A 96415-nucleotide genomic window follows, 5' to 3' on the forward strand; every position below is an offset into this window, starting at 1 on the left:
GGCCACCCGGCTGGGCTCGGACATCCTCGCCGTCGGTACGACTTATGAAGCCGCGCGCATCAAGGACTTCTTCGGCGGTGACCTGCTGGTGCTGACGCCGTACCGGCGCGGCGAGGAGCCCGTCCCGCTGCCGGACCGGGTCGTGCGGTCGGTGTCGTCGATCGACGGTGTCTACGGCCTCGTGGGCGCGCGCGTGGTGATCGAGGTGATGTCCTCGATGAAGCGGCACGGCATCAGCGAGCAGGATCTGCCGCAGCTGCACGCCGCCATAGAGAACGTCCGCCTGGAGGGCTTCGCCATCCACCTGCCGCTGGACCGTACCGACGGCTCGGACGCCGTCGAGGAGGTCATCGGCTGGATGGACCGGCTGCGCGCGGCCCGGCTACCGCTGCACACGATGTTCGTGAGCCACCTCAAGGCCGATGAACTCAGCCGCCTGCAGCAGCAGTTCCCGCAGACCCGCTTCCGTGCCCGCATCGGCACGCGGCTGTGGCTGGGGGACCACGAGGCCACCGAGTACCGCGGCGCCGTCCTGGACGTCACGCGCGTCGCCAAGGGCGACCGGTTCGGCTACCGGCAGCAGAGGGCGGCCTCCGACGGCTTCCTGGTGGTCGTGGCGGGCGGTACGTCGCACGGGGTGGGCCTGGAGGCCCCCAAGGCCCTGCACGGCGTCATGCCGCGCGCCAAGGGCGTCGCACGCGCCGGCCTGGCCACGGTGAACCGGAACCTCTCGCCGTTCGTGTGGGGCGGCAAGCAGCGCTGGTTCGCCGAGCCGCCGCACATGCAGGTGTCCATCCTGTTCGTCCCCTCGGACGCGCCGGAGCCGACGGTCGGCGACGAGTTGGTGGCCCATCTGCGGCACACCACCACGCAGTTCGACCGCATCGTGGACCACTGAGCAGCACAGCGACGACGAAAGGCCGGACACGGGTTTCCGTGTACGGCCTTTCACGTGGTCGCCGGGCTCCGGCGTGTTCGCTCAGGGCGAACCGTCGACGGTGTCCCGCTTGCCCCACTCCACCTGCGGCCCCTCGAAGTGGGCGGCGTGCCGGGCGGGATGAGCCGCCGCACCCAGGACGAAGACGTCCTCCGCACCGTCGAGCACCCCACCCGACGGATCATCGTCCCCGGCCCGGCGGACCACGTCCCGCTCGGGCATCAGGATGTCCCGCACCACCATCACGCACAGGTAGAGCGTCCCCAGCAGGTGGACACCGATGGCCCAGTGATAGCCGTCGGCCGGCAGTCCCTTGTGGGCCTCTCCGCTGGTGGTGTAGGCGAGGTACAGCCAGATGCCGAGGAAGTACGCCACCTCGCAGGCCTGCCAGATCAGGAAGTCCCGCCATTTGGGCCGGGCCAGAACAGCCAGCGGCACGAGCCACAGGACGTACTGCGGCGAGTAGACCTTGTTGGTGAGGATGAAGGCCGCCACGATCAGGAAGGCCAGCTGAGCGAAGCGGGGGCGCCGCGGAGCCGTCAGCGTCAGCGCCCCGATCCCCAGTCCGCACGCCACGACCAGAAGCGTGGCGAGCGTGTTGACGCTGTCGGTGGTGAGCGGATCGCTGGAGTTCTGAGCCAGGATCAACCAGAACGACCCGAAGTCGACTCCCCGCTCCTGGCTGAACGTGTAGAACTTCGACCAGCCTTCGAAGGCGAAGAGCATCACCGGCAGGTTCACCACCAGCCAGGCGACAACCGCACCGCCGAGGGCCGTACCGAAGTCCCGCCACTTCCCCGCTCGCCAGCACAGGACGAACAGCGGGCCCAGGAGGAAGACGGGATAGAGCTTGGCGGCGGTGGCGAGCCCCAGCAGGACGCCGAAAGCCAGCGCCCGTCCGCGTGACCACATCAGCATGGCCGCGGCCGTCAGAGCGACTGCCAGGAGATCCCAGTTGATGGTGGCGGTCAGCGCGAACGCGGGCGCCAGGGCCACCAGCAGGCCGTCCCAGGGCCGCCGGGCATGCGTCCGGGCCACACAGACGGCGATGACGGCCGCGCACGCCATCAGCATTCCCGCGTTGACCATCCAGTACCACTGGCCCTGGTGCTGGGCGCTGCCGCTGCCCGGCGTCAGCCAGGCGGCCACTTCCATGAAAACTCCGGTGAGGACCGGGTATTCGAGGTACTGCATGTCGCCGGGGAGCTTGTCGAAGTACGGCACGAGTCCGTCGGCGAATCCGCGCCCCTGGTAGAGGTGCGGGATGTCCGAGTAGCACGCGTGCGTGTACTGGGAGACGGCGCCGAAGAACCAGCCGCCGTTGTAGCAGGGCGCCTTCTGGATCAGGCCGAGGGCGAACATCCCGATGGCCACGAGCGCGACCACCCGTACAGGCGACAGCCAGGACGTCCCGGTCAGGGCTCGCCGCCCCAATGGGCCGCCGATCAGCTCACTGCCGGCCGCGGCCACCTCGTCGTTCCTGGTCGGCTGCACCGGATCAGGCTCGCGCACGCGCGCTGGCGTCGATTCTGCACTGGGCATGGCCCACATCCTGCCGTACGGACCTAGCAAAACGCCGAGGGCCGCCCCACCTGGTCCGGTGGGGCGGCCCTCGTTTCACGTGAAACGTCCTCATGTTTCACGTGAAACGCATGTGTGAGGCGATTGCCCGACTAGCCGCTCGATCCTCCGAAGAAGCCGCCGTTGCCGTTGCCTTTGGTGACGTCCCCGGTGTCGCTGGGTGAGGGGGAGGGGCTCGTCGTTCCGGTACCGCCGTCGGTGGTGCCCCCGCCGTTCGCGCCGCCCGAGTTGTTGTCGCAACCGAAGAAGTTGTTGCAGGTGTCGCTCGGGGAGGGCGACGGCTCAGGCTGTTCCGACTCCGTGGGGGTCGGAGACGGCGAGGGGCTCGCCTCCTCGCTCTCCGTGACCGACGGGCTGGGCGACGGGATCGGGTCCTCGTTGAGGACCTCACCGATGGGCTCGGGTTCCGGGAAGCTCTTCTTCGGCAGGTCCTTCATGGCCTCGGCCATGTAGTCGTGCCAGATCTCCGCCGGGAACGAAGCACCGTGGATCTTCTTCTGGCCACCGGTTCCGAACATCTCCAGGAACGTGCGGTTCTTCTTGGTCTCGTCGTCGTCGTACCGGAACATGGTGATCGCGGTCGACAGCTGCGGCGTGTAGCCGACGAACCAGGCCGACTTGTTGCCGTCGGTGGTACCGGTCTTGCCGGCCACGTCACGACCGGGCAACTGCGCGGCGGTACCCGTTCCCTTCTCGACCACGGTCTTCAGGACGTCCGTGACGTTGTCCGCGACCTTGGAGGTGAACCCCTCCTTCGTCTCGGTCTTGTGCGTGTAGATCACGCCGTCCCGGCTCGTGACCTTCTGGACCGAGTAGGGGTCACGCTGCTTGCCGCTGGCCGCGAAGGTGGCGTAGGAACCGGCCATCCGGATCGCGCTCGGGTCGGAGATACCGATCGAGAACGACGGGAAGTCGGCACCGGTGAGGCTGCTCTCCTTGATGCCGGCGCTCGTGGCGGCCAGCTTCACCTTGTCCAGACCGACGTCCATGCCCAGTTGGACGAATGCGGAGTTCACCGACTCGCGCATCGCCTCCCGCAGGTCGATCTTGAAGTTGGGCGGGCTGCCGTAGGAGGCCTGACCGTCGTTGGTCTGCAGCCACTCCTCGCCCTTCTCGTTCTTCCAGATCGTCCCGTCGTAGTTCTTGATCTTGAGCTTGTTCTTGCCGCTGAACAGGCTCTTGGGGGAGACGATGGTGCGCTCGTCCTGGGCCTGCGACGAGCCGAGGTCCTTGTCCCGGACGCCCCAGCTCATCGCCGCCGCGAGGACGAACGGCTTGAACGTGGAGCCCACCTGGGCACCGGTCTGGTCGGCGTTGTTGGTGAAGTGCTTGGTCGCGTCCTCACCGCCGTAGATCGCCTCGATGGCGCCGGTCGCCGGGTTGACGGACGCTCCGCCGAACTGGACGTGGGTGTCCGTGTCGGGGCGTTCCTTCGGCTTGATGTTGGCCTTCTGGACCGCGGAGACGGCCTTCTCCAGTTGCTTGACCTTGTTCTTGTCGAAGGTCGTGTAGATCGAGTAGCCGCCCTGCTGAAGCTTGTCCTGCGTGATCCCGGTTTCCTTGCTGTGGGTGATCACGTAGCCGTTGGCAAGGTCGACGAGGTAGCCGGTCTGACCGCTCAGCTGGGTGTTCGACCGCGGATTCTCCAGCTTGGGCAGGGTGGTGAACGTGGCCCGCTTGGCGGCATCCAGGTGCTTGTACTCGACCATCTTGTCGAGGGTGTCCTGCATCTGGGTCAGAGCCCGTTTGCGGTTGGCCTCCGGCGTCGCGGCCGCGTCGATGGAGGTGGCGCCGGCGGGGTCGTAGTAGGTGGCGCCCTTCAGCGTGGCGGCCAGGAAGGCGCACTCGCCCTCGTTGAGCTTGATGGCGTCCTTGTCGAAGTAGGCGCGGGCGGCCGCCTGGATCCCGTAGGCGTTGCGCCCGTAGTACGCCGAGTTCAGATAGCCCTCGATGATGTCGTCCTTGTCCTCCTCCGCCCCGACCTTTATCGACACGAAGATCTCCTTGAACTTGCGGGAGATCGTCTGGGACTGGTCGTTCAGCATGGCGTTCTTGACGTACTGCTGGGTGATGGTCGAGCCGCCCTGCGTCTGTCCACCCCGCGCCATGTTGAACACCGCACGCGCGATGCCCTTGGGGTCGATGCCGCTGTCGTCGTAGAACGTCTTGTTCTCCTGCGAGATCACCGCCCAGCGCATCGCCTCGGGGATCTGCGAGAGATCGATGATCTGGCGGTTCGTCTCACCACCGGTGGCGACCATCTGGCTGCCGTCGCTCCAGTAGTAGACGTTGTTCTGCGCCGTGGCGGTCTCGTCGACCTTCGGGACGGCGACCATGGCGTACCCGACGCCCGCCACCGCGACCAGGCTGCCCATGAAGCCGACGAACAGGCCGGTGACGAGTTTCCAGGACGGCACCCAGCGCTGCCAGCCGTACTTGCCGGCGCGCGGATAGTCGACCAGGCGTTTCTTGGCGGAGGCCGGACGACCCCGGCCCGAAGGACCGGACGGTCCGCCTCGGCGGCCTCCTGCCGGCTCGGCGGCTCTGCGCCGGCCGCCCGCGCTCCTCTGTGCCACGCGCCGGGCGCCGGCGCGGCCACCGGAGGACGGGTCCTCGCCTCCCGGCCCGTGGAAGCCCGACCCGTACGAGTCGGAAGGAGACCCGGTGGCGCCTCGCGGTGCCGCACGGCGGCCGGAGGACGAGCCGGACTGGCCGCGTCGGGCCGCGGCACGTCCGCCTTCCTGCGGCTGCGGCGGTTTGCGACGGTGCTCGCTCATCGAACGACTACTCCTCGGGCAGGCGCATCCGTGCGCGCCTGGAAACGGCGGCTGGTTTCCTGTCCCCCCGAAGTACGGATGGGGTCGCTGGCGCATTCACCCGTACCGCACCGGGGAACTCGACGCCCCCCGGCGTCTCGCGAGTCCCGGTGGTTTTCATGGCGCACAGACTACGCACCCTCAAAACCCGTCCAGCTCCGAAGTTCATCTCAAACCAGGCAACTTGCCCGCAACGAAACCGTGATGTGATCCCGTTCACTACCGCCCCCCTTGTTCCAGCCGCAGGGCCGTTCTATCGTGCTGATGTATCGAGTCGATACATCAGCACGGCATAAGACCGTCAGCGGGCCCGTCACCACGGGTCGCGAGAGAGAGGAGGCGACGATGAGCCGGCGTTCCGGAATCCTCGAGTTCGCCGTCCTCGGACTGCTCCGCGAGTCCCCGATGCACGGCTACGAGCTGCGCAAACGACTCAATACCTCACTGGGCGTGTTCCGTGCCTTCAGCTACGGAACCCTCTACCCCTGCCTCAAGACGCTCGTCGCCAACGGCTGGTTGATCGAAGAGGCGGGAAACAGCCCGGAGGACACTCTGGCCGCTCCGCTCACCGGACGCCGCGCCAAGATCGTCTACCGGCTGACGGCAGAGGGTAAGGAGCACTTCGAGGAACTTCTCTCCCAGACGGGCCCGGACGCGTACGAGGACGAGACCTTCGCCGCTCGCTTCGCCTTCTTCGGCCAGACCTCCCGCGATGTGCGCATGCGCGTCCTGGAGGGCCGTCGCAGCCGCCTGGAGGAGCGCCTCGAGAAGATGCGCGCCTCACTGGCGCGCACCAGGGAACGCCTCGACGACTACACGCTTGAGCTCCAGCGCCACGGAATGGAGTCCGTGGAGCGCGAAGTGCGCTGGCTGAACGAGCTCATCGAGAGCGAGCGGGCCGGACGGGACCTGAAGGGGTCCGGTCCCGGAGGATCCGCTCAGCAGAACACCACATCTGGATCGACGGGCGGCCTGCCCCGTCCCGGGGACACCCTCGGGACGGATACGCCCGGCGAAACCGCCACGTGAGCGCCCACTCAGGGCCTCACTCGTACACACAGGGAGCAACCGGAATGGGTTCGGTTCGCGTAGCCATCGTCGGCGTGGGCAACTGCGCGGCGTCGCTGGTGCAGGGCGTCGAGTACTACAAGGACGCCGACCCGGCGTCCAAGGTCCCGGGCCTGATGCACGTGCAGTTCGGGGACTACCACGTCGGTGACGTCGAGTTCGTCGCCGCCTTCGACGTCGACGCGAAGAAGGTCGGCCTCGACCTCTCGGACGCCATCGGTGCCAGCGAGAACAACACCATCAAGATCTGCGACGTGCCGAACAAGGGCATCACGGTCCAGCGCGGCCACACCCTCGACGGTCTCGGCAAGTACTACCGCCAGACCATCGAGGAGTCCGCCGAGGAGCCGGTGGACGTCGTCCAGGTCCTGAAGGACAAGCAGGTCGACGTCCTCGTCTGCTACCTGCCCGTCGGTTCCGAGGACGCGGCGAAGTTCTACGCCCAGTGCGCCATCGACGCCAAGGTCGCCTTCGTCAACGCCCTCCCGGTCTTCATCGCTGGCACCAAGGAGTGGGCGGACAAGTTCACCGAGGCCGGCGTGCCGATCATCGGTGACGACATCAAGTCCCAGGTCGGCGCCACCATCACGCACCGTGTGATGGCGAAGCTGTTCGAGGACCGCGGTGTCCGGCTCGAGCGCACCATGCAGCTCAACGTCGGCGGCAACATGGACTTCAAGAACATGCTGGAGCGCGACCGCCTCGAGTCGAAGAAGATCTCGAAGACGCAGGCCGTCACCTCGCAGATCCCCGACCGCGACATGGGCGAGAAGAACGTCCACATCGGTCCCTCGGACTACGTGGCCTGGCTCGACGACCGCAAGTGGGCGTACGTCCGTCTCGAGGGCCGCGCCTTCGGTGACGTCCCGCTGAACCTGGAGTACAAGCTCGAGGTGTGGGACTCCCCGAACTCCGCGGGTGTCATCATCGACGCCCTGCGCGCCGCGAAGATCGCCAAGGACCGCGGCATCGGCGGCCCGATCCTGTCGGCGTCGAGCTACTTCATGAAGTCCCCGCCGGTCCAGTACTTCGACGACGAGGCCTACGAGAACGTCGAGAAGTTCATCCGCGGCGAAGTCGAGCGCTGATTCGACCGAGCACGGCGCGCAGACACGACCAAGGGTCGCGCGCCGGCTCGGTCGGCACACCGCGCTGCGTCCGGCAGCGCTGAAATTCGCTCCTGCCAGGGCTGACGAGGGCCCCCGGGTCGTGCGATCCGGGGGCTTCGCCGTATGTGAGGCTGTCCCCCATGGCCGTCGTCCGCGATCTGCGCATCCTGCTGCGCTTCGGCAACTTCCGGCGCCTGCTCGCCGTACGGCTCCTCTCCCAGTGCGCCGACGGCGTCTACCAGGTCGCGCTCGCGGCCTACGTCGTCTTCTCCCCGGAGAAACAGACCTCGGCCACCGCGATCGCCTCCGCGATGGCGGTGCTGCTCCTCCCGTACTCCCTGGTCGGCCCCTTCGCCGGCGTCCTGCTGGATCGCTGGCGCCGCCGCCAGGTGTTCCTCTACGGCAACCTCCTGCGGGCCCTGCTGGCCTCGGTCACGGCCGCCCTGATCGTCACCGGCGTTCCCGACTGGCTCTTCTACGCCTCCGCTCTCTGCGTCACCGCGGTCAACCGCTTCGTCCTCTCCGGTCTGTCGGCGGCGCTGCCGCGCGTGGTCGATGCCGAGCGCCTGGTCATCGCCAACTCCTTCTCACCGACGGCGGGCACGCTCGCCGCAACCGCCGGGGGAGGGCTCGCCTTCATGGTCCGGTTGCTGGCCGCCGACTCCGACGCCGTCGTCGTCCTGCTGGGCTCGGCCCTGTACCTGTGCGCCGCCCTGGTGTCCCTGCGCCTGGCGGTGGATCTGCTCGGACCCGAACGGGGCCGGATCCCGCCCCGTCTCATGACCACCCTCCGCGGAACGGCCCGCGGTCTGGCGGCCGGCCTGCGTCATCTCGCCGAGCCGGGTCGCCGGCAGGCCGCCTGGGCACTCGGCGCGATCACGCTGATGCGGTTCTGCTACGGCGCCCTGACCGTCATGACGCTGATGCTCTGCCGGTACTCCTGGTCCTCCGACCCGGACGAAGGGCTGGCCCTGCTGGGGCTGGCGGTGGGCATCGCGGGCGTGGGCTTCTTCGTGGCGGCCGTGGTGACCCCGTCCGCCACCGGGCGTCTGGGCCCGGGCCGCTGGATCGTCGTCTGCTCGGCCGTGGCCGCCGTGCTGGAACCCGCGCTGATGCTTCCCTTCGCCGAAGCCACCGCGTTCGTCGCGGCTTTCGTCCTGGGGCTCGTCACCCAGGGCGCGAAGATCGCCACCGACACCATCGTCCAGTTCTCCGTGGAGGACGGCTTCCGCGGCCGTGTCTTCTCCCTCTACGACGTGCTGTTCAACGTCGCCTTCGTCGGCGCCGCCGGAGTGGCCGCCGTGATGCTGCCGCCGGACGGGCGCTCCACGGCCCTGGTGGTCGCGGTCGCCGTTACCTACGGGGCTGTTTCTGCGGCTATGGCTCGATTTGAACGCCAGTAAGTGTCACATCAATGCCACAGACCCCTCCTGGGCTACAGCGTTGTCAGTGGTGGCCGGTAATTTACGTGCGTCTTATCTCGCGCCTCACGCGCGTCGCACACCTATGCTCTCTAGGGGGACCCCCAGTGACGACTCCGCCGCCCCAAGGCCAGAATCCGTTCGCGCAGCAGGGCCAGCAGCCCTACGGCCAGCCGCAGGGCCAGGCGCCGTACCCGCCGCAGCCGGGCTTCCCGCAGCAGCCCACCGCCCCCTACGGCGTGGTCCCCCCAGCGCCGCCCAGCCGCAAGGTCAGCTTCAAACTGATCAAGAACGTCGTGATCGTCCTGGCTGTCATCGGCGCGGGCATCGCCGCCTTCATATCGAGCCAGGACGACGCCAACACCGCGGCGGTCGGTGACTGCATGCACCGCGGCAGCACCGACAACAATGACCCCGACCTTGAGGTCGTCGAGTGCAGCTCCTCGAAGGCCCAGTACGTGGTGCTGGCGAAGGTCAAGGGCGACTTCTCCGCGATCAGCGCGGAGACCAAGTGTTCGGAAAAGGCGAAGGACTTCCAGTACTCGTACACCGAGACCGGCGACGGCAGTAACTTCCTGCTCTGCCTGAAGGACTACACGAAGTAAGGCAGGCGCCGAGGGGCGGTGTTTCACGTGAAACACCGCCCCTCGGCATATCCGGACGGGGCATGTTTCACGTGAAACATGCCCCCGCTGCGCACGCCTCAGGCCTCCTTGACCCACCACTCCTGAAGTGCCGCCACCGCCGCGTCGTACTCCATCGGGCCGTTCTCCAGCCGGAGTTCGAGCAGGTGCTTGTAGGCCTTGCCCACGGCAGGGCCGGGACCAACACCCAGGATCTCCATGATCTGGTTGCCGTCGAGGTCCGGACGGATCGCGTCCAGCTCCTCCTGTTCCTTCAACTCGTCGATACGCTCCTCCAACCCGTCGTACGCACGTGAGAGCGCGGTCGCCCTGCGCTTGTTGCGCGTCGTGCAGTCGGAGCGGGTCAGCTTGTGAAGGCGCTCGAGGAGCGGCCCGGCGTCCCGTACGTACCGGCGGACGGCGGAGTCCGTCCATTCACCGGTCCCGTAGCCGTGGAAACGAAGGTGAAGTTCGACCAGGCGTGAGACGTCCTTCACCAGTTCGTTGGAGTACTTCAGTGCGGTCATGCGCTTCTTGGTCATCTTCGCGCCGACCACCTCGTGATGGTGGAAGGAGACCCTGCCGTCCTTCTCGAACCGACGGGTTCGCGGCTTGCCGATGTCGTGCAACAGCGCGGCCAGACGGAGGGTGAGGTCGGGGCCGTCCCCCTCCAACGCGATCGCCTGCTCCAGGACGATCAGCGTGTGCTCATAGACGTCTTTGTGCCGGTGATGCTCGTCGCTCTCCAGCCGCAGGGCGGGCAACTCCGGCAGCACGTACTCGGCGAGCCCGGTGTCGACCAGCAGCGTCAGGCCCTTACGGGGATACGAGGAAAGGATCAGCTTGTTCAGCTCGTCCCGCACCCGCTCGGCCGAGACGATCTCGAGCCGGCCGGCCATCTCGGTCATCGCCGTGATGACCTCCGGGGCCACCTCGAAGTCGAGCTGGGCGGCGAAGCGGGCGGCACGCATCATCCGCAGCGGGTCGTCCGAGAAGGACTCCTCCGGCGTCCCCGGGGTGCGCAGCACTCGCGCGGCGAGATCATGGAGGCCGCCGTGCGGATCGATGAACTCCTTCTCCGGGAGTGCCACGGCCATCGCGTTCACCGTGAAGTCGCGCCGCACCAGGTCCTGCTCGATGGAGTCGCCGTACGACACCTCGGGCTTGCGGGACGTCCGGTCGTAGGCCTCCGACCGGTAGGTGGTCACCTCGATCTGGAAGCTCCGATCAACACCTCCGACGCGGGCTTCCTTCTGCGCTCCCACCGTGCCGAACGCGATCCCGACCTCCCATACGGCGTCCGCCCAGGGTCGGACGATCTTCAGCACGTCCTCGGGGCGAGCGTCCGTCGTGAAGTCGAGGTCGTTGCCGAGTCGGCCGAGCAACGCGTCCCGGACCGAACCGCCGACCAGGGCGAGCGAGAACCCGGCCTCCTGGAAACGGCGGGCGAGGTCGTCGGCGACAGGAGCCACCCGCAGCAGTTCACTCACCGCGCGATGTTGCACCTGACTCAGGACACTGAGGTTGTCTTCGTTGGCGTTCGGCACAACAGAAGAGGGTACGTGGCCCGGCACGGCACGGGCGCCCTATAAAAAGGGGACAGCCACCTCCCTCAACAGCCGCATAATCACCAGCCTTCATGACATACGCGACTGCTCCTTCCTATACCTGCACATAGAGGATGCGCCGTCGGTCGCACCTGATCTTGCGGAGCAGACCGCGGCACTTACCCTCAGCGGGCATCGTTACCATGCGTGGACGCACATACCGACGACCACTGACGACGAGGGACGGACGAGCGCGTGGCCGAGGCGGCAGACTTCCCGGGGATGGCTCCCTCACCTGCCCGCCGGTGGCTGCGGCGCACCGGAGCACTGCTCGCGGGGGCGCCTCTGCTGGCCGGTCTGCTCCAGCTGCCCGCGTCCTCGGCGTCGGCCGTCGAACAGACCTCTGCCAAGGCGGCCTCCGGCACCGGCACGGTCGCCGTCGCCGTCGACTCGCTCACCCCCAGCGCCCCCACCGAGGGCGACACACTGACCGTGTCCGGCACGGTGACCAACAAGGGCAAGCAGACCGTCACGGACGCGCACGTCGACCTGCGCCTGGGGTCCGCTCTGAAGACCCGCTCAGCGATCGACAGCAACGCCAAGCAGTCCGACGACCTGTCGAGCACCACCGGATCCGAGGTGGGCGACAAGTACATCGCCAAGTTCGCCAAGCTCGCTCCCGGGGTCGCCCAGCAGTTCAGCATCTCCGTACCGGTGGACGAGCTCGATCTCGGGGCGGACGGTGTGTATCCCCTGGGCGTCTCCCTCTCGGGTGAGACGTCCGCGAAGCCGTGGGAGCAGGTGCTCGGCATCCAGCGGACGTTCCTGCCGTGGCAGCCCGACCAGGCCGACACCAGGACCCGTACGACGGTGCTGTGGCCACTGGTCTCCGACGTCCACATGACGGCCGAGACCGGGTCCGACGAACAGCAGACGCCGGTCTTCCTCAACGACGACCTCGCCGCGGAGATCTCGCCCGGCGGGCGCCTCGACCAGCTCCTGAGCCTGGGCAGGACCCTCGATGTCACCTGGGTGATCGACCCGGACCTGCTGGCCTCCGTCGACGCCATGACCGAGCGGTACGACATCCTCGCGGGCGACACCATCACGGCCGGCAAGCACCAGGCCGTCGCCAGTCAGTGGCTCGCCGCGCTGCAGGAGGCCGTGCGGGGCAAGCAGGTCGTCGCCCTGCCCTACGCCGACCCCGACCTGGCCTCGCTCGCTCACAGCGGCACCAGCGTCACCGGCTCGCTGAGTCAGCTCAAGGCAGCCACGGACGTCGCCGCCGAAACGGTGGAGACCATCCTCCACGTGACCCCCAGCACCGACTTCGCCTGGCCGGTCGAAGGTGCCGTGGACCCGTCGATCGTCAAGGTCGCCACCTCCGCGGGCGCCGACAAGGTGATCGCGCGCGGCGACAGCCTGACGGAGAACGGCGGCCTGTCGTACACGCCCTCCGCGGCCCGCCCCATCGGCGGTGGCACCACCGCGGTGGTGGCGGACGCCCGACTGTCGCAGGCGTTCCAGAGCGACCTGACGACGGCCTCCGCGTCCACGCTCGCCGTGCAGGAGTTCCTGGCGCAGAGCCTGGCGCTGAACCTCCAGTCGGACAAACAGCGCAGCATCGTCGTGGCCCCTCAGCGCATGCCGACCGCGGCCCAGGCCCAGGCGATGGCAGAAGCGGTCACCGCTCTGCAGGGCGGGGCCTGGTCGCAGGCGCAGCAGCTCACGGCGGCCGCCACCGCCAAGCCCGACCCGGGCGCCACGACGAAGGTGCCGTCCCGGTCGGCGTACCCCGCCTCGCTCGCCAAGCGGGAGCTGCCGCGGTCGGCCTTCGTGGACATCGCGACCACGCAGGACCGGCTCGACAACTTCAAGGTGATCCTGACCGACGAGTCCCGGGTGGTAACCCCCTTCGGGCGGGCCGTCAACCGTGAGATGTCCACGTCCTGGCGGGGCCGGACCGCCGCGGCGAGCAGCTTCCGCCAAGGCGTCCAGGCCTACCTCACCACGCTCGCCGGCCAGGTCAAGCTGATCGAGAAGTCGGAGCTGAAGCTCTCCGGGCGCAGCGCCACCATCCCGGTGACCGTGCAGAACAATCTCGTACAGGGCGTCGAGCGCCTCGTGCTGCGGCTCACCTCGACCAATCCGACCCGCCTCGAGATCGGCGGCAAGGCCTACGACGAGCAGCCCATCGCGGTCTCCGGCGGGCACAGCACGACGGTGAAGTTCACCACCTCCGCCAACGCCAACGGTCAGGCGGCGGTCGTCGCCCAGCTGTACACCGAGGACGGCAGGGCGTACGGCGCACCGGTGACCTTCGACGTGAAGGTCACCGAGATCACGGCCACCGTGATGCTCGTCATCGGCGGCGGTGTCCTGCTGCTGGTGCTGGCCGGCTTCCGCATGTACACCCAGCGCAAGCGCGCCGCGGCCCGGGGGCCCGAGGACCACGCCGCCGACGGAACGGACCCGGCAGCCGACGCCGAGACCGCGCAGGGCTCCGAGAGCCGTCCCGACGACGGGTCGGGCGCCCGGTCCGGGACGGAGGGCCCGGTGCAGCCGAGTGACGGGGCCCCGGACACCGCGGCGGAAAGCACCGACCCCTCCGGGACGGGTGAGAGAGTGGACCGTTGAGGATGTCGTGGCCGGACGGCCCGGAACGATGAGGTGGGGTAACCATGAACGCGCCGTACGACGGTGACCGCGGCCAGGCCGCGGGCAGCTCGGGCTACCCCGAGGGCCCGCCGCCCGAGCAGGGCCAGGTGCCGCCGCAGCACCCCGCGGACATGTACCTCCAGGACGCCTACGACCAGGACCCCTACCGGTCCCAGGACCTCACCGCGCAGGATCCGGTCGCCGAGGCGCTCTACGACCGTGCCGCGCACCCCCCGCCGCCGCCCGGCGCCCACTCTCCCCAGCAGCCGCTCTACGGGCAGCCGCAGCAGTCCCCGTACGCGCCCGACCCCCGCGTCTGGGCCCAGACCCCGGCGCCCGAGCCGGAGGGCCCGACGCAGTACCTGCCGTACGGCGACGACCCGCGCACGACCCAGTTCGTGGGTGTGGACGACCTCGTCACGCACTCCGGTGAGGAGCGTCACGAACCCGACGCCTTCGCCCACCTCTTCCGCGACCAGCAGCAGGTCGGTACCCGCTCCCAGACGGACTCGCCCGCGGTACCGGGGCCGGCGCACGCTCCGGGCGGCCAGGGTCCCACCTCGCAGTACCGGGCGCCCGCGGCCGTCCATGCTCCAGGACCCGAGGGGCCAGCGTCCGGCGTCGACCAGACCATGAACCTCACCGCCACCCCGGCGGCGGCCCCCGCACCACCCGCGAAGAAGGGCGGGCGGGCCACCGGGCTGCTGAAGTCGAGCGCCGTGATGGCGGCGGGCACGATGGTCTCGCGTCTGACCGGGTTCATCCGGTCGGCGATGATCGTCTCCGCCCTGGGTCTCGGCTTCCTCGGTGACTCGTTCCAGGTCGCCTACCAGCTGCCGACGATGATCTACATCCTGACCGTCGGCGGTGGCCTCAACTCCGTCTTCGTGCCGCAGCTCGTCCGTGCCATGAAGGAGGACGACGACGGCGGCGAGGCGTACGCCAACCGTCTCCTGACCCTCGTGATGGTGGCCCTGGCGGCGCTCACCGCCCTCGCGATGTTCGCCGCGCCGCTCCTGGTCCGCATGCTGGCGAACCCCGTCGCGAACAACCCCGCGGCCAACGAGGTCGCCGTCACCTTCACGCGCTACTTCCTGCCCTCGATCTTCTTCATGGGCGTCCACGTGGTGATGGGGCAGATCCTCAACGCCCGGGGGAAGTTCGGCGCGATGATGTGGACCCCGGTCCTGAACAACGTCGTCATCATCGTGACGCTCGGCATGTTCCTGTGGGTGTACGGCACCGCGGCGGACTCCGACATGAGCGTCACGAACATCCCGCCGGAGGGCCAGCGTCTCCTCGGCATCGGCATCCTGCTCGGCCTGGTCGTCCAGGCCCTCGCGATGATCCCGTACCTGCGCGAGACCGGCTTCCGGATGCGGCTGCGCTTCGACTGGAAGGGCCACGGCCTCGGCAAGGCCGCCATGCTCGCCAAGTGGACGATCCTGTTCGTCCTGGCCAACCAGGCGGGCGCGCTGGTGGTCACCCAGCTGTCCACCGCGGCCGGCATCGACTCGGGCGTCAAGGGCACCGGTTTCGCCGCCTACGCCAACGCGCAGCTGATCTGGGGCCTGCCGCAGGCCATCATCACCGTGTCCCTGATGGCCGCCCTGCTGCCCCGTATCTCGCGCTCCGCGGCCGAGCAGGACGCGGGTGCCGTCCGCGACGACATCTCCCAGGGTCTGCGCACCACGGCCGTCGCGATCGTGCCCATCGCCTTCGGGTTCATCGCGCTCGGCGTCCCGATGTGCACTCTGATCTTCGGCTCCTCGGGTGTCACCGAGGCCACGAACATGGGCTTCATGCTGATGGCCTTCGGCCTCGGCCTGATCCCCTACTCCGTGCAGTACGTCGTCCTGCGCGCCTTCTACGCGTACGAGGACACCCGGACTCCCTTCTACAACACGGTGATCGTGGCGGCCGTCAACGCAGCCGCCTCCGCCGCCTGCTACTTCCTGCTGCCCGCCCGCTGGGCCGTGGTCGGCATGGCCGCCTCCTACGGCCTGGCTTACGCCATCGGTGTCGGCGTCGCCTGGAACCGTCTGCGCAAGCGGCTCGGCGGGGACCTGGACGGTGCCCGCGTGCTGCGGACGTACGCACGGCTGTGCATCGCCGCCGTGCCGGCGGCCCTGCTCAGCGGCGCCGCCTGCTACGGCATCGCCCAGACTCTCGGTCAGGGCGTCCCGGGCTCCTTCGCCGCGTTGCTGGCGGGTGGGGCCGTCCTGCTCGGTGTCTTCTTCGTGGCCGCCCGCCGCATGCGGATCGAGGAGCTCAACTCGCTCGTCGGCATGGTGCGCGGACGCCTGGGGCGTTGAGGCAGGGGTAGGCGCACAACCATCGTCCGCCGCCGCGTGTCGTGCATAGCGCCGGACTGTGGGCACAATTGGTTTCGGCGTCGGACGGCGCGCACGGGGTCGGACGGCGCGCATGGATGGGGAGGCAGGAACGACGGTGGCGGAACCGAGTACGGCTGCCGTCGACGTGGCAGACAACAGCGGTGACGAGCCGCTGACCGCACAGGCGGACCAGTCCACGGCCGACGGTGTGGCCAAGAACCGGGAGCGGGACACGGACAGCGACGAGGCACAGGGGAGTGGTGGGACCGGGGGTCCCGGAAAGGCCTCGGCGCCGGAACTTCACAGCGGCCACAAGCTCGCCAGACGCTACCGGCTCGAGGACTGTGTCACCCGTCTGGACGGCTTCAGCAGTTGGCGTGCGGTCGACGAGAAACTCCGCCGTGCCGTCGGCGTCCATGTGCTGCCCTCCGATCACCCGCGGGCCCGTTCCGTCCTGGCGGCGGCCCGGTCCTCCGCCCTGCTCGGCGATCCTCGCTTCGTCCAGGTCCTGGACGCCGTCGAGGAGAACGACCTCGTCTACGTGGTCCACGAGTGGCTGCCCGACGCCACCGAACTGACCACTCTTCTCGCCTCCGGACCGCTGGAGCCGCACGACGCCTACCAGATGGTGAGTCAGATCGCCTCTGCCATGGCGGCCGCCCACCGCGAAGGACTCGCGCACCTGCGGTTGAACCCCAACGCCGTGTTGCGCACCTCCACGGGCCAGTGGCGCATCCGCGGCCTCGCCGTGAACGCGGCGCTGCGCGGCATCATCTCCGACACCCCCCAGCGCACCGACACCGAGGCGATCGGCGCCCTGCTGTACGCGGCGCTCACCCAGCGCTGGCCGTACGAGAACGACGCCTACGGACTGTCCGGGCTGCCCAAGGACATCGGACTGATCCCTCCCGACCAAGTGCGTGCCGGCGTCCACCGCGGCCTGTCGGAGCTGACCATGCGCGCCCTCGTCAACGACGGAGCGACCGCCTCTCGGCACGAGTCCGCCTGTACCACTCCTGAGGAGCTGGTCAAGGCCATCGGTGAGATGCCCCGCATCCGCCCGCCGGAGCCCGCCTTCACCGCACCTCCCGAGTACCAGCGCACGACGTACCAGCAGGGCAGCTACGGACGCTCCTCGACGCATCCGGGCGCCACCCAGCCGGTACAGGCTCCGCCTCCCCCGTTGCAGAGCCGCACCGGCAAGGCGCTCAAGTGGGCGGTCTCCGCACTGCTCATCGCGGCCCTCGGCCTCGGCAGCTGGCAGCTCGCGGACGCCCTGATGGACCAGGGCGACACCGACGACACGAACCAGACGCAGACCACGGACGCCGACGACAACAACAGCGCCGCGCCCAAGCCGGTCCAGCAGCTCAAGATCCAGGGCTCACAGGAGTACGTCGCCAGCGGCTCCGCCCAGGCGCCGGAGGACGTCGCCAACACCTATGACGGCGACAGCTCCACCTACTGGCGGACCAAGCGCTACACGGAGGGCCCGAACCTCGCTCCGTACAAGCCCGGCGTGGGCATCGTCTACGACCTCGGATCGACCCAGGAGGTCTCCGCGGCGTCGATAGGACTCCGGTACGCCGGCGACCACACGACCGTGAAGCTCTACGCAACGGACTCGCTCACTCCGTCCACGGGCATCAATGGGATGAAGGAGATCGGCACCGCCGACGCCAGCGGTACCTCGCTGACGGTGAAGGCGTCGAAGGCGGTGAAGACCCAGTACGTACTGCTCTGGATCACCGCCGTACCGTATGCCCCCACCGACGGCTTCAGTGGTTCCGGCTACAAACAGGCCGTCACGGACGTGAAGTTCACGGGCTGAGGTCTCGTCCGAAGGGGAGGGGGTCCGATGGCAGCAGGCGCCGACTACGACGGAATCAGCGATCAGGACCTTCTCGCCCGCCACGTGGAGGGTGATCCCGACGCCTTCGGTGAGCTTGTGCTGCGTCACCGCGACCGACTGTGGGCCGTGGCCCTGCGAACGCTGGGAGACCGCGAGGAGGCCGCTGACGCGGTTCAGGACGCCCTCGTGTCCGCCTACCGGGCTGCCCACACCTTCCGGGGTCAGTCCGCCGTCACCACCTGGCTGCACCGGATCACCGTGAACGCCTGTCTGGACCGAGCCCGCAAGGCAGCCTCCCGCAAGACCTCCCCGGTCGATGACACCGAGCGTCTGGAGCAGTTGCTGGAGCCTCACGAGTCGGCGGCGGCACCCGCCGAACGCAACGACCTGCACCGTCAACTCATCGACGCCCTCGGCACCCTGCCGCCCGACCAACGTGCGGCGCTCGTCCTGGTCGACATGCAGGGCTACCCCGTCGCCGAGGCCGCCCGCATGCTCGACATTCCCACGGGGACGGTGAAAAGCCGCTGCGCCCGCGGCAGAGCAAGACTGCTGCCGCTGCTCACCCATCTGCGACCGGCGAGTTCCGGCGAGGTGAGGGAAAGCAGTCGGGGACGGAACCGGGCGGAGAGGACATCCGTCCCACTGGCAGCGGGTCCCCGGGACGAGGATCCGGACGGCGCCGAAACCGGCGATTCAGCTGCTGTGAAGGGCGGAGGTGGGCGAACGTGACCTCGACGACGGACACGGCCGGGCACCCGGACGTAGCGGAGATCTCCGAGCTCACCGAAGGGTTGCTCACTCCCCCCCGCAGCGCGGAGGTGCGCCGGCATCTCGGCACCTGCGCGCCCTGTGCGGACGTCCACGCGTCGCTGGAGGAGATCAGAGGCCTCTTGGGGAGGCTGCCCGGAGCGGCACGAATGCCCGACGATGTCGCCCAGCGCATTGATGCCGCACTTGCCACGGAAGCATTGATCAACGCCACCCCTCCGGAACCTCCGGACACGATGAGGGCTGCCGTTCCCGGAACGAGCGGCACTGCTACACGTGTTTCACGTGAAACATCGACGGTGCAGTCGCGGCCCGCAGGGCATGCTCGTCCTCCTGCCAGCGGCCCCGGTCGGAAGAGTCGCCGTCCGGGCGGGCGCCGCAGGATCGCCGTCCTGGGGACCGTCTTCGCCGTCACCACGCTGGGCCTCGGGTCGGTCCTGGTGTCGTCACTGACCGGCGACGAGGGACCGGGCACCTCGGCACCCGGTCGGCCGGCCACTGTGGCGGACACCTTTTCGGAGAGCGGTCTGGAGCAGCAGGTCGTCGGTCTCCTCGCCGCCTCCCCCGCCTCCAGTCCACAGACACTGGGTATGCAGAGCGAGCCGGAGACCAACAGTCCCCGAGTCCTCCACCAGCCCACGGTGCCCGACTGTGTCCAGAAGGGCATGGACCGAAAAGACGCAGCCCTGGTCGTCGAGAAGGGCACGTTCCAGGGGAAGGAAGCTCTCCTCGTCGTCCTCCCCGACAGCTCCGACAGTACGCAGGTCACCGCGTACCTCATGGATGCGACCTGCGTCAGCCGGCCGTCGTCCGGCACGGGGAAGATCTTGCTGAAGGACTCCTACACCCGCCGTTGACGCCTCCCGGCGTCGTCTCCGCCGTGCGTGGTGTCCCGTACGGTGTCGGCCCCTTGGTGTGCCCGGACACACCGGGAATGCGCGCCCCTTAGGATCCGTTGGGTGGGGTGAGAGTTCCCAGAAGCTCCCCCGGTCGATCGACACAGACCAGAGACGAGGAATCAAGCCGTGAGCGACGTCCGAAACGTGATCATCATCGGCTCCGGGCCCGCCGGCTACACGGCGGCGCTCTATACCGCCCGCGCTTCGCTGAAGCCGCTGGTGTTCGAGGGGGCCGTCACCGCGGGCGGCGCCCTGATGAACACCACCGAGGTGGAGAACTTCCCCGGCTTCCAGGACGGCATCATGGGCCCCGAGCTCATGGACAACATGCGCGCCCAGGCCGAGCGCTTCGGCGCCGAGCTGATCCCCGACGACGTCGTCTCCGTCGACCTCACCGGTGAGATCAAGACCGTGACCGACACGGCCGGCACCGTCCACCGGGCCAAGGCCGTCATCGTCACCACCGGCTCCCAGCACCGCAAGCTCGGCCTGCCCAACGAGGACGCCCTCTCCGGCCGCGGCGTCTCGTGGTGTGCCACGTGTGACGGCTTCTTCTTCAAGGACCAGGACATCGCCGTGATCGGCGGCGGTGACACCGCCATGGAAGAGGCCACCTTCCTCTCGCGCTTCGCCAAGTCCGTGACGATCGTCCACCGACGTGACACCCTGCGCGCCTCCAAGGCGATGCAGGAGCGTGCCTTCGCCGACCCGAAGATCACGTTCGTCTGGGACAGCGAGGTCGCCGAGATCCAGGGCGACCCGAAGCTGGCCGGTCTGAAGCTGCGCAACCTCAAGACCGGTGAACTCTCCGACCTGCCGGTGACGGGCCTGTTCATCGCGATCGGCCACGACCCGCGCACCGAACTCTTCAAGGGCCAGCTCGACCTGGACGAGGAGGGTTACCTGAAGGTCGCCGCCCCGTCCACCCGGACGAACGTGACGGGTGTCTTCGGCGCGGGCGACGTCGTCGACCACACCTACCGTCAGGCGATCACCGCGGCCGGCACCGGCTGCTCAGCCGCCCTCGACGCCGAGCGCTACCTCGCCGCCCTCGCGGACGAAGAGCAGGCCGAGCCCGAGAAGACCGCCGTCTGACCTCCCGCCCCACCCAACACATCACTTAAAGGAGCCCGCCGTGGCCGACCTCAAGCACGTAACCGACGACTCCTTCGAGCAGGACGTCCTCAAGAGCGACAAGCCCGTCCTGGTGGACTTCTGGGCTGCCTGGTGCGGCCCGTGCCGCCAGATCGCCCCGTCCCTCGAAGCGATCGCGGCCGAGTACGGCGACAAGATCGAGGTCGTCAAGCTCAACATCGACGAGAACCCGGGTACGGCTGCCAAGTACGGCGTGATGTCCATCCCGACTCTGAACGTGTACCAGAACGGTGAGGTCGCCAAGACCATCGTCGGCGCCAAGCCCAAGGCCGCGCTCGTCCGCGACCTCGAGGACTTCATCGCCGAGTGACGTTCTGAGCGTCGCGCACGCGACGAATGTTTCACGTGAAACATGAATGGGCCGACCCGAAAGGGCCGGCCCATTCGCTTGTCCGGAGAATCGATCACATAGAACCCGGCCTCCACAGCTCGTCCCAGAAACCAGTCGGAGCCGCTCACAGCGGTCTCAGCACCGGCTCCTTCTGCACGGCCCCCAGAAGCCGGTCGAGCGCCATCTCCACGTCTTCCTTCCAGGAGAGGGTGGTGCGCAGTTCCAGTCTCAGTCGTGGATGCGTAGGGTGCGGCCGAACCGTCTTGAAGCCCACCGCCAGCAGATGGTCGGCCGGGAGAAGACAGGCGGGTTCCTTCCAGCGGGCGTCACCGAACGCCTCGATCGCTTTGAAGCCGCGGCGCAGCAGATCCTTGGCGACCGTCTGGACCATCACCCGGCCGAGCCCTTGACCTTGATAGCCCGGCACGATGAACGCGGTCATCAGCTGCACCGCGTCCGGGGAGACAGGGCTCGTGGGGAACGCCGTCGAGCGGGGAACGTACGCGGGCGGAGCGTAGAGCACATAGCCCACCGGGACGTCATCGACGTAAACGACCCGACCGCAGGAGCCCCAGTCGAGCAGTACGGCGGAGATCCAGGCCTCTTTCTCCACCGCCGTCGTCCCCGTCCTCAGCGCTGCTTCGCCGCTGACGGGGTCCAACTCCCAGAAGACACACGAGCGGCAGCGCTGGGGGAGGTCCTGAAGGTTGTCCAGCGTGAGCGGTACGAGCCGACGCCCCATGAAGGCTGATCCTCGCTTCCTACGCCCGCGGCACCGCGAGCGGCTGTCAGAGCGCTCCGTTACCTGAGCCGGCCGCCGACGAACCCATCGACCACACCGATACCCACGGCCGTGCTCATCAGTCCGGCCCGGTTCATCCTTCGCCTGGCCCCTGCCTGACCCTCGCCGTTCTCATCAGGTGGTGGCGCCATAGCTCCTCGTATCGTATCCACGAGGCGATTCTCTCGACACCGCGTGAAAGCAAAGAGCGAGCCGTGCTCCGGTACGCAACGGAGGCGGCTCGCTCTTGGCAGTCGGGGGCGGGGCGGCCCTGCCGGGAAAAGGCTCAGTCGTCCGTTTCCTCGGACTCGCCCTCCACGAGGCCCTTCTGAAGGACGGGTCCTTCGCCGGGAGCCAGACTGTCGAGAATCCGCTCGAGGTCTTCCATGGAGGCGAACTCGACGGTGATCTTGCCCTTCTTCTGCCCCAGATCGACCTTGACCCGCGTCTCGAAACGATCCGAGAGCCGGGTGGCGAGGTCGGACAGCGCAGGCGACACCCGGCCTCCAGCGCGGGGCCCCTTGGATCGCTGCGGGGTCTGGGGGCGCGACCCCATGAGGGTCACGATCTCTTCGACCGCCCGTACGGACAGCCCCTCCGCCACGATGCGGTGGGCCAGCCGATCCTGCTCCTCCGAGTCGTCGACGGAGAGCAGCGCTCGCGCGTGGCCGGCCGAGAGCACACCGGCCGCGACCCGGCGCTGGACTGCCGGCGAGAGCTTCAGCAACCGCAGCGTGTTGGAGACCTGAGGACGTGAGCGTCCGATTCGGTCCGCCAGCTGGTCGTGGGTGCAGTTGAAGTCCTTCAGCAACTGGTCGTACGCGGCAGCCTCCTCCAGCGGGTTCAGCTGAGCCCGGTGGAGATTCTCCAGCAGCGCGTCCAGGAGGAGCTTCTCGTCGTCCGTGGCTCGGACGATCGCTGGGATCGCCTCCAGGCCCGCCTCACGGCAGGCCCGCCAGCGCCGCTCACCCATGATCAGCTCATAGCGCGCGGGACCGGTCTGCCGTACGACGACCGGCTGGAGGAGACCGACCTCCTTGATGGAGGTGATCAGTTCCTGAAGCGCGTCCTCGTCGAAGACCTCGCGCGGCTGGCGCGGGTTCGGGGTGATGAAGTCGAGCGGGAGTTCCGCGAAATGGGCCCCCAGGGGCGGTGCCGGAATGTCCGCTGCGCCGTTCGCCGAGGACTCCTCGGTTTCACGTGAAACAGGCGGCAGCGTGGTCACCTTCGCCGCGGCCACCCCACGGTCGGTCGTCAGGGCCGGGACACCGGCGGAGGACGTGGAGGTTCCACCTCCCACCGCGGTCTGCGCCGGCGTCCTTTCCGTCGGGGCAGCAGGGATCAGTGCGCCGAGACCACGGCCCAGCCCTCTCCGTCGATCACTCACTGCATCCCCTCCATGGTCGGGTTGTTCTGCGCGCCGATATGGGCGTGCGTGCCGTCATAGCTGACGCCGACGCCCCTCAGCGCGATCTCTCGGGCTGCTTCAAGGTAGGACAGGGCACCACTCGATCCAGGATCGTAGGTCAGTACCGTCTGGCCATAGCTCGGCGCTTCGGAGATACGGACCGAGCGGGGAATGCTCGTCCGCAGCACCTCGTCGCCGAAGTGGGTGCGCACCTCCTCGGCGACCTGTGACGCAAGGCGCGTCCGGCCGTCGTACATGGTGAGCAGGATGGTCGACACGTGGAGGGTGGGGTTGAGATGGCCTCGCACCAGGTCGACGTTGCGCAGCAGCTGACCCAGCCCCTCCAGCGCGTAGTACTCGCACTGGATCGGGATGAGGACCTCTTGGCCGGCAACCAGCGCATTGACCGTCAGGAGGCCGAGCGAGGGAGGGCAGTCGATGAGGACATAGTCCAGCGGCTGCTCGTATACCTGGATGGCTCGCTCGAGCCGGCTTTCGCGCGCCACCAGCGACACGAGTTCAATCTCCGCACCGGCGAGATCGATCGTGGCGGGAGCGCAGAAGAGGCCTTCGACATCGGGGACCGGCTGGACGACTTCCGCCAGGGGGCGGCTCTCGACCAGCACGTCGTAGATGGACGGAACTTCGGCGTGATGGTCGATCCCGAGAGCGGTGGAGGCATTGCCCTGTGGGTCGAGGTCGATCACCAGAACACGGCCACCGTGGAGGGCCAGCGATGCGGCAAGGTTGACGGTGGTCGTCGTCTTGCCCACGCCACCCTTCTGATTGGCCACCACGATGATGCGGGTCTGCTCGGGCCGCGGCAGGCCTTCGCCGGCGCGTCCGAGAGCCTCTACTGCCAGTTGGGCAGCACGACCGATCGGGGTGTCGTCCATGGGAGGCGGTGTTTCACGTGAAACATCCTCCCCCATCGACTCGGTACGGGGACCGGGGACCGGATCGGTCATCGGTCCCGCGATGTTGGCGTCGGACCGCAAGGATTCACTCTCCTCGACTTCAGGCTCGCAATGCACAGAGCCTCCCATGCCTTCGGGGTCGTGAACCAGTGAGGCCTGGTCTTCTGTGGAGAAATCCACCTCTGTGGACAACTCCGCCCCACTGGCGAGTGAGCCGAGAGGCTTCCGATCGCGAGGTTCGGCCGCAACGCGTCCGCGGCTGATGATGCCGTGCAGCAATGAGCGAGGTTTCACGTGAAACACGATGCACAGCGCTCGCGACCGAACTGCCGCGACACTCCGTCATGCGTAGGTTGGGCAGCTTGTGTGGAGTACGACTGTTCTCCGGACTGGATCAGCGACGACGACGCGTGCGACCTGTCCGGGCCGCCTTGGCACGCTTCGCAGCGAACCTCACCCCACCGGGGCTCTCGCCGACTTCGACCCGCACGACCGTGGAGAGCGGATCGACCACTCCCTCGCCGACGTGAAGGATCGACGTGCTCACCGCGCCGAGCTTGCTCAGCGCGGTGGCGGCGCTCTTCAGCTCCTCCTCCGCGGTGTCGCCCTTCAGCGCAAGCATCTCACCGTAGGGGCGCAGCAGCGGGATGCCCCAGGCAGCCAGGCGATCCAAGGGAGCGACGGCGCGGGCGGTCACGACGTGGACCGGCGGCAGCTTGCCCATGACCTCTTCGGCGCGGCCGCGCACGACGGTCACATGGTCCAGGCCGAGAAGCTCGACGACCTCGGTCAGGAAGTTGGTGCGTCGCAGGAGCGGCTCCAGCAGGGTGATCTTCAGATCCTCCCGAACCAGGGCCAGGGGGATGCCGGGCAGGCCGGCACCGGATCCGACGTCGCAGATCGTCACATCCTCGGGCACGGCCTCGGAGAGCACCGCGCAGTTCAGGATGTGCCTCTCCCACAGCCGGGGCACTTCTCGTGGGCCGATGAGCCCACGCTGCACACCTGCCTCTGCCAGGAGCTCGGCGTACCGGACCGCATCCGCGAAGCGATCACCGAATACCTCGCGTGCTTGCTCGGGCGCAGGGGGGAGTTCCGCTGCCTCCGTCACGGGGACCGTCCTTCCGTACCGCATCGACGCGTTCCGCGCCGACCACCAGAACTACCAGGCTGATAAAGACCGGCCCCGCCTGCGCGACAGACGGGGCCGGTGATACGTGCGTACTGAATCAGTTGGGCAGCACGACGACGAAGCGCTGCGGCTCCTCGCCCTCGGACTCGCTGCGCAGACCGGCTGCCTTGACCGCGTCGTGGACGACCTTGCGCTCGAAGGGCGTCATCGGGTTCAGCTTGACCGGCTCACCGCTGTTCTTCGCGTCGGCCGCGGCCTTGGCGCCCAGCTCAGAGAGCTCGGTGCGCTTCTTGGCCCGGTAGCCGGCAATGTCCAGCATCAGTCGGCTGCGGTCGCCGGTCTCCCGGTGCACGGCAAGACGCGTCAGCTCCTGCAGTGCCTCCAGCACCTCGCCGTCCCGGCCGACGAGCTTGTACAGGTCTCGGCCGCTCGTGTCACTGATGATCGACACCGAAGCGCGGTCGGCCTCGACATCCATGTCGATGTCGCCGTCGAGGTCGGCGATGTCCAGCAGACCTTCGAGGTAGTCCGCCGCGATCTCACCCTCCTGCTCCAGGCGGGTCAGGGTGTCTGCACCTTCGGCGGCGGCGGAGGTGGTGCCTTCCGTCACGGGATGGGCTCCTTCTTACTTCTTGGACGGGGACTTGGGGCGCTGCGGGCCACCCTTGCGCTGCCCGGACTGGGCCCTGCTGCGGCCACCGGAGCCGGTCTTCGGCTTGGGGGCACCGGCGGGCTTGGCGTCCTGCGGCTCGTCGGACTTCGTCAGCGAGGTGGGCTCGCCGGCCGGTTTGGTGGTTCCGGACTGGCGCTGGGCCTTGGTCTGCCGCTTGGGCTGCTGGCGCCGGGCCGTGGCCGTCGTGGCTTCGCCGTCCTCGGTGAGGATGGCGGTCTGGGCCTCGCCCCTCGCGACGGTGCCGTCGGGCTGGGCCGCGAAGCCCGCCTTGTTCAGACCGTTGATGAACTTGCGCTCGTAGTCGTTGCGGTCGCGGCCCTTGGCCACGATCGCCTTGACGATGGCCTTCTGGCCGCGGCTGCGCGTCTTGCCGTGGTGCGTGACCTGCTTGTACAGGCGCTCCAGGTAGGCGCCCTGAGCCTTGGAGCCGGGTGTCGGGTTGTTGCGGATGACGTACATCTGCTGACCCATGGTCCACACGTTGGTGGTCAGCCAGTAGACGAGGACGCCGACCGGGAAGTTGATGCCGAAGACGGCGAACATGACGGGGAAGACGTACATCAGCATCTTCTGCTGCTGCATGAAGGGCGTCTTCACCGTGGTGTCGACGTTCTTCGTCATCAGCTGGCGCTGTGTGAAGAACTGCGAGGCCGACATCATGACGATCATGATCGCGGTAACGATGCGGACGTTGGCCAGCGAGGCGTCGAGCACGGAGACGTCCGCGGCGCTGTCGGTGAACTTCGCGGCCAGCGGGGCGCCGAAGATGTGCGCCTTCTGCGCGCTCTGCAGCAGGCTTTCGTTGATCACACCGATGGTGTCACCGTTGGCGATGCCGTTGAGCACGTGGTAGAGGGCGAAGAAGAACGGGGACTGCGCCAGGATGGGAAGGCACGAGGAGAGCGGGTTGGTACCCGTCTCCTTGTACAGCTTCATCATCTCTTCGGACTGGCGCTGCTTGTCGTTCTTGTAGCGCTCCTGGATCTTCTTCATCTCGGGCTGCAGAGTCTGCATCGCCCGCGTCGCCTTGATCTGCTTCACGAAGAGCGGGATCAGGCAGATCCGGATGAGGATCACCAGGGACACGATGGACAGGCCCCAGGCCCACCCGGTGTCGGCGCCGAAGAGGGCGCCGTACACCTTGTGGAACTGGACGATGACCCAGGAGACGGGTGTGGTGATGAAACTGAAGAGGCTGGCAATCGTGTCCACTAATCATGCTCCTTGGGCATGGGACGGGGTCTCTGCGGCCGGGCTCGAAGAAGGATTCTCTCCGGTGGCCGTTTCGGCGGCGGAGGGCCCGCCCTTGCGTGCGCGCCATGTGTTGCGCAGCATCTCGTGCCACCGCGGACGCTTACGCGGCGGGACATGGTCCACGCCGCCGAGTGACCACGGATTGCATCGCAGGATGCGCCAGGCGGTGAGGGCCGTTCCCTTGATCGCACCGTGTCGGTCGATGGCCGTATAGCCGTAGTGGGAGCACGACGGGTAGTACTTGCACACCGGCCCGAGCAGCGGACTGATCGTCCACTGGTAGAGCTTGATCAAGGCCAGCAGCGGGTACTTCATCGCGCGCCCCCTCCTAGTAGCCGTTGAAGGGCGGCATCGAGGTCTTGGGCCAGCTGGGCGTGGTCGGCGTCACCCGCGCCGGGCAGCGCCCGTACGACTACCAGGCTACCGGGGGGCAGGAGGGTGACTCGGTCGCGCATCAGATGGCGCAGTCTGCGCTTCACTGTGTTGCGCACGACCGCTCCGCCCACGGCCTTGCTCACGACGAAACCCGCACGCGTCGGGGGAGCGCTCTCCCCAGGCGCGTGCGGGTCCGTTGCACCGCTTCGAAGGTGGACGACGAGAGTCGGGCGTCCTGCCCGACGACCCCGTCGTACCGCGGTCGCGAAGTCCTCGCGCCGCCTCAGCCGATGCTCGGTAGGCAGCACGACGTCATGACCTGATCAGGCTCAGGCGGACAGGTTGGCGCGACCCTTGCTGCGGCGGTTCGCGAGAATCGCGCGGCCGGCACGGGTGCGCATCCGCAGGCGGAAGCCGTGGGTCTTGGCGCGACGACGGTTGTTCGGCTGGAAGGTGCGCTTGCTCACTCGGGGGCTCCAGAAATCAATCGGTGGTGGCGGGGTGCCGTCCTGGCTGTCACCGTGCGCCCACGAGGTAGCTCGCGGTCAACGCCCGAGTGCACCGCTTCCCGATCACCTGACGTGATCTGTGCCCATCGGAGGCAGGCGGCAGCAGCCATCGACAACTCGACCTGGTCACGGTACGCGCGGCTACGCCATCCGGTCAAACCGGCCTCCGTCGGGGGACACTGTCCACAGGCTGGGGACAACAACTTGAACCGCAGCCGTCGGCCTGACTACCGTGGCTGAACTCCGATTCGTTCCTTTGTCCCTGATCCCACCCGATGCGAATCCCCAACCGTCCCACCATCACACGAACGTGGGACCCACGAGAGAGCGTGCCCTGTGGCTGACGTACCTGCCGATCTTGCCGCAGTGTGGCCACGCGTACTGGAGCAGCTCCTCGGTGAGGGCCGCGGCCAGGGTGTCGAGGTGAAGGACGAGCACTGGATCAGGCGCTGCCAGCCGCTCGCCCTGGTCGCGGACACCGCCCTGCTCGCCGTGCCGAACGAATTCGCCAAGGGCGTGCTGGAGGGCCGCCTCGCCCCGATCGTCAGCGAGACGCTGAGCCGTGAGTGCGGCCGGCCGATCCGGATCGCGATCACCGTCGACGACTCCGCGGGCGAACCCTCCGCCCCGTCGGCGCCGTCGCGCTACGACGAACCCGAGGACCAGCCGGGCCAGTACGACGGCCCGCGCGACAACCCGTACCAGGGCTACGGCCGGCACCGCGCCGATCAGTCCCAGGGTGGGGGCGACCAGGGTGCCCGCCAGGACCAGCTGCCCACCGCGCGGCCCGCCTACCCCTCGGAGTACCAGCGGCCCGAGCCCGGCGCCTGGCCCCGACCGGGGCAGGACGAGTACGGCTGGCAGCAGCAGCGCCTCGGTTTCCCCGAGCGCGACCCCTACGCCTCGCCGTCCCAGAACTCCTACGGCGGCTCCTCCGGGCAGGACGCGTACGGCCCGCCGGCCCAGGACGCGTACGGCTCGCAGGACCAGGACTCCTACGGGCCGCCCTCGCAGGACTACCGGCCGCAGGCCATGGAGCGGCCGTCCTACGACCGCTCGCCCTACGACCAGAAGCGGTCCGAGTACCAGCAGTCGCGCCCCGAGTACGACCAGCGCGACCCCACCCGGAGGGAGATGCCCGAGTCCTCGGCCGGTGGCGGTCATCCGCGCCGCGGCCCGGCCGGTCACGGTCAGTCCGGCGCCCCCGGTCCGCTGGGCGCGAAGCCCGCGCCGGCGAGCGGGCCCGGCGAGCCGACCGCCCGGCTGAACCCGAAATACCTCTTCGACACGTTCGTCATCGGCGCCTCGAACCGTTTCGCGCACGCGGCCGCGGTCGCCGTCGCCGAGGCGCCCGCGAAGGCGTACAACCCCCTGTTCATCTACGGGGAGTCGGGCCTCGGCAAGACGCACCTGCTGCACGCCATCGGGCACTACGCGCGCAGCCTCTATCCGGGCACGCGGGTGCGGTACGTCAGCTCGGAGGAGTTCACCAACGAGTTCATCAACTCCATCCGCGACGGCAAGGGCGACAGCTTCCGCAAGCGGTACCGCGAGATGGACATCCTGCTCGTCGACGACATCCAGTTCCTGGCGGACAAGGAGTCGACGCAGGAGGAGTTCTTCCACACCTTCAACACGCTCCACAACGCCAACAAGCAGATCGTGCTGTCCTCCGACCGGCCGCCCAAGCAGCTGGTGACGCTGGAGGACCGGCTGCGGAACCGTTTCGAGTGGGGCCTGATCACCGACGTCCAGCCGCCCGAGCTGGAGACGCGGATCGCGATCCTGCGCAAGAAGGCGGTGCAGGAGCAGCTCAACGCCCCGCCGGAGGTGCTGGAGTTCATCGCGTCCCGCATCTCGCGCAACATCCGTGAGCTGGAGGGCGCGCTGATCCGGGTGACGGCGTTCGCGTCGCTCAACCGGCAGCCGGTGGACCTGGGCCTGACCGAGATCGTCCTGAAGGACCTGATGCCCGGTGGTGACGACTCGGCACCCGAGATCACCTCGACGGCCATCATGGGCGCGACCGCCGACTACTTCGGGCTCACGGTCGAGGACCTGTGCGGCACCTCCCGCGGCCGCGCGCTGGTGACGGCCCGGCAGATCGCCATGTACCTGTGCCGCGAGCTGACGGACCTCTCGCTGCCGAAGATCGGCGCCCTGTTCGGAGGCCGCGACCACACGACGGTCATGCACGCGGACCGCAAGATCCGCAATCTGATGGCCGAGCGGCGCTCCATCTACAACCAGGTGACCGAGCTGACCAACCGCATCAAGGCGGGCTGACGGGGCCGCACGGACCTGTCGAGGGCGTTCCGGGAGCTGTTCCCGGGACGCCCTTCTTCGTGCCGAGGGTCGGTGCCCGGTCATCCGCTGTTCGATTACTCGCCGGGTTACGGCCACTCTCCACAGATTCGGCGACTTTCTCGCGTCCACACCCTGGGGACTGCCAAGTTGTCCAGATTCTGTCCACAGGCGGCCTGGGTGAAAGAGAATCGAGGCAGGTCACCTGGCTGTGGATTGGTGGACAGAAGTTTTCCACAGGCTGTGGACAGTGAGTCGATCCACAGCCTGTGCACGAAGTTGTCCACGGACAACCCACAGGGTCTGGCTGGTTGTCCCCAGCGATCAGTGGTTTCTCCACATGGCTGTCCACTGTTCGGCAATCCGACGCCCCTCCTCACCGGTCCGAGTGAAAGGCGTCACACGAAGATGCCGGATTGGGCTGTGGGAAAGCCGGGTAAAACTGGGGATGGTCCTGGGGAGAAGTCGCCTCACCCTGTGCATGGGGTGTGCAGAACTTTCTGTTCTCCACAGATGACCCCGGTTGTCCACCGCCTCCGTCCCCAGGGCCAGTGGACAAAATCTCGCCTCTGAGCTGCGGAAACAGGGTTATCCACGGTATCCACAGCCCCTACTACTACTCCCAACCAGAGAGAGCGAGAAATCCGGTTCGAAGGGGGTGCTGTGCACAACTCGTCGTCCGGGTCCCGGCTGCCCCTCGTCACGACTTGACCCCGACGGGCACCTACTGTCAGTGCGGTGCGTCAGACTGGTCCCCGGTGGTCCTTCCCCTCACCGGGGCCGACGACACCGAGACAGACGACGAAGGCCAGGCAGGGCGAGAAGCGCCGGCAACAGCAGGAGGCGGCAAGAGTGAAGATCCGGGTGGAACGCGACGTACTCGCGGAGGCAGTGGCCTGGGCGGCGCGCAGCCTCCCGGCCCGTCCGCCGGCGCCTGTCCTCGCCGGCCTCCTGCTGAAGGCCGAGGACGGAGCCCTCAGCCTTTCCAGCTTCGACTACGAGGTCTCCGCGCGGGTGTCGGTGGAGACCGAGGTGGAGGAGGAGGGCACCGTCCTCGTCTCCGGCCGGCTGCTCGCGGACATCTGCCGGGCGCTCCCCAACCGCCCCGTGGAGATTTCCACAGACGGTGTACGGGCCACGGTGGTCTGCGGTTCCTCGCGGTTCACACTCCACACACTGCCTGTGGAGGAGTACCCGTCGCTGCCCCAGATGCCGAACGCGACGGGCACGGTCCCCGGCGAGGTCTTCGCCTCCGCCGCCGCCCAGGTCGCCATCGCGGCCGGCCGCGACGACACCCTGCCCGTCCTCACCGGTGTGCGCATCGAGATCGAGGGCGACACCGTGACGCTGGCCTCCACCGACCGCTACCGCTTCGCGGTCCGCGAGTTCCTGTGGAAGCCGGAGAACCCGGACGCCTCCGCGGTCGCCCTGGTGCCCGCCAAGACGCTCCTGGACACCGCCAAGGCGCTCACGAGCGGCGACAGCGTCACCATCGCGCTGTCCGGCTCGGGCGCGGGCGAGGGCCTGATCGGCTTCGAGGGCGCCGGCCGGCGTACGACGACCCGGCTCCTGGAGGGCGACCTCCCGAAGTACCGCACCCTGTTCCCGACGGAGTTCAACTCCGTCGCCGTGATCGAGACGGCCCCCTTCGTCGAGGCCGTCAAGCGCGTGGCCCTGGTCGCCGAACGGAACACGCCGGTGCGGCTCAGCTTCGAGCAGGGCGTGCTCATCCTGGAGGCCGGTTCCAGCGACGACGCACAGGCTGTGGAGAGGGTCGACGCCCAGCTGGACGGCGACGACATCTCGATCGCCTTCAATCCGACCTTCCTGCTGGACGGCCTCAGCGCCATCGACTCCCCGGTGGCCCAGCTGTCCTTCACGACGTCCACCAAGCCCGCGCTGCTCAGCGGCAGGCCGGCGGTCGACGCCGAGGCGGACGAGGCCTACAAGTACCTGATCATGCCGGTTCGCCTCAGCGGCTGAGTCGCCCGGACCTGTCCACAGGCCGTGGGGGGAACGACTCCCGGCCTGTGGACGAAGCCGCAGGTGAGCGCGTGGCTGGGCGGTACGTCTGAGCGCGTATGCCCACAGGTGTGCGTGACGGTCCGGGACTAGGCTCGGACAGGGGTACGAAGGTGCCCCACACGCCACACAGCGACCTAAGGAACAACTGATGGAGCTCGGTCTCGTCGGCCTCGGCAAGATGGGCGGCAACATGCGTGAGCGGATCCGCCGCGCAGGCCACACCGTCGTCGGATACGACCGCAACCCGGACCTCGCCGATGTCCACAGCCTCTCCGATCTTGTGGACAGGCTCGAGGGCCCGCGGGTCGTCTGGGTGATGGTCCCGGCCGGTGCCGCCACCCAGTCGACCGTCGACGAGCTGGGCGAACTGCTGGAGCCGGGTGACGTCGTCGTGGACGGCGGCAACTCCCGCTGGACGGACGACGAGAAGCACGCCGCGGAGCTGGGTGCCAAGGGCATCGGTTTCGTCGACTGCGGCGTCTCGGGCGGTGTGTGGGGCCTGGAGAACGGCTACGCGCTGATGTACGGCGGCGATCCGGAGAACGTCGCCAAGGTGCAGCCCGTCTTCGACGCGCTCAAGCCCGAGGGCGACTTCGGCGCGGTGCACGCGGGCAAGGTCGGCGCCGGCCACTTCGCGAAGATGGTCCACAACGGCATCGAGTACGCCATGATGCAGGCCTACGCCGAGGGCTGGGAGCTGCTGGAGAAGGTCGACTCGGTCACCGACGTCCGCGAGGTGTTCCGCTCCTGGCAGGAGGGCACGGTCATCCGGTCCTGGCTGCTCGACCTGGCGGTCGACGCCCTCGACGAGGACGAGCACCTGGACAAGCTGCGCGGCTACGCCCAGGACTCCGGCGAGGGCCGCTGGACCGTGGAGGCCGCCATCGACAACGCGGTGCCCCTCCCGGCCATCACGGCCTCGCTGTTCGCGCGGTTCACCTCCCGCCAGGAGGACTCGCCGCAGATGAAGATGATCGCCGCCCTGCGCAACCAGTTCGGCGGCCACGCGGTAGAGAAGAAGTAGTCCACACGACCGTTTCGGCGGTCCGTCGCAGGACCGTTTCGGCGGTCCACCACGCCGGGGAGGTCGGCGAAACGACCATGCACGTCACGCATCTGTCGCTGGCCGACTTCCGCTCGTACGCCCGGGTCGAAGTCCCGCTCGACCCGGGCGTCACCGCTTTCGTCGGCCCCAACGGGCAGGGCAAGACGAACCTCGTCGAGGCCGTGGGCTATCTCGCCACCCTGGGCAGTCACCGGGTCGCCTCCGACGCGCCCCTGGTCCGCATGGGCGCCGACCGCGCCGTCGTCCGGGCGCAGGTCCGGCAGGGCGAGCGGCAGCAGCTCGTCGAGCTGGAGCTGAACCCCGGCAAGGCCAACCGTGCCCGCATCAACCGGTCCTCGCAGGTCAGACCGCGTGATGTGCTGGGGATCGTACGGACCGTGCTGTTCGCGCCCGAGGACCTGGCCCTGGTGAAGGGCGATCCCGGTGAGCGGCGCCGGTTCCTCGACGAGCTGATCACCGCGCGCTCCCCGCGGATGGCCGGGGTGCGCTCCGACTACGAGCGGGTGCTCAGGCAGCGCAACACCCTGCTGAAGTCCGCCGCGCTGGCCCGTCGGCACGGCGGCCGGACGATGGACCTGTCCACGCTCGACGTGTGGGACCAGCACCTCGCGCGCGTGGGCGCCGAGTTGCTGGCCGCCCGTCTCGATCTGGTGGCCGCGGTCCAGCCGCTCGCCGACAAGGCGTACGAGCAGCTCGCCCCCGGCGGCGGCCCGGTCGCGCTGGAGTACAAGGCGTCGGCGCCGGGCGGGGCGCACGCGCGCGAGGACCTCTACGAGCAGCTGATGGGCGCGCTCGCCGAGGTCCGCAAGCAGGAGATCGAACGGGGCGTGACCCTCGCGGGTCCGCACCGGGACGACGTGCTGCTCAAACTCGGTCAGCTGCCCGCCAAGGGGTACGCCTCCCACGGTGAGTCCTGGTCGTATGCGCTGGCCCTGCGGCTGGCCTCCTACGACCTGCTCCGGGCCGAGGGCAACGAGCCGGTGCTCATCCTCGACGACGTCTTCGCCGAGCTGGACAGCCGGCGGCGGGAGCGGCTGGCGGAGCTGGTGGCGCCGGGCGAGCAGGTGCTGGTCACGGCCGCCGTCGACGACGACGTCCCGCACGTGCTCGCGGGTGCGCGGTACGCAGTGGCACAGGGGATCGTGGAGCGCGTATGACGCCGCAGGAGCCGAAGAAGGCGCCCGAGCCCTCCGGGGTCGATCTGGCGCGCGTGGCGCTGAGGGCGGCGCGCGAGCAGGCACGCGCGCGTGGGGAGGCGGTGCAGCAGAAGAAGCAGGCGCGGCGCGGCGGCGGCCTGCGCTCCGGCGCGCGGGCGGACGGCCGTGACCCCATGGCGCTCGGTGCGGCGATCAACCGGCTCCTCACCGAGCGCGGCTGGGAGGCGCCGGCCGCGGTGGGCGGAGTGATGGGGCGCTGGCCGCGGATCGTCGGCGAGGACGTCGCCAAGCACTGCGAGCCGGAGAGGTACGACGAGGACGAGCGGGTGCTGTTCGTGCGCTGCGACTCCACGGCCTGGGCGACGAACCTGCGGCTGCTCGCCCCGACCCTGGTCGCCCGGCTCAACGAGGACCTCGGCCACGGCCGGGTGCGGCAGATCAGGGTGCAGGGTCCGGCGGGCCCGGTCCGTCGTTACGGCCCTCTGCGGGCCCCGGGCAGCAAGGGACCGGGCGACACCTACGGGTGACATCTGTCACGTACTCCGGCCGGGGCGGTGCTGTCGTACCGTCCCGGCCGTCTTCGTGTGCGGGCGCGCGGGTCCGTGCTGCTCGCGAGTGGTCCGGACCCGTTCCAGGGCCGTCCGGGAACGGGTCCGGACCCGCTCCAGGAGAGGCCGTGCGAGGTGCGGACGAGGTGGCGGAACCGGAACTGACTCGCCGGTAGCCAAGGGTTGACACCCGGAAGCGCTGAGTGCCTCCGTGAGCCTCTTGGGGGCCCGCTCCGTATATGGGGACCCGGTGGAGACCGGTTGAGGGCGGCACATGCGGACTCAGGTACCGGCAAACCCCCATCACTGTCAGCGCTACCGGTAGAATGGAAGCCAATCCCGCCCCGAACGTGGGGACCGCCCGGGAGACGCTGAGCAACGCTGATCAAGGCTTACCAACGCAACATGCCGCAGCCGCTCCGGCAACCCGCCGACGAGCCCGGCTCGTGCTGTGCCAGAAAGGGCGCTTCGTGGCCGATTCCGGCAACCCCAACGAGAACATCCCGTCCACCGACGCCGGCGTCACCAGCGAGGCCGTGACCTCGACCAGCGAGGTCACGGCCTCCTACGACGCCAGCGCCATCACCGTCCTCGAGGGCCTGGACGCGGTCCGCAAGCGACCCGGTATGTACATCGGCTCGACCGGCGAGCGCGGTCTGCACCACCTGGTGCAGGAGGTCGTCGACAACTCCGTCGACGAGGCGCTGGCCGGGCACGCGGACACCATCGACGTGACGATCCTGGCCGACGGCGGCGTGCGCGTCGTCGACAACGGCCGCGGCATCCCGGTGGGCATCGTCCCCTCCGAGGGGAAGCCGGCCGTCGAGGTCGTGCTGACCGTGCTGCACGCGGGCGGCAAGTTCGGCGGCGGCGGCTACGCGGTCTCCGGCGGTCTGCACGGTGTCGGTGTCTCCGTCGTGAACGCCCTGTCGTCCAAGGTCTCCGTCGAGGTGCGGACCGACGGCCACCGCTGGACGCAGGACTACAAGATGGGCGTCCCGACGGCCCCGCTGGCCCAGCACGAGGCCACGGAGGAGACCGGTACCTCGGTCACCTTCTGGGCCGACGGCGACATCTTCGAGACCACCGAGTACTCCTTCGAGACGCTGTCGCGGCGCTTCCAGGAGATGGCGTTCCTCAACAAGGGTTTGACGATCAAACTCACTGACGAGCGCGAGTCGGCGAAGGCCGTGACCGGTGCGGACGAGGCGGGCGCCGACGTGAAGGACGAGGTCAAGTCCGTCACGTACCACTACGAGGGCGGCATCGTCGACTTCGTGAAATACCTCAACTCCCGCAAGGGAGAGGCGGTCCACCCCACCATCATCGACCTCGAGGCCGAGGACAAGGACAAGAACCTGTCCCTCGAGGTCGCGTTGCAGTGGAACAGCGGCTACAGCGAGGGCGTGTACTCCTTCGCCAACATCATCCACACCCACGAGGGCGGTACGCACGAGGAGGGCTTCCGTGCGGCGCTGACCTCGCTGATCAACAAGTACGCGCGCGACAAGAAGCTGCTGCGCGAGAAGGACGACAACCTCACGGGCGACGACATCCGCGAGGGTCTGACCGCGATCATCTCGGTGAAGCTCAGCGAGCCCCAGTTCGAGGGCCAGACCAAGACCAAGCTGGGCAATACGGAGGCGAAGACCTTCGTCCAGAAGGCGGTCTACGAGCACCTCAACGACTGGCTGGACCGCAACCCGGTCGAGGCGGCGGACATCATCCGCAAGGGCATCCAGGCGGCCACCGCGCGCGTGGCGGCCCGCAAGGCCCGCGACCTCACGCGCCGCAAGGGCCTGCTGGAGTCGGCGTCGCTGCCGGGCAAGCTCTCCGACTGCCAGTCGAACGACCCCACCAAGTGCGAGATCTTCATCGTCGAGGGTGACTCCGCCGGCGGCTCGGCCAAGTCCGGCCGGAACCCGCAGTACCAGGCGATCCTCCCGATCCGCGGCAAGATCCTCAACGTGGAGAAGGCCAGGATCGACAAGATTCTGCAGAACCAGGAGATCCAGGCGCTGATCTCGGCCTTCGGCACGGGTGTGCACGAGGACTTCGACATCGAGAAGCTGCGCTATCACAAGATCATCCTGATGGCGGACGCCGATGTCGACGGCCAGCACATCAGCACCCTGCTGCTGACCTTCCTGTTCCGCTTCATGCGGCCGCTGGTCGAGGCCGGGCACGTGTATCTCTCCCGTCCCCCGCTCTACAAGATCAAGTGGGGCCGGGACGACGTGGAGTACGCGTACTCCGACCGCGAGCGGGACGCGCTGATCGAGATGGGCCGCCAGCGCGGCAAGCGGGTGCGCGAGGACTCCATCCAGCGCTTCAAGGGGCTCGGCGAGATGAACGCCGAGGAACTGCGCGTCACGACGATGGACCAGGAGCACCGCGTCCTCGGCCAGGTCACCCTCGACGACGCAGCCCAGGCCGACGACCTGTTCTCGGTCCTCATGGGCGAGGACGTCGAGGCGCGCCGCGCCTTCATCCAGCGCAACGCCAAGGACGTCCGCTTCCTCGACATCTGAGTCGGTCTCAGCTGACCGGACCAGGAAGGATCAACACCAGCAATGACCGACGAGAACACTCCCGTCACCCCTGAAGAGGGCGGCGACATCGTCATGCGCATCGAGCCCGTCGGGCTCGAGACGGAGATGCAGCGCTCGTACCTCGACTACGCGATGTCCGTCATCGTCTCGCGTGCGCTGCCGGACGTGCGGGACGGCCTCAAGCCCGTCCACCGCCGCGTCCTGTACGCCATGTACGACGGCGGCTACCGCCCCGAGCGCGGCTTCTACAAGTGCGCCCGCGTCGTCGGCGACGTCATGGGCAACTACCACCCGCACGGCGACTCCTCGATCTACGACGCGCTGGTCCGTCTCGCGCAGCCGTGGTCGATGCGCATGCCGCTCGTGGACTCCAACGGCAACTTCGGCTCGCCGGGCAACGACCCGGCGGCGGCCATGCGGTACACCGAGTGCAAGATGGCGCCGCTGTCGATGGAGATGGTCCGCGACATCGACGAGGAGACCGTCGACTTCACGGACAACTACGACGGCCGCTCCCAGGAGCCGACCGTCCTGCCGGCCCGCTTCCCGAACCTGCTGATCAACGGTTCGGCCGGTATCGCGGTCGGCATGGCGACCAACATCCCCGCGCACAACCTGCGTGAGGTCGCGGCCGGCGCCCAGTGGTACCTGGAGAACCCGGAGGCCTCGCACGAGGAGCTCCTGGACGCGCTGATCGAGCGCATCAAGGGCCCCGACTTCCCGACCGGCGCCCTCGTCGTCGGCCGCAAGGGCATCGAGGAGGCGTACCGCACGGGCCGCGGCTCCATCACCATGCGCGCGGTCGTCGAGGTCGAGGAGATCCAGAACCGCCAGTGCCTGGTGGTCACGGAGCTGCCCTACCAGGTCAACCCGGACAACCTCGCGCAGAAGATCGCCGACCTGGTGAAGGACGGCAAGATCGGCGGCATCGCGGACGTCCGTGACGAGACGTCCTCGCGCACCGGCCAGCGCCTGGTGATCGTCCTCAAGCGGGACGCGGTCGCCAAGGTCGTCCTGAACAACCTCTACAAGCACACGGACCTGCAGACCAACTTCGGCGCCAACATGCTGGCCCTGGTCGACGGCGTGCCGCGCACGCTCTCCCTGGACGCGTTCATCCGCCACTGGGTGACGCACCAGATCGAGGTCATCGTCCGCCGTACGAAGTTCCGGCTGCGCAAGGCCGAGGAGCGGGCGCACATCCTGCGCGGCCTGCTGAAGGCCCTGGACGCCATCGACGAGGTCATCGCGCTGATCCGGCGCAGCGACACCGTCGACATCGCGCGCACGGGTCTGAAGGACCTCCTGGAGATCGACGACATCCAGGCGAACGCCATCCTCGAGATGCAGCTGCGCCGCCTGGCCGCCCTGGAGCGCCAGAAAATCGTCCAGGAGCACGACGAGCTGCAGGCGAAGATCACGGAGTACAACGAGATCCTCTCCTCGCCGGTCCGCCAGCGCGGCATCGTCAGCGCCGAGCTGGCCGCGATCGTCGAGAAGTACGGCGACGACCGCAAGACCCAGCTGATCCCCTACGACGGTGACATGTCCATCGAGGACCTCATCGCCGAGGAGGACATCGTCGTCACCGTCACGCGCGGTGGTTACGTCAAGCGGACCAAGACCGACGACTACCGGGCGCAGAAGCGCGGCGGCAAGGGCGTGCGGGGCGCGAAGCTGAAGGAAGACGACATCGTCGACCACTTCTTCGTCTCCACCACGCACCACTGGCTGCTGTTCTTCACCAACAAGGGCCGCGTCTACCGGGCGAAGGCCTACGAGCTGCCCGACGCCGGGCGTGACGCGCGTGGACAGCACGTGGCGAACCTGCTGGCCTTCCAGCCGGACGAGGCGATCGCCGAGATCCTCGCGATCCGTGACTACGAGGCGGCGCCGTACCTGGTTCTGGCCACCAAGGGCGGTCTGGTCAAGAAGACGCCTCTGAAGGATTACGATTCGCCGCGTTCGGGCGGCGTCATCGCGATCAACCTGCGGGAGCGGGAGGACGGATCCGACGACGAACTGATCGGAGCCGAACTCGTCTCGGCCGACGATGATCTGCTGTTGATCAGCAAGAAGGCCCAATCGATCAGGTTCACCGCCTCGGACGACACTCTGCGCCCGATGGGCCGCGCCACCTCGGGCGTCAAGGGCATGAGTTTCCGTGCGAGTGACGAGCTGCTCTCGATGAATGTTGTTCGACCCGGTACGTTCGTGTTCACTGCCACAGACGGTGGGTACGCGAAGCGCACCAACGTCGACGAGTACCGCGTCCAGGGTCGCGGCGGCCTCGGCATCAAGGCCGCCAAGATCGTCGAGGACCGCGGCTCCCTCGTGGGCGCGCTGATCGTCGAGGAGACCGACGAGATCCTCGCCATCTCACTGTCCGGCGGTGTGATTCGTACGCGAGTCAACGAGGTCAGGGAGACGGGCCGTGACACCATGGGCGTCCAACTGATCAACCTGGGCAAGCGCGATGCCGTGGTCGGCATCGCACGTAACGCCGAGGCGGGGCGCGAGGCGGAGGAGGTCGACGGCGACATCGCCGTGGACGACATCGCCGAGGACGCCGCGACCAGCGGCACGGACGAGGGTGAGGCGCCCTCGACCGAGTAGCACGAGGAGTGAGTCATCGTGAGCGGAGCCACGGGCGCCGGTTCGGTCGGAACATCGGCCGGCACCTCTGCCGACCCTTCGACCGGCACCCCAGCCGGTACGGAAACGGACGGCGGCCGTGGCTCCGCCGCGGTGAAGAAGGACGCGCGTACGGCCGATGCGCAGGTGACGGATCCGCACACGACCAACCTCCAGGCGATCAAGTCGCCCGCGAAGGACTCGCACTCGCCCGACACGCATGGATCCCAGGGGGGAACTGTGACGGACACCCGAGGCCCGCAGACCCAGCAGTACGCCGCTGGAGCGGGTCAGGCCGGTGAGGCCCAGCAGGCCTCCCCGCTGCCCGGCGAACGCCAGGGACAGCAGCCCGGCGGGCCCTACCACCCGCCGCAGGCCTACTCGACCCCGGCCCCGGCCGGCGCGGTCCGCCGACCGCGCACCGGCGCCCGGACCACGCCCCGGGTGCGCAAGGCCCGGCTGCGCGTGGCGAAGGCCGACCCGTGGTCGGTGATGAAGGTCAGCTTCCTGCTCTCGATCGCGCTGGGCATCTGCACGATCATCGCGGCCGCCGTGCTGTGGATGGTCATGGACGCGATGGGCGTCTTCTCGACGGTCGGCGGCACGATCTCCGAGGCGACCGGCTCCAACGAGTCGAACGGCTTCGACCTCCAGTCCTTCCTCTCCCTGCCCAATGTGCTGCTGTTCACGGCGATCATCGCGGTCATCGACGTCGTTCTCGCGACGGCTCTCGCGACGCTCGGCGCGTTCATCTACAACCTCTCCGCGGGCTTCGTGGGCGGCGTCGAACTGACCCTCGCCGAAGACGAGTGACTTGGCCGCGCCGGCCGTTCCAAACCTCCGCCGCCCCTCCGGCGACAACCGATTTTGGGACTGCCCGCGTCGTGCGCTAATCTTCAGGAGTCAGCGCGCGGGACACACACCGCAAAGCGCGGCGGGGCTATAGCTCAGTTGGTTAGAGCGCATCCCTGATAAGGATGAGGCCACAGGTTCAAATCCTGTTAGCCCCACCAGCGAGAAGACCCCCAGTCGATATCGGCTGGGGGTCTTTGACATCCACGGCTGACATCAGCCGATGAGTGGATCTTCCAGAAGCTCGGCGAGCATCCCGACCGCTTCCCGTTCGCTGTCGCCGACCACGTGCGTGTAGACATCCATGGTCATGCTGATCTGGCTGTGCCGGAGGATTGCCTGGGCGACCTTGGGATGCACCTTCAGGAAGGCGAGCAGGGTCCCGCAGGTGTGCCGGGCGAGACGGACCGTGATCCGGCGCACACCGGCCCGCTTGACGAGCCTGTCGAAGGTACGGGAGAAGCCCACCGGGTCGATCATGCCGCCGTGCTCGGAGGAGAAGATCAGGTCCTGATCCGGCCCCTGGGACCAGTGCTCACCGGCGATCTTCCGTTCCAGCTCCTGGAGCTCCCGGCGCTCCTCGAGGACGCGAGCGCAGAACCCCGGGAGCGGGAGCACGGCCTGGGAGGATTCCGTCTTGAGGTCCTTGAGGACCAGGCCCACGCCTTTGACCCGCTGCACTTGCTTGACCGGGGTGAAGTGGCCGGCCTCGAAGTCGATGTCCTGCCAGCGGAGGCCGAGCACCTCGCTGCGGCGGAGGCCGAGGACCAGGACGAGGACACAGGCCGCGTAGAGGCGGTGAGCGCGGACCGAGCGAAGGAACGTGATCGCCTCCCGCGCGTTCCACGCCGTGCCCTTGTCCTTGGTCACCTTGGGCATGTCGACCAGCAGTGCGACGTTGCGCGTGATCAGCTCCTCGCGCATGGCCCGGTTGAGCGCGTTACGGAGGACGCGGAGCACCTCGAAGCGGGCCGAGGCGCCGACCTTCTCCCGCGTCAGTGTGGCCATGAAGGCGCGGATCTGAGCCGGGGTGAGCTTGACCAGTGGCTTCTTCCCGAGGTGAGGCATCAGGTGGAGCCGCACCTTGGACTCGTACTTGACGTACGTGTTGTGCTCGCGTTCCGGGGCGACGATGTGCTCCAGCCGGTAGGCCAGCCATTCGCCGAGCGTCCAGGACCGGGACGGCACGGGGATGCCGTTGCGCTCCTGGTCCTGGAGCTTGCCGAGTTTCTCGTTCGCCTCGTCCCAGGTGGCGCCGTAGACGTACTTCCGTACGCGATTGCCGTCCGTGTCGGTGACGTACGCGGCCCCCTGATAGCGGCCGTCCTTGCGCTTGGTGATGGTGCCCCCGCCGTTGGGGCGACGTTTGGCCATCAGGCAGCCTCTCCGATCCGGCTGGTGATGAAGTCGCGGACCGCGTCGCTCGGGATGCGCCGGCACCCGTCGACCTTGATGGAGACCAGGCGGTGAGTACGGATCAGGTCGTAGACCTTGGTCCGGCCGACCTTGAGCCGCGCCATCACCTCCGGCACGGTCAGCAGCTCCGGGACAGCGGAGGTCATACGGCAGCTCCTTCCAGGTCGAGCAGGGCGGGTAGTTCTTCGCAGGCGGTTTCGCGGTTGTGTTGGATGTCGCGGCGGATGTTGGCGGCGAGCCAGGATTCGCCGGGGGTGTGGCCGTGGCCGGCGTAGGTCCAGTGGGCGAGGGTCAGGGTGGTTGCCTCCGGGGCGTCGGGGTCGGGCAGGCCGAGGGCTTGGCGTTGCTGCCGGGCGCGGTAGTCGGCGCGGACCTGGCGGAGGGCGCCGAGGGTGGTGGAGTAGCGGCGGGACTTGGTGGAGAAGTGGCCGCGGAAGCCGAGCATGTGGGCCCAGTCGCGGAGCTTGCGGTCGGGGTAGAGGGCGTGGAGGTCGAGGCAGGCGGCGATGAGCCGGGCCGGGTGGTCGGGACGCCGAGGAGGGCGAGGGCCTCTTTGTTGCCGATGCGGCGGTCCACGGTGCCGGTGGTCTCGGCGGCTTTGGTGGCGTACTTGGCGAGGTAGGAGGCCACGGCCTGTTCGGTGATCTCCTCGCCGTCGCCGAGGGCCCGGATGGTGCGCACGTCGAGCTGGGTGCCCCAGCGCAGGGTGCGGGCGGGCTGGTCACCGGCCGGGGGCACGTCGACGGCGACGCGGTCGGCGGCAGCCCGGATGGCGTCGGTGAGGAGGTCGAGGGTGGCCCAGGCCGGGGGCGGGGAGTCCGGCCCGTCGGGTCCGTCGAAACGGATCACGGCATGGAAGTGCACGGCCCCGCGCTTTTGGTACTCGGCGACCTTGCCGAAGGAGACGCGGGACTGTTCGTGGGCGTCCTTCTGGGTGAGGTCGGCGCGGATGAGGTGGTAGGTGTCACCGGCGTAGGTCCAGGCGCAGGCGGGGCAGCGGGAGGCGCGGCGGTTGCCGCAGGCGATCCGGAGGCGTCCGCCGGGTTCGGTGTCGGTGGAGTAGTGGTGCAGAACGTGGCCGGTGGCGCGGTCGCGGGTGACGGTGGAGCCGTGCAGGTGGATGGGGGCGGCGCAGCCTCCGGTGCGGCGGAGCTGTTCCTGGAGGCGGTCGAAGCCGGTGGACCCGGCCAGCCTCAGCACGTCGGCGAGGGTGGCCGGGTCCAGGCCCGCCGCGGTGGCGGCATCGGTCACGCGTCACCGTCCGATGCGGGTCCGGTCATCTGGTCGAGGGCCGAGGCGGCCTCATCGGCGGCGCGGGCCAGGGCGCGCAGGACGTCGGCGGTGCCCGGCTGGGCGATGAGCGCGAGGTCGACGTCGCCACCACCGATACGGAGGCTGACGAAGCGGCCGCCATGGTCGGTGGGGCTGAACACGGTCACGCTGCTGGTGGTGTCGGGTTCGAGATGCGCCGAGGTGGTCAGGGACTTCACGTGGTCACCTCCCGGCGCGGACGAGGGCGGCGGGGAGGACGTGTCCGGTGCCCTTGCAGGACGGGCAGGGAAGGCGGAGGGTGGTGCGGGTGCCGTCGGAGTGGCGGGTGCCGGTGGTGATGGCGACGGCGGCGAAGCCGTCGCAGTCGCGGCAGATCGGCCGACGTGAGACGTGCTGGGGCATGATGGGGCTTCCCTTTCGGGTCCGTTGGGTCTGGAAGGTGGGAAGGCGCCCGGAGCGGCGGAAGTTTGGCGACCGAGGCCGCTCCGGGGGCCGTTCAGTTGTGGACGTTGCGCCTTCCGTGGCCCTTGACCGCGTACATCGCGGCGTCGGCGGCGCCGAGGGCGTGGGTGAGGGCGGGCACGGGCAGGTCGGTGCGGTGGCAGGCGCCGACCGAGGCGGAGACCGGCAGGAGGCTGCCGTCGTGCGGGACGGGCCGGGCCAGCGCGGTGTGCAGGGCGGCGAGGCCGGGGGTGTGGTCCGGGTCGGTGACGATGGCGGCGAACTCGTCTCCGCCGAGGCGGGCGGCGATGCCGTGGCGGCCGCACCAGTCGCGCAGGCGGCGGGCGGTCGCGGTGAGGACCGCGTCTCCGGCGGCGTGACCGTGGGTGTCGTTGACGGCCTTGAAGTCGTCCAGGTCGACCAGGAGGACCAGCGCGGAGCGGTGCCGGATGAGGAGGTGTTCGGCGCGGGCGGTCCATCCGGCGCGGGTGTGCAGGCCGGTCAGGGGGTCGCGGCGGGCGGCGGGCGAGGAGACCGCCGTGCACGGCCCAGCCGAGCGCGGGTAACGCGGCGGCGATCACGGTGTCCACGACTCTCACCGGCCCTTGTGCAGGTCGTTGACGAGCAGCCGCAGCACGACGGCGACCACGGCGACCGAGACGCCGGTGATGGCGACGGCCAGCAGGAGCGAGACCAGGACCGCGCCGACGACGAGGACCACGGCGCCTCCGCCGGCGGCGAGGGCGAGCGCGCTGCCGGGGGTGAGCTGGACGACTGGCCGGTGCGAGGCCGGGGCCGCGGGGACGGCCGGGGCCGGGGCGGGCTCGATGGGCGTCGGGGTGTGGACGGCCGGGACGGTGGCCGCCGGGGGCGGCGCCGTGTCGGGGCGCGGGTACTTGGGCGTGAGCATGGGGCTGGTCCCTTCTGCTACTTGACGACGGTGCTGACGGCGGGGGCGAGGAAGCTGTCGGCGACGAGGTAGCCGCCCAGGAGGAGCACGGCGATGAGCCACCACGGCGGGCGGGCGAGCTTGATGCCGAGCGCGCCGACGGCGAGCAGGGCGAGCCAGAGCGGAACGTCCACGGGGTTCTCCTAGGCCTTGCAGCGGTGGGAGCGGGCGGCGAGTTCGGCGGCGGCGCGGCTGGAGTAGTCGGCGCTGAAGCCGCAGCGGGGGGCGGTGCAGGCGGCGGTGTGGGTGTCGCGGCCGCGGCCGTCGTAGGAGGTGGCGACCTCGACGGGGCCGATGCGGATGCGGTCGCGGAAGCGGCGGCGAGCGGTCATGGCTGGTCTGTCCTTCCTGGTCAGGTGAGCTGGAGTTGTGCGGCGATGGCGTCGGTCATCGGGGCGGGCAGGCCGAGCCGGGCGGCGAGGACTTCGGCCGGCATGGGGACGCCGGTCGTCGCCCGGTGGGTGTCGGCGAGCTTGCGGGCGTGGTCCAGCAGCGCGGTCGGGACCGTCGGGGCCGCGGGGGCGGGCTCGAGTTCCGGCACGTCCGCGTCTGGGGGCGGGGCCGGGACGGGGGTGTCGGTGCGGTGTGTTTCGACTTCCGGCGCGGGAGTCTCCTCCACGGGCTGGGGGTGTGCGTCAGGGGCCGCAGGAGTGTGGACCGGGAGGGTTCCGCCGAGGAAGGCCAGGGCGGGCCATCCGGCGACGAGGATGCGCAGCCAGGCCGGGACGTCGGCCAGGTCGAGGAGTCCGGGTGTTGCTCGACGCGGGTTACGAGATCGACCACATGAAGGAAGTGCTGTTCGCCCGTGTCCCCACGGCCGACGAGGTAAGACTCCTCCAGCTGCCGCCGGGTGAACCTGTCGTCGAGTTGCATCGAACGACCTACACGGCCGCAGGCACGGTGGTTGAGTTCGCCATCGGTGTGCACGCGGCATCGCGCTTCGCCTGGGAGTACGACTTCAAGGTCCCGGACTCGGCGAAAGGCGAGGAGAGGCAGCCATGATCTCGGCACAGGCCTGGGCCGACGCGCGGAAGCTGTGGGACTACCACCAGATGGGCCACTCCCTGCGGCCATGCTCAGTGGCTATCGGCCTGGGCAGCCACGACCTGGGGGTGGCCGACACGGCGGTGGACCTGTACAAGGGCGGCATGGCTCCGCTGCTGCTCTTCACGGGAGCCACCAGCCCCACGACGCGGGAACGCATGCCGAGAGGTGAAGCCGTCCACTACCGCGAGCGGGCACTTGAACTCGGCGTCCCCGGCTCGGACGTACTCGTGGAACCGCGGGCCCGCAACACCGGAGAGAACATCCGCTTTTCCAGAGACGTACTGGAAGACGCCGGGGTGGACGTGTCCTCCGTGCTCCTGGTCAGCAAGCCGTACGAAGAGCGGCGGGCCTACGCAACAGCACGCAAGCTGTGGCCCGAAGTCGAGTTCGTCAGTGCCTCCACTCCGATGACGCTCGCCGAGTACGCCGACTCGATCCAGGATGCCCGCCTGGTCATGGACATGCTGGTGGGTGCCCTCCAGCGCTTGCTCATCTACCCGGAGCAGGGCTTCATGATCAGCCAGCCTGTACCCGACGACGTGAGCGAGGCCTACCAGCGCCTTTGCCATGAGGGCTTCACCAGTCGGCTACTCGCCTCTGACCGGCCTGTTGCCTGAGCTGTTACAGGTTTCTCTACCTCATCAAGCCCCGGCTGCGCTCCGCTCCGCCGGGCGCGCTCCCGGCTTCGCCACGGGCGCCGCTCCTGCCTTCGGCCCGCTCCGCCCGCGCTGCGCCGACGCGCGCTCACATGTGGATAGGGCCGGTAGCCATGAGTCGATCACCCCACACAACGCCCGCGGGTCAGAACAGTGCCTCCGGCGGGGGACCGGCCGGCACCGGGATGGAGGGGGCGCCGTTCCCGGCTGCGGGTTCGTAGTGGCGGGCGTGGGGTGCTTCCATCCCGCACGCCGTCGACCCAGGCAGAGCCGAGCAGACGCGGCCCATGGCGTCCAGGTCGTTCGTACAGTGGCGCGCTCCACCTGGACGCCATGAACCACGCCTGCTCCACGGTGTGTGGGTCGACGGCGTACGGGATGGAAGCTGGGGTGAGTGGTGGGTTGAGACTGGTTGCGGCCTTCGGGTGGGGATCGATCACCTACGGGCAGAAGGGCGGCCGCCGGACGACTGATCCACCGGACGGGCAGCTGCGGCGGCCATGAGGGCCAGCATCAGGGCGACCAGACCGACGATGATGTTGTTGACTATGGTCCTGGTCGTGCTGACGTCACCTGCCACAACCCACGGCGCAAAGATCGTCCACACGCTCAACACGCAAGCGCCCCAAGCCATGCTGTGTGAACGCTCGTATGCCCGGCCGAAGCCACCGCTCATGAGGAGGGCGTAGGCGATGCCGACGATCAGATTGTTGACCGCCAGGGTGGAGAAGTTGTTGAATCCCGCGATCCATGGTGAGGCTGCGAGATAGAGCCCCGTGATCAAGGCCATGGCCTCGACGGCTTGCGCCCTTGGGGTAGTCGCGACACGTTCGGCCATCTCGTGTCGATTGCGCATTGCGACGATGTCGGGATGGGTTTCCATGTCCGACCGGGGTTGAGTCGCCATTACACTTCCTCCGAATTGTCCGTTGTGTGACCTTTCTGAGGGCGAGTACCCCGTAGGAATGGAATAACCCTCCCGAGCGGCTGAGTCCGACGGCACCGCTGCAAGAGGGGCTTTGTCGGGCCGGGCAAGCCGCCGAGCGCTGGCCTGAGTGCCAGCCGCGAACCGCAACCGCGATAAGCCCTGGCTCCCGGCAGCACACCCCACCAGCGTCGTGAGCGCCTCGTTACGGTGCGGGCGCTGGTGAGATCATTTGCCAAGACCGCGTCCAGTGGCTGACATCAGCGGCTGACACCAACAAGCACGAATAGGGGCGGTCGGCGCCGGACCTCGGTGGATGATCGACCGAAGCGCAGAGCCGGTTGGCTAATGGCGACAACCTTGCATGATCGACCTGATAAGGATGAGGCCACAGGTTCAAATCCTGTTAGCCCCACCAGTACGAAGGCCCCCAACCGGTCAGGTTGGGGGCCTTCGGCGTGTTGGCGTGGGGTGGGGTCGGCGAGCCGTCGGGGAGGGGTGGGCGAGCCGGGTGTGGGTGCAGGGTGATGCCGGGCCGTGAGGCTCGGTCCGTGCCCTGAGCCCTGGGCACAGACCCCTGGCCCCCTGGCCCCCGGGCCCTCCGGGCCCTGAGCCGTGGAACTCGTGCTCGTGACTCGTCACTCATGACTCCGCACGGGGGTGCGGGAGCCGGAGATGTCAGGCGTGGGCATGGCGAAGGCCCGGTTGCTCCTGGGGAGCTGCCGGGCCTGCATCGTGCGGCTGTACGCAAGTTCGCCGTTACGTCGTGGTCGTGGCCGGGTGCGGCACGTGGTGCCGGGGCGTCAGCGCTGCAGGGGTGCGACGGGCTCGGCGGCGAGGTCGGTCTCGGTGTCGCACGAGGCCGTGAGGTCGTCCGGTTCCGTCTCGGGGAGCGGGCGCTGGCGGCAGTTGGGGGACTTTCCGTGGGCCTCGGCGTGGATGCGCTGCTTCATCGTGGGGGGCAGGGACCGGGCCAGTAGCCAGGACGCCCAGGGGGACACCGCCGGCACGTTCGCGGGTAGGGCGCTGTTGCTTTCGCCGCTGTTGCGCGTCGGCTCGCTCTGCGCTACCGCCGTCGTGGCGGTGGTCGTGATGAGTCCGAGCGCCGTGCAGAGCGCGAGGAAGGCGGTGATGAAGGCGGTCCAAAGCTTCGTGATCCGGTTGTCGGTCATGGCCCCTCACTTTCGGGTCGGGCGATTTGCGTACTTTCCTCATGATGTGTATGCGGGGCGCGAAGTGGTGGACCGACGCCCGCAGCGTGGCGTTGTTCCGATGAACACCACTCGGATGGGTGCAAGAGGGTCGATAACTCATCGAAGGCGGACTAAGTGACTGTCCGTGCGGGCGTGATCACCCTCTGGCCCGAGGGTGTGATCCTCTGCCGCGGCCCTGCCTACAGGGCTGTCGAGGGCGGGAGTTGGAGGGTCGACGCAGGTCACCGATCGGTATCGGCCGGTGTGTATAGTCGGGCGCCAGAGGTCCCCTACGTCAAGGAAAGACGAGGTCGCGCGGTGAAGAAGCTTCTCCTGGTCGCACTGGCCGCCATCGGCGGGCTCCTCGTGTACCGCCAGATCCAGGCGGATCGCGCCGAGCAGGATCTGTGGACGGAGGCGACTGACTCCGTGCCCACGGGTTCGTGAGTACCGACACCGAATACTGATCAGGCCCCGACCGCTCCGTGCGGTCGGGGTTTTGTGTTGCGGGGGAGGCCGACCCCGGTTAGGGGCGGCAGGGCTGCCGTTTCGGACGTTCGTGCGGGATGCGGGGGCGGCGCCCGGGCCGGCAGGGCAGGATGGCCCACGGCCGGGTCCGGACAGGACCGCTGCCGGCGAGGTCGAGGGGGCGTGTGATGGGCCGGCGTACGGGGTGGACGACCGCACTGCGCGAGGTCGTGGCGCGGTCGGCCGTCGGGCGGGTCGTGGCCGTGGCGGCGGTGTTCTGTGTGGCCTCGGCCGGGCTGCCGGGGACCGCGGCCCAGGCCGCGGGCGCGGCGGACGCACCGGCCTACGCGTTCGACCGGAGCGCCCGCGCTGTCACCGCCGCCGGCGGCACCGCCGACGCCGTGCGCCTGGAGCCGGGCGTCACGTACCGCAGTGCCCTCGCGGACCGCGAGAAGGCCTACTACCGGCTGGAACTCGACGACGCCTCGAACGCGTACGTCTCCGTCACGGCCGTCCCGCGCCCCGGCGCCGCGCTCGCCGGCGGCGACGGCGTCAAGGTCGCCGTGCAGAACACCGACGGCAGCAGCTGCTCCTACGACACCGTGACCGTGGGCGCCTCCACGGACCCGCACCCGATCACCGCCTGGGGGGCGCGCGAGATCCTGGCGGGCAAGGGCCTGTGCCAGGAGGCCGGCACCTACTTCCTCGTGGTCGAGCGCACCGAGACCAGCACCAGCACCGGGGCCGGGCAGCCCTGGGAGCTGGAACTGGCACCCGTGTCCGAGCCGCCGGCGGCCGGCGGCGGTGCGACGAGCGTGCCCGGCGCGTGGGACTCCGCCACGCCCGCGCCCCTCGTCGCGGAACCCGTCGACCGTCCGGGCGGCGGCGGCTTCTCCGGCGCGACCGCCGTGGGGCAGGGTGTCTGGCGGGACCGGATCGTCCCCGGACAGACCCTCTACTACAAGGTGCCCGTCGACTGGGGACAGCAGCTGTACGCCACCGTCGACCTGGGCAGCGCGGGCACGGACTCCGGATTCGTGGTCCCCGCCCTCGACCTGACGGTCTACAACCCGGTGCGCGCCGAGATCGCCGGCACGAGCATCGGCTACGGGGGCACCCAGAAGTCGACCTCTCTGCCCCCGCTGCCGCCGGTCCGCTACGCCAACCGGTACGCCCCCACGGACCCGGCCCAGAGCCTGCGGTTCGCGGGTTTCCACTACCTCGCCGTGTACCTCTCGGCGCACGTCGCCGAACGCTTCGGTGAGGGGCCCTACGACGTGAAGCTGCGCGTCCGGATCGGCGGGACCGCACAGCCCGGACCGGGGTACGACGGCCGGTCGGTGCCGGGCGGTGTCTTCGAGACCGGCGCGCGGAGCGGGCGGGACGCCCCGGCCGGCGGTACGGCCGACGGGGGTGGCGGTGCCGGGGGTGACGGCGCGATGGCGGCGGTCGCCGTGGGCGGCATCGGTACCGGCAGCGCGCTGTTGCTGGTGCTCGGCGTGTGGACGGTGACGGCCAGGCGCCGCACCGCCGTTCAGATCCGGGCCAGCGCCCAGAACCCGACGGCGTAGCAGGCCAGGGCCAGCAGCAGGAGGGGCAGCGCGACCTTGGCGGGCGGCCCGGGCCGCCGGGCTGCTTTCGCTCGGCGGTGACCACGGCGGCGGGCGAGCTCCGGCGGTCCCGGAGCAGGGTCTGCGGGAGGCGGAGCCTGGGGGTCCTGAGCGGTGTAGGACGCGGTGGAGGTGTCGACACGCCGGGCGGACGAGGGCCGGGAAGGCAGTACGAAGGTGGACTCGCTCGGGGCGCCACGGAGCGGGGCCTGCCCGGAGGCCGTGCCCGGGTGCAGGGGAGGCGGCAGGTGGAAGCTGCCGGTGTCCGACAGGGAGTGGACGGGGTCGGTGGACGAGGTGTCACGCCGCTGACGTGGATCGTCGGCGTCGGAGACGTGCGGTGGAGCCTCCGGCGCCGGGAAGCCCTCCGCCCCCGGCCCGCCGGACAGAGACGACCCGGGCGGTAAGGCGCCGGTCCCGTGCGGTACGGCACCCGCAGCCGGCCCCGGTCCGGCCTGAGGCACGGGCGGCCACCGCGGCGGCACCGGAGGTCGCACGACGGGGGGACCTGGGGGCGGGGTGGTGGGTGGTGCGGCGGGCGGGGCCGGGGCCCCGGACGTCACGGAACCCGTGCCTGGCCGCGTCGGCAGGGGATCCCGGCCCGGTTCGCCGGGAGTGGGCCCCGTGGTGTCCCGCTGCGGGGGCACCCGCCCGAAGGACGAGGCCCCCGCGACGCCCGGCGCCGGTTTCGAGGGGCCCTGTGGTCCGAAGCCCTCCGGCAGCGGCCCGAGTTGGTCGAAGATCTCGATCTGCTCGTCGTCCGGGCCGGGCTCGGGAAGCAGCTCGGCGGCCACGGCCAGTGCCTTGCGCGCCCCCGTCGCGGTGCGGAAGCGGGCTTCGGGGTCCGGTTGCAGCAGCGTGGCCACGACCTGCCACAACGGATCGGGGACACCTCTGGGCGCGCCCGGAGTTCCGTGCTCCGCGAAGTACTGGAGGAGGGCCTTGGCGTCCGGCTTGGCGCCCTCCAGGAGGTACAGGGCGACGAGGCCGACGGCGAAGAGATCGGCGGGGAAGTCGGGTTCGGCGCCCATCATCTGTTCGGGGGCGAGGTAGCCGGGTGTTCCCACCACGAGGTTGGTCTCGGTCAGGCGTGGTTCGCCGAACCGCATCGCGATGCCGAAGTCGGACAGCCGCAGCCGTGGGCGGGCCGTCCCGGTGGCTTCCAGCAGGATGTTGGCGGGCTTGATGTCACGGTGGACGACGCCCTCCGCATGGACCGCGGAGAGTCCGGACAGCAGTTGGTCGAGGAGGGTGCAGACGAACAGGGGAGGCAGTGGGCCGTAGTCGCCCACGAGGTGGACCAGGGAACCGCCGGTGACCAGGTCCATGGTGAACAGGACCTTGTCGTCGTCCGCGGCCCAACTGGCGGGGGCGAGGACGTGGGGATGGTCGATGCGCAGCGCCTGCTCGCGGACGAAGCGGAGCAGTGCGTGGGCGTCGCTCTGCTGGAGCACCTTGGCGGCGACGTAACGGCGGCGGCGATGGTCCCAGGCGCGCCAGACGGCGCCGACTCCTCCGCGGCCGATCGGATCGGCGAGTTCGTACCGTGCGGCGAAGACCTCACCCATGGTGGTGCGTCGCTCCTCCCCGTCGGGATTCCCCCTGCTGTCCCCTCGCTACCCGGTGATGAGTGATACGACCCCCGTGGCCCGTCACGATCCGGCTCGCGTCATCCCCCGGTGAAGAGCGGCACTTCCGCGCCCCTCGCGGTCCTGCACTGTGCCGTCGGCCCGGTCGCCGAACCCCCTTCGGTCACCGGGCCCGGTGCTCAGTTCTGGTGGGACTGGTAGTGCGCCACGGCGTCCGAGGTGCGGCCGGCGCCGTAGACCTTGAGGAACTCTGCCAGTTCCGGGTGGGTCGGGGCGAGGGTGTCGGCCGCGTCGATGATGTCACCGGCGGCGGCCACCGAGCGCAGCAGCGACTGGATCTCGCGGACGACCCGCTTGACCGTGGGCGCCCCCGAACCGCTCGTCGTCTGTGTGGTGTTGCTGAGCACCGATCCCCCTTGCGACCGCTTGATCTCGTCCATGCGCTCGGTCGCCTCGGCGGCGCTGACGCTGCCGTCCGCGACCTGGGCCGCCAGTTCCTGCAGCAGCTGTACCCGCTGTACGACCGCCGGGTTGCCGATCTTCGCCCGCTGCCCGCTCATCAGCTGGGACAGCATCGGCGCCGACAACCCCAGCACTCCCGCGAGACGAGCCTGGTTGAGACCGAGGTCGTCTATGAGCTTACGGAAGAGCGCCCCCAGCGGCTCCCCGTACCAGTTCCGCTGCAGTTCCCGCGCTCTCGCGGTTGCTTCCTGCTGTGCGGCGTCCATGTGCGTCTCCCCATCGCTTCCCCAAGAAACCGCGGTTCGCTGTCGCGAACCACGCCGAGCATCTTACGGAGAGTGGTCATCCGCGGGGACCCCCAATCTTTTTGCGAGATACGGGGGGTGACCCGGTACTCTGGTCGTCGGCGCCCGCCGGGATCGTCTCCTCCGGCCGGACGCTTCCCCATGAGGGGCCTTAGCTCAGTTGGTAGAGCGCTGTCTTTGCATGGCAGATGTCAGGGGTTCGACTCCCCTAGGCTCCACATCGAAAGAGCCCCTCCGTCCGGTGACCACCGGACGGAGGGGCTCTTCTTCGTGCGACCCCGCGGATCCCTGGAGCGACGGGCCCCTGGATCCTCGGGGCTGTTTCACGTGAAACGTGGGCGGAGAGGCTCAGCCGCGGTCCTCGCGGTTCGACGTCTCCTCGTCCTCCTTCGCCTGCACCTCGGGGTCGAGGGCCGAGGCGTCACCGCTGCCGTCGACCGACGTCAGACCGCCCGCGGCGGGTACCTCGGTGGCGGCGGGGGGCTCGACCAGCCAGTCGGGGTTGGCCTGCTTGTCCCACCACTTCCAGGCGGCGAAGGCGCCCCCGGCCACGACGCCGGCCACCGCCAGTGCCTTGGCGAGCTTGCCCGCCCTGGCGCGGCGGCGATGCTTGCGCACCAGCTTCTCGATCTCCCTCGGCGTCACCTGACCGCGCAGGGCGGCCAGCGCGGCGACGCTGCGGGCGGCGGCCTCGCTCTTCACGGGCCCGGCCGCGGCCACCGCCTGTTCGATCTTCGGCCGGGAGTACTCGGCGGCCTGCCGGGCGGCCAGGCGCGTACGGAGGGCCGCTTCATGAGCGGCCTGGTCGACCTTCGGCGGGACATGCGCCAACGCCTGTTCCAAGCGGGGCGCCACAAGGGCGTCGTACTGGACGCGGGCCTGTTCGGCGGCCTGCGTCACTTTGGGCGCGAGCCGTACGCGGGCCTCGTGCGCGTAGAGCGCGGCCCTTTCCTTGGCCGTGTCGGCGTAGGGCGCCACCACTTCCGCGGCGTGCAGCACGCTGTCCTTCGCCGAACCGGTCGCGGCGCGCACGCTGTCGATGCGGGTCACGGGTTCCTCCTCCTCGGTGGCGTACGGTATTTCGACTTTCCACCCTTTTACGGATCATGCCTGTCGACAGCCTCTGGGGCATGCGCGGACGGGCATACGGGTGCCGGACGCCCGAGTTGTCTTGATCGGATCCATGAGCGGGTGAATACGGGGCAACGGGAACTTGTCGTCGACAATGCCACGGATCGGCCCGGCTTGCCCCCGTCTCGGGCGGGACAGGCGCTTTTCCGTACGTGAAGTGGGCGGTTCCTGCGCACGGGACGCGGCCGGGCGACGGTCCGCCCCGGGCGTGCGAGGATCGGTGGGTCACACGAAGACAACGGAAGGCAGACCGTGGCCGAGCAGCTCTACGCCACCCTGAAGACCAACCACGGCGACATCGAGGTCCGGCTCTTCCCGGACCACGCGCCCAAGACGGTCAAGAACTTCGTCGACCTCGCCACCGGGGGCCGGGAGTGGGTCCACCCCGCCACTGGCGAGAAGTCCTCGGCCAAGCTCTACGACGGCACGGTCTTCCACCGGGTGATCAGCGGATTCATGATCCAGGGCGGTGACCCGCTGGGCAACGGCACCGGTGGGCCCGGCTACCAGTTCGAGGACGAGTTCCACCCGGACCTGCGCTTCGACCGGCCGTATCTGCTGGCGATGGCCAACGCCGGCCCGGGCACCAACGGCTCGCAGTTCTTCATCACCGTCTCCCCGACGGCCTGGCTGACCCGCAAGCACAGCATCTTCGGCGAGGTCACCGACCCGGCGAGCCAGAAGGTCATCGACGCGATCGCGGGCACCCAGACCAATCCGCGCACCGACCGCCCGCTGAAGGACGTCGTCATCGAGTCGGTCGTCGTCGAGAAGCGGTAGCCCTGATCCGCGCTTGAGCGCGCGGCACCGGGCCGGTCGGCGTCCGGTGCCCCGTGGGAACCATTTGCCCCGCTCGTCCGTAGGGACGGTCGGGGCACAGCCTTGTTCACGACGAGATCGGGGGAGCCCATGGATCAGGCGCCAGGCAGTCGGCCGGACGACGCGCAGAGTGGTCTGCCGGTCTGTTACCGGCATGCGGGTCGTGAGACCGGCGTGCGCTGCACGCGTTGTGAGCGCCCGATCTGCCCCGAGTGCATGGTGAGCGCCTCCGTCGGCTTCCAGTGTCCGGAGTGCGTGCGGAACGGCTCCGGCACGGGCCACGCACCGGACGCGAACCGGCCCCGCACCCTCGCGGGCGGGACCGTCGCGGCCGATCCGCGGCTGCTCACGAAGATCCTGATCGGGATCAACCTGGCGGTCTTCCTCGCTGTCCAGGTGCGGTCGTCGTTGCTGGGCGACCTGGTGCTCGTCGGCCAGTGGCCCCCGGCGCCGTTCGGCGCCACCCAGGGGGTCTCCGAGGGCGAGTGGTACCGGCTCTTCACCTCGATGTTCACGCACGAGGCCATCTGGCACATCGCCTTCAACATGCTGAGCCTGTGGTGGCTCGGCGGCCCGTTGGAAGAGGCCTTGGGGCGTGTCCGCTACCTGGCCCTCTACCTGCTCTCCGGACTCGCGGGCAGCGCCCTGACCTATCTGCTGGCCTCACCGAGCAGCGGTTCGCTCGGTGCCTCCGGCGCCGTCTTCGGGCTTTTCGGCGCCACCGCGGTGCTGATGCGCCGCATGCGGCACGACATGCGGCCGATCATCGCCCTGTTGGTGATCAACCTGATCTTCACCTTCGGATGGAGCAACATCGCCTGGCAGGCCCACATCGGTGGCCTGGTGGCGGGCGTGGTCATCGGGGTCGCCATGGTCCACGCCCCGCGCGATCGCCGCTCTCTCGTGCAGTACGGCACCTGCGCCCTCGTACTGGCCGTGATCGTGGTCGTCACGCTCCTGAGGACCGCCCAGCTCACCTGAGCACAACTCGGGACCTGCGTTGTCCACAGCGTGTGCCCGATCTTGTGCACACGGTGCGGGAACAACTGTGCCCCCTGCCATCGACCAGCTTTTCCGCAGGTCAGGCAGGGGGCGAACAAGTTTTCGGTTGCTGGCCGTTCGTCATACCGGCGTCAACATCCGGAAGGTTATCCACAGATGGTCGTTCTTTTTCCCCACTGTGGAAAAGGGTTGTGGATAACTCGGTGGATACCCCTGGGCAGAGGTGCTCCGCCGGCTACTTCCACTGGGTGGAGACACCGAAGCCGGCGGCGATGAAGCCGAAGCCGACCACGATGTTCCAGTTGCCCAGGGCGTCGATGGGCAGTGATCCGTCGGTCACGTAGAACACGACGATCCAGGCGAGTCCGATGAGGAACATGGCCAGCATCACCGGCGCGACCCAGGCACGGCTGTTGAGCTTGATGGCGGTCGCCTGCTTTGCGGGCGGCGGCGTGTAGTCGGCCTTCTTGCGGATACGTGACTTCGGCACGAGGGTCTCTCCTGTCGATGCGCTGCGTGGCCGCGCAGGGTACTGGGTCGGGCTCGGGTCGGCGTACAAGGGGACACTGACCGCTCCCCCGGGCGTCCGTTAGCGTAGTGCTTCTACGGCGCCGAAGGAGATAAGGGTACGTTGAGCAATTCTGCCGACTTCCCCGGGACGGGTTCAACGGGTTCCTCTCCCGGCCACCGTCCGCGCTTCCGGCCGGTCCGTGTGCTCACCGCCGGTGTCTTCGCCCTCGCGGGTCTCATCTTCTTCACCAGCTTCGACACCGCCAAGGGCACCAACATCCGCACGGACACCTCGCTGCTGAAGCTGTCCGACCTCATCCAGGAACGCAGTCACAAGAACGGCGAGCTGGACGAGTCCAACGCGGCCCTGCGCGACGAGGTCGAGTCACTGGCCGAGGCCGACGACGGAAGCACCCTGGCCGAGGACGAGAAACTGGCCCGGCTCGAGGACGCTGCGGGCACCCAGAAGGTCAAGGGCCGGGCGGTCACGGTCACGCTCAACGACGCCCCGCCGAACGCCACCGCCAAGCTCCCCGGCTATCCGGAGCCCCAGCCCGACTACCTGGTCATCCACCAGCAGGACCTCCAGGCCGTGGTGAACGCCCTGTGGCAGGGCGGCGCCGAGGGCATCAAGGTCATGGACCAGCGGCTGATCTCCACCAGCGCGGTGCGCTGTGTGGGCAACACCCTGATCCTCCAGGGCCGCGTCTACTCCCCGCCGTACAAGATCCAGGCGGTCGGGGACCCCGAGAAGCTCCAGCAGGCGCTCGCCGACTCCCTGGCGATCCAGAACTACATGGTGTACGTCAACGTCTACGGGCTCGGCTGGAAGGTCACCGAGGACGGCACGGTGACGCTGCCCGGCTACTCGGGCACAGTGGATCTGCACTACGCGAAGCCGGTGGAGTAGGCCCACCCCGCGGCCTGGTTTCACGTGGAACATGCCGGTGCTCGCGGGGACGGCGACCGTATCCCTGAAACAGTGCCCCCGGACGTCGAGGTGATCGGCCCTGCGCCACGTAAGTCGGGGTAGACGCGTCCCGGACGCCATGCGACGCCGACCACGTGCCGGCCCGGGTGGGGCACGGTCGCCGGCTGATCGTCCGGGCGCATCCGGCCTCCACACAGCCTGTGGAGGCAGGCGAACCGAAGGCCCTGCGCCGCTAGTCTGGTGACGTACGGCGTGAGTCTGGTGCCGTGGTGCGACGGAAGGGACGGCATGTACGGCTGGATCTGGCGGCATCTGCCGGGAAACGCGTTGGTGAAGGCGCTGATCTCGATCGTGCTGGTTCTGGCCGTGGTGTATGCCCTCTTCCAATACGTCTTCCCGTGGGCCGAACCGCTGCTTCCCTTCAACGATGTGACGGTGGACAACCAGTGAGCGCGCGCATTCTCGTCGTCGACAACTACGACAGCTTCGTCTTCAACCTGGTCCAGTACCTGTACCAGCTGGGTGCCGAGTGCGAGGTCCTGCGCAACGACGAGGTGTCGACGGCGCACGCGCAGGACGGCTTCGACGGCGTCCTGCTGTCGCCGGGCCCCGGCACCCCGGAGGAGGCCGGCGTCTGCGTGGACATGGTCCGCCACTGCGCGAGCACCGGCGTGCCCGTCTTCGGCGTCTGCCTGGGCATGCAGTCGATGCAGGTGGCGTACGGCGGTGTGGTGGACCGGGCGCCGGAGCTGCTGCACGGCAAGACCTCGCTGGTGGAGCACGGCGGCAAGGGCGTCTTCGCCGGTCTGCCCTCGCCCTTCACGGCGACCCGCTACCACTCGCTCGCGGCCGAGCCGGCGACGGTCCCGGCCGAGCTGGAGGTCACGGCCCGCACCCAGGACGGCATCGTCATGGGTCTGCGCCACCGTGAACTGCCCGTCGAGGGAGTGCAGTTCCACCCGGAGTCGGTGCTCACCGAGCACGGGCACCTGATGTTGGCCAACTGGCTGGTGGAGTGCGGCGACCAGGGTGCCGTGGCGAGGTCGGCGGGGCTCGCTCCGGTGGTGGGCAGGGCCACGGCGTGACCGCGGTGCGCCCCGAGCGTGAGGATCATCTGTACGGCGGCACGCCGTACGAGCCTCCCATCGACGAGGAGACGGTGGCGCTGCGGATACCGCAGTCGCCCGGGTCCGCGTTCGGCGGCGATTCCCTGTCCGCTTCTGGAGCCTCGACGGCCCCTCCTGTCACGGCAACCCCGGCGGGAGGCCGGGCGACCCGCAGAAAGGCCGCCAAGGGCCGCCACGGGCGTCACGGGGGGCACGGTGACCACGACAGCCAGGGCGGATCCGGTGGCCCTGAGGGTCCGTCGGGAACGGCGGCGCGGCCCCTCTCGCGGGTGGAGGCCCGTCGGCAGGCGCGGGCCCGCAAGCCGAGCGCGGCGGTCGTCGCCAGCCGGGCGGTCGGCGAGGTGTTCATCACCACCGGTGTGCTGATGCTCCTCTTCGTCACCTACCAGCTGTGGTGGACGAACGTCCGGGCGCACGCGCAGGCGGACAGGGAGGCCAGCAGCCTCCAGGACGACTGGGCGAGCGGCAAGCGCAACCCCGGCACCTTCTCGCCGGGACAGGGCTTCGCCATCCTGCACATCCCGAAGCTGGACGTGGTGGTGCCGATCGCCGAGGGCATCAGCAACAAGAAGGTGCTCGACAAGGGCATGGTCGGGCACTACGGCGAGGACGCGCTGAAGACGGCCATGCCCGACGCGAAGACCGGCAACTTCGGGCTCGCCGGCCACCGCAACACGCACGGCGAGCCGTTCCGGTACATCAACAGGCTCCAGCCCGGCGACGCGATCGTCGTCGAGACGCAGGACGAGTACTACGTCTACAAGATGGCGTCGATGCTCCCGGTGACCTCGCCGAGCAACGTGAGCGTCCTCGAACCCGTGCCGCCGGGATCCGGATTCACCGGACCGGGCCGGTACATCACGCTGACGACGTGCACGCCGGAGTTCACCAGCAAGTACCGGCTGATCGTCTGGGGCAAGATGGCCGAGGAGCGACCGCGCAGCAAGGGCAAGCCGGATGCGCTCGTCGAGTAGGCGTGCAGTCGAGTAGGGGCAGAGTGAACGTGGCAGCGACCACCGGCGACACCGAGCACGAAGAGCACAGCGGCACGCGGGGCGCCGCCGCCCCGCCCCCGCGGCGGCGCGGTGGACGGATCGCGCAGGCGGTCAGCTTCTTCGGTGAACTCCTCATCACGGCCGGGCTGGTGCTCGGTCTGTTCGTCGTCTACTCCCTGTGGTGGACCAACGTGGTCGCCGACCGCAAGGCCGACCGTCAGGGCGACAAGGTCCGCGACACCTGGGCGCAGGAGGCCGGTCCGGGTGAGCTCGACACCAAGGAGGGCATCGGTTTCCTGCACGTGCCCGCCCTGGGCGACGGCGAGGTCCTGGTCGAGAAGGGCACCACGTCGAAGATCCTCAACGACGGCGTCGCCGGCTACTACACCGACCCCGTCAAGGCCACGCTCCCGACCAGCGGCAAGGACGGCAACTTCGCCCTCGCCGCCCACCGCGACGGCCACGGCGCCAAGTTCCACGACATCGACAAGCTCGACGAGGGCGATCCGATCGTCTTCGAGACCAAGGACAACTGGTACGTCTACAAGGTGTACGCCGTCCTGCCCGAGACCTCGAAGTACAACGTCGAGGTCCTCGGCGCGGTCCCGAAGGAGTCCGGGAAGAAGAAGGCCGGCAAGTACATCACCCTGACCACCTGCACCCCCGTCTACACGAGCCGCTACCGCTACGTGGTGTGGGGCGAACTGGACCGCGTGGAGAAGGTGGACGCGGAGCGGACGCCGCCGGCGGAGCTGCGCTGAGGCCGGGCCCCAGCCCTGCTGAGTCATGAGCAAAGGCCTCGGGCCCTGCCGGATCATCCGTCCGGCAGGGCCCGAGGCCTTTCGCGTGGTGCGGCGGCTATCCGGCCCCGCCGAAGAAGCCGCCCCCTCCGTCGTTGCCCCCGTTGTTCCCGCCGCCGCCGAAGGTGACCAGGTTGACCGTCTGGCCCTTGTTCACCGTGCTGCCCGGCGCCGGGTCGGAGCTGATGACGGTGGCGTTGTCGTCGTCGACGGTGACGTTGCCGACGTTCAGGCCCGCGTCCTGGAGCGCCTTCTTGGCGTCCTTCAGCTTCATGCCCTGGAGGTTGCCCGGAACCTGCACCTGCTGGTTCTCGGGTGCCTTGCCGATCTGGATCTGGACCTGGGAACCCTTCGTGGCCTTCGAGTTGGCCGACGGTGTGGTCGAGATGACCTTGCCGACCAGGTTCTGGTCCTGGGTCTCGACCTCGGTGCAGTTGCCGACCAGGTTGTTGGCCTGCATCTGGGCCTTGGCCTGGTCACAGCTCTGGTTGAGGACGTCGGGGACGGTCGCCTTGTCCTCGGCCTTGGCGATGACGAGGGTGACCTTGGAGCCCTTCTCGACCTCGGAACCCAGCTTCGGGTCCTGGTCCAGGACAGTGCCGGGCTCCTCCGTGGAGATCTCGTTCTTGGTCTCGACGACCAGCTGGTACTGGTCGCCCTCGAGGATCGACTTGGCGTCGTCGAGGCTCTTGCCGAGGACACTCGGCACGGCGACCTTCGGCGCCCCCGTGGACACCACCAGGTTGACGGCGGACTTCTTGTCGACCTCGGTCTCGGGGTCGGGGTCCTGGTCGCAGATGTTGCCCTTGGCCTGGTCCTCGCAGGGCTTCTGTGTGACGGTCCCGACCTTGAGGTCGACGTTGGCCAGCTGCTGGGTGGCCTCGGCCTGGGTCTTCCCGATGAGGGTGGGCACGGTCACCGTGTCGTTGCCCGTGCCGTCACCGCTGAAGATCCACTTCCCGATCAGGATCGCGCCCACGAGAACCAGCACGGCGGCGACGACCAGCAGGATCGTCGAGGTGTTGGACTTCTTCTGGCGGCGCCGGTCCGGGCGGTCGTCGTAGCCGAAGCCGCCGCCGTCCGGGTTCACCGGGGGCATCATCGAGGTGGCGCCGCCGTCCGTGGAGCGCAGCGCGGTGGTCGGCTGGTCGTCCGGGTAGCCGCCGTAGCCGACCGAGCCCATGGCCGCCGTGGCCGCGACGGGCTGGCCGTCGAGGCAGGCCTCGATGTCGGCGCGCATCTCGTCGGCGGACTGGTAGCGGTAGTCGGGGTCCTTGACGAGGGCCTTCAACACGATCGCGTCCATCTCGGGCGTGATCTCGGGGTCGAAGACGCTGGGCGCCTGGGGTTCCTCGCGGACGTGCTGGTAGGCGACCGCGACCGGGGAGTCGCCGACGAACGGCGGCCGTACGGTCAGCAGTTCGTACAGCAGGCAGCCCGTGGAGTACAGGTCGGAGCGGGCGTCGACCTGCTCGCCCTTGGCCTGCTCCGGGGAGAGGTACTGGGCGGTGCCGATCACGGCCGAGGTCTGCGTCATCGTCATGCCGGAGTCGCCCATGGCGCGGGCGATGCCGAAGTCCATGACCTTGACCTGGCCGTTGCGCGTCAGCATGACGTTCGCCGGCTTGATGTCGCGGTGCACGATGCCGGCGCGGTGCGAGTACTCCAGGGCCTGGAGGATGCCGATGGTCATCTCCAGCGTCCGCTCCGGCAGCAGCTTGCGGCCGGAGTGGAGCAGCTCGCGGAGTGTGGAGCCGTCGACGTACTCCATGACGATGTACGGGATCGAGACCCCGTCGATGTAGTCCTCGCCCGTGTCGTAGACCGCGACGATCGCAGGGTGGTTGAGCGAGGCGGCCGACTGGGCCTCCCGGCGGAACCGGGCCTGGAAGGAAGGATCGCGCGCGAGGTCCACGCGCAGCGTCTTCACCGCCACGGTGCGGCCGAGGCGGATGTCATGCGCGAGGTAGACCTCGGCCATGCCACCACGGCCGAGCACGTGGCCCAGCTCGTACCGGCCGCCGAGGCGACGCGGCTCTTCCATAGCTACCTACCAGCCCTCTCCGTCGGTCCCGACCGGCACACGTGTGCGGTCGGCGGCTGCCGCCCGGGCATACCGTACCCGGACGGCACTGTGTGACTTGGCCAAGCCCGTCACCCGATACCGGACCGGTATCGCAACGTGCACCGATGTGTGGGCGACGTGATGGGGGTCACTTCTTGCTGTCGATGACGGCCTTCATCACGTCCCTCGCGATCGGGCCGGCGAGGCCGCCACCGCTGATGTCGTCACGGCTGGCGGCGCCGTCCTCGACGACGACCGCGACGGCGACCGGCGAGCTGCCGTCGGCCAGCTTCGCGTAGGAGATGAACCAGGCGTACGGCTTCTCGCTGTTGTTCAGGCCGTGCTGGGCGGTACCGGTCTTGCCGCCGACGACGACGCCGGAGATCTTCGCCTTGCCGCCGGTGCCCTGCGGGTTGTTGACGACCGTCTCCATCATCTCCTGGAGCTTCTGCGCGGTCTCCGAGGACACCGCCTGGGACAGCTCCTGCGGCTCGGTCGTCTCGATGGTGTCGAGGTTCGCGGCCTTGAGCTGGTCGACCATGTACGGCTTCATCAGCTTGCCGTCGTTGGCGACGGCCGAGGCGACCATGGCCATCTGGAGCGGGGTGGCGCGGTTGGAGGCCTGGCCGATGCCGTCCATGGCGTTCTGCGGCTTGTTGTCCTCGGGGTAGACGCTCTCGGAGGCGCGGACCGGGGTGTCCAGTTCCTTGTTGTTGTAGCCGAACTTCTGCGCCTGCTCGATCATCTTCTCGTTGCCGACGCTGTCGGACAGCTTCGCGAAGACGGTGTTGCAGGACACCATGAGCGCGTACCGCAGGCTGGCGTTCTCGCACTCACCGTGCTCGTTGGTGAGGTCGGTGGTGGTGCCCGGCAGCTGGTACGGGTCCGGCGTCTTGGTGGCGTCGTCGATGCCCGAGGCCACGCCGTTCTCCAGCGCCGCGGCCGCGGTGACCACCTTGAAGGTGGAGCCCGGCGGGTAGGTCTCGCGCAGCGCCCGGTTCAGCATCGGGTCGTCGGGGTTGTTCTTCTTCTGGACGGCGCTCCACGCCTCGGCGTCCTTGTCGGAGGCTCCGGCGAATTTCGACGGATCGTACGACGGCGTCGAGACCAGCGCGAGGATCTTGCCGGTGGCCGGGTCGATCGCGGCGACGGCGCCCTTCTTGTCGCCCAGCCCTTCGTACGCGGCCTTCTGCGCGGCGGCGTTGAGGGTGGTGACGACGCTGCCGCCCTCCTTCTTCTTGCCCGTGATCATGTCGAGCGTGTTGCGGAAGAAGAGCCGGTCGTCGTTGCCGGTGAGGATGCCGTCCTCGAGCTTCTCCAGCTGGGTGGCGCCGAAGGCCTGGGAGGAGTAACCGGTGACCGGCGCCCACATCGGACCGTTGACCCAGGTGCGCTTGTACTTGTAGTCGCCGCTGGTGGTCTCGACGGAGCCGGTGATGGCCTTGTCGCCGACGATGATGTCGCCGCGCGGGGTGGCGTACCGGGCGATGTTGACGCGGCGGTTGTCGTCGTCGGAGGCCAGGGTGTCGGCCTTGACGTACTGGAGGTAGTTGTCGCGGAGGAGCAGGGTGAGGATCAGGAGTCCGCAGAAGACCGCGATCCGGCGCAGGGGCTTGTTCATGACGGGCGGACCACCTGGGTCATCTCGGCGTCGGGGTTGGAGGCGGGGGCCGGGGCCGGACGGCGCGCGGTGTCGCTGATTCTGATCAGGATGCCGATCAGCGCCCAGTTGGCGATGACGGAGGAACCGCCGTAGGCCAGGAACGGCATCGTCATACCGGTCAGCGGGATGAGGCCCATCACACCGCCCGCGACGACGAACACCTGGAGGGCGAAGGCACCGGAGAGGCCGATGGCGAGCAGCTTGCCGAACGGGTCGCGGGCGGCGAGTGCGGTGCGCACGCCGCGCTCCACGATCAGGCCGTACAGCAGCAGGAGCGCCATGAGGCCGGCCAGGCCCAGCTCCTCGCCGAAGGTGGCGAGGATGAAGTCGGAGTTGGCGGCGAACCGGATCAGCTCGGAGTGGCCCTGGCCCCAGCCGGTGCCGAGGGTGCCGCCGGAACCGAAGGCCCACAGGGCCTGCATGGCCTGCTCGGAGTGGCCCACCTGGCCCTGCCGGGAAAGCAGGTACTCCTTCATCGGGTCGAGCCAGGCCTGGACGCGCTGCTGGACGTGCGTCTCGAAGCTGGCCACGCCGACCGCGCCGCCCGCCGACATCAGCAGACCGAAGACGATCCAGCTGGTCCGCTCGGTGGCGACGTACAGCATGATGATGAACATTCCGAAGAACAGCAGCGAGGTGCCGAGGTCCGTCTCGAAGACCAGGATCAGGATCGAGATGAACCAGACCACCAGGATCGGGCCGAGGTCGCGACCGCGCGGCAGGTACAGGCCCATGAAGCGGCGGCTGGCGAGTGCGAGGGCGTCGCGCTTGACCATCAGGTAGCCGGCGAAGAACACGGCCAGGACGATCTTGGCGAACTCGCCGGGCTGGATGCTGAAACTACCGACCTGGATCCAGATCTTGGCGCCGTAGATGTTCTTGCCGAGGCCCGGCACCAATGGCAGCAGCAGCAGGAACAGCGCGCCCACCATGGAGATGTAGGTGTAGCGCTGGAGGACGCGGTGGTCCTTGAGGAAGATCAACACCACGACGAAGAAGGCGATGCCCATCGCCGTGTACAGCAGCTGCCGGGGGGCGGCGTTACCGGCCTGGTCGATGGACTGCAGCAGCTTCGACTGGTCCAGTCGCCAGATCGCCACGAGCCCGAGGCCGTTCAGCAGCGTCGCCAGCGGCAGCATCAACGGGTCTGCGTACGGCGCGAACTTGCGGACGACCACGTGGGCGACGCCGGCCAGCAGGCCGAGGCCCAGGCCGTAGCTGAGCAGGCCGGCCGGCACCTGCTCGTTGATGGCGAGGCCCACGTTGGCGTAGGCGAACACCGGGATGAGGACGGCGAACACCAGGAGCGCCAGCTCGGTGTTGCGCCGGCTCGGTGTGCCGATCGAGCCGATCGTGGACGTGTGGTGCGTCGACGTGTTGGTTGTACTGCTCATCGTGTGACGGGGCCTCTCACGGCTTGCCTACTGCTTACCGCACAGCGAGACGACCTTCTGCTCATCCTCCGAGAGGGTGGGGCCGGGGCCGGGAGTGGCGGTCGCTGATGTGGACGGAGACGCGGACGGGGACGACGCCGATCCCGACGGGGTGGGGGTCGGCGATGCCTTGGACGTGAGGGAGACGGGAGTGGTTCCCGCGGTGCCGTCGGCCTTGCCCTCACCGGTCGTGGATCCGGCCTTGCTGGGGGTCGCGGCGGTCGCGGTCGCCGCCTCCGCCTGCTTGCGGCACGCGGACGCCTGCACGGCCAGTTCGTCGATCTTCTTCTGGGCGGTGGCCCGGCTGCCCTCGGCGATCGTCGCCTCGACCAGCTTCTGCTGGTACTGCGGCAGGTACTTGAGTTCGATCTCGGGGTGGTCCTTCTCGACCTTCGAGAGCGAGACCCAGGCCAGGTCCTGGCTGATGCCCTGGTACAGCGCGACGTGCTCGCCCTTGGTGCCGACGTAGTACTGGGTCTGGGTCCAGTGCCAGCCGGCGTACAGCCCGCCGCCGATGACGGCGAGGGCGAGACCGCCGTACAGGGATCTCTTCAGCCACCGGCGGCCCTTGTGGGGCTTGACGAAGTCGTCGTCGGTGTAGTCGCCGAAGCCGTCGGTGGGGATGAAGCCGGTGACGTCGCCGGAGCCGGGCGGGCCGAACTCGCCGCCGCCCTGGCCGCGGCCCTGTCGGCCGAGGCCGGAGGCGCGGCCGGCCGGGGTCTGCATGATGCCGTTGACGTACGGCTGGTTCTGGTTCTCGGCGACGGCGCCGACCACGACCGGGGTGTCGGACAGCTGCCCGGCGAGGGTGTCGCCGGTGTCCAGGTCCAGCACGTCGGCGACGATCACGGTGATGTTGTCGGGGCCGCCGCCGCGCAGCGCGAGCTGGATCAGCTCCTGCACGGTCTCCTGCGGGCCCTGGTAGCTGGCGAGGGTGTCCTCGAGCGTCTGGTGCGAGACGACGCCGGACAGGCCGTCGGAGCAGATCAGATAGCGGTCGCCGGCCCGCACCTCGCGGATCGACAGATCCGGCTCCACATGCTCCCCACTGCCCAACGCCCGCATCAGCAGCGAGCGTTGCGGGTGGGTGGTGGCCTCTTCCTCGGTGATCCGGCCCTCGTCGACGAGACGCTGCACCCAGGTGTGGTCCTGCGTGATCTGGCTCAGTACGCCGTCCCGCAGCAGGTAGGCGCGCGAGTCGCCGACGTGCACGAGCCCCAGCCGCTGGCCGGTCCACAGCAACGCGGTCAGCGTGGTTCCCATGCCCTCGAGCTGGGGGTCTTCTTCGACCAGCGAGCGCAGCTGGTCGTTGGCGCGCTGCACGGCCGTTCCGAGCGAGGTGAGGACGTCGGAGCCGGGCACGTCGTCGTCGAGGGCGACGATGGTGGAGATGGCCTCGGAGGAGGCGACCTCACCGGCGGCGGCGCCGCCCATGCCGTCGGCGATGGCGAGCAGGCGCGGACCGGCGTAACCGGAGTCCTCGTTGCCCTCCCGGATCATGCCCTTGTGCGATCCGGCGGCGAAGCGCAGTGACAGACTCATGCGCACCTCGCCCGTCGGCCCCGGGTACAGCCGGTCGTGTCGAGCCACACTGCCCACCCTCCGGTCGGGAGCGCGCCGGGGCCCTGGGTGCCGGCCGACCTGGCGTGCTCGCTCCGCTCGCGCTCACTCATGATGTAGCACTACTTCCGCAGCTCGATGACGGTCTTGCCGATACGGATCGGCGCGCCCAGCGGGATCGGTGTGGGAGTCGTCAGCCGCGTTCGGTCGAGGTACGTGCCGTTGGTGGAGCCCAGGTCCTCGACGATCCACTGGCCGTCGCGGTCCGGGTAGATCCTGGCATGGCGGCTGGAGGCGTAGTCGTCGTCCAGCACGATGGTGCTGTCGTGCGCGCGGCCCAGGCTGATGGTCTGGCCCTGGAGCGCGACGGTCGTGCCGGTGAGGGTGCCCTCGGACACGACCAGCTTCGTCGGGGCGTTGCGCCCCCTGCGTCCGCCCCCCGCGGCGGGTTGCTGGCGCTGCTGCGGAGGCGCCTGGCGCTGGGCCTGTTGCGGTCGGGCCGCCTCCCGGCGCGCACTGCGCTGGGTGACACGCGTACCGAACAGGTCGCTGCGGATGACCTGCACGGCCACGATCACGAACAGCCACAGTACGGCCAGGAAACCCAGCCGCATGACCGTGAGGGTCAGCTCTGACATTGCCCCCGCTTCACCCTTCGGCTTGCCGGTAAATGATGGTGGTGCTGCCCACGACGATCCGCGAGCCGTCGCGGAGCGTAGCGCGGGTGGTGTGCTGCCCGTCCACCACGATGCCGTTGGTGGACCCGAGATCCTGGATCGTCGAGGGCGTTCCGGTCCGGATCTCGCAGTGCCGGCGGGAGACGCCGGGGTCGTCGATCCGCACGTCGGCCTCGGTGCTGCGGCCCAGCACGAGCGTCGCACGGGAGATCTGGTGACGGGTGCCGTTGATCTCGATCCAGTGGCGGGTCCGGGAGCCGGGCGCCGGGGCACCCGCGAGTCCGCCGCCCGCCGGGCGCTGACCGCCGGCCGCGGGCGGGTAGCCGTACCCGCCGGGCCGGCCGCCGGCCGCGGCGGGCGGGGGTGCGGCGGGCATGGGGGGCGCGGCCGCCGCGCCGCCGGCCGCCGGCGGGTAGCCGTACCCGCCGGGGCGGCCGCCGGGCGCGCGCTCGGGCGCCTGCGGGCCGCTGGCGGAGGAGGCGAGGGTGCGGCTCCGCACGCGGTACAGACCGGTGTCGAGATCGTCAGCCTTCTCCAGGTTGACCTTGATCGGTCCCATGAAGGTGTAGCGCTGCTGCTTCGCGTAGTCGCGGACCATGCCGGCCAGTTCGTCGCCGAGCTGGCCGGAGTAGGGGCTGAGCCGCTCGTGGTCCGGCGTGCTCAGCTCCACGATGAAGTCGTTGGGTACGACGGTCCGGTCGCGGTTCCAGATGGTCGCGTTGTTGTCGCACTCCCGCTGGAGCGCTCCCGCGATCTCCACGGGCTGCACCTCGGACTTGAACACCTTGGCGAAGGTGCCGTTGACCAGACCCTCGAGACGCTGCTCGAATTTCTTCAGGACTCCCATGGGGCACCTCCTCCGTCGTGACTTGCGTCCCGTGTCCTGCTGCCTACCTGGTACTGCTTACTGATCGTATCCACGCGCCGGTGGATCGGCCGGTTCCCCCTGTCGGCTCCGCCGACCGGTGTCGACGGCGTCCTCCGCGCGTCCTTCGCTCGTCCTTCTGCCCAGGATCGTAGAGGCGGCCGAGGACCAGTGTCCCGCACCTGGCTGTGGAGCTCGCCCGCCTATCGGGGAGACGGCCGTCATAGGTACGAGGTTGATACGTGAACCGGTCATCGCCGAGACGTAGGGAGGTTGCCGCGGGCCTCTCGCGGTGACCTCTGCCCCGGAAGAAGGGATGTGAACGCACCCTGGCCCACGTGCTAATGTTCTGCATGTCGGAGGGCGCCGGGCCGCAAGGCCAACACCCTGATGACACACCCAATGCGCGGGTGGCGGAATAGGCAGACGCGCTGGATTCAGGTTCCAGTGCCCGCAAGGGCGTGGGGGTTCAACTCCCCCCTCGCGCACAGCTGAAAGCCCCGCAGATCTTCGGATCTGCGGGGCTTTCGCATGTCCGGGGGCGTGGATGCGTGCGGGATGCGTGGACGCATGGGCGGGGAGGCCCGGACACGTGCTGACGTGCAGGCGGGGTGTCCGGATGCGTGGATGCAGCTCGCGCACGTGAGGTATCTCACGAGGGGCGGGGTGAGCGGGCGCGGACAGGGCGGACCTGGTGGACGGGGCGGGCAGTCGTGGTCGACGGGGCGTCCTGTACGGGTGAGAGGGACGGCGTTGCGTGCGGGCGGGGTGGGGCCCGGGTGGTTGTCCACAGGGTCTGACGGGTTTCGGCCGTCGGCGGTACGGTCTGCAGGAGTCGATGTTCGTCGGGGTGCGGGGGAGGCGGTCGTGGTGACAGAGGCCGGTGCCGGGGTGGGCGCGAGCGCGGACGGGGTCGCGGGTGAGGGGCCGCGCCTTCCCAGGACGCGGGGGTTCGCCGAGTGGCCCGCCGCGGGCTCGCCGAAGGAGGAGGGCAAGGCCCTGCGCCGCCGGGTGCCGCGCGCGGCGCACGCCGGGCTCGACCTGGACCCCTCCCGCCCCGACGCGGTGACCGCGGTCGAGGAGTCCGGCCGGGGGCGCCTCCCCGAACTCACGCCGATACGGGTGGGGCGGATGGCCGCCACACCGTTCGCGTTCCTGCGGGGGTCGGCGGGCCTCATGGCCCATGACCTGGCCCGTACCCCGATGACCCGCGTCACGGCGCAGATCTGCGGCGACGCGCACGCGGCCAACTTCGGGCTGTACGGCGACGCCCGCGGCGGCCTGGTCATCGACCTGAACGACTTCGACGAGACGGTCGACGGCCCCTGGGAGTGGGACCTCAAGCGGCTGGCCGTGTCCCTGGTGCTCGCGGGCCGGGAGGCCGGCGCCGACGAGGACACCTGCCGCCGGGCGGCGCACGACGCGGCCGGCGCCTACCGCCGCACCATGCGCCTGCTGGCCCGGCTTCCGGTGCTGGACGCGTGGAACGCCATCGCCGACGAGGAACTCGTCTCGCACGCCGACGCCCACGACCTGCTGGGCACGCTGGAGCGGGTCTCGGAGAAGGCGCGGGCCAACACGAGCGGGCGGTTCGCCGCGAAGTCGACCGAGCCGACCCCGGAGGGCGGGCGCCGCTTCGTCGACGCGGCGCCGGTGCTGCGGCGCGTCCCCGACGCGGAGGCCGCTGCGGTGGCCGCCTCCCTCGAGCAGTACGTGACCACGCTGCCGGAGGACCGGCTGCCCCTGCTGGCCCGGCACGCTGTGCACGACGTGGCCTTCCGCATCGTCGGCACGGGCAGCGTGGGCACCCGGTCCTACGTCGTCCTGCTGCTGGACCACCGGGGCGAGCCGCTCGTGCTCCAGGTGAAGGAGGCACGGCGCTCGGTGCTGGTGCCGCATCTGGCGAGCGCCGGTTTCGAGCCTCCGGCCGTCGAGCACGAGGGGCGGCGGGTGGTCCTCGGGCAGAAGCGCATGCAGGTGGTCAGCGACTCCCTGCTGGGCTGGACCACGGTCGAGGGCCGGCCCTTCCAGGTCCGGCAGTTCCGCAACCGCAAAGGCAGCGTGGACCCCGCCGCTCTCGCCGCCGACCAGGTCGACGACTACGGCCGCATGACCGGCGCCCTGCTGGCCCGCGCCCACTCGCACAGTGCCGACCCGCGGCTCATCGCCGGCTACTGCGGCAAGAACGAGGAACTGGACGAGGCGATGGCCGCCTTCGCCGTGGCCTACGCCGACCGCACGGAGGCGGATCACGCGGACCTGGTGACGGCGGTACGGACGGGGAGGATCGCGGCGGAGACGGGGGTGTGAGCGCCGTACGAGGGGCGTTCGGTGAAGTACGTCGAGCTGGACGGCCGGGGCGGTGGCCTCCCCGGGGTCCTCGATCCGAGGCCGTACCTGGAGCGGTTGCCGGTGCTGGGCGGGCAACTGCCTCCCGGGGCGCGCGCGTTCGCCACCGATCCGGATCACCACGACTTCTCGGGCAGACGGTGCGGGAAGGACCTCCTGCCGGTGGAGGCCCGCCGGACGGGGGCGAGGACCTGGAGATCCGCTTCGGGCACAACTGCTGTAAGCACGACGAGGACCTCGTCGTGCGGTACACGGGCGTCTCCCGCTTCCAGGCCGACGTCCTCGACGTCCGCGCCCTCGACGACGTCGGCGCGGTGGTGCTCGACGAGATCCTCCCGCACCCCGGCGGCTGCACCCACGAACTGGCCTGCCGTCCCGGCACGCTCCTCGTGGTCTGCCGGGATCCGGAGGCGGAGTGGGTGGCGGCGGACTGCCCGGAGCACCGGGACTGAGGGAGGTCCCCCTCAGGGGTGGCCTACGCTGGTCGGGTGACGACCCCCGAAGCTGAGCAGTCGCGGCCCGAGGAGCGGCTCGAGAAGGCCGTACGGGCCGCTGAGCAGGCGCTGATCGAGTTCGAGATCGCGGTGGAGACCTTCCGCGTCGAGGTCGAGAACTTCTCGCGGCTCCACCACCAGAGACTCGGTCCGATGTACGCCCGGCTCGATGAGCTCGAGGCGCAGATCGCCGAGGCCACGGCCGCCCGCACCGGTGATCCGGAGGACCTGCGCAAGGCGGACGAGGCGCGGGCCCGGGTCATGCCGATGCCCGGGGTCGAGGAGCTGTTCCACGGCTGGATGGACGGCAACGGCCTGTTCCCGGAGGCCGAGGCCATGCTCACGGACCAGTCGGTGCGGCCGCCGCAGCGGGTGCGGCCCAGCGACGAGGCCCGCAAACTCTACCGGGAGCTGGCACGCAAGGCCCATCCCGACCTGGCGCAGGAGGACGCGGAGCGGGCGCGGCGTGAGGAGTTCATCACGCGGGTCAACGCCGCCTACGCTCGGGGCGACGAGGCCGCGCTGCGGGAGCTGGCCGAGGAGTGGGCGGCCGGCCCGGCCCCCGAGGAGCGGCGGCCCAGCCCCAGCGAGGAGCTGTACGCCCGGCTGGAGTGGCTCGCCGAGCGCAAGGAGATGCTGGCGTTGGTGGCCCGGGAGCTGGAGGAGGGCGCGATCGGCGCGATGCTCCGGATGGCGCCGGACGACCCCGACCGGCTTCTGGAGGAGATCGCCGAGCAGCTCCTGGCCGAGGTGGCGAAGCGGGAGGCCGAGCTGGCGGAGCTGACCGGCTGAGGGGCTTCCGGTTCCGGGGCGGTGGTTCGGGTCCGCGGCGGCCCCTGCCGTTCGGCCGAGGAGTCCGGCCGGTCGGCACCGGGGCCTGGTCGCCGGGTGTCCGGCGCGGTCCCGGGGCGGAGCCCTGCGGCGGGGGCATCGGACCTGCGGCGGGGCCGTCGGGGGTGTGGGGCGTCCGGTAGCGTCGGGGGTATGAGTTTCGGAGCTGGTGTGCCCACGGTCGGGGTCGAGGACCTCAAGGACGGCGACTTCCTGCTGGACGTCCGGGAGGACGACGAGTGGAAGGCGGGCCATGCCGAAGGGGCACTGCACATTCCCATCAGCGAGTTCGTCGCGCGTTACGGCGAGCTGACCGAGGCGGCTCCGCAGGACGGGCGGGTCCATGTGATCTGCCGCTCCGGTGGCCGTTCCGCCCAGGTCACCATGTACCTCGCGCAGCAGGGCGTCGACGCGGTGAACGTGGACGGCGGCATGCAGCACTGGTCGGCCGTGGGCCGCCCGGTCGTCACCGACGACGGGCAGCCCGGCTTCGTCCTGTAGTCCCGCAGCCGCACCGGCCGGACCTGCGGGTCCGTGCGGCTGCGGGCGGGGTGGGGCTTCAGCCGGGGGTGCGGGCGGCCGACAGGTCGCCCAGGCCTCCTCGTGCGCCGCCGCGGGCCCCGGGGAGAGCTCCGGGTGTTCGGCCCACGCGTGGTGGCGGTGCAGCGGACAGCAGACGTCGGCGAAGACGCTTCGCGCGGCCTCGGCCGCCGCCCGCTGCTCCTCTGGGAAGCCGAAGTCCACGGTCCGTCCCGCCGACGGGTCAGCCGATCCGACGGCCCGTCAGTACGGAACGGGTTCCAGAGGAAGGGAACGGGAGCGGCCGGGTGCCGTGCACCGGCCGTCGCCGTGTCCTTCCGGCTCACCGGTCGAAGTCCACCTCCACTGCCTCGGTCAGGGGATGCGACTGGCACGCCAGTACATAGCCGGCCTCGGTCTCCTCCGGTTCCAGCGCGAAGTTGCGGTCCATGCGCACCTCGCCGGCGACGAGGAAGGCCCGGCAGGTTCCGCACACCCCGCCCTTGCAGGCGTAGGGCGCGTCGGGCCGGTTGCGCAGCACCGTCTCCAGGACCGACTCGCCGTCCGCCACGGCCCAGCTGCCACCGCGGCCGTCGAGCCGGGCGGTGACCGTGCTGTGCGCCGGGGCGGGGGTGGTGGACGCGGGGGCTGTGACGTCCACGTGGAAGATCTCCTCGTGGATGCGGGCGCGGGCGACGCCGAGCTCTCGCAGGGCCCGCTCCGCGCCCTGCACCAGGCCGAACGGCCCGCACAGGAACCAGCCCGCCACGTCCGCCACGGGCAGCAGTGCAGGCAGCAGCCCGGTCAGCCGCTCCCGGTCCAGCCGCCCGGACGGCAACCCGGCCTGTTGTTCCTCCCGGGAGAGCACGGTGACCAGGTGCAGCCGCTGCGGATACCGGTCCTTGAGGTCGGCGACCTCCTCCAGGAACATCGTCGACGCTGCCGTACGGTCGCTGCGTATCAGGCAGAACCGGGCCTCGGGTTCGCGCGCCAGCAGGGTGGAGACGATCGACAGCACCGGGGTGATGCCGCTGCCGCCCACGATCGCCGCGTACAGACCGGGGGCGGGATCGAGGGTGAAGCGGCCCGCCGGTGTCATCACCTCCAGTTCGTCCCCGACGTTGATCTCCTTGAGCGCGTAGGTCGAGAAGGCGCCGCCCTCGACCAGCCGCACGCCCACCCGCAGGGTGCGCGGGCCCTCTCCGGCGGGCTCCGGCGCGGGCGAGCAGATCGAGTACGTCCGCCGGATCTCGGTCCCGTCGGCCCTGCGCCGCAGGGCGAGGTGCTGGCCCGGCGCGTGCCGGTACTCCTCGCGCAGTGCGGAAGGGACGGTGAAGGTCAGGGCCACGGAGTCGTCGGTGAGCCGGTCCACCGCGGCCACGGGGAGCGGGTGGAATCGGGCCATCACAACTCCTTGAAGTGGTCGAAGGGTTCACGGCAGGCCAGGCAGCGCCGCAGCGCCTTGCAGGCGGTGGAGGAGAAACGGCTGAGCAGTTCGGTGTCGGCAGAGCCGCAGTGGGGGCAGCGGACCGGGTCCTGCTCGGCGGTGCGGGTCGGTCCGAGGGTGACGCCGACCGGTCCGGCCGTGCGCTGCGCGCGCGGCGGCGCGATGCCGAACTCCCTTAGTTTGCGACGGCCTTCGGCGGAGATGTCGTCCGTCGACCAGGCGGGGGTGAGTACCGTGCGCACGGTGACCTCGCGGACGCCGTGGTCGCGCAGCGCCCGCTCGATGTCCGTGGACATCGTTTCCACGGCCGGGCAGCCGGTGTAGGTCGGGGTCAGTTCGACCTCGACCGCGTCCGTGTCGCGTACATGGACCGCGCGCAGGACGCCCAGCTCCTGGAGGGTGAGCACGGGCAGCTCGGGGTCGGGCACCGAACCGGCGACCGCGAGGAGTTCCGCCTCCAGGGGCGTGAGGGTCACCATGACGCCCCCGGGTGGCTGCGGTGCAGGTGCTGCATCTCGGCGAGCATCCGTCCGAAGGACTCCGTGTGCAGGCCCTGACGGCCCGCGCCCGCGCGCCATGCTCCGCTCCGCGGTCCCTGGGGCAGCTCCAGCCCGGCCCGGCGCAGCACGGCTCCGACCGACTCCAGCCAGAGGGTCTCCAGGCCGGCCGGGTCGGTGTCGACGCCGTCCACCGGCTGGAACATCTCGCCGGTGAACCGCCACAGGGCGTCGCAGGCCCGTCGCATCCGCTCGTGGCTGACCTCGGTGCCGTCGCCGAGGCGCAGGGTCCACTGCTCGGCGTGGTCGCGGTGGTAGGCGACCTCCTTGACGGCCTTGGCCGCGAGCCCCGCGAACGGCCCCTCTCCGGCGGCCAGTCGGTCGTAGAGCAGGTGCTGGTAGGTGGAGAAGTACAGCTGGCGGGCGATGGTGTGGGCGAAGTCGCCGTTGGGCTGCTCCACCAACTGGAGGTTGCGGAAGGCGCGTTCCTCGCGGAGGTAGGCCAGTTCGTCCTCGTCGCCGGCCATCGACAGCAGGATGCGGGCCTGTCCCAGCAGGTCGAGGGCGATGTTGGCGAGAGCGACCTCCTCCTCCAGCACGGGCGCGTGGCCCATCCACTCCCCCAGACGATGGGAGAGCACCAGGGCGTCGTCGCCGAGGGCGACAGCGGCGGTGTTCGTGCGCGCGGTCGTGGTCACAGGTGCTTCACCCCCTCCGGGATCTCGTAGAACGTCGGGTGCCGGTACGCCTTGTCGGCTGCCGGGTCGAAGAACGGGTCCTTCTCGTCCGGCGAGGAGGCGGTGATCGCGGCGGACGGCACGACCCAGAGCGAGACGCCCTCGCCACGCCGGGTGTACAGGTCACGGGCGTTGCGCAGGGCGAACTCCGCGTCCGGTGCGTGCAGGCTGCCCGCGTGGGTGTGGGAGAGGCCGCGGCGGGAGCGCACGAAGACCTCCCACAGGGGCCAGTCGGTGTTCGTCATGCCTGCTTCGCTCCCGTCCCACGGTTCTCGCGGCTCTCGTTCTTTTCCCGGCTGTGCTTGGCCGCGTGGGCCGCGGCGGCCTCCCGGACCCAGGCGCCCTCTTCGTGCGCCCGGGTGCGCTGGGTGAGCCGCTGCTCGTTGCACGGGCCGTTGCCCTTGAGGACCTCCTTGAACTCCGTCCAGTCGATCGGGCCGAAGTCGTGGTGGCCGCGCTCCTCGTTCCACTTCAGGTCCGGGTCGGGGAGGGTGAGGTCCAGGGACTCGGCCTGCGGCACGCAGATGTCGACGAAGCGCTGGCGCAGTTCGTCGTTGGAGTGCCGCTTGATCTTCCAGGCCATCGACTGCGCGGAGTGCGCGGACTCGTCGTCGGGCGGGCCGAACATCATCAGCGAGGGCCACCACCAGCGGTCCACCGCGTCCTGGGCCATCGCGTGCTGTTCGGGGGTGCCGCGGCTGAGGGCCAGCAGCAGTTCGTATCCCTGGCGCTGGTGGAAGGACTCCTCCTTGCAGACGCGGATCATCGCGCGTGCGTACGGGCCGTAGGAGCAGCGGCACAGGGGGACCTGGTTGGTGATCGCGGCGCCGTCCACCAGCCAGCCGATCGCGCCGACGTCGGCCCAGGTCAGGGTGGGGTAGTTGAAGATCGAGGAGTACTTCTGGCGACCGGTGTGCAGCTTGTCCAGCAGCTCCTCGCGGCTCGTGCCGAGTGTTTCGGCCGCGCTGTAGAGGTACAGGCCGTGGCCCGCCTCGTCCTGGACCTTCGCCATGAGGATGGCCTTGCGGCGCAGGGAGGGCGCGCGCGTGATCCAGTTGGCTTCCGGCTGCATGCCGATGATCTCGGAGTGGGCGTGCTGGGCGATCTGGCGGACCAGCGTCGCGCGGTAGGCGTCGGGCATCCAGTCGCGTGGCTCGATGCGTTCGTCGGCGGCCACCGCGGCGTCGAAGGCGCTCTCCCAGGCGTCCTGCTCGCCGTCGGCGGTCTCCCGGCCGCCGTACCGCTGTGTGCGGGCCGTCTGGTGCGCGGCTGCTGTCGCCATGCGGTCCCCCTCGACCTCGGGCTCTCTCCGAGCCGTCTCCCGACCGATCGTTCGGTCCGTGCGATTCCATGGTGAGACGGCCGTCGTAAGGTGTCAACCGCTGTGGACAACCTGCGGGCGTCCCTGTGGGAAAACTCGGGCGGCCCGTCGGCGGCGGGGCCTCGCGGCGTACCGGTCCGGCCCCGCCCGGGGGGAGGGCTGCGCGGGACGGGCCGGGCTGAGTACCGTTCCGTGCGACAGCCGTGCGAAGGCCGTCCCGACCCGTGCCCGCGCACGCGGTGCGCGGGAGCGGGTCGACGTGGACGCGCCGGCGGGTACGAACGGGTCGCCGTGGCCCGGCGAGCAGGCGGAAGACGGACCGGAATCGGGGAACGGGGCGGAATGAACGCGTACGACGGAGGCGCCGGCCCCCCGCGGGAGGCCGAGGCGCCGCGGGGGCCGGAGGCGTCGGCGGAGGAGCAGCGGGTGCGGGACGACCTGCCCGGCGTCCGGACCGAGGACGTTCGGGGCGGCCTGCCCGGCGTCCGCGCCGGGGCCGTGCAGGACGGGCCCCCGGCCGGGGCCGAGCCGCGGGGCGGCGTCGCCGCTCTCTCCCTGCGCTACCAGGTCGTCGCCGCCTTGGCGCTCGCCGTCGTCGCGGTCGCCGTCTGCGTCCACGTCGGCATGGTGTTCCTCCATGTCGCGCCGTCCAACACGGTCACCAAGGCGCACGGCAAGGCGATCGACGAATACGTCTACCCGGAGTTCGAACAGAACTGGAAGCTCTTCGCGCCCAACCCGCTCCAGCAGAACATCGCCGTCCAGGTCCGCGCCGACGTCCGCACCGGCGACGGAACGGCGCGCACCACCGGCTGGTTCGACCTGTCCGCCCAGGACGGCCGGGGCATCGACGGCAACCTGGTGCCGAGCCACACCCAGCAGAACGAGCTGCGCCGCGCCTGGGACTTCTACGTCGGCTCGCACGACTCCGACAACCGCTCGACGGGCCCGCGCAGCACTCTCGCCGAGACCTATCTGTGCAACATCGTCGTGCTGCGGCTGGAGCGCGGCGAGGCGGCCGGCCGGGGCGGCACCATAGAACGCGTCCAGGTCCGCTCCCGCACCACCAACGTGCCGGCGCCGTCCTGGAGCACCGACAAGGTCTCGTCGAAGCCGGTCTACCGGGTGCTGCCCTGGTGGCCACTGGCCGCCGGTGATACCGAGGGAGGCGCGCGGTGAACCGGTTCTCCCTGTCGGTGTCCGCCGTGATCGCGCGCGTCACCGGCTCGGCGCTCGGGCCGTACCAGAGCGCCGTGGTCCGCATCGGGTTCAGCCTGACCTGGCTGTTGTTCCTGCTGCGCGAGCTTCCCCACCGTGCGGAGCTGTACGGTCCCGACGGCCCGTGGAGCTGGGAGCTGGCCCGGCGGCTGATCGACGACAACGGCGCCTTCACGGCCCTGATGTGGTCGGAGGGCCGGGGCTGGTTCGAGACGGTGTACGCGCTGTCGGTCCTGTCGAGCCTGCTGTTGCTGCTGGGCTGGCGCACCCGCACCACGTCGGTGCTGTTCATGGTGGGCGTGCTCTCGCTGCAGAACCGCAGCGTCTTCGTGGGCGACGGCGGCGACAACGTCCTGCACCTGATGTCGATGTACCTGGTCTTCCTGCGCTGCGGCCGGGTCTGGTCGCTGGACGCGCGGCGGGAGCGGCGCGCGGCCGAGGCACGCGCGCGTGGGGAGCACGTCACCGACCGGGTCGGGCCCGCCCTGTGGAGCGTGTTCGGCGTGGTGCTGGTCGCGGTGACTGCGGGCGGCCGGCTCGACGGCGACTGGACCGTGCCGCTGATCCTGTGGACGGTGTGGGCCGCGCTGGGCGTGCGGTGGGCCGTCGGGCGCCTCGCGACGTCCGCGCAGCCCCGGATCCTGCTCGACGTGATCACCGACGTCCTGCACAACGGCGCCCTGCTGGTGATCATGGCGGAGGCCTGTCTGATCTACGCGACGGCCGGCTGGTACAAGATCCAGGGCTCGCGCTGGCAGGACGGCACCGCCGCCTACTACCCGCTGCACCTGGACTACTTCTCCCCCTGGCCGGCGCTCGGCGATCTGCTGTCGTCCAGCGGCACCATGGTGATGCTCGTGACGTACGGGACGGTCATCGTGCAGGTCGCCTTCCCGTTCACCCTGTTCAACCGGCGTGTGAAGAACGTCCTGCTCGTCGCCATGATCGCCGAGCACACCGCGATCGCGGTGCTCCTCGGGCTGCCGTTCTTCTCCCTGGCGATGATCGCGACGGACGCGGTCTTCCTGCCGACGTCGTTCCTGCGGCGGCCGGGCGGCTGGGCCGCGCGCGTGTGGGAGGCGTTGCTGCCGCGGCGCGGTGCCGCGGTGCCCGAGCAGCGGGGGGCGCACGAGCCCGGGGACGCCGAGCCCAGCCGCGTAGGCTTCCCGGCATGACCGATCCCGATCCGCTCGGCCGATGGCGCCGGCTCGCCGACGGCTGTGTGCTGCTCGACGGCTTCCACGCCGTGAAGCACGCCGTGCGCTTCGGGGCCCACGTGCCGGTGGCGGTCGCCGTGGACCGGCGGGCGGCGCTCGCCCTCGCCGACGATCTCGCCCCCGACGTGAGGGCGGCACTGGAGGCGCTCCTGACGGAGGTGCCGGAGGCGGTCTACGCCTCGCTGGTGCCGCGGCCGCATCCCACCGCCGTGGCAGCCCTGGCGGTACGGCCGTCCCGCGAGGCCAATCTGCGGGCGCTGTCCCGCACGCCCCGCCCGGCGCCCGTCGTGGTCCTCGACGATCCGCGCAACCTCGGCAACGCGGGTGCGGTGATCCGGCTGGCCGCCGGCTTCGGGGCGACCGGCGTGGTCACCACCGGCACGCTCGACCCCTGGCACCCGACCGTGGTGCGCGGCGGCGCCGGCTTGCACTTCGCGACCGCCGTGGAGCGGCTGACCGCCGACGAGCTGCCGGCCGGGCCGGTGTTCGCGCTCGACCCGGAAGGGGAGGACATCCGGGGCGTGAAGCTCCCGGACGACGCCGTCCTCGCCTTCGGTTCGGAGCGCAGCGGGCTGTCCGGGGCACTGCGCGCGCGGGCCGACCACCTGCTGGCCCTGCCGATGCGCCCCCAGGTCTCCAGCTACAACCTCGCGACCAGTGTGGCCATGACGCTGTACCACTGGAGCGCGACCGGGGGCGCCCCGCGCGCGTAGGGTCCTCAGGCCTCCCGGCGGACCTCGACCACACGGAAGCGGTTCGCCACGAACGCGCCGTCGGTGAGCGCGGCATTGGCCGCCGGGTTGCCGCCCGAGCCGTGGAAGTCGGAGAAGGCGGCCGTCTGGTTGACGTACACCCCGCCGGTGAGGTTGAGCGAGAGCTGCGCCGCCTCTTCCAGGCAGACCTCCTGGACGGCCCGCTCCACCTCCTCGTCGGTCGTGTACGCGCCGACCGTCATCGCGCCTTTCTCGCGGACCGTGCGCCGCAGCAGCTCGACGGCGTCCACCACCGAGTCGACCGCGACGGCGAAGGAGACCGGCCCGAAGCACTCGCTCATGTAGGCCGCCTCGTCCTCGGGCTTGGCCCCGTCGAGCTTGACGATCACCGGGGTGCGCACGACGGCGCCCGGGAACTCGGGGTTGCTCACCTCGCGGGAGGCCAGGGCGACCTCGCCGAGACCGGCCGCGGCCTCCAGTCGGGCCTTCACGTCCGGGTTGACAATCGCGCCCAGCAGGGCGTTCGCGCGCGCGTCGTCGCCGAGGAGGCCGTCGACCGCGCGGGCCAGGTCGGCGACGACCTCGTCGTAGGTCTTGGGCCCCTCGTCGGTACGGATGCCGTCGCGGGGGACCAGCAGGTTCTGCGGGGTGGTGCACATCTGGCCGCTGTACAGGGACAGCGAGAACGCCAGGTTGGACAGCATGCCCTGGTAGTCGGCGGCCGACTCGACGAGCACCGTGTTGACGCCGGCCTTCTCGGTGTAGACCTGCGCCTGGCGGGCGTTGGCCTCCAGCCAGTCACCGAAAGCGGTAGAGCCGGTGTAGTCGACGATCCTGATCTCGGGGCGGGTGGCCAGGGTCTTGGCGATGCCCTCGTCGGGCCGCTCGGCGGCGAGCGCCACCAGGTTCGGGTCGAAGCCCGCCTCCGCGAGCACCTCGCGCGCGACGGCCACGGTCAGCGCGAGCGGCAGCACCGCGCGCGGGTGGGGCTTCACCAGGACCGCGTTGCCGGTGGCGAGGGAGGCGAACAGGCCCGGATAGCCGTTCCACGTCGGGAAGGTGTTGCAGCCGATCACCAGGGCGATCCCGCGCGGCACCGGCGTGAACTGCTTGGTCAGCGCCAACGGGTCGCGCTTGCCCTGCGGTTTGGTCCACTCCGCCGTGTCGGGCGTGCGGACCTGCTCCACGTACGCGTACGCCACCGCCTCCAGGCCGCGGTCCTGCGCGTGCGGGCCGCCCGCCTGGAACGCCATCATGAAGGCCTGGCCGGAGGTGTGCATGACCGCGTGCGCGAACTCGTGGGTCCGGTCGCTGACGCGCTTGAGGATCTCCAGGCAGACCACCGCGCGCATCTCCGCGCCCGCGTCCCGCCAGGCGCGCTGACCGGCCTTCATGGCGGGCAGCAGCTCGTCGATGTCCGCGTGCGGATACTCGACGCCCAGCTCGATGCCGTACGGCGAGACCTCGCCGCCCACCCAGCCGTCGGTGCCGGGCTGGCCGAGGTCGAGGCGGGTGCCCAGGAGGCCGTCGAAGGCCGCCTTGCCCGCCGCCGCGTCCAGGCTGCCGTCGGCGCCGTAGGCCTTGGGGTGCTCGGGGTGCGGGGACCAGTATGCGCGGGTGCGGATCGCTTCCAGGGCCTGGTCGAGAGTGGGCCGGTGCTTGGCGATCAAGGCGTGAGCGGTGAGTTCGGCGGCCATGCGGGACCAACTCCTCGTCTGGAGAACTCTTCGTCGAGCTCTGGACCTGGACGGAAACAGGGACAGGAACGGGCAGTCAGGGTTAGAGTAACCGAACGATCGGTCGGGACAAGGGGGTCCGCCGCATCTGTGGAAAACCCCGTGCGGGAGGATCGCGCACATGACAGCACTCGACCTCAGCAGCCCCGTGGCCGTCGTCGGCACCGGCACCATGGGCCAGGGCATCGCCCAGGTCGCGCTGACCGCGGGCCACCCGGTGCGGCTGTACGACGCCGTCGCCGGGCGCGCGGGAGAAGCGGCCGCCACGATCGGTGCCCGTCTCGACCGGCTCGTCGAGAAGGACCGTCTCACCGCCGCCGAGCGGGACGCCGCCCGCGCCCGCCTCACACCCGTGGACAGCCTCGCCGGACTCGCGGACTGCGCGCTGGTCGTGGAGGCCGTCCTGGAGCGGCTGGACGTCAAGCAGGAGCTGATGCGCGCCCTGGAGGACGTGGTCGGCGAGGACTGTCTGCTCGCCACGAACACCTCCTCCCTGTCGGTGACGGCCATCGGAGGCGCCCTGCGCAACCCGGGCCGTCTCGTCGGTCTGCACTTCTTCAACCCGGCGCCGCTGCTGCCGCTGGTCGAGGTCGTCTCGGGGTTCGCCACCGACGTCTCGTCGGCCACGCGCGCGTACGAGACCGCCCGTGCCTGGGGCAAGACGCCCGTCGCCTGCGCCGACACCCCGGGGTTCATCGTCAACCGCATCGCCCGGCCCTTCTACGCCGAGGCCTTCGCGGTCCACGAGGCGCAGGGCGCCGACCCGGCCACCATCGACGCGGTCCTGCGCGAGTCCGGCGGCTTCCGGATGGGGGCGTTCGAACTCACCGACCTGATCGGCCAGGACGTCAACGAGTCCGTCACGCACTCCGTGTGGCAGTCCTTCTTCCAGGACGTGCGCTTCGCCCCCTCGCTGTCCCAGCGCCGCCTGGTCGAGTCCGGCCGCCTGGGCCGCAAGACCGGACAGGGCTGGTTCGACCACCGCGACGGCGCCGAGCGGGCCGAGCCGCACACCGCGGAGAAGCGCCGGCCGCCCGCGTACGTGATCGCCGAGGGCGACCTGGGGCCCGCCTCGGAGCTGCTCGCGATGATCCGCGAGGCGGGCATCCAGGTCCGCGAGGAGGACGAGGACGGCGGCACCCGCCTGGTGCTGCCGAGCGGCGGCCAGCTCGCCCTCGCCGACGGCCAGACCTCGGTGGAGTTCCGGGACGTCGTCTACTTCGACCTCGCCCTGGACTACCGCAAGGCCACCCGCATCGCCGTGTCCGCCTCCCAGGACACCCCCCAGCAGACGCTCTCAGAGGCCATCGGCCTCTTCCAGGCGCTCGGCAAGGACGTCAGCGTCATCGGCGATGTCCCCGGCATGATCGTCGCCCGTACGGTCGCGCGGATCGTCGACCTCGCGCACGACGCCGTCGCCAAGGGCGTCGCCACCGAGGAGGACGTCGACACCGCGATGCGCCTGGGCGTCAACTACCCGCTCGGCCCCTTCGAGTGGAGCCGCAGGCTCGGCAGGGTCTGGGCCCACGACCTCCTGGAGGAGCTGCACCTGCGCGAGCCCTCCGGCCGCTACGCGCCCTCTCTGGCGCTCTACCGCCACGGACACTCCGCCGACAAGCGGGAGGGCACCCCATGACCACGGCCAAGCGCGACACGTACACCCCGGAGACCCTGCTCTCGGTCGCCGTGCAGGTCTTCATCGAGCGCGGCTACGACGGCACCTCCATGGAGCACCTCTCCAAGGCGGCCGGCATCTCCAAGTCGTCGATATACCACCACGTCAGCGGCAAGGAGGAACTGCTGCGACGGGCGGTGACCCGGGCGCTGGACGGCCTCTTCGGGATCCTCGACGAGGAGCACGCGCGCGTGGGACGTGCCGTGGAGCGCCTGGAGTACGTCGTGCGGCGCATGGTCGAGGTGCTCATCTCCGAACTGCCCTACGTGACGCTGCTGCTGCGGGTGCGCGGCAACACCGGTACCGAGCGGTGGGCGCTGGAACGGCGGCGCGACTTCGACCACCGGGTGGCCGCGCTGCTGAAGGCGGCCGCCGCCGAGGGGGACGTACGCGGCGACGTGGAGGTGCGGCTCGCGACCAGGCTCGTCTTCGGCATGATCAACTCGATCGTCGAGTGGTACCGCCCGGACGGGCGGGGCATGGGCGAGCGCGAGGTGGGCGACGCGGTCGCCCGGCTGGTGTTCTCAGGGCTGCTGCGGGCCTGAGGTCATCCCTGCGGCTCCAGGTCCTCCTCCTCGAACACCAGCAGCGTGCGCGTGCTGAGCACCTCCGGGATCGCCTGGAGGCGGGTGAGCACCAGTTCGCGCAGTGCCCTGTTGTCGGGCGTGTGCACCAGCAGCAGGACGTCGAAGTCGCCGCCCACCAGGGCGATGTGGGAGGCGCCGGGCAGCTGTCTGAGCTGCTCGCGGACCGTGCGCCAGGAGTTCTGGACGATCTTCAGCGTGACGTAGGCGGACGTTCCGTGGCCCGCGCGCTCATGGTCCACGCGCGCGCCGAAGCCGCGGATCACGCCGTCCTCGACGAGCCGGTTGATGCGTGCGTAGGCGTTGGCACGCGACACGTGGACCCGCTCGGCGACCGACCGTATCGAGGCCCGGCCGTCCGCCTGGAGCATCTGGAGGATGTCCTGGTCGATGGCGTCGAGCGGTCGGGGCGGGGGCTTGGTCTCCGCGCGCGGCGCGGTCGTGGTCTCCGCGCGCGGCGGTGAGCTGCCGTCCGGGCTCTCGGCGCTCTCGGCCATTTGTTCAGCTGTCATGTCCCCCCGCCTCTTCGCCGTGGACGTCCTGCACCCATCTCAGGTTGTGAAGAACCGTTTGTCCACAGCCTGAGGGGCCCTGTAGCCAAAATGTGCCGACGACCGAACAATCGGTAGGTGAGGCGGGTCACAGCCGACCCGTCCCCCGTAGCCACTCCCACGAGGAGGTGCCGTCATGACGGTCATGGAGCAGCGGGGCGGATACCGGCCGACACCGCCGCCCGCCTGGCAGCCCCGCACCGACCCCGCGCCGCTGCTGCCCGACGCGGAGCCGTACCGCGTCCTCGGCACCGAGGCGGCCGCGCAGGCCGACCCGGAGCTGCTGCGCAGGCTCTACGCCCAGCTGGTGCGCGGCCGTCGGTACAACGCGCAGGCCACCGCCCTGACCAAGCAGGGCCGCCTCGCCGTCTACCCCTCCAGCACCGGCCAGGAGGCCTGCGAGGTCGCCGCCGCCCTCGCCCTCCAGGAGCAGGACTGGCTCTTCCCCAGCTACCGCGACACCCTCGCGGTCGTCGCCCGCGGCGTGGACCCGGTGGAGGCCCTCACGCTGCTGCGCGGCGACTGGCACACCGGCTACGACCCCTACGAGCACCGCGTGGCCCCCCTGAGCACCCCGCTCGCCACGCAGCTCCCGCACGCCGTGGGCCTCGCGCACGCCGCCCGCCTCAAGGGCGACGACGTGGTGGCGCTCGCCATGGTCGGCGACGGCGGCACCAGCGAGGGCGACTTCCACGAGGCGCTGAACTTCGCCGCCGTCTGGCGGGCGCCGGTCGTCTTCCTCGTCCAGAACAACGGATTCGCGATCTCCGTCCCGCTCGCCAAGCAGACCGCCGCGCCCTCGCTGGCCCACAAGGCCGTCGGGTACGGCATGCCCGGCCGGCTGGTCGACGGCAACGACGCGGCCGCCGTGCACGAGGTGCTCGCCGACGCCGTACGGCACGCGCGCGCGGGCGGCGGTCCCACGCTCGTCGAGGCGATCACCTACCGCGTGGACGCCCACACCAACGCCGACGACGCGACCCGCTACCGCGGCGACGCCGAGGTCGAGACCTGGCGCGGGCACGACCCGATCGACCTGCTGGAACACGAGCTGACCGCGCGCGGGCTGCTCGACGAGGAGACGAAGCAGGCGGCGCGGGACGCCGCCGAGACCATGGCCGCCGACCTGCGCGCCCGCATGAACCAGGACGCCCCGCTCGACCCCATGGACCTCTTCGCCCATGTGTACGCCGAGCCCACCACGCAACTTCGTGAACAGCGCGCCCTGCTGCAGGCCGAGATCGAGGCGGAGCAGGGAGGAACGCACTGATGACCACCGTCGCCGTCAAGCCCGCCACCATGGCGCAGGCCCTCACGCGCGCCCTGCGCGACGCGATGGCCGCCGACCCGTCCGTGCACGTCCTCGGTGAGGACGTGGGCACCCTCGGCGGCGTCTTCCGGGTCACCGACGGGCTCGCCGCGGAGTTCGGCGAGGACCGCTGCACGGACACCCCGCTGGCCGAGGCGGGCATCCTGGGCACCGCGGTCGGCATGGCCATGTACGGCCTCCGCCCGGTCGTGGAGATGCAGTTCGACGCCTTCGCCTACCCGGCGTTCGAGCAGCTCGTCAGCCATGTCGCCCGCATGCGCAACCGCACCCGCGGCCGCATGCCGCTGCCCGTCACGATCCGCGTCCCCTACGGCGGCGGCATCGGCGGTGTCGAGCACCACAGCGACTCCTCCGAGGCCTACTACATGGCCACCCCCGGGCTGCACGTCGTCACGCCCGCCACGGTCGCCGACGCCTACGGTCTGCTGCGTGCCGCCATCGCCTCCGACGATCCGGTCGTCGTCCTCGAACCCAAGCGCCTGTACTGGTCGAAGGACTCCTGGAACCCTGAGGAGCCGACAGCCGTTGAACCCATCGGCCGCGCGGTGGTGCGGCGCTCGGGCCGGAGCGCCACACTCGTCACGTACGGGCCGTCGGTGCCCGTGTGCCTCGAAGCCGCCGAGGCGGCCCGGGCCGAGGGCTGGGACCTCGAAGTCGTCGACCTGCGCTCCCTGGTGCCGTTCGACGACGAGACGGTCACCGCCTCGGTGCGGCGGACCGGACGGGCGGTCGTCGTCCACGAATCGGGCTCCTTCGGAGGCCCGGGCGGGGAGATCGCGGCCCGCGTCACGGAGCGCTGCTTCCACCACCTGGAAGCACCGGTGCTGCGCGTCGCCGGGTTCGACATCCCCTACCCGCCGCCGATGCTGGAGCGCCACCACCTGCCCGGCGTCGACCGCATCCTGGACGCCGTGGCGCGTCTGCAGTGGGAGGCCGAGAGCTGATGGCACAGGTGCTGGAGTTCAAGCTCCCCGACCTCGGGGAGGGACTCACCGAGGCGGAGATCGTCCGCTGGCTGGTCGAGGTCGGTGACGTCGTCGCCGTCGACCAGCCGGTCGTCGAGGTCGAGACGGCCAAGGCCATGGTCGAGGTGCCCTGCCCCTACGGCGGTGTGGTCACCGCCCGCTTCGGCGAGGAGGGTACGGAACTGCCCGTCGGCGCCCCGCTGATCACGGTCGCCGTGGGCGCACCGGCCTCCGGCGGCTCGACGGACGGCCAGGACGCCCCGGTCACCGAGGGCAGCCAGGGCACGTCGGCCGCCGCGGGCGGCCAGGGCTCGGGCAACGTCCTCGTGGGGTACGGGACCTCCGAGGCGCCCGCGCGCCGCCGCAGGGTGCGGCCGGACCGGCCGGCCCCCGCCCCCGTGCCCGTGGCGCCGTCGGTGGCCTCGGCGAACGGGGGAGTACGGACCGCCGAGGCGGCGGACGGCCCCGTGGCGGTGATCTCCCCCCTCGTGCGCAGGCTGGCCCGTGAGAACGGCATCGACCTGAGGGAGCTGACCGGCTCCGGTCCCGACGGCCTGATCCTGCGGGCCGACGTGGAGTACGCGCTGCGGGCCGCGGCCGCGCAGGGCCGGACCACGACGGCGACTGCCGAGCCGCACCCGCGCGTGGCACCACAGGCGGCGGTCGTCACCCCCGCCCCCACCGCGGCCACGGCCGGCAACCGCATCCCGCTCAAGGGCGTCCGCGGGGCCGTCGCCGACAAGCTCTCCCGCAGCCGGCGCGAGATTCCCGACGCGACCTGCTGGGTCGACGCGGACGCGACCGAGCTGATGCGTGCCCGTAAGGCGATGAACGCGGCCGGGGGGCCGAAGATCTCCCTCCTGGCGCTCCTGGCCCGGATCTGCACCGCGGCCCTGGCCCGCTTCCCGGAGCTCAACTCCACCGTCGACCAGGAAGCCAGGGAGGTCGTCCGCCTGGACCACGTCCACCTCGGCTTCGCCGCCCAGACCGAGCGGGGTCTCGTGGTGCCCGTCGTTCGCGACGCGCACGCCCGCGACACCGAGGGCCTCGGCGCGGAGTTCGCCCGGCTCACCGAGGCGGCCCGCACCGGCACCCTCACACCGGCCGATCTGACCGGCGGGACGTTCACGCTGAACAACTACGGCGTCTTCGGCGTCGACGGCTCCACGCCGATCATCAACCACCCCGAGGCCGCCATGCTCGGTGTCGGCCGCATCGTCCCCAAGCCCTGGGTGCACGAGGGCGAACTGGCCGTGCGTCAGGTCGTCCAGCTCTCGCTCACCTTCGACCACCGGGTGTGCGACGGCGGCACGGCGGGCGGCTTCCTGCGCCATGTGGCGGACTGCGTGGAACAGCCGGCGGTGCTGCTGCGCACCCTGTGACCGTGTGGGCACTCCGCCGTTCCGTGTGATCGGAGTGCCGCGCATACTCGGGGGGTGACTCCGAACGAGCCGCGGGCGGTCACCTCCGGTGATCGCCCCGCCCAGGACGCCGCCGCGCCTTTCGAGCAGGGCGTCGGCGTTCCCCTCGTCCGCCGTGCCGGCGGCCACGATGCCGTCGTGCTCGCCGGCGGCGGCGCCCGTCGGCTCGGCGGCGCCGACAAGCCCGGTGTGCGGGTGGGCGGGCGCGCCCTGCTCGACCGGGTGCTCGGAGCCTGCGCCGACGCGGAGACCACGGTCGTCGTCTCGGACCCGCGGCCGACCGTCCGGCCCGTGCGCTGGGCACGCGAGGATCCGCCCGGCGCGGGACCGGTGGCGGCACTCGGCGCCGGGCTGCGCCACGTCACCGCGGGCTCCGTCGTCGTCCTCTCCGCCGACCTGCCGTTCCTCGCGGCGGACACCGTCCGGCGGCTGCTGGCCGTCCTGGACGCGGAGGGCGCCGAGGGCGCGCTGCTCACCGACGCCGACGGCCGCGACCAGCCGCTCGTCGCCGCCTACCGCACGTCCGCCCTGCGCCGCGAACTCTCGGCGCTCGGCGAGGAGCACGGCGGCCTCACGGGGCTGCCCCTGCGCCGGCTGACCGCCGGTCTCGACCTCACCCGCGTCCCCGATCCCGTCGCGTCCTTCGACTGCGACACCTGGGACGACATCGCCGCCGCCAGAGCACGCATCAGGGAGCATGGCCACGTGTTGGATGAATGGATTTCCGCAGTCAAGAACGAGCTGGGCATCGATCTCGAGGTCGACACCGGTGCTCTCCTCGACCTCGCCCGCGACGCCGCCCACGGAGTGGCCCGGCCGGCGGCTCCCCTGACGACTTTCCTGGTGGGCTACGTCGCCGGGCGGGCCGGGGGAGGCCCGGAAGCCGTCGCCGAGGCGACCCGCAAGGCCGCCGCCCTGGCGATCCGCTGGGCGGAGGAGGCCGGCGGGACCGGTGGGACGGACGGGGCCGCCGCTCCCGGTGCCGGGTCCGCCCCGGGACAGCCCGACGTGGCACCCGACGCCACGCCCGACACCCGCCCGGACGCAGGATGACCGCCCCCGGCATCCGGGACGGTGAGGACGCCGAAGAGGATCTCGACGTCGAGGAGGCGCTCGCCCTCGTGAAGCACGGCAACCGACCCGCCCGTCCGGCCGCCGACGCCACACCCGCCCCGGCGGTCACGCACGGCGAGGGTCATGGCTCGCACGCCGGCACCGCCCCCGCCCGCGAAGCACGTCACGGGAAGGCCGTCGCCACCGCCTGGGCCGACGCCCGCGCCCGCGCCGGTCGTACCGCCCGTTCCCTCGCCGCCCGCGGCACGCCCGTCTCCGTGGCTCTGGAAGACGCTCTCGGCCTCGTGCTGGCCGCTCCCCTCACCGCCCTGACCGACCTGCCCTCCTTCGACACCTCCGCGATGGACGGCTGGGCGGTCGCCGGGCCCGGTCCCTGGGCCGTACGCGACCAGGGTGTTCTGGCCGGAGAGGCCGGTCCCGCCCGTCTCGTCGACGGCGAGGCCGTCCGGATCGCCACCGGTGCCCGGATCCCCTCGGACACGACCGCGGTGCTGCGCAGCGAGCACGGCCGCACCGACGAGAAGGGCCGGCTGTACCCCGACCGGGACCTCCAGCACGGGCAGGACATCCGTCCACGCGGCCAGGAGTGCCGCAGCGGTGATCAGTTGCTCCCCGTCGGAGCGGTGGTGACCCCGGCCGTGCTCGGGCTCGCCGCGGCCGCCGGATACGACACGCTCGCCGCGGTCCCCCGCCCTCGTGTCGAGGTGCTCGTCCTCGGCGATGAACTCCTCACCGAGGGCCGCCCGCACGACGGACTCATCCGGGACGCGCTCGGACCGATGCTTCCGCCGTGGCTGCGGGCGATGGGCGCCGAGGTGGTGGCGCTGCGCAGGCTCGGCGACGACGCGGAAGCCCTGCACCAGGCCCTCACCACGTCCACGGCCGATCTGATCGTCACCACCGGCGGGACGGCCGCGGGGCCCGTCGACCATGTTCACCCCACCCTGCGCCGCATCGGCGCCGAACTGCTGGTCGACGGGGTCGAGGTGCGTCCCGGCCATCCGATGCTGCTGGCCAGGATCACGGAGGACCGGCACCTCGTCGGCCTGCCGGGCAACCCCCTCGCGGCCGTCTCCGGGCTCCTCACGCTCGCCGAGCCCCTGCTGCGCACTCTCGCCGGCCGCCCCGCCCCGGAGCCGTACACGTTGCCCCTGCGGGAGGCGGCGCACGGTCATCCGCGGGACACCCGGCTCGTCCCGGTCGTCCTGCGAGGCGACCACGCCGTGCCGCTGCACTACAACGGCCCGGCGATGCTGCGGGGCATCGCGGCGGCCGACGCGCTCGCCGTCGTGCCGCCCGGTGGTGCGGGAGTCGGCCAGGAGACGGAACTGCTCGATCTTCCATGGGCGGCAGCCGGGGTCGACGCCTGTTTCACGTGAAACATCCGAAGGGGGCGAGTCGTCCGGGTGTTTCACGTGAAACACCCGGATAGGTCGTGTCGGGCCGTTTCACGTGAAACATTCCCGCGGAGGAGTGCGCCGTCGGAAGCATGGCGCCCGGCTCACGCCTGCTCGACCACCTTTGCCCGGCTCACCGTGATCACCCGGTCCCCCGCCTGAAGCTGCGTGAGGCGGGGGTCGGCGAAGTCCAGCAGCTCCTTGCCGCGGACGACCGCCACCACCAGGTCCGTGGACGCGCGCGGCGACTTGCCCGCCTCCTGCCCGGTGACGGGGCGCTCGATGAGATCCAGGCCGCTGCCCAGAGTCATGAGGTCCTCCAGGGTTCTGGCCACGGTCGGGCTGACCATGGAGACGCCCAGCAACCGGCCGGCGGAGCTGGAGCTGGTGACCACGGTGTCCGCGCCGCTCTGCTTGAGCAGCGGCACGTTCTCGTCCTCCCTCGCGGCGACGACGATCGTGGCGCGCTTGTTCAGCTGGCGGGCGGTGAGCGTGACCAGGGCGGCGGTGTCGTCGCGCTGCGGGGCCACGATCACCCGGGAGGCGTGGGAGACCTCGGCCTTGAGCAGCGTCTCCGAACGGGTGGCGTCCCCCATCACCGACACCAGCCCGTCGTCCCCGGCCGCGTGCGCGGCCTTGCCCTGGGCGTCCACCACGACGATCTGCTCCTTGGGAACGCCCTGTCCGACGAGCGTCTTCACCGCGTGCCGACCCTTGGTGCCGTAGCCGACGACCACGACATGCCGGTGGGTGCGGCTGCGCCAGCGGTGGATGCGGACCTGCTGACGGGTGCGCTCGGTGAGGACTTCGAGGGTCGTGCCGACCAGGATGATCAGGAACAGCACGCGCAGCGGCGTGATGACGAGGATGTTGACGAGTCGGGCCGAGTCGCTGACGGGGGTGATGTCGCCGTAGCCGGTGGTGGAGAGGGTGACGGTGGCGTAGTAGGCGGCGTCGAGGAAGTCGACGGAGCTGTCGGAGTTGTCGTTGTAGCCGCCCCGGTCGAGGTAGACGATCAGTGTGGTGACCATCAGCACCAGCAGGCCGAGGGCGAGGCGCCGCAGCACCTGCTGGAGCGGGGGGAGGGCGCTCTGCAGCGGCATCGTGATGGAGCGGCCCGCCTCGGCGTCGTCCCGTGCTTCGGCGCGCGAGCGGTACCACAGGGACCGGAAGAGAGAGAGCCGTCCCGGTCCGGTCGGCTGTCGTTCATGGTCTCGCATCGCGTGGCCCCCTGTGGTGGTGATCCGATCGGTGGGCACCATGGTTCACGGCGGAGTCGCGCCCATCGCACGCGACACCCGTTTGCCCACCGAGCTTTCGCCCAGCAACCCGGAGGTCCCCCTTGCGCGACCACACTGTCGTCGTCGGATTCGGAACGAAAGGCCGCTCCGCGATCCGGACCGCCTGTACGGCGGGGCTGCGAAAGGAGCAGGTCGTCGTGATCGATCCCGATGCCAGGATGATCGAGGCGGCGACGGCCGAGGGCTACGAGGGTGTGGTCGGTGACGGCACCCGCAGTGACGTCCTGCGGCGGGCGGAGGTGCAGCGGGCCGGGCGGATCATCATCGCGACGGAACGCGACGACACGGCCGTGCTGGTGGCCCTGACGGCCCGCCAGCTCAATCCGCGGGCGAAGATCGTGGCCGCGGTGCGCGAGGAGGAGAACGCGCCGCTGCTGAAGCAGTCCGGCGCCGACGAGGTCATCACCAGTGCGGGAGCGGCCGGGCGGCTTCTCGGCCTGTCCGTGCTCAGCCCCGCGGCGGGCCGGGTGATGGAGGACCTCATCCACCAGGGCAGTGGACTCGACCTCGTCGAACGGCCGGTCACCAAGGCCGAGGCGGGGCGCGCCCCGCGCGAGACGGACGACCTGGTGGTGAGCGTCGTGCGCGGTCACCGGGTGCTGGCCTACGACGATCCGTCCCTCGGGGTGCTGGAGTTGACGGACCGCCTCGTCACCATCGTGCGGGTGCCGCCGAAGGCGCCGAAGGCCCTGCGCTTCTGACCGGGCCGCACACCCCGGCCTGCGGTTGAGGGGCGCCGCCGCACGGTGCGGTGGCAGAGGCGCAACCGCTACTTGCGGTTGTAGAGGCGCATCGTCACGGGCCCGAAGACCAGCACGAACACTCCCGCCCAGCCCAGCGACCAGGCGACCTCGGCGGCCGGCCAGTCACCGGCCATCAGCCCGCGCACCGCGGACGCGAGGTGGGTGACCGGGCTGTTGTTCACGAACGCCTGGAGCCAGCCCGGCATGGTCCTCGGGTCGACGAACACGTTGGACAGGAAGGTCAGCGGGAAGATCACCATCATGCTGACGCCCATCACCGACTTCTCGGTGCGCAGCAGCAGCCCGAACATGGTCCAGATCCACGAGAACGCGAACGAGAAGACGATCAGCAGGGCGACGCCGGCGAGGACCCCGAGAACCCCGCCGTCCGCCCGGTATCCGAGGATCATGCCGACGGTGAGCATCACCACGGACGCGATGGCGTAGCGCAGGGCGTCGCCGAGGAGATAGCCGACCATCGTCGAAGGCCGCCAGATCGGCAGCGAGCGGAACCGGTCGAAGACGCCCTTCTCGATGTCCGTGTTCACCGACACGCCCGTGTACATGGTGATCATCACGACCGACATCACGAGGATGCCGGGCAGCAGGAACTGGATGTACTCCTCGGGCGATCCGGCCAGTGCGCCCCCGAAGAGATAGGTGTACATCAGCACCATCATGATCGGGAACGCCGTGACGTCGAACAGTTGCTCCGGCACGTGTTTGATCTTGAGGACGGCCCGCCAGCCGAAGGTGAGGGAGGTCGACCAGGCGCTCGGCCGCCGCGGGCGCTCCTCGGCGACCAGCAGTGCCGCGAGGGAGTCGGCGCGGACCGGCGCGAGGTCCCGGGTCTCGTTCGTCGTCGCGGTGCTCATGCGGCCACCTCGTTCTTCAGGGCGTCGTCCGCCTGGGTGTCGTGTCCGGTGAGGGCGAGGAAGACCTCGTCCAGGCTGGGCTGGCCCAGCGAGAAGTTGTCGACGGTGACACCGGTCCTGGCCAGCTCGCCCAAGGCCCGGGCGGCCTGCTCGGCGGCCGTGTCACCGGCCGTCGCGGCCAGCCGGGCCGTCAGGGCCACCGGGTCGGGGTCGTGCTGCACCCGCGCGCCCAGCACCCTGCTCAGTACCTCAGCGGCCTGTCGGCGCTGCTCGGCGTCCCGCAGCCTCAGATGGACGGACCCGGCGCCCACGGACGCCTTCAGCTCGCCCTTCGTGCCTTCGGCGATCACCTTGCCGCGGTCGATGACGGCGATGCGGGACGCCAGCTGGTCGGCCTCGTCGAGGTACTGCGTGGTCAGCAGCACGGTGGTGCCCTGCGCGACCACCGCTCGCACGATGTCCCACACCTGGTTGCGGCTGCGCGGGTCGAGCCCGGTCGTCGGCTCGTCGAGGAAGAGCAGGTCGGGCGTGCTGAGGATGGACGCGGCGATGTCGATACGGCGGCGCATGCCGCCCGAGTAGTGCTTGACCTGCTTCGAGGCCGCGCCGGTGAGCCCGAAGGCCTCCAGCAGCTGTGCGGAGCGCTCGCGCGCGGCCTTCTTGGCGTGCCCGAGGAGCCGGGCCAGCAGCACCAGGTTCTCGGCGCCGGTGAGGTCCTCGTCCACGGACGCGTACTGCCCGGTGAGGCTGACCAGGCCGCGCACCGCGTCGGCCTCGCGGACGACGTCGTGGCCGAAGACGTGGGCCTGGCCGCCGTCGGGCCGCAGCAGGGTGGCGAGCATCTTCACGGTGGTGGTCTTGCCCGCGCCGTTGGGGCCGAGGACGCCGTAGACGGTACCGGCGGGGACGGCGAGGTCCACGCCGTCCACGGCCCTGGTCCCGCCGAACGTCTTCACCAGGCCCGCGGTCTCGATCGCCAGGCCGGCGGTGTGCTGGCTCATGGTGGGGTGTTCCTTCCGCGCATGTGGGTGATGCAGGGAAGACCTCCACCACCGCGCGAACTCATCGGTCGCGCACCGGGTTCTCGCCACGGCCCGGCCCGGCCCGGCGGGCGGAACGGCTGCGACCGGCCACCGCGGGGTAGCGTCGCTCTCATGCATGCGATCACGATTCCCGAACCTGGTGGTCCCGAGGCGCTGGTGTGGGACGAGGTCCCCGATCCCGTACCCGGCGAGGGCGAGGTCCTGGTCGAGGTGGCGGCCAGTGCCGTCAACCGTGCCGACGTCCTGCAGCGGCAGGGCTTCTACAACCCGCCGCCGGGAGCCTCGCCCTACCCCGGCCTGGAGTGCTCCGGCCGGATCGCCGCGCTCGGCCCCGGCGTCTCCGGCTGGGCCGTCGGCGACGAGGTGTGTGCTCTGCTCGCGGGCGGCGGGTACGCCGAGAAGGTCGCCGTTCCGGCCGGACAACTGCTGCCGGTGCCCGAAGGGGTCGACCTCGTGCGGGCCGCGGCGCTGCCCGAGGTGGCCTGCACGGTCTGGTCGAACGTCTTCATGATCTCCCACCTCCGTCCCGGCGAGACGCTGCTGGTGCACGGCGGTTCCAGTGGCATCGGCACGATGGCGATCCAGCTGGCCAAGGCCGTCGGCGCCACGGTCGCCGTCACCGCGGGCAGCGCGGAGAAGCTGGCGCGGTGCGCCGAGCTGGGCGCGGACATCCTGATCAACTACCGCGAGCAGGACTTCGTCGCCGAGATCGGGAAGGCCACCGACGGTGCCGGCGCCGACGTCATCCTCGACAACATGGGCGCCAAGTACCTGGACCGCAACGTCCAGAGCCTGGCCGTCAACGGCCGGCTGGCGATCATCGGCATGCAGGGCGGCGTCAAGGGCGAGCTGAACATCGGCACGCTCCTCGGCAAGCGTGCCGCGATCAGCGCGACCTCGCTGCGAGCCCGCCCCCTCGGCGAGAAGACGTCGATCGTCGCGGCCGTACGCGAGCACGTCTGGCCGCTGCTCGCCGCCGGCCAGGTCCGTCCCGTCGTGGACCGCGAACTCCCGATGAGTGACGCGGCCGCGGCGCACCGGGTCGTCGAGGACAGCGGGCACGTCGGCAAGGTCCTGTTGGTCGCCCGCTGAATCGGCACCGCAGGACCTCAGGGCTTCTCGTGGGGATCGGGCCGGACTCCGGCCCACCCCCCCCGCCTAAAGGCAATAGAAAA

At 70.1% G+C, this 96415-nt stretch carries 87 protein-coding genes, 3 tRNA genes and 5 pseudogenes (1 of these 95 cut by a window edge); 51 read left to right on the top strand and 44 right to left on the bottom strand.

The annotated features are described in order from the left end of the window. Positions 1-898 carry the 3' portion of an alanine racemase gene (locus tag AB0N31_RS12130; protein ID WP_366058263.1) on the top strand. 134 nt of this gene lie to the left of the window's left edge, so only the last 898 of its 1032 coding nucleotides appear in the window; its start codon lies off the left edge, out of view; its stop codon occupies positions 896-898. Between the two features lie 81 nt (positions 899-979). Here the strand turns inward: AB0N31_RS12130 and AB0N31_RS12135 are convergent, their stop codons facing one another. Both AB0N31_RS12135 and AB0N31_RS12140 read right to left on the bottom strand, forming a co-directional pair. Further along, positions 980-2479, bottom strand: coding sequence for a glycosyltransferase 87 family protein (locus AB0N31_RS12135; protein ID WP_366058264.1), 1500 nt, complete (start codon positions 2477-2479; stop codon positions 980-982). 131 nt (positions 2480-2610) lie between these two features. Then, positions 2611-5295, bottom strand: a complete 2685-nt coding sequence (locus AB0N31_RS12140; protein WP_366058266.1) for a transglycosylase domain-containing protein — start codon at positions 5293-5295, stop codon at positions 2611-2613. A 384-nt stretch (positions 5296-5679) separates the two neighbouring features. On the opposite strand from AB0N31_RS12140, the gene AB0N31_RS12145 reads away from it, so the two are divergent. From AB0N31_RS12145 to AB0N31_RS12160, 4 genes are all read left to right on the top strand, one after another. Further along, positions 5680-6363, top strand: coding sequence for a helix-turn-helix transcriptional regulator (locus tag AB0N31_RS12145; protein ID WP_366058267.1), 684 nt, complete (start codon positions 5680-5682; stop codon positions 6361-6363). 44 nt (positions 6364-6407) lie between these two features. Next, on the top strand, positions 6408-7490 hold the full coding sequence (locus tag AB0N31_RS12150) for an inositol-3-phosphate synthase (RefSeq protein ID WP_366058268.1): 1083 nt from the start codon (positions 6408-6410) through the stop codon (positions 7488-7490). Between the two features lie 161 nt (positions 7491-7651). Next, entirely contained in the window at positions 7652-8914 is a 1263-nt protein-coding gene (locus AB0N31_RS12155) for an MFS transporter (RefSeq protein ID WP_366058269.1), read from the top strand. Between the two features lie 125 nt (positions 8915-9039). Then, positions 9040-9537: a hypothetical protein gene (locus AB0N31_RS12160; protein ID WP_366058270.1), complete on the top strand. Its 498-nt coding sequence runs from the start codon at positions 9040-9042 to the stop codon at positions 9535-9537. Between the two features lie 98 nt (positions 9538-9635). On the opposite strand, the gene AB0N31_RS12165 is transcribed toward AB0N31_RS12160, so the two are convergent. Next, complete coding sequence (locus tag AB0N31_RS12165; protein WP_366058271.1) at positions 9636-11102, bottom strand: CCA tRNA nucleotidyltransferase; 1467 nt, start codon at positions 11100-11102, stop codon at positions 9636-9638. 255 nt (positions 11103-11357) lie between these two features. Between AB0N31_RS12165 and AB0N31_RS12170 the strand changes: the two genes are divergently transcribed. The 7 genes from AB0N31_RS12170 to trxA all read left to right on the top strand — a co-directional run bounded on the left by AB0N31_RS12170 (position 11358) and on the right by trxA (position 21083). After that, positions 11358-13739, top strand: coding sequence for a DUF6049 family protein (locus AB0N31_RS12170; RefSeq protein ID WP_366058272.1), 2382 nt, complete (start codon positions 11358-11360; stop codon positions 13737-13739). A gap of 44 nt (positions 13740-13783) precedes the next feature. Next, complete coding sequence (gene murJ, locus AB0N31_RS12175; protein ID WP_366058273.1) at positions 13784-16075, top strand: murein biosynthesis integral membrane protein MurJ; 2292 nt, start codon at positions 13784-13786, stop codon at positions 16073-16075. Positions 16076-16211: 136 nt separating this feature from the next. Beyond that, positions 16212-17927 carry a protein kinase family protein gene (locus AB0N31_RS12180; RefSeq protein ID WP_366058274.1) on the top strand — a complete coding sequence of 572 codons (1716 nt, stop codon included), beginning with the start codon at positions 16212-16214 and terminating at the stop codon, positions 17925-17927. Between the two features lie 27 nt (positions 17928-17954). Then, positions 17955-18680: an RNA polymerase sigma factor SigM gene (gene sigM / locus AB0N31_RS12185; protein ID WP_366058275.1), complete on the top strand. Its 726-nt coding sequence runs from the start codon at positions 17955-17957 to the stop codon at positions 18678-18680. Between the two features lie 539 nt (positions 18681-19219). Continuing rightward, the gene (locus AB0N31_RS12190) at positions 19220-19576 is read left to right on the top strand and encodes a hypothetical protein (protein WP_366058276.1); all 357 of its coding nucleotides are present in this window, start codon (positions 19220-19222) and stop codon (positions 19574-19576) included. Between the two features lie 168 nt (positions 19577-19744). Then, positions 19745-20713 carry a thioredoxin-disulfide reductase gene (gene trxB / locus AB0N31_RS12195; protein ID WP_363092305.1) on the top strand — a complete coding sequence of 323 codons (969 nt, stop codon included), beginning with the start codon at positions 19745-19747 and terminating at the stop codon, positions 20711-20713. 40 nt (positions 20714-20753) lie between these two features. Further along, positions 20754-21083, top strand: coding sequence for a thioredoxin (gene trxA / locus AB0N31_RS12200; RefSeq protein WP_363092304.1), 330 nt, complete (start codon positions 20754-20756; stop codon positions 21081-21083). A 145-nt stretch (positions 21084-21228) separates the two neighbouring features. Here trxA and AB0N31_RS12205 read toward each other — a convergent pair whose 3' ends face one another. From AB0N31_RS12205 to rpmH, 9 genes are all read right to left on the bottom strand, one after another. Beyond that, positions 21229-21846 carry a GNAT family N-acetyltransferase gene (locus tag AB0N31_RS12205; protein ID WP_366058277.1) on the bottom strand — a complete coding sequence of 206 codons (618 nt, stop codon included), beginning with the start codon at positions 21844-21846 and terminating at the stop codon, positions 21229-21231. Between the two features lie 325 nt (positions 21847-22171). Continuing rightward, positions 22172-23272 (bottom strand): ParB/RepB/Spo0J family partition protein, encoded by a 1101-nt coding sequence (locus tag AB0N31_RS12210; protein WP_366058278.1) that lies wholly within the window; start codon positions 23270-23272, stop codon positions 22172-22174. Next, positions 23269-24339 carry a ParA family protein gene (locus tag AB0N31_RS12215; protein ID WP_366058340.1) on the bottom strand — a complete coding sequence of 357 codons (1071 nt, stop codon included), beginning with the start codon at positions 24337-24339 and terminating at the stop codon, positions 23269-23271. The genes AB0N31_RS12210 and AB0N31_RS12215 overlap by 4 nt, the downstream gene beginning before the upstream one ends. Positions 24340-24604: 265 nt before the next feature. After that, complete coding sequence (gene rsmG / locus AB0N31_RS12220; RefSeq protein WP_366058279.1) at positions 24605-25321, bottom strand: 16S rRNA (guanine(527)-N(7))-methyltransferase RsmG; 717 nt, start codon at positions 25319-25321, stop codon at positions 24605-24607. A 118-nt stretch (positions 25322-25439) separates the two neighbouring features. Then, a complete protein-coding gene (locus AB0N31_RS12225) occupies positions 25440-25952 on the bottom strand; it encodes a R3H domain-containing nucleic acid-binding protein (protein WP_366058280.1) in 513 nt (170 codons plus the stop codon). Between the two features lie 15 nt (positions 25953-25967). After that, on the bottom strand, positions 25968-27227 hold the full coding sequence (gene yidC / locus AB0N31_RS12230) for a membrane protein insertase YidC (protein ID WP_366058281.1): 1260 nt from the start codon (positions 27225-27227) through the stop codon (positions 25968-25970). Positions 27228-27230: 3 nt separating this feature from the next. Then, the gene (yidD, locus tag AB0N31_RS12235; RefSeq protein ID WP_366058282.1) at positions 27231-27584 is read right to left on the bottom strand and encodes a membrane protein insertion efficiency factor YidD; all 354 of its coding nucleotides are present in this window, start codon (positions 27582-27584) and stop codon (positions 27231-27233) included. Then, positions 27581-27952, bottom strand: a complete 372-nt coding sequence (gene rnpA, locus AB0N31_RS12240; RefSeq protein ID WP_366058283.1) for a ribonuclease P protein component — start codon at positions 27950-27952, stop codon at positions 27581-27583. Before rnpA ends, yidD begins: the two co-directional genes overlap by 4 nt. Before the next feature lie 21 nt (positions 27953-27973). Beyond that, entirely contained in the window at positions 27974-28111 is a 138-nt protein-coding gene (gene rpmH, locus AB0N31_RS12245; RefSeq protein ID WP_018846094.1) for a 50S ribosomal protein L34, read from the bottom strand. A 378-nt stretch (positions 28112-28489) separates the two neighbouring features. On the opposite strand from rpmH, the gene dnaA reads away from it, so the two are divergent. From dnaA to AB0N31_RS12290, 9 genes are all read left to right on the top strand, one after another. Beyond that, positions 28490-30439: a chromosomal replication initiator protein DnaA gene (gene dnaA / locus AB0N31_RS12250; protein WP_366058284.1), complete on the top strand. Its 1950-nt coding sequence runs from the start codon at positions 28490-28492 to the stop codon at positions 30437-30439. 870 nt (positions 30440-31309) lie between these two features. Then, the gene (dnaN, locus tag AB0N31_RS12255) at positions 31310-32440 is read left to right on the top strand and encodes a DNA polymerase III subunit beta (RefSeq protein ID WP_363092295.1); all 1131 of its coding nucleotides are present in this window, start codon (positions 31310-31312) and stop codon (positions 32438-32440) included. A 190-nt stretch (positions 32441-32630) separates the two neighbouring features. After that, the gene (gene gnd / locus AB0N31_RS12260) at positions 32631-33506 is read left to right on the top strand and encodes a phosphogluconate dehydrogenase (NAD(+)-dependent, decarboxylating) (RefSeq protein ID WP_366058285.1); all 876 of its coding nucleotides are present in this window, start codon (positions 32631-32633) and stop codon (positions 33504-33506) included. 77 nt (positions 33507-33583) lie between these two features. Further along, the gene (recF, locus tag AB0N31_RS12265) at positions 33584-34705 is read left to right on the top strand and encodes a DNA replication/repair protein RecF (RefSeq protein ID WP_366058286.1); all 1122 of its coding nucleotides are present in this window, start codon (positions 33584-33586) and stop codon (positions 34703-34705) included. Continuing rightward, complete coding sequence (locus AB0N31_RS12270; protein WP_366058287.1) at positions 34702-35232, top strand: DciA family protein; 531 nt, start codon at positions 34702-34704, stop codon at positions 35230-35232. Before recF ends, AB0N31_RS12270 begins: the two co-directional genes overlap by 4 nt. A gap of 467 nt (positions 35233-35699) precedes the next feature. Continuing rightward, a complete protein-coding gene (gene gyrB / locus AB0N31_RS12275) occupies positions 35700-37784 on the top strand; it encodes a DNA topoisomerase (ATP-hydrolyzing) subunit B (RefSeq protein ID WP_366058288.1) in 2085 nt (694 codons plus the stop codon). A 42-nt stretch (positions 37785-37826) separates the two neighbouring features. Next, the gene (gene gyrA, locus AB0N31_RS12280) at positions 37827-40421 is read left to right on the top strand and encodes a DNA gyrase subunit A (RefSeq protein WP_366058289.1); all 2595 of its coding nucleotides are present in this window, start codon (positions 37827-37829) and stop codon (positions 40419-40421) included. A gap of 18 nt (positions 40422-40439) precedes the next feature. After that, a complete protein-coding gene (locus tag AB0N31_RS12285) occupies positions 40440-41252 on the top strand; it encodes a DUF3566 domain-containing protein (RefSeq protein ID WP_366058290.1) in 813 nt (270 codons plus the stop codon). A 123-nt stretch (positions 41253-41375) separates the two neighbouring features. Further along, positions 41376-41452, top strand: a tRNA-Ile gene (locus AB0N31_RS12290). A 55-nt stretch (positions 41453-41507) separates the two neighbouring features. On the opposite strand, the gene AB0N31_RS12295 is transcribed toward AB0N31_RS12290, so the two are convergent. From AB0N31_RS12295 to AB0N31_RS12340, 10 genes and pseudogenes are all read right to left on the bottom strand, one after another. Continuing rightward, entirely contained in the window at positions 41508-42665 is a 1158-nt protein-coding gene (locus tag AB0N31_RS12295; RefSeq protein WP_366058291.1) for a tyrosine-type recombinase/integrase, read from the bottom strand. Continuing rightward, entirely contained in the window at positions 42665-42853 is a 189-nt protein-coding gene (locus AB0N31_RS12300; RefSeq protein WP_366058292.1) for a helix-turn-helix domain-containing protein, read from the bottom strand. The genes AB0N31_RS12295 and AB0N31_RS12300 overlap by 1 nt, the downstream gene beginning before the upstream one ends. Then, positions 42850-43958 (bottom strand): annotated as a pseudogene (locus AB0N31_RS12305) (replication initiator). Before AB0N31_RS12305 ends, AB0N31_RS12300 begins: the two are co-directional and overlap by 4 nt. Continuing rightward, on the bottom strand, positions 43955-44197 hold the full coding sequence (locus AB0N31_RS12310) for a hypothetical protein (RefSeq protein ID WP_366058293.1): 243 nt from the start codon (positions 44195-44197) through the stop codon (positions 43955-43957). Before AB0N31_RS12310 ends, AB0N31_RS12305 begins: the two are co-directional and overlap by 4 nt. Positions 44198-44201: 4 nt before the next feature. Further along, positions 44202-44381, bottom strand: a complete 180-nt coding sequence (locus AB0N31_RS12315) for a hypothetical protein (RefSeq protein ID WP_366058294.1) — start codon at positions 44379-44381, stop codon at positions 44202-44204. Between the two features lie 94 nt (positions 44382-44475). Then, positions 44476-44925, bottom strand: a complete 450-nt coding sequence (locus tag AB0N31_RS12320) for a GGDEF domain-containing protein (RefSeq protein WP_366058341.1) — start codon at positions 44923-44925, stop codon at positions 44476-44478. 90 nt (positions 44926-45015) lie between these two features. Beyond that, the gene (locus tag AB0N31_RS12325) at positions 45016-45330 is read right to left on the bottom strand and encodes a SpdD protein (protein WP_366058295.1); all 315 of its coding nucleotides are present in this window, start codon (positions 45328-45330) and stop codon (positions 45016-45018) included. Between the two features lie 17 nt (positions 45331-45347). Beyond that, the gene (locus AB0N31_RS12330) at positions 45348-45503 is read right to left on the bottom strand and encodes a hypothetical protein (RefSeq protein ID WP_366058296.1); all 156 of its coding nucleotides are present in this window, start codon (positions 45501-45503) and stop codon (positions 45348-45350) included. 9 nt (positions 45504-45512) lie between these two features. After that, positions 45513-45701: a mobile element transfer protein gene (locus tag AB0N31_RS12335; protein ID WP_366058297.1), complete on the bottom strand. Its 189-nt coding sequence runs from the start codon at positions 45699-45701 to the stop codon at positions 45513-45515. A 20-nt stretch (positions 45702-45721) separates the two neighbouring features. Continuing rightward, positions 45722-46126 (bottom strand): annotated as a pseudogene (locus AB0N31_RS12340) (SpdA protein); the annotation flags it as partial. On the opposite strand from AB0N31_RS12340, the pseudogene AB0N31_RS12345 reads away from it, so the two are divergent. Then, positions 46093-46371, top strand: a pseudogene (locus AB0N31_RS12345) (UTRA domain-containing protein); the annotation flags it as partial. The pseudogenes AB0N31_RS12340 and AB0N31_RS12345 sit on opposite strands and share 34 nt — an antisense overlap. Beyond that, positions 46368-47033, top strand: a complete 666-nt coding sequence (locus AB0N31_RS12350; protein ID WP_366058298.1) for a YdcF family protein — start codon at positions 46368-46370, stop codon at positions 47031-47033. The pseudogene AB0N31_RS12345 and the gene AB0N31_RS12350, both read left to right, overlap by 4 nt. A gap of 475 nt (positions 47034-47508) precedes the next feature. Here the strand turns inward: AB0N31_RS12350 and AB0N31_RS12355 are convergent, their stop codons facing one another. Together AB0N31_RS12355 and AB0N31_RS12360 are read right to left on the bottom strand one after the other, a co-directional pair. Then, positions 47509-47979 carry an SPW repeat protein gene (locus AB0N31_RS12355; RefSeq protein ID WP_366058299.1) on the bottom strand — a complete coding sequence of 157 codons (471 nt, stop codon included), beginning with the start codon at positions 47977-47979 and terminating at the stop codon, positions 47509-47511. An 821-nt stretch (positions 47980-48800) separates the two neighbouring features. Further along, positions 48801-49169 carry a DUF6344 domain-containing protein gene (locus tag AB0N31_RS12360; RefSeq protein ID WP_366058300.1) on the bottom strand — a complete coding sequence of 123 codons (369 nt, stop codon included), beginning with the start codon at positions 49167-49169 and terminating at the stop codon, positions 48801-48803. 339 nt (positions 49170-49508) lie between these two features. Between AB0N31_RS12360 and AB0N31_RS12365 the strand changes: the two genes are divergently transcribed. After that, positions 49509-49637 carry a DLW-39 family protein gene (locus AB0N31_RS12365; protein WP_003999697.1) on the top strand — a complete coding sequence of 43 codons (129 nt, stop codon included), beginning with the start codon at positions 49509-49511 and terminating at the stop codon, positions 49635-49637. A 209-nt stretch (positions 49638-49846) separates the two neighbouring features. Continuing rightward, on the top strand, positions 49847-51229 hold the full coding sequence (locus tag AB0N31_RS12370; RefSeq protein ID WP_366058301.1) for a hypothetical protein: 1383 nt from the start codon (positions 49847-49849) through the stop codon (positions 51227-51229). Here the strand turns inward: AB0N31_RS12370 and AB0N31_RS12375 are convergent. Together AB0N31_RS12375 and AB0N31_RS12380 are read right to left on the bottom strand one after the other, a co-directional pair. Beyond that, positions 51193-52836 (bottom strand): protein kinase, encoded by a 1644-nt coding sequence (locus AB0N31_RS12375; protein WP_366058302.1) that lies wholly within the window; start codon positions 52834-52836, stop codon positions 51193-51195. The two genes, AB0N31_RS12370 and AB0N31_RS12375, sit on opposite strands and share 37 nt — an antisense overlap. A gap of 200 nt (positions 52837-53036) precedes the next feature. After that, on the bottom strand, positions 53037-53585 hold the full coding sequence (locus AB0N31_RS12380) for a DNA-binding protein (protein WP_363087691.1): 549 nt from the start codon (positions 53583-53585) through the stop codon (positions 53037-53039). A gap of 184 nt (positions 53586-53769) precedes the next feature. Here AB0N31_RS12380 and AB0N31_RS12385 point away from each other — a divergent pair. Then, positions 53770-53842, top strand: a tRNA-Ala gene (locus AB0N31_RS12385). A gap of 130 nt (positions 53843-53972) precedes the next feature. On the opposite strand, the gene AB0N31_RS12390 is transcribed toward AB0N31_RS12385, so the two are convergent. After that, entirely contained in the window at positions 53973-54674 is a 702-nt protein-coding gene (locus AB0N31_RS12390) for a DUF5324 family protein (RefSeq protein WP_366058303.1), read from the bottom strand. Positions 54675-55007: 333 nt separating this feature from the next. Between AB0N31_RS12390 and AB0N31_RS12395 the strand changes: the two genes are divergently transcribed. Together AB0N31_RS12395 and AB0N31_RS12400 are read left to right on the top strand one after the other, a co-directional pair. Continuing rightward, on the top strand, positions 55008-55535 hold the full coding sequence (locus AB0N31_RS12395; RefSeq protein WP_366058304.1) for a peptidylprolyl isomerase: 528 nt from the start codon (positions 55008-55010) through the stop codon (positions 55533-55535). A 129-nt stretch (positions 55536-55664) separates the two neighbouring features. Then, a complete protein-coding gene (locus AB0N31_RS12400) occupies positions 55665-56555 on the top strand; it encodes a rhomboid family intramembrane serine protease (protein WP_366058305.1) in 891 nt (296 codons plus the stop codon). 256 nt (positions 56556-56811) lie between these two features. Here AB0N31_RS12400 and crgA read toward each other — a convergent pair whose 3' ends face one another. Then, positions 56812-57066 (bottom strand): cell division protein CrgA, encoded by a 255-nt coding sequence (gene crgA, locus AB0N31_RS12405; protein ID WP_086767093.1) that lies wholly within the window; start codon positions 57064-57066, stop codon positions 56812-56814. Between the two features lie 141 nt (positions 57067-57207). Here crgA and AB0N31_RS12410 point away from each other — a divergent pair, with 141 nt between their 5' ends. The 6 genes and pseudogenes from AB0N31_RS12410 (at position 57208) to AB0N31_RS12435 (ending at position 60900) form a co-directional block, all read left to right on the top strand. Further along, entirely contained in the window at positions 57208-57996 is a 789-nt protein-coding gene (locus tag AB0N31_RS12410; RefSeq protein WP_366058306.1) for a DUF881 domain-containing protein, read from the top strand. A gap of 54 nt (positions 57997-58050) precedes the next feature. Then, positions 58051-58253, top strand: a pseudogene (locus AB0N31_RS12415) (class E sortase); the annotation flags it as partial. 16 nt (positions 58254-58269) lie between these two features. Then, positions 58270-58467 (top strand): hypothetical protein, encoded by a 198-nt coding sequence (locus tag AB0N31_RS12420; protein WP_366058307.1) that lies wholly within the window; start codon positions 58270-58272, stop codon positions 58465-58467. After that, complete coding sequence (locus AB0N31_RS12425; RefSeq protein WP_366058308.1) at positions 58464-59102, top strand: aminodeoxychorismate/anthranilate synthase component II; 639 nt, start codon at positions 58464-58466, stop codon at positions 59100-59102. Before AB0N31_RS12420 ends, AB0N31_RS12425 begins: the two co-directional genes overlap by 4 nt. Further along, complete coding sequence (locus tag AB0N31_RS12430) at positions 59099-60118, top strand: class E sortase (protein WP_366058309.1); 1020 nt, start codon at positions 59099-59101, stop codon at positions 60116-60118. Before AB0N31_RS12425 ends, AB0N31_RS12430 begins: the two co-directional genes overlap by 4 nt. A 29-nt stretch (positions 60119-60147) precedes the next feature. Next, entirely contained in the window at positions 60148-60900 is a 753-nt protein-coding gene (locus tag AB0N31_RS12435) for a class E sortase (protein ID WP_366058342.1), read from the top strand. 97 nt (positions 60901-60997) lie between these two features. On the opposite strand, the gene pknB is transcribed toward AB0N31_RS12435, so the two are convergent. The 6 genes from pknB to AB0N31_RS12465 all read right to left on the bottom strand — a co-directional run bounded on the left by pknB (position 60998) and on the right by AB0N31_RS12465 (position 69184). Continuing rightward, the gene (pknB, locus tag AB0N31_RS12440) at positions 60998-62983 is read right to left on the bottom strand and encodes a Stk1 family PASTA domain-containing Ser/Thr kinase (protein WP_366058310.1); all 1986 of its coding nucleotides are present in this window, start codon (positions 62981-62983) and stop codon (positions 60998-61000) included. Positions 62984-63152: 169 nt separating this feature from the next. Further along, positions 63153-64625 carry a penicillin-binding transpeptidase domain-containing protein gene (locus AB0N31_RS12445; protein WP_366058311.1) on the bottom strand — a complete coding sequence of 491 codons (1473 nt, stop codon included), beginning with the start codon at positions 64623-64625 and terminating at the stop codon, positions 63153-63155. Next, positions 64622-66061 (bottom strand): FtsW/RodA/SpoVE family cell cycle protein, encoded by a 1440-nt coding sequence (locus AB0N31_RS12450; protein WP_366058312.1) that lies wholly within the window; start codon positions 66059-66061, stop codon positions 64622-64624. Before AB0N31_RS12450 ends, AB0N31_RS12445 begins: the two co-directional genes overlap by 4 nt. A gap of 27 nt (positions 66062-66088) precedes the next feature. Next, positions 66089-67642 carry a Stp1/IreP family PP2C-type Ser/Thr phosphatase gene (locus AB0N31_RS12455; RefSeq protein WP_366058313.1) on the bottom strand — a complete coding sequence of 518 codons (1554 nt, stop codon included), beginning with the start codon at positions 67640-67642 and terminating at the stop codon, positions 66089-66091. Between the two features lie 140 nt (positions 67643-67782). Further along, complete coding sequence (locus AB0N31_RS12460) at positions 67783-68298, bottom strand: FHA domain-containing protein (RefSeq protein ID WP_355911704.1); 516 nt, start codon at positions 68296-68298, stop codon at positions 67783-67785. 10 nt (positions 68299-68308) lie between these two features. Continuing rightward, positions 68309-69184 (bottom strand): DUF3662 and FHA domain-containing protein, encoded by an 876-nt coding sequence (locus tag AB0N31_RS12465; protein ID WP_366058314.1) that lies wholly within the window; start codon positions 69182-69184, stop codon positions 68309-68311. Between the two features lie 422 nt (positions 69185-69606). Between AB0N31_RS12465 and AB0N31_RS12470 the strand changes: the two genes are divergently transcribed. The 5 genes from AB0N31_RS12470 to AB0N31_RS12490 all read left to right on the top strand — a co-directional run bounded on the left by AB0N31_RS12470 (position 69607) and on the right by AB0N31_RS12490 (position 73377). After that, a tRNA-Leu gene (locus AB0N31_RS12470) sits at positions 69607-69690 on the top strand. A 382-nt stretch (positions 69691-70072) separates the two neighbouring features. After that, positions 70073-71512: a DUF2252 domain-containing protein gene (locus AB0N31_RS12475; RefSeq protein WP_366058343.1), complete on the top strand. Its 1440-nt coding sequence runs from the start codon at positions 70073-70075 to the stop codon at positions 71510-71512. 179 nt (positions 71513-71691) lie between these two features. Further along, positions 71692-72003: a hypothetical protein gene (locus tag AB0N31_RS12480; RefSeq protein WP_366058315.1), complete on the top strand. Its 312-nt coding sequence runs from the start codon at positions 71692-71694 to the stop codon at positions 72001-72003. Between the two features lie 36 nt (positions 72004-72039). Beyond that, positions 72040-72837, top strand: coding sequence for a hypothetical protein (locus AB0N31_RS12485; RefSeq protein WP_366058316.1), 798 nt, complete (start codon positions 72040-72042; stop codon positions 72835-72837). Positions 72838-73047: 210 nt separating this feature from the next. Then, positions 73048-73377 carry a rhodanese-like domain-containing protein gene (locus AB0N31_RS12490; RefSeq protein WP_363087721.1) on the top strand — a complete coding sequence of 110 codons (330 nt, stop codon included), beginning with the start codon at positions 73048-73050 and terminating at the stop codon, positions 73375-73377. Between the two features lie 361 nt (positions 73378-73738). Here the strand turns inward: AB0N31_RS12490 and AB0N31_RS12495 are convergent, their stop codons facing one another. The 5 genes from AB0N31_RS12495 to paaA are packed head-to-tail and all read right to left on the bottom strand — an operon-like array spanning position 73739 to position 77358. Then, positions 73739-74800 (bottom strand): 2Fe-2S iron-sulfur cluster-binding protein, encoded by a 1062-nt coding sequence (locus tag AB0N31_RS12495; protein WP_366058317.1) that lies wholly within the window; start codon positions 74798-74800, stop codon positions 73739-73741. After that, on the bottom strand, positions 74800-75321 hold the full coding sequence (paaD, locus tag AB0N31_RS12500) for a 1,2-phenylacetyl-CoA epoxidase subunit PaaD (protein WP_366058318.1): 522 nt from the start codon (positions 75319-75321) through the stop codon (positions 74800-74802). The genes AB0N31_RS12495 and paaD overlap by 1 nt, the downstream gene beginning before the upstream one ends. Next, positions 75315-76037 (bottom strand): 1,2-phenylacetyl-CoA epoxidase subunit PaaC, encoded by a 723-nt coding sequence (gene paaC, locus AB0N31_RS12505; protein ID WP_366058319.1) that lies wholly within the window; start codon positions 76035-76037, stop codon positions 75315-75317. The genes paaD and paaC overlap by 7 nt, the downstream gene beginning before the upstream one ends. Then, a complete protein-coding gene (paaB, locus tag AB0N31_RS12510) occupies positions 76034-76321 on the bottom strand; it encodes a 1,2-phenylacetyl-CoA epoxidase subunit PaaB (protein WP_363087670.1) in 288 nt (95 codons plus the stop codon). Before paaB ends, paaC begins: the two co-directional genes overlap by 4 nt. Next, on the bottom strand, positions 76318-77358 hold the full coding sequence (gene paaA, locus AB0N31_RS12515; RefSeq protein WP_366058320.1) for a 1,2-phenylacetyl-CoA epoxidase subunit PaaA: 1041 nt from the start codon (positions 77356-77358) through the stop codon (positions 76318-76320). The genes paaB and paaA overlap by 4 nt, the downstream gene beginning before the upstream one ends. 381 nt (positions 77359-77739) lie before the next feature. On the opposite strand from paaA, the gene AB0N31_RS12520 reads away from it, so the two are divergent. Genes AB0N31_RS12520 through AB0N31_RS12530 form a run of 3 tightly spaced genes read left to right on the top strand, consistent with a single transcriptional unit; the run spans position 77740 to position 80545 of the window. Beyond that, positions 77740-78576 (top strand): DUF5819 family protein, encoded by an 837-nt coding sequence (locus AB0N31_RS12520; protein WP_366058321.1) that lies wholly within the window; start codon positions 77740-77742, stop codon positions 78574-78576. Beyond that, positions 78573-79790 carry an HTTM domain-containing protein gene (locus AB0N31_RS12525; protein ID WP_366058322.1) on the top strand — a complete coding sequence of 406 codons (1218 nt, stop codon included), beginning with the start codon at positions 78573-78575 and terminating at the stop codon, positions 79788-79790. Before AB0N31_RS12520 ends, AB0N31_RS12525 begins: the two co-directional genes overlap by 4 nt. Beyond that, entirely contained in the window at positions 79787-80545 is a 759-nt protein-coding gene (locus tag AB0N31_RS12530; protein WP_366058323.1) for a TrmH family RNA methyltransferase, read from the top strand. Before AB0N31_RS12525 ends, AB0N31_RS12530 begins: the two co-directional genes overlap by 4 nt. A 5-nt stretch (positions 80546-80550) precedes the next feature. Here the strand turns inward: AB0N31_RS12530 and paaN are convergent, their stop codons facing one another. Continuing rightward, positions 80551-82242, bottom strand: coding sequence for a phenylacetic acid degradation protein PaaN (gene paaN, locus AB0N31_RS12535; RefSeq protein ID WP_366058324.1), 1692 nt, complete (start codon positions 82240-82242; stop codon positions 80551-80553). A 160-nt stretch (positions 82243-82402) separates the two neighbouring features. On the opposite strand from paaN, the gene AB0N31_RS12540 reads away from it, so the two are divergent. Both AB0N31_RS12540 and AB0N31_RS12545 read left to right on the top strand, forming a co-directional pair. Continuing rightward, entirely contained in the window at positions 82403-83917 is a 1515-nt protein-coding gene (locus tag AB0N31_RS12540) for a 3-hydroxyacyl-CoA dehydrogenase (RefSeq protein ID WP_366058325.1), read from the top strand. After that, positions 83914-84501: a TetR/AcrR family transcriptional regulator gene (locus tag AB0N31_RS12545; RefSeq protein WP_366058326.1), complete on the top strand. Its 588-nt coding sequence runs from the start codon at positions 83914-83916 to the stop codon at positions 84499-84501. The genes AB0N31_RS12540 and AB0N31_RS12545 overlap by 4 nt, the downstream gene beginning before the upstream one ends. A gap of 2 nt (positions 84502-84503) precedes the next feature. Here the strand turns inward: AB0N31_RS12545 and AB0N31_RS12550 are convergent, their stop codons facing one another. Continuing rightward, positions 84504-85052 carry an Lrp/AsnC family transcriptional regulator gene (locus AB0N31_RS12550; RefSeq protein WP_366058327.1) on the bottom strand — a complete coding sequence of 183 codons (549 nt, stop codon included), beginning with the start codon at positions 85050-85052 and terminating at the stop codon, positions 84504-84506. Positions 85053-85227: 175 nt separating this feature from the next. On the opposite strand from AB0N31_RS12550, the gene pdhA reads away from it, so the two are divergent. The 5 genes from pdhA to AB0N31_RS12575 all read left to right on the top strand — a co-directional run bounded on the left by pdhA (position 85228) and on the right by AB0N31_RS12575 (position 91260). Then, positions 85228-86361 (top strand): pyruvate dehydrogenase (acetyl-transferring) E1 component subunit alpha, encoded by a 1134-nt coding sequence (pdhA, locus tag AB0N31_RS12555; RefSeq protein WP_366058328.1) that lies wholly within the window; start codon positions 85228-85230, stop codon positions 86359-86361. Further along, entirely contained in the window at positions 86361-87365 is a 1005-nt protein-coding gene (locus AB0N31_RS12560; RefSeq protein ID WP_366058329.1) for an alpha-ketoacid dehydrogenase subunit beta, read from the top strand. The genes pdhA and AB0N31_RS12560 overlap by 1 nt, the downstream gene beginning before the upstream one ends. After that, a complete protein-coding gene (locus AB0N31_RS12565) occupies positions 87365-88768 on the top strand; it encodes a dihydrolipoamide acetyltransferase family protein (protein WP_366058330.1) in 1404 nt (467 codons plus the stop codon). The genes AB0N31_RS12560 and AB0N31_RS12565 overlap by 1 nt, the downstream gene beginning before the upstream one ends. Positions 88769-88945: 177 nt before the next feature. After that, positions 88946-89860, top strand: coding sequence for an NTP transferase domain-containing protein (locus AB0N31_RS12570; protein ID WP_366058344.1), 915 nt, complete (start codon positions 88946-88948; stop codon positions 89858-89860). Then, positions 89857-91260, top strand: a complete 1404-nt coding sequence (locus AB0N31_RS12575) for a molybdopterin molybdotransferase MoeA (RefSeq protein ID WP_366058331.1) — start codon at positions 89857-89859, stop codon at positions 91258-91260. The genes AB0N31_RS12570 and AB0N31_RS12575 overlap by 4 nt, the downstream gene beginning before the upstream one ends. Before the next feature lie 122 nt (positions 91261-91382). Here the strand turns inward: AB0N31_RS12575 and AB0N31_RS12580 are convergent, their stop codons facing one another. Then, a complete protein-coding gene (locus AB0N31_RS12580; protein WP_366058332.1) occupies positions 91383-92498 on the bottom strand; it encodes a potassium channel family protein in 1116 nt (371 codons plus the stop codon). Positions 92499-92611: 113 nt separating this feature from the next. Here AB0N31_RS12580 and AB0N31_RS12585 point away from each other — a divergent pair. Next, positions 92612-93280 (top strand): annotated as a pseudogene (locus AB0N31_RS12585) (NAD(P)-binding protein); the annotation flags it as partial. A 68-nt stretch (positions 93281-93348) separates the two neighbouring features. Here the strand turns inward: AB0N31_RS12585 and AB0N31_RS12590 are convergent. Next, positions 93349-94197 carry an ABC transporter permease gene (locus AB0N31_RS12590; protein WP_366058333.1) on the bottom strand — a complete coding sequence of 283 codons (849 nt, stop codon included), beginning with the start codon at positions 94195-94197 and terminating at the stop codon, positions 93349-93351. Next, on the bottom strand, positions 94194-95198 hold the full coding sequence (locus AB0N31_RS12595) for an ATP-binding cassette domain-containing protein (protein WP_366058334.1): 1005 nt from the start codon (positions 95196-95198) through the stop codon (positions 94194-94196). Before AB0N31_RS12595 ends, AB0N31_RS12590 begins: the two co-directional genes overlap by 4 nt. 153 nt (positions 95199-95351) lie before the next feature. Between AB0N31_RS12595 and AB0N31_RS12600 the strand changes: the two genes are divergently transcribed. Continuing rightward, the gene (locus AB0N31_RS12600) at positions 95352-96332 is read left to right on the top strand and encodes an NAD(P)H-quinone oxidoreductase (protein ID WP_366058335.1); all 981 of its coding nucleotides are present in this window, start codon (positions 95352-95354) and stop codon (positions 96330-96332) included. Positions 96333-96415: the final 83 nt, after the last annotated feature.

The sequence above is a fragment of the Streptomyces sp. NPDC051051 genome, assembly GCF_040682975.1.
Taxonomy (GTDB): Bacteria; Actinomycetota; Actinomycetes; order Streptomycetales; family Streptomycetaceae; genus Streptomyces.

Bases quoted from the DNA above. Each gene is read 5' to 3' on its own strand.
- AB0N31_RS12135 (WP_366058264.1), bottom strand. From the start codon at position 2,479: ATGCCCAGTGCAGAATCGACGCCAGCGCGCGTGCGCGAGCCTGATCCG.
- AB0N31_RS12140 (WP_366058266.1), bottom strand. From the start codon at position 5,295: ATGAGCGAGCACCGTCGCAAACCGCCGCAGCCGCAGGAAGGCGGACGT.
- AB0N31_RS12145 (WP_366058267.1), top strand. From the start codon at position 5,680: ATGAGCCGGCGTTCCGGAATCCTCGAGTTCGCCGTCCTCGGACTGCTC.
- AB0N31_RS12150 (WP_366058268.1), top strand. From the start codon at position 6,408: ATGGGTTCGGTTCGCGTAGCCATCGTCGGCGTGGGCAACTGCGCGGCG.
- AB0N31_RS12155 (WP_366058269.1), top strand. From the start codon at position 7,652: ATGGCCGTCGTCCGCGATCTGCGCATCCTGCTGCGCTTCGGCAACTTC.
- murJ (WP_366058273.1), top strand. From the start codon at position 13,784: ATGAACGCGCCGTACGACGGTGACCGCGGCCAGGCCGCGGGCAGCTCG.
- sigM (WP_366058275.1), top strand. From the start codon at position 17,955: ATGGCAGCAGGCGCCGACTACGACGGAATCAGCGATCAGGACCTTCTC.
- AB0N31_RS12205 (WP_366058277.1), bottom strand. From the start codon at position 21,846: ATGGGGCGTCGGCTCGTACCGCTCACGCTGGACAACCTTCAGGACCTC.
- AB0N31_RS12215 (WP_366058340.1), bottom strand. From the start codon at position 24,339: ATGGGAGGCTCTGTGCATTGCGAGCCTGAAGTCGAGGAGAGTGAATCC.
- yidD (WP_366058282.1), bottom strand. From the start codon at position 27,584: ATGAAGTACCCGCTGCTGGCCTTGATCAAGCTCTACCAGTGGACGATC.
- gnd (WP_366058285.1), top strand. From the start codon at position 32,631: ATGGAGCTCGGTCTCGTCGGCCTCGGCAAGATGGGCGGCAACATGCGT.
- recF (WP_366058286.1), top strand. From the start codon at position 33,584: ATGCACGTCACGCATCTGTCGCTGGCCGACTTCCGCTCGTACGCCCGG.
- AB0N31_RS12270 (WP_366058287.1), top strand. From the start codon at position 34,702: ATGACGCCGCAGGAGCCGAAGAAGGCGCCCGAGCCCTCCGGGGTCGAT.
- gyrA (WP_366058289.1), top strand. From the start codon at position 37,827: ATGACCGACGAGAACACTCCCGTCACCCCTGAAGAGGGCGGCGACATC.
- AB0N31_RS12295 (WP_366058291.1), bottom strand. From the start codon at position 42,665: ATGGCCAAACGTCGCCCCAACGGCGGGGGCACCATCACCAAGCGCAAG.
- AB0N31_RS12300 (WP_366058292.1), bottom strand. From the start codon at position 42,853: ATGACCTCCGCTGTCCCGGAGCTGCTGACCGTGCCGGAGGTGATGGCG.
- AB0N31_RS12315 (WP_366058294.1), bottom strand. From the start codon at position 44,381: ATGCCCCAGCACGTCTCACGTCGGCCGATCTGCCGCGACTGCGACGGC.
- AB0N31_RS12325 (WP_366058295.1), bottom strand. From the start codon at position 45,330: ATGCTCACGCCCAAGTACCCGCGCCCCGACACGGCGCCGCCCCCGGCG.
- AB0N31_RS12335 (WP_366058297.1), bottom strand. From the start codon at position 45,701: ATGACCGCTCGCCGCCGCTTCCGCGACCGCATCCGCATCGGCCCCGTC.
- AB0N31_RS12350 (WP_366058298.1), top strand. From the start codon at position 46,368: ATGATCTCGGCACAGGCCTGGGCCGACGCGCGGAAGCTGTGGGACTAC.
- AB0N31_RS12355 (WP_366058299.1), bottom strand. From the start codon at position 47,979: ATGGCGACTCAACCCCGGTCGGACATGGAAACCCATCCCGACATCGTC.
- AB0N31_RS12360 (WP_366058300.1), bottom strand. From the start codon at position 49,169: ATGACCGACAACCGGATCACGAAGCTTTGGACCGCCTTCATCACCGCC.
- AB0N31_RS12370 (WP_366058301.1), top strand. From the start codon at position 49,847: ATGGGCCGGCGTACGGGGTGGACGACCGCACTGCGCGAGGTCGTGGCG.
- AB0N31_RS12375 (WP_366058302.1), bottom strand. From the start codon at position 52,836: ATGGGTGAGGTCTTCGCCGCACGGTACGAACTCGCCGATCCGATCGGC.
- AB0N31_RS12380 (WP_363087691.1), bottom strand. From the start codon at position 53,585: ATGGACGCCGCACAGCAGGAAGCAACCGCGAGAGCGCGGGAACTGCAG.
- AB0N31_RS12400 (WP_366058305.1), top strand. From the start codon at position 55,665: ATGGATCAGGCGCCAGGCAGTCGGCCGGACGACGCGCAGAGTGGTCTG.
- pknB (WP_366058310.1), bottom strand. From the start codon at position 62,983: ATGGAAGAGCCGCGTCGCCTCGGCGGCCGGTACGAGCTGGGCCACGTG.
- AB0N31_RS12445 (WP_366058311.1), bottom strand. From the start codon at position 64,625: ATGAACAAGCCCCTGCGCCGGATCGCGGTCTTCTGCGGACTCCTGATC.
- AB0N31_RS12450 (WP_366058312.1), bottom strand. From the start codon at position 66,061: ATGAGCAGTACAACCAACACGTCGACGCACCACACGTCCACGATCGGC.
- AB0N31_RS12455 (WP_366058313.1), bottom strand. From the start codon at position 67,642: ATGAGTCTGTCACTGCGCTTCGCCGCCGGATCGCACAAGGGCATGATC.
- AB0N31_RS12460 (WP_355911704.1), bottom strand. From the start codon at position 68,298: ATGTCAGAGCTGACCCTCACGGTCATGCGGCTGGGTTTCCTGGCCGTA.
- AB0N31_RS12465 (WP_366058314.1), bottom strand. From the start codon at position 69,184: ATGGGAGTCCTGAAGAAATTCGAGCAGCGTCTCGAGGGTCTGGTCAAC.
- AB0N31_RS12495 (WP_366058317.1), bottom strand. From the start codon at position 74,800: ATGGCCCGATTCCACCCGCTCCCCGTGGCCGCGGTGGACCGGCTCACC.
- paaD (WP_366058318.1), bottom strand. From the start codon at position 75,321: ATGGTGACCCTCACGCCCCTGGAGGCGGAACTCCTCGCGGTCGCCGGT.
- paaB (WP_363087670.1), bottom strand. From the start codon at position 76,321: ATGACGAACACCGACTGGCCCCTGTGGGAGGTCTTCGTGCGCTCCCGC.
- paaA (WP_366058320.1), bottom strand. From the start codon at position 77,358: ATGGCGACAGCAGCCGCGCACCAGACGGCCCGCACACAGCGGTACGGC.
- AB0N31_RS12520 (WP_366058321.1), top strand. From the start codon at position 77,740: ATGAACGCGTACGACGGAGGCGCCGGCCCCCCGCGGGAGGCCGAGGCG.
- AB0N31_RS12530 (WP_366058323.1), top strand. From the start codon at position 79,787: ATGACCGATCCCGATCCGCTCGGCCGATGGCGCCGGCTCGCCGACGGC.
- paaN (WP_366058324.1), bottom strand. From the start codon at position 82,242: ATGGCCGCCGAACTCACCGCTCACGCCTTGATCGCCAAGCACCGGCCC.
- AB0N31_RS12540 (WP_366058325.1), top strand. From the start codon at position 82,403: ATGACAGCACTCGACCTCAGCAGCCCCGTGGCCGTCGTCGGCACCGGC.
- AB0N31_RS12545 (WP_366058326.1), top strand. From the start codon at position 83,914: ATGACCACGGCCAAGCGCGACACGTACACCCCGGAGACCCTGCTCTCG.
- AB0N31_RS12550 (WP_366058327.1), bottom strand. From the start codon at position 85,052: ATGACAGCTGAACAAATGGCCGAGAGCGCCGAGAGCCCGGACGGCAGC.
- pdhA (WP_366058328.1), top strand. From the start codon at position 85,228: ATGACGGTCATGGAGCAGCGGGGCGGATACCGGCCGACACCGCCGCCC.
- AB0N31_RS12560 (WP_366058329.1), top strand. From the start codon at position 86,361: ATGACCACCGTCGCCGTCAAGCCCGCCACCATGGCGCAGGCCCTCACG.
- AB0N31_RS12565 (WP_366058330.1), top strand. From the start codon at position 87,365: ATGGCACAGGTGCTGGAGTTCAAGCTCCCCGACCTCGGGGAGGGACTC.
- AB0N31_RS12575 (WP_366058331.1), top strand. From the start codon at position 89,857: ATGACCGCCCCCGGCATCCGGGACGGTGAGGACGCCGAAGAGGATCTC.
- AB0N31_RS12580 (WP_366058332.1), bottom strand. From the start codon at position 92,498: ATGCGAGACCATGAACGACAGCCGACCGGACCGGGACGGCTCTCTCTC.
- AB0N31_RS12590 (WP_366058333.1), bottom strand. From the start codon at position 94,197: ATGAGCACCGCGACGACGAACGAGACCCGGGACCTCGCGCCGGTCCGC.
- AB0N31_RS12595 (WP_366058334.1), bottom strand. From the start codon at position 95,198: ATGAGCCAGCACACCGCCGGCCTGGCGATCGAGACCGCGGGCCTGGTG.
- AB0N31_RS12600 (WP_366058335.1), top strand. From the start codon at position 95,352: ATGCATGCGATCACGATTCCCGAACCTGGTGGTCCCGAGGCGCTGGTG.